Origin of the sequence: Actinotalea alkalitolerans (assembly GCF_023369855.1) — a bacterium.
Classification (GTDB): domain Bacteria; phylum Actinomycetota; class Actinomycetes; order Actinomycetales; family Cellulomonadaceae; genus Actinotalea.
Map to the genome: position 1 here is coordinate 230686 of NZ_JAMBPP010000003.1, position 115343 is coordinate 346028.

Annotated in this window: 102 protein-coding genes and 6 tRNA genes (2 of these 108 only partly in view); 48 read left to right on the forward strand and 60 right to left on the reverse strand. The window is 72.2% G+C overall.

Annotation, left to right across the window (positions count from 1 at the left end; genetic code table 11):
* On the forward strand, positions 1–109 hold the 3' end of the coding sequence (locus tag M1R94_RS04605; RefSeq protein ID WP_249380486.1) for an HhH-GPD-type base excision DNA repair protein. 470 nt of this gene lie to the left of the window's left edge; only the last 109 of its 579 coding nucleotides appear in the window; its start codon lies beyond the left edge, outside the window; it ends in the stop codon at positions 107–109.
* A 6-nt stretch (positions 110–115) separates the two neighbouring features.
* Positions 116–1126 carry a 2-phospho-L-lactate transferase gene (cofD, locus tag M1R94_RS04610; protein ID WP_249380487.1) on the forward strand — a complete coding sequence of 337 codons (1011 nt, stop codon included), beginning with the start codon at positions 116–118 and terminating at the stop codon, positions 1124–1126.
* A 2-nt stretch (positions 1127–1128) separates the two neighbouring features.
* Here cofD and cofC read toward each other — a convergent pair whose 3' ends face one another.
* From cofC to M1R94_RS04635, 5 genes are all read right to left on the reverse strand, one after another.
* Positions 1129–1764, reverse strand: coding sequence for a 2-phospho-L-lactate guanylyltransferase (gene cofC, locus M1R94_RS04615; RefSeq protein WP_249380488.1), 636 nt, complete (start codon positions 1762–1764; stop codon positions 1129–1131).
* A gap of 20 nt (positions 1765–1784) precedes the next feature.
* Entirely contained in the window at positions 1785–2597 is an 813-nt protein-coding gene (gene cofE, locus M1R94_RS04620) for a coenzyme F420-0:L-glutamate ligase (RefSeq protein ID WP_249380489.1), read from the reverse strand.
* Positions 2594–3595: a TIGR03557 family F420-dependent LLM class oxidoreductase gene (locus M1R94_RS04625; protein ID WP_249380490.1), complete on the reverse strand. Its 1002-nt coding sequence runs from the start codon at positions 3593–3595 to the stop codon at positions 2594–2596. The genes cofE and M1R94_RS04625 overlap by 4 nt, the downstream gene beginning before the upstream one ends.
* 70 nt (positions 3596–3665) lie before the next feature.
* Positions 3666–6212, reverse strand: coding sequence for an ABC transporter permease (locus M1R94_RS04630; RefSeq protein WP_249380491.1), 2547 nt, complete (start codon positions 6210–6212; stop codon positions 3666–3668).
* Complete coding sequence (locus M1R94_RS04635) at positions 6209–7015, reverse strand: ABC transporter ATP-binding protein (protein ID WP_249380492.1); 807 nt, start codon at positions 7013–7015, stop codon at positions 6209–6211. The genes M1R94_RS04630 and M1R94_RS04635 overlap by 4 nt, the downstream gene beginning before the upstream one ends.
* A gap of 167 nt (positions 7016–7182) precedes the next feature.
* On the opposite strand from M1R94_RS04635, the gene valS reads away from it, so the two are divergent.
* The 5 genes from valS (at position 7183) to M1R94_RS04660 (ending at position 14248) form a co-directional block, all read left to right on the forward strand.
* Complete coding sequence (valS, locus tag M1R94_RS04640) at positions 7183–9873, forward strand: valine--tRNA ligase (RefSeq protein ID WP_249380493.1); 2691 nt, start codon at positions 7183–7185, stop codon at positions 9871–9873.
* Positions 9874–9931: 58 nt separating this feature from the next.
* On the forward strand, positions 9932–10729 hold the full coding sequence (locus M1R94_RS04645) for an ABC transporter substrate-binding protein (protein WP_249380494.1): 798 nt from the start codon (positions 9932–9934) through the stop codon (positions 10727–10729).
* Positions 10730–10731: 2 nt separating this feature from the next.
* Positions 10732–11568, forward strand: a complete 837-nt coding sequence (locus M1R94_RS04650; RefSeq protein WP_249380495.1) for an amino acid ABC transporter permease — start codon at positions 10732–10734, stop codon at positions 11566–11568.
* Positions 11568–12377, forward strand: coding sequence for an amino acid ABC transporter ATP-binding protein (locus M1R94_RS04655; protein WP_249380496.1), 810 nt, complete (start codon positions 11568–11570; stop codon positions 12375–12377). The genes M1R94_RS04650 and M1R94_RS04655 overlap by 1 nt, the downstream gene beginning before the upstream one ends.
* 71 nt (positions 12378–12448) lie before the next feature.
* On the forward strand, positions 12449–14248 hold the full coding sequence (locus M1R94_RS04660) for an AMP-dependent synthetase/ligase (RefSeq protein ID WP_249380497.1): 1800 nt from the start codon (positions 12449–12451) through the stop codon (positions 14246–14248).
* Between the two features lie 36 nt (positions 14249–14284).
* Here the strand turns inward: M1R94_RS04660 and M1R94_RS04665 are convergent, their stop codons facing one another.
* The 6 genes from M1R94_RS04665 to M1R94_RS04690 all read right to left on the reverse strand — a co-directional run bounded on the left by M1R94_RS04665 (position 14285) and on the right by M1R94_RS04690 (position 20303).
* Complete coding sequence (locus tag M1R94_RS04665) at positions 14285–15481, reverse strand: baeRF2 domain-containing protein (protein WP_249380498.1); 1197 nt, start codon at positions 15479–15481, stop codon at positions 14285–14287.
* 110 nt (positions 15482–15591) lie between these two features.
* Positions 15592–16875, reverse strand: a complete 1284-nt coding sequence (gene clpX, locus M1R94_RS04670; protein ID WP_249380499.1) for an ATP-dependent Clp protease ATP-binding subunit ClpX — start codon at positions 16873–16875, stop codon at positions 15592–15594.
* A gap of 142 nt (positions 16876–17017) precedes the next feature.
* A complete protein-coding gene (locus M1R94_RS04675; protein ID WP_249380500.1) occupies positions 17018–17722 on the reverse strand; it encodes an ATP-dependent Clp protease proteolytic subunit in 705 nt (234 codons plus the stop codon).
* Between the two features lie 44 nt (positions 17723–17766).
* Positions 17767–18399 (reverse strand): ATP-dependent Clp protease proteolytic subunit, encoded by a 633-nt coding sequence (locus M1R94_RS04680; RefSeq protein WP_374109428.1) that lies wholly within the window; start codon positions 18397–18399, stop codon positions 17767–17769.
* A 237-nt stretch (positions 18400–18636) separates the two neighbouring features.
* A complete protein-coding gene (gene tig / locus M1R94_RS04685) occupies positions 18637–20049 on the reverse strand; it encodes a trigger factor (protein WP_249380501.1) in 1413 nt (470 codons plus the stop codon).
* Between the two features lie 180 nt (positions 20050–20229).
* A tRNA-Pro gene (locus tag M1R94_RS04690) sits at positions 20230–20303 on the reverse strand.
* Between the two features lie 383 nt (positions 20304–20686).
* Here M1R94_RS04690 and M1R94_RS04695 point away from each other — a divergent pair.
* From M1R94_RS04695 to M1R94_RS04705, 3 genes are all read left to right on the forward strand, one after another.
* Positions 20687–22264 (forward strand): glycosyltransferase, encoded by a 1578-nt coding sequence (locus M1R94_RS04695; RefSeq protein ID WP_249380502.1) that lies wholly within the window; start codon positions 20687–20689, stop codon positions 22262–22264.
* Positions 22257–24050 (forward strand): glycoside hydrolase family 26 protein, encoded by a 1794-nt coding sequence (locus M1R94_RS04700; RefSeq protein ID WP_249380503.1) that lies wholly within the window; start codon positions 22257–22259, stop codon positions 24048–24050. The genes M1R94_RS04695 and M1R94_RS04700 overlap by 8 nt, the downstream gene beginning before the upstream one ends.
* 75 nt (positions 24051–24125) lie before the next feature.
* A complete protein-coding gene (locus M1R94_RS04705) occupies positions 24126–25520 on the forward strand; it encodes a UDP-glucose dehydrogenase family protein (RefSeq protein WP_283252881.1) in 1395 nt (464 codons plus the stop codon).
* A 67-nt stretch (positions 25521–25587) separates the two neighbouring features.
* On the opposite strand, the gene mgtE is transcribed toward M1R94_RS04705, so the two are convergent.
* Positions 25588–26910, reverse strand: coding sequence for a magnesium transporter (gene mgtE / locus M1R94_RS04710; RefSeq protein ID WP_249380504.1), 1323 nt, complete (start codon positions 26908–26910; stop codon positions 25588–25590).
* Between the two features lie 329 nt (positions 26911–27239).
* Here mgtE and M1R94_RS04715 point away from each other — a divergent pair.
* A tRNA-Gly gene (locus tag M1R94_RS04715) sits at positions 27240–27313 on the forward strand.
* An 82-nt stretch (positions 27314–27395) separates the two neighbouring features.
* Here M1R94_RS04715 and M1R94_RS04720 read toward each other — a convergent pair.
* Positions 27396–28784, reverse strand: coding sequence for an MBL fold metallo-hydrolase RNA specificity domain-containing protein (locus M1R94_RS04720; protein ID WP_249380505.1), 1389 nt, complete (start codon positions 28782–28784; stop codon positions 27396–27398).
* Positions 28785–29197: 413 nt separating this feature from the next.
* On the opposite strand from M1R94_RS04720, the gene cysK reads away from it, so the two are divergent.
* The 9 genes from cysK to M1R94_RS04765 all read left to right on the forward strand — a co-directional run bounded on the left by cysK (position 29198) and on the right by M1R94_RS04765 (position 39326).
* Positions 29198–30133: a cysteine synthase A gene (gene cysK, locus M1R94_RS04725; RefSeq protein WP_249380506.1), complete on the forward strand. Its 936-nt coding sequence runs from the start codon at positions 29198–29200 to the stop codon at positions 30131–30133.
* A gap of 5 nt (positions 30134–30138) precedes the next feature.
* The gene (gene epsC, locus M1R94_RS04730; protein WP_249380507.1) at positions 30139–30723 is read left to right on the forward strand and encodes a serine O-acetyltransferase EpsC; all 585 of its coding nucleotides are present in this window, start codon (positions 30139–30141) and stop codon (positions 30721–30723) included.
* Between the two features lie 92 nt (positions 30724–30815).
* Positions 30816–31994 carry a benzoate/H(+) symporter BenE family transporter gene (locus M1R94_RS04735; protein WP_249380508.1) on the forward strand — a complete coding sequence of 393 codons (1179 nt, stop codon included), beginning with the start codon at positions 30816–30818 and terminating at the stop codon, positions 31992–31994.
* Positions 31995–32360: 366 nt separating this feature from the next.
* The gene (locus M1R94_RS04740) at positions 32361–33200 is read left to right on the forward strand and encodes an ABC transporter ATP-binding protein (RefSeq protein ID WP_249380509.1); all 840 of its coding nucleotides are present in this window, start codon (positions 32361–32363) and stop codon (positions 33198–33200) included.
* Between the two features lie 110 nt (positions 33201–33310).
* The gene (locus tag M1R94_RS04745; protein ID WP_249380510.1) at positions 33311–34366 is read left to right on the forward strand and encodes an aliphatic sulfonate ABC transporter substrate-binding protein; all 1056 of its coding nucleotides are present in this window, start codon (positions 33311–33313) and stop codon (positions 34364–34366) included.
* A 64-nt stretch (positions 34367–34430) separates the two neighbouring features.
* Positions 34431–35348 (forward strand): ABC transporter permease, encoded by a 918-nt coding sequence (locus M1R94_RS04750; protein ID WP_249380511.1) that lies wholly within the window; start codon positions 34431–34433, stop codon positions 35346–35348.
* Entirely contained in the window at positions 35342–37411 is a 2070-nt protein-coding gene (gene acs, locus M1R94_RS04755; RefSeq protein WP_249380512.1) for an acetate--CoA ligase, read from the forward strand. Before M1R94_RS04750 ends, acs begins: the two co-directional genes overlap by 7 nt.
* Entirely contained in the window at positions 37408–38772 is a 1365-nt protein-coding gene (locus M1R94_RS04760) for an O-acetylhomoserine aminocarboxypropyltransferase/cysteine synthase family protein (RefSeq protein ID WP_249380513.1), read from the forward strand. Before acs ends, M1R94_RS04760 begins: the two co-directional genes overlap by 4 nt.
* The gene (locus M1R94_RS04765) at positions 38769–39326 is read left to right on the forward strand and encodes a CoA-binding protein (protein WP_249380514.1); all 558 of its coding nucleotides are present in this window, start codon (positions 38769–38771) and stop codon (positions 39324–39326) included. Before M1R94_RS04760 ends, M1R94_RS04765 begins: the two co-directional genes overlap by 4 nt.
* Before the next feature lie 30 nt (positions 39327–39356).
* Here the strand turns inward: M1R94_RS04765 and M1R94_RS04770 are convergent, their stop codons facing one another.
* Complete coding sequence (locus M1R94_RS04770) at positions 39357–39671, reverse strand: MGMT family protein (protein WP_249380515.1); 315 nt, start codon at positions 39669–39671, stop codon at positions 39357–39359.
* Positions 39672–39673: 2 nt separating this feature from the next.
* The gene (locus M1R94_RS04775) at positions 39674–40780 is read right to left on the reverse strand and encodes a PP2C family protein-serine/threonine phosphatase (RefSeq protein WP_249380516.1); all 1107 of its coding nucleotides are present in this window, start codon (positions 40778–40780) and stop codon (positions 39674–39676) included.
* 90 nt (positions 40781–40870) lie between these two features.
* Here M1R94_RS04775 and M1R94_RS04780 point away from each other — a divergent pair, with 90 nt between their 5' ends.
* Positions 40871–42163, forward strand: a complete 1293-nt coding sequence (locus tag M1R94_RS04780; protein ID WP_249380517.1) for a GNAT family N-acetyltransferase — start codon at positions 40871–40873, stop codon at positions 42161–42163.
* A gap of 36 nt (positions 42164–42199) precedes the next feature.
* On the opposite strand, the gene M1R94_RS04785 is transcribed toward M1R94_RS04780, so the two are convergent.
* The gene (locus M1R94_RS04785) at positions 42200–42649 is read right to left on the reverse strand and encodes a ribose-5-phosphate isomerase (RefSeq protein WP_249380518.1); all 450 of its coding nucleotides are present in this window, start codon (positions 42647–42649) and stop codon (positions 42200–42202) included.
* 47 nt (positions 42650–42696) lie between these two features.
* On the opposite strand from M1R94_RS04785, the gene M1R94_RS04790 reads away from it, so the two are divergent.
* A complete protein-coding gene (locus tag M1R94_RS04790; protein WP_249380519.1) occupies positions 42697–44742 on the forward strand; it encodes a M13 family metallopeptidase in 2046 nt (681 codons plus the stop codon).
* A gap of 57 nt (positions 44743–44799) precedes the next feature.
* On the opposite strand, the gene M1R94_RS04795 is transcribed toward M1R94_RS04790, so the two are convergent.
* The 4 genes from M1R94_RS04795 to M1R94_RS04810 form a co-directional block, all read right to left on the reverse strand.
* Positions 44800–45387, reverse strand: a complete 588-nt coding sequence (locus tag M1R94_RS04795) for a hypothetical protein (protein ID WP_249380520.1) — start codon at positions 45385–45387, stop codon at positions 44800–44802.
* Positions 45388–45536: 149 nt separating this feature from the next.
* A complete protein-coding gene (locus tag M1R94_RS04800; protein ID WP_249380521.1) occupies positions 45537–47159 on the reverse strand; it encodes a phytoene desaturase family protein in 1623 nt (540 codons plus the stop codon).
* 124 nt (positions 47160–47283) lie between these two features.
* A complete protein-coding gene (locus M1R94_RS04805) occupies positions 47284–49095 on the reverse strand; it encodes a carbohydrate-binding module family 20 domain-containing protein (protein WP_249380522.1) in 1812 nt (603 codons plus the stop codon).
* A gap of 214 nt (positions 49096–49309) precedes the next feature.
* Positions 49310–49945: a DsbA family protein gene (locus M1R94_RS04810; protein ID WP_249380523.1), complete on the reverse strand. Its 636-nt coding sequence runs from the start codon at positions 49943–49945 to the stop codon at positions 49310–49312.
* Between the two features lie 145 nt (positions 49946–50090).
* On the opposite strand from M1R94_RS04810, the gene pepN reads away from it, so the two are divergent.
* Positions 50091–52688 (forward strand): aminopeptidase N, encoded by a 2598-nt coding sequence (gene pepN / locus M1R94_RS04815; RefSeq protein ID WP_249380524.1) that lies wholly within the window; start codon positions 50091–50093, stop codon positions 52686–52688.
* A 29-nt stretch (positions 52689–52717) separates the two neighbouring features.
* Here the strand turns inward: pepN and M1R94_RS04820 are convergent, their stop codons facing one another.
* Both M1R94_RS04820 and malQ read right to left on the reverse strand, forming a co-directional pair.
* Entirely contained in the window at positions 52718–53272 is a 555-nt protein-coding gene (locus M1R94_RS04820) for an AAA family ATPase (protein WP_249380525.1), read from the reverse strand.
* Positions 53269–55398, reverse strand: coding sequence for a 4-alpha-glucanotransferase (gene malQ / locus M1R94_RS04825; protein ID WP_249380526.1), 2130 nt, complete (start codon positions 55396–55398; stop codon positions 53269–53271). The genes M1R94_RS04820 and malQ overlap by 4 nt, the downstream gene beginning before the upstream one ends.
* Positions 55399–55456: 58 nt before the next feature.
* On the opposite strand from malQ, the gene M1R94_RS04830 reads away from it, so the two are divergent.
* The gene (locus tag M1R94_RS04830; RefSeq protein ID WP_249380527.1) at positions 55457–57655 is read left to right on the forward strand and encodes a prolyl oligopeptidase family serine peptidase; all 2199 of its coding nucleotides are present in this window, start codon (positions 55457–55459) and stop codon (positions 57653–57655) included.
* Positions 57652–58167, forward strand: a complete 516-nt coding sequence (locus M1R94_RS04835) for a DUF1990 family protein (RefSeq protein WP_249380528.1) — start codon at positions 57652–57654, stop codon at positions 58165–58167. The genes M1R94_RS04830 and M1R94_RS04835 overlap by 4 nt, the downstream gene beginning before the upstream one ends.
* On the opposite strand, the gene M1R94_RS04840 is transcribed toward M1R94_RS04835, so the two are convergent.
* Complete coding sequence (locus tag M1R94_RS04840) at positions 58160–59395, reverse strand: NAD(P)/FAD-dependent oxidoreductase (RefSeq protein WP_249380529.1); 1236 nt, start codon at positions 59393–59395, stop codon at positions 58160–58162. The genes M1R94_RS04835 and M1R94_RS04840 overlap by 8 nt on opposite strands.
* A gap of 74 nt (positions 59396–59469) precedes the next feature.
* Between M1R94_RS04840 and M1R94_RS04845 the strand changes: the two genes are divergently transcribed.
* Positions 59470–60465 (forward strand): mechanosensitive ion channel family protein, encoded by a 996-nt coding sequence (locus tag M1R94_RS04845; RefSeq protein ID WP_249380530.1) that lies wholly within the window; start codon positions 59470–59472, stop codon positions 60463–60465.
* Between the two features lie 55 nt (positions 60466–60520).
* On the opposite strand, the gene M1R94_RS04850 is transcribed toward M1R94_RS04845, so the two are convergent.
* Genes M1R94_RS04850 through M1R94_RS04875 form a run of 6 tightly spaced genes read right to left on the reverse strand, consistent with a single transcriptional unit; the run spans position 60521 to position 63332 of the window.
* Complete coding sequence (locus M1R94_RS04850) at positions 60521–60751, reverse strand: PTS sugar transporter subunit IIB (RefSeq protein ID WP_249380531.1); 231 nt, start codon at positions 60749–60751, stop codon at positions 60521–60523.
* Positions 60752–60807: 56 nt separating this feature from the next.
* The gene (locus M1R94_RS04855; RefSeq protein ID WP_249380532.1) at positions 60808–61509 is read right to left on the reverse strand and encodes an HAD family hydrolase; all 702 of its coding nucleotides are present in this window, start codon (positions 61507–61509) and stop codon (positions 60808–60810) included.
* Positions 61500–61961: a PTS sugar transporter subunit IIA gene (locus M1R94_RS04860; protein WP_249380533.1), complete on the reverse strand. Its 462-nt coding sequence runs from the start codon at positions 61959–61961 to the stop codon at positions 61500–61502. The genes M1R94_RS04855 and M1R94_RS04860 overlap by 10 nt, the downstream gene beginning before the upstream one ends.
* Positions 61961–62191 carry a PTS sugar transporter subunit IIB gene (locus tag M1R94_RS04865; RefSeq protein ID WP_249380534.1) on the reverse strand — a complete coding sequence of 77 codons (231 nt, stop codon included), beginning with the start codon at positions 62189–62191 and terminating at the stop codon, positions 61961–61963. Before M1R94_RS04865 ends, M1R94_RS04860 begins: the two co-directional genes overlap by 1 nt.
* Before the next feature lie 44 nt (positions 62192–62235).
* The gene (locus tag M1R94_RS04870) at positions 62236–62487 is read right to left on the reverse strand and encodes a PTS sugar transporter subunit IIB (RefSeq protein WP_249380535.1); all 252 of its coding nucleotides are present in this window, start codon (positions 62485–62487) and stop codon (positions 62236–62238) included.
* Positions 62484–63332: a GntR family transcriptional regulator gene (locus tag M1R94_RS04875; RefSeq protein ID WP_249380536.1), complete on the reverse strand. Its 849-nt coding sequence runs from the start codon at positions 63330–63332 to the stop codon at positions 62484–62486. Before M1R94_RS04875 ends, M1R94_RS04870 begins: the two co-directional genes overlap by 4 nt.
* A gap of 201 nt (positions 63333–63533) precedes the next feature.
* On the opposite strand from M1R94_RS04875, the gene M1R94_RS04880 reads away from it, so the two are divergent.
* The 4 genes from M1R94_RS04880 to M1R94_RS04895 all read left to right on the forward strand — a co-directional run bounded on the left by M1R94_RS04880 (position 63534) and on the right by M1R94_RS04895 (position 67341).
* Positions 63534–64880, forward strand: coding sequence for a PTS transporter subunit EIIC (locus M1R94_RS04880; protein ID WP_249380537.1), 1347 nt, complete (start codon positions 63534–63536; stop codon positions 64878–64880).
* 85 nt (positions 64881–64965) lie between these two features.
* Positions 64966–65361 (forward strand): globin, encoded by a 396-nt coding sequence (locus tag M1R94_RS04885; protein WP_249380538.1) that lies wholly within the window; start codon positions 64966–64968, stop codon positions 65359–65361.
* Between the two features lie 71 nt (positions 65362–65432).
* On the forward strand, positions 65433–66326 hold the full coding sequence (locus M1R94_RS04890; RefSeq protein ID WP_249380539.1) for an acyl-CoA thioesterase: 894 nt from the start codon (positions 65433–65435) through the stop codon (positions 66324–66326).
* Between the two features lie 40 nt (positions 66327–66366).
* Entirely contained in the window at positions 66367–67341 is a 975-nt protein-coding gene (locus tag M1R94_RS04895; RefSeq protein WP_249380540.1) for a DNA topoisomerase IB, read from the forward strand.
* A gap of 4 nt (positions 67342–67345) precedes the next feature.
* Here M1R94_RS04895 and M1R94_RS04900 read toward each other — a convergent pair whose 3' ends face one another.
* A complete protein-coding gene (locus M1R94_RS04900; protein ID WP_249380541.1) occupies positions 67346–68794 on the reverse strand; it encodes a sugar porter family MFS transporter in 1449 nt (482 codons plus the stop codon).
* Between the two features lie 172 nt (positions 68795–68966).
* A complete protein-coding gene (locus tag M1R94_RS04905; protein ID WP_249380542.1) occupies positions 68967–71522 on the reverse strand; it encodes a rhamnogalacturonan lyase in 2556 nt (851 codons plus the stop codon).
* 300 nt (positions 71523–71822) lie between these two features.
* Here M1R94_RS04905 and M1R94_RS04910 point away from each other — a divergent pair, with 300 nt between their 5' ends.
* Positions 71823–73421, forward strand: coding sequence for an SDR family oxidoreductase (locus tag M1R94_RS04910; RefSeq protein WP_249380543.1), 1599 nt, complete (start codon positions 71823–71825; stop codon positions 73419–73421).
* Here M1R94_RS04910 and M1R94_RS04915 read toward each other — a convergent pair.
* From M1R94_RS04915 to M1R94_RS04945, 7 genes are all read right to left on the reverse strand, one after another.
* Positions 73368–73853 carry an acyl-CoA thioesterase gene (locus M1R94_RS04915; protein WP_249380544.1) on the reverse strand — a complete coding sequence of 162 codons (486 nt, stop codon included), beginning with the start codon at positions 73851–73853 and terminating at the stop codon, positions 73368–73370. The genes M1R94_RS04910 and M1R94_RS04915 overlap by 54 nt on opposite strands.
* Positions 73850–75583, reverse strand: coding sequence for a GTPase (locus M1R94_RS20255; protein ID WP_308199872.1), 1734 nt, complete (start codon positions 75581–75583; stop codon positions 73850–73852). Before M1R94_RS20255 ends, M1R94_RS04915 begins: the two co-directional genes overlap by 4 nt.
* A 16-nt stretch (positions 75584–75599) precedes the next feature.
* Positions 75600–77480: a P-loop NTPase family protein gene (locus M1R94_RS04925; RefSeq protein ID WP_249380619.1), complete on the reverse strand. Its 1881-nt coding sequence runs from the start codon at positions 77478–77480 to the stop codon at positions 75600–75602.
* Between the two features lie 19 nt (positions 77481–77499).
* Positions 77500–79182 carry an energy-dependent translational throttle protein EttA gene (gene ettA / locus M1R94_RS04930; RefSeq protein WP_249380545.1) on the reverse strand — a complete coding sequence of 561 codons (1683 nt, stop codon included), beginning with the start codon at positions 79180–79182 and terminating at the stop codon, positions 77500–77502.
* A gap of 61 nt (positions 79183–79243) precedes the next feature.
* Complete coding sequence (locus tag M1R94_RS04935) at positions 79244–79786, reverse strand: single-stranded DNA-binding protein (protein ID WP_249380546.1); 543 nt, start codon at positions 79784–79786, stop codon at positions 79244–79246.
* An 83-nt stretch (positions 79787–79869) separates the two neighbouring features.
* A complete protein-coding gene (locus tag M1R94_RS04940) occupies positions 79870–81441 on the reverse strand; it encodes a GTPase (protein ID WP_249380547.1) in 1572 nt (523 codons plus the stop codon).
* Entirely contained in the window at positions 81438–83183 is a 1746-nt protein-coding gene (locus M1R94_RS04945) for a GTPase (protein WP_249380548.1), read from the reverse strand. The genes M1R94_RS04940 and M1R94_RS04945 overlap by 4 nt, the downstream gene beginning before the upstream one ends.
* A gap of 115 nt (positions 83184–83298) precedes the next feature.
* Here M1R94_RS04945 and M1R94_RS04950 point away from each other — a divergent pair.
* Positions 83299–83371 (forward strand) — tRNA-Arg (locus tag M1R94_RS04950).
* A gap of 55 nt (positions 83372–83426) precedes the next feature.
* On the opposite strand, the gene M1R94_RS04955 is transcribed toward M1R94_RS04950, so the two are convergent.
* Positions 83427–84149: a phosphatase PAP2 family protein gene (locus M1R94_RS04955; protein WP_249380549.1), complete on the reverse strand. Its 723-nt coding sequence runs from the start codon at positions 84147–84149 to the stop codon at positions 83427–83429.
* A gap of 151 nt (positions 84150–84300) precedes the next feature.
* Here M1R94_RS04955 and M1R94_RS04960 point away from each other — a divergent pair, with 151 nt between their 5' ends.
* The 4 genes from M1R94_RS04960 (at position 84301) to M1R94_RS04975 (ending at position 85836) form a co-directional block, all read left to right on the forward strand.
* Positions 84301–84564 carry a hypothetical protein gene (locus M1R94_RS04960; protein ID WP_249380550.1) on the forward strand — a complete coding sequence of 88 codons (264 nt, stop codon included), beginning with the start codon at positions 84301–84303 and terminating at the stop codon, positions 84562–84564.
* Between the two features lie 224 nt (positions 84565–84788).
* Positions 84789–84998 carry a hypothetical protein gene (locus M1R94_RS04965; RefSeq protein WP_249380551.1) on the forward strand — a complete coding sequence of 70 codons (210 nt, stop codon included), beginning with the start codon at positions 84789–84791 and terminating at the stop codon, positions 84996–84998.
* Between the two features lie 4 nt (positions 84999–85002).
* Complete coding sequence (gene orn / locus M1R94_RS04970; protein ID WP_308199873.1) at positions 85003–85656, forward strand: oligoribonuclease; 654 nt, start codon at positions 85003–85005, stop codon at positions 85654–85656.
* Positions 85657–85760: 104 nt separating this feature from the next.
* Positions 85761–85836 (forward strand) — tRNA-His (locus M1R94_RS04975).
* Positions 85837–85902: 66 nt separating this feature from the next.
* On the opposite strand, the gene M1R94_RS04980 is transcribed toward M1R94_RS04975, so the two are convergent.
* A complete protein-coding gene (locus M1R94_RS04980; protein WP_249380552.1) occupies positions 85903–86838 on the reverse strand; it encodes an ATP-grasp domain-containing protein in 936 nt (311 codons plus the stop codon).
* Between the two features lie 197 nt (positions 86839–87035).
* Between M1R94_RS04980 and M1R94_RS04985 the strand changes: the two genes are divergently transcribed.
* The 3 genes from M1R94_RS04985 to M1R94_RS04995 all read left to right on the forward strand — a co-directional run bounded on the left by M1R94_RS04985 (position 87036) and on the right by M1R94_RS04995 (position 90007).
* Entirely contained in the window at positions 87036–87449 is a 414-nt protein-coding gene (locus tag M1R94_RS04985; RefSeq protein WP_249380553.1) for an STAS domain-containing protein, read from the forward strand.
* Positions 87450–87501: 52 nt separating this feature from the next.
* Positions 87502–88254: an ion channel gene (locus tag M1R94_RS04990; RefSeq protein ID WP_249380554.1), complete on the forward strand. Its 753-nt coding sequence runs from the start codon at positions 87502–87504 to the stop codon at positions 88252–88254.
* A 112-nt stretch (positions 88255–88366) separates the two neighbouring features.
* Positions 88367–90007 carry a cation:proton antiporter gene (locus M1R94_RS04995; protein ID WP_249380555.1) on the forward strand — a complete coding sequence of 547 codons (1641 nt, stop codon included), beginning with the start codon at positions 88367–88369 and terminating at the stop codon, positions 90005–90007.
* A gap of 6 nt (positions 90008–90013) precedes the next feature.
* On the opposite strand, the gene M1R94_RS05000 is transcribed toward M1R94_RS04995, so the two are convergent.
* A complete protein-coding gene (locus M1R94_RS05000) occupies positions 90014–91099 on the reverse strand; it encodes an ABC transporter ATP-binding protein (protein ID WP_249380556.1) in 1086 nt (361 codons plus the stop codon).
* A gap of 67 nt (positions 91100–91166) precedes the next feature.
* Here M1R94_RS05000 and M1R94_RS05005 point away from each other — a divergent pair, with 67 nt between their 5' ends.
* The 3 genes from M1R94_RS05005 (at position 91167) to M1R94_RS05015 (ending at position 93740) form a co-directional block, all read left to right on the forward strand.
* Positions 91167–91838: an ABC transporter permease gene (locus tag M1R94_RS05005; protein ID WP_249380557.1), complete on the forward strand. Its 672-nt coding sequence runs from the start codon at positions 91167–91169 to the stop codon at positions 91836–91838.
* A 13-nt stretch (positions 91839–91851) separates the two neighbouring features.
* Positions 91852–92565, forward strand: coding sequence for an ABC transporter permease (locus tag M1R94_RS05010; protein WP_249380558.1), 714 nt, complete (start codon positions 91852–91854; stop codon positions 92563–92565).
* Positions 92566–92714: 149 nt separating this feature from the next.
* Positions 92715–93740, forward strand: coding sequence for a glycine betaine ABC transporter substrate-binding protein (locus tag M1R94_RS05015; RefSeq protein WP_249380559.1), 1026 nt, complete (start codon positions 92715–92717; stop codon positions 93738–93740).
* 30 nt (positions 93741–93770) lie between these two features.
* Here the strand turns inward: M1R94_RS05015 and M1R94_RS05020 are convergent, their stop codons facing one another.
* Positions 93771–95219: a dihydrolipoyl dehydrogenase family protein gene (locus M1R94_RS05020; RefSeq protein WP_249380560.1), complete on the reverse strand. Its 1449-nt coding sequence runs from the start codon at positions 95217–95219 to the stop codon at positions 93771–93773.
* Positions 95220–95422: 203 nt separating this feature from the next.
* Between M1R94_RS05020 and M1R94_RS05025 the strand changes: the two genes are divergently transcribed.
* Positions 95423–95794: an ATP-binding protein gene (locus M1R94_RS05025; protein ID WP_249380561.1), complete on the forward strand. Its 372-nt coding sequence runs from the start codon at positions 95423–95425 to the stop codon at positions 95792–95794.
* Positions 95795–95862: 68 nt separating this feature from the next.
* A complete protein-coding gene (locus M1R94_RS05030; protein WP_249380562.1) occupies positions 95863–97068 on the forward strand; it encodes a sensor histidine kinase in 1206 nt (401 codons plus the stop codon).
* Between the two features lie 356 nt (positions 97069–97424).
* On the opposite strand, the gene M1R94_RS05035 is transcribed toward M1R94_RS05030, so the two are convergent.
* Together M1R94_RS05035 and M1R94_RS05040 are read right to left on the reverse strand one after the other, a co-directional pair.
* Positions 97425–97500, reverse strand: a tRNA-Lys gene (locus tag M1R94_RS05035).
* A 72-nt stretch (positions 97501–97572) separates the two neighbouring features.
* On the reverse strand, positions 97573–97863 hold the full coding sequence (locus M1R94_RS05040; RefSeq protein ID WP_249380563.1) for a hypothetical protein: 291 nt from the start codon (positions 97861–97863) through the stop codon (positions 97573–97575).
* Between the two features lie 185 nt (positions 97864–98048).
* Here M1R94_RS05040 and bcp point away from each other — a divergent pair, with 185 nt between their 5' ends.
* Positions 98049–98516 carry a thioredoxin-dependent thiol peroxidase gene (bcp, locus tag M1R94_RS05045; protein WP_249380564.1) on the forward strand — a complete coding sequence of 156 codons (468 nt, stop codon included), beginning with the start codon at positions 98049–98051 and terminating at the stop codon, positions 98514–98516.
* A gap of 58 nt (positions 98517–98574) precedes the next feature.
* Positions 98575–98659, forward strand: a tRNA-Leu gene (locus tag M1R94_RS05050).
* Between the two features lie 18 nt (positions 98660–98677).
* Here the strand turns inward: M1R94_RS05050 and M1R94_RS05055 are convergent.
* Complete coding sequence (locus M1R94_RS05055; protein ID WP_283252974.1) at positions 98678–100582, reverse strand: alpha-amylase family glycosyl hydrolase; 1905 nt, start codon at positions 100580–100582, stop codon at positions 98678–98680.
* Between the two features lie 84 nt (positions 100583–100666).
* On the reverse strand, positions 100667–101059 hold the full coding sequence (gene trxA, locus M1R94_RS05060) for a thioredoxin (RefSeq protein ID WP_249380566.1): 393 nt from the start codon (positions 101057–101059) through the stop codon (positions 100667–100669).
* Between the two features lie 104 nt (positions 101060–101163).
* On the opposite strand from trxA, the gene M1R94_RS05065 reads away from it, so the two are divergent.
* Positions 101164–101715 (forward strand): NUDIX hydrolase family protein, encoded by a 552-nt coding sequence (locus M1R94_RS05065; RefSeq protein WP_249380567.1) that lies wholly within the window; start codon positions 101164–101166, stop codon positions 101713–101715.
* Positions 101716–101743: 28 nt separating this feature from the next.
* Here M1R94_RS05065 and M1R94_RS05070 read toward each other — a convergent pair whose 3' ends face one another.
* The 7 genes from M1R94_RS05070 to clpS are packed head-to-tail and all read right to left on the reverse strand — an operon-like array spanning position 101744 to position 107523.
* Positions 101744–103405 carry an ABC-F family ATP-binding cassette domain-containing protein gene (locus tag M1R94_RS05070; protein WP_249380616.1) on the reverse strand — a complete coding sequence of 554 codons (1662 nt, stop codon included), beginning with the start codon at positions 103403–103405 and terminating at the stop codon, positions 101744–101746.
* Positions 103406–103459: 54 nt separating this feature from the next.
* Entirely contained in the window at positions 103460–104107 is a 648-nt protein-coding gene (locus tag M1R94_RS05075; protein ID WP_249380568.1) for a non-canonical purine NTP pyrophosphatase, read from the reverse strand.
* On the reverse strand, positions 104104–104859 hold the full coding sequence (gene rph, locus M1R94_RS05080; protein WP_249380569.1) for a ribonuclease PH: 756 nt from the start codon (positions 104857–104859) through the stop codon (positions 104104–104106). Before rph ends, M1R94_RS05075 begins: the two co-directional genes overlap by 4 nt.
* 19 nt (positions 104860–104878) lie before the next feature.
* Positions 104879–105688 (reverse strand): MBL fold metallo-hydrolase, encoded by an 810-nt coding sequence (locus M1R94_RS05085; protein ID WP_249380570.1) that lies wholly within the window; start codon positions 105686–105688, stop codon positions 104879–104881.
* A complete protein-coding gene (murI, locus tag M1R94_RS05090) occupies positions 105685–106500 on the reverse strand; it encodes a glutamate racemase (protein WP_249380571.1) in 816 nt (271 codons plus the stop codon). Before murI ends, M1R94_RS05085 begins: the two co-directional genes overlap by 4 nt.
* A gap of 31 nt (positions 106501–106531) precedes the next feature.
* Entirely contained in the window at positions 106532–107209 is a 678-nt protein-coding gene (locus M1R94_RS05095) for a DUF2017 family protein (protein ID WP_249380572.1), read from the reverse strand.
* On the reverse strand, positions 107209–107523 hold the full coding sequence (gene clpS, locus M1R94_RS05100) for an ATP-dependent Clp protease adapter ClpS (protein ID WP_249380573.1): 315 nt from the start codon (positions 107521–107523) through the stop codon (positions 107209–107211). Before clpS ends, M1R94_RS05095 begins: the two co-directional genes overlap by 1 nt.
* 56 nt (positions 107524–107579) lie before the next feature.
* Between clpS and M1R94_RS05105 the strand changes: the two genes are divergently transcribed.
* The gene (locus M1R94_RS05105) at positions 107580–108980 is read left to right on the forward strand and encodes a nicotinate phosphoribosyltransferase (protein WP_283252884.1); all 1401 of its coding nucleotides are present in this window, start codon (positions 107580–107582) and stop codon (positions 108978–108980) included.
* 95 nt (positions 108981–109075) lie between these two features.
* On the opposite strand, the gene M1R94_RS05110 is transcribed toward M1R94_RS05105, so the two are convergent.
* The 7 genes from M1R94_RS05110 to M1R94_RS05140 all read right to left on the reverse strand — a co-directional run.
* Positions 109076–109234 (reverse strand): hypothetical protein, encoded by a 159-nt coding sequence (locus M1R94_RS05110; protein ID WP_249380574.1) that lies wholly within the window; start codon positions 109232–109234, stop codon positions 109076–109078.
* A 205-nt stretch (positions 109235–109439) separates the two neighbouring features.
* Positions 109440–111272, reverse strand: coding sequence for a DEAD/DEAH box helicase (locus M1R94_RS05115; protein WP_249380575.1), 1833 nt, complete (start codon positions 111270–111272; stop codon positions 109440–109442).
* A complete protein-coding gene (locus M1R94_RS05120) occupies positions 111269–111625 on the reverse strand; it encodes a DUF3039 domain-containing protein (protein WP_249380576.1) in 357 nt (118 codons plus the stop codon). The genes M1R94_RS05115 and M1R94_RS05120 overlap by 4 nt, the downstream gene beginning before the upstream one ends.
* A 61-nt stretch (positions 111626–111686) precedes the next feature.
* Positions 111687–112472: a glucosamine-6-phosphate deaminase gene (gene nagB / locus M1R94_RS05125; RefSeq protein WP_249380577.1), complete on the reverse strand. Its 786-nt coding sequence runs from the start codon at positions 112470–112472 to the stop codon at positions 111687–111689.
* A complete protein-coding gene (locus M1R94_RS05130; protein ID WP_249380578.1) occupies positions 112460–113452 on the reverse strand; it encodes an ROK family protein in 993 nt (330 codons plus the stop codon). Before M1R94_RS05130 ends, nagB begins: the two co-directional genes overlap by 13 nt.
* A complete protein-coding gene (locus tag M1R94_RS05135) occupies positions 113452–114372 on the reverse strand; it encodes a carbohydrate ABC transporter permease (protein ID WP_374109426.1) in 921 nt (306 codons plus the stop codon). The genes M1R94_RS05130 and M1R94_RS05135 overlap by 1 nt, the downstream gene beginning before the upstream one ends.
* A protein-coding gene (locus tag M1R94_RS05140) for a carbohydrate ABC transporter permease (protein ID WP_249380579.1) crosses the window boundary here: on the reverse strand, positions 114369–115343 show its 3' portion. 18 nt of this gene lie beyond the right edge of the window; the window shows 975 of its 993 coding nt (coding positions 19–993); its start codon lies beyond the right edge, outside the window — the gene reads right to left on this strand; its stop codon occupies positions 114369–114371. The genes M1R94_RS05135 and M1R94_RS05140 overlap by 4 nt, the downstream gene beginning before the upstream one ends.

Sequence of the window (115343 nt, forward strand, 5' to 3'; positions counted from 1 at the left end):
CGAGGAGGGTGCGCGTCGGTCGATCGCCGACGTGACCGACGGGTCGAGCCTGCTCGAGGTCCGCGAGACCAAGAGGGCCCTCAAGGCCGCCGCCCGGTCCCAGGGCTGAGTCGGCGTGCGGATCACGGTGCTGTCCGGTGGTGTGGGCGGTGCCCGCTTCACCCTGGGGCTGCTCGCGCTGCTGCGTGAGCGCCTGCCCGACGGCTCGGGAGGCACCACGGCCGAGGTGACGGTGGTCGCCAACACCGGGGACGACATGTGGCTGCACGGCGTGCGCGTGTGTCCCGACCTGGACACCCTGATGTACACCCTGGGCGGCGCGGTGCACCCCGGGCAGGGCTGGGGACGCCGCGAGGAGACCCGTCGCGTCTCGACCGACCTGGCTGCCTACGACCTCGGCTGGGACTGGTTCACCCTGGGTGACCTGGACCTGGCCACCCACCTGGCCCGCACCCAGCTGCTGCGCGAGGGGTTCACGCTGTCGCAGGTCACCGACCGGTTGTGCCGGCGCTGGCAGCCCGGGGTCAGGCTCGTGCCGATGTCCGACCACGAGGTCGAGACCCACGTCCTGGTCACCGACGACGACGGCACCTCCCCTCGCCCCGAGCGGCTGATGCACTTCGAGGAGTGGTGGGTGCGGTACCGCGCCTCCTTGCCGGCACTGCGCTTCGTCCAGGTCGGGCTCGAGGGAGCGGTCCCGGCTCCCGGGGTCCTGGCAGCGCTCACCGAGACCGACGTGGTGCTGCTGCCACCGTCGAACCCGGTGGTCTCGGTCGGCACGATCCTGGCCCTGCCCGGGGTACGCGCGGCCCTGGCGGGATCGCCGGCGCCCGTGGTCGGGGTCTCACCGATCGTGGGGGGCGCGGCGGTCCGTGGCATGGCCGACGCCTGCCTGCGCACCCTGGGCGTCGAGACCAGTGCCGCGGCCGTGGCCCGGCACTACGGGCTGCGCTCGGCGGGTGGGCTGCTCGACGCGTGGCTCGTCGACACCGCTGACTCCGGGTGTGTGCTCGGCCTCGCCGGGCAGGGGTGGCTGGTGAGCGCCGTCCCGACGCTCATGACCGACGTCGCGGCGACCGCGGAGATCGCTGCCCAGGCCCTGGCGCTGGTCGGCCGCGAGCCCTGACGTCAGCCCGTCGGCCGCCCGGCCCACCGGTCGAGCACGGCCCGCGTGCGCGGCCCGACACCGATCCGGCCGACGGACGCGAGGTCGGCCGGCAGGTCGACGTCCTGACGTGCCGGCGAGCCCTCCGGCAGGACGAGCGCGACGTGACCCGCGGCGCGGTGCGCGGCCGCCGATCCGGGTCCGAACCGGGGCTCGAGGTCCACCCCGGGCAGCGCCGCGAGCACCGTGGTCCCGGTGCCCTCGGCATCGTTGACCACCGAGCGGGGATGAGCCGCCGCTGCCCGCAGGACCTCCTCGAGGTCGTGGGGCCGCAGACCGGGAAGGTCCGCGAGGACCACTGCCACTCCGTGACCCGGGTCAGCCTGGCGGGCCTCCCGGATCCCCGCGGCCAGGGCGGGGTTCAGACCACCCCCGTCGGGCTCCTCCATCACGTGGACCCACGCCCCGGGCAGGTCCACGACCGCGCGACGCAACCCGGGGTCGTCGGTCACCAGCACCACCCGCCCGACCGCCTGCGTCGCGGCGACCGAGGCCAGCGTGTCCAGGGCCATCGCCGTCACGAGAGCCCCCCGCGCCGCAGGCTCGAGCGTCCCTGCGAGCCGGGTCTTGCCCTGTGCGACCAGCTTGACGGGAACCACGACCGTCCAGCGTGGCACCGTCATGCGCCGGGCCGGGGGACGGGTGGCCCTTCGACACCGTCCGCACGGGACACGGCGTCCTTCCAGCCCTCGGCGTAGGCCTCCTCGCTACCCAGGGCGAACATGTCGCCCGGGCCCAGGCGCACCACCGCACGTGCGCCCGGACCGTCACCCTCGGTCACCAGGTGACCCACCCCGCGGACCAGGGCGACGGGTCGGCCCGTCGCCTTGCCCTTGACGAGCTCTGCCGCGGCGGCGATCTCGTCGGCGACGGCTGCCATGCTCACCTCGAGGGGACGTCCGTGAGAGTCCACCTGCCCCCTCAGGTCGTCCAGGACCGTGACGCCGGCCGCCCCGATCGCCAGGTCGGTCTGGCCGTGCCGCCACGGCCTCCCGGCGGTGTCGGTCACCAGGACGCCGAGGCGTGCGCCGAAGCGCTGCTGCAGGCCGGCGCGCAACCGCCGCGCCGACACGTCCGGGTCGAGCGGGAGGAGCAGCACCGTGCCCGCAGCGGTGTTGGAGGCGTCGACACCGGCCGCGGCCATCACCAGTCCGAGCCTGTTCTCGACGATCCGGGTCACCCCACCCGGGTGCTGGCGGGTCGCGACCACGCGGACCGTCTCGGCCGTGATCGCCGCCTCTCGGTCGGCCGCTGCGACGACCCGACCCTCGGCCTTGGAGACGATCTTGCTGGTGACGACCACCACGTCGCCGTCGCGCGGCGCACCCCAGGGCTGCTCTCCTGCCAGGGCCGCACCGACGAGCTCGACGAGGTCGTCACCGGGTACGACCTCCCCGATGCCCTCGGGGGCCCACACGGTCAGCGCGCTCACCGGCTGAGCCGGGGGAGCACGTCGGAGGCGAAGGTGGTGATCCACTCACGCTGGTTGCGGCCCACGTTGTGCAGGTAGATCCGGTCGAAGCCGAGGTCGACGTACCGCTGGATGGCCGCGCGGTGCACGTCGGGGTCCGCGGAGACCACCATGCGGCCCTCGAAGTCCTCGGGCCGTACCAGCTTGGCCATCTGCTCGAAGTCGAAGGGTGAGCGGATGTCGGCCTTGGGGAACCGCATACCCCCGTTGGGCCACTCCGTCAGCGCGTTCGCCATCGCCTCCTCGTCGGTGGCCGCCCACGACAGGTGCACCTGGAGCACCTTGGGCATCGTGGAGGGGTCCTTGCCTCCCTCCCGTGCCCCGGCGTCGAACCTCGCGAACAGCCCGGCGATCTTCTCCAGGGGTGCACCCACGGTGATCAGCCCGTCGGCGTGCCGGCCCGCCCGGCGAGCGGTGACCGGACCCGCGGTCGCGACCAGGATCTCGGGGGCGGTCTCGGGCATGGTCCACAACCGCGTCTGCTCGAGCCTGTAGAACTGTCCCGTGTGCTTGGTGTCCTTGCCCGCGAGCGAGGCCGAGAAGAGCTTGTTGATGATCTCGACGGCCTCGAACATGCGGTTGATGCGCTCGGGGGCCTCGGGCCAGTACCCACCCACGACGTGCTCGTTGAGCGCCTCGCCCGAGCCGATCCCCAACCAGTGCCGGCCCGGGTACATCGCGCCCAGGGTCGCCGAGGCCTGGGCCACCATCGCCGGGTGCCAACGGAACGTCGGTGCCGTCACCCCCGGGCCGATGTCACCCGAGGTCCGCTCCCCCAGCGCGGCCAGGACGTTCCAGACGAAGGCGCTGTGCCCCTGCTGGGGTACCCACGGCTGGAAGTGGTCGGCCGCCATCACCCCCGAGAAGCCGTGCTGCTCGGCCAGGACGGACAGCTCGACGACCTCGCGCGGATGGAACTGCTCGAGCATCGCCGCGTAGCCGATCGTCAGCCCCGCCATGGATGACCTCCCGGTCGGTCGTCGCCGGGGCGGACGCACCGCCCCGGCGACGACCCTACCGAGCGTGCCCTCACTCGTACGAGACGGCCTCGAGCACGTCCATCCGCGCCGCACGGATCGCCGGCCACACCGCGGCCACCCCTCCGACCAGCACCGCCAGACCCAGGAACACCCCGAGCTGGGTCCAGGGCACGACCAGCACCGACAGTCCCTCGTCGGCGAAGACGGTCGGCAGGGTCGAGGCCAGGCCGGCTCCCACGACGACTCCCAGGACGGTGCCGAAGACCGCCGTGAGCACCGACTCGATGGTGACCACCGAGGCGAGCTGGGTCCGGCCCAGGCCGACCGCGCGCAGCAGCCCGATCTCCCGGGTCCGTTCGGCGATCGACAGCGCGAGGGTGTTGACGATGCCGAGCACCGCGATGACGATCGACAGGCCCAGCAGCGCGTAGAGGATCACCAGGATCTGGTTGACCTGGTCGGCGATGCGGTCGGCGAACTGCTCGGCGTCCATCACCGAGACCACGACGTACGGTCGCGCTGCGGCGGTCAGGTCCTCCCGCAGCGTCTCGAGGTCGGTTCCCGGCGCGGCGACGACGAAGACCGAGTCGATCGCCGCGTCCGGTGCGGCCACGACCGCGGTGAAGACCTCGTCGGGCAGGATCAGCGGCACCCCGAGTGCCCGGGAGTCGACCACGACACCGATCGTCGCGGTGCGTCGCCCCTCGCTGCCGCGCAGGTCGACGGTGTCCCCGACGACCCAGCCGCGGCTCTCCGCCTCGGCCTTCTGCACGGCGAGCTCGCCCTGGGCCAGCCGGTCCAGCGAGCCGTCCACGACGTTGATCTCCAGCGAGGTCCCGAAGATCGCGGGGTCGACCCCCAGGGCCAGCACCTGGTCCTCGCCGACCAGGACCACCGAGAAGTGCAGCGCGTCCGCCCGCTGGACCCCGGGCAGGTCGGCGACCTCCTGGGCCAGGCCACCGGGGACCTGCCCGGTGGCCGACTGCAGGAGGTAGTCGGCCGTCGCCTCCTCGTCGACGATGCTGCGGGTCGAGGCCTCGGTCGAGGCCGCGAGCACCGACGCGGCACCGACCAGGGCCATCCCGATCATCAGGGCACCGGCGGTGCTCGCCGTCCGCTTCGGGTTGCGGGTGACGTTGCCGCGGGCGAGACCGCCCAGCGGACGCAGCAGGGCGACCGCCGGGGCGGCCAGCACCCCGAGCGCAGCGGGGACGACTGTCGGTGCGAGCAGGAGGACGCCCAGCACCACCGCGGCTGCACCGAGGCCCAGCACCGTCCCGCGCTCGTCCACCCTGTCCGCCACCGCCATGCCGACCGCTGCGAGCCCACCCGCCACGAGCACGCCGCCGAGCGCCGCCCGCAGGGTCGAGGCACGGTCGTGGACGACGACGTCGTCCCGCATCGCCTCGACGGGCGGCGTGAGCGCTGCCCGTCGAGAAGGCACCGCGGCCGCGACGAGGCTCACCACGGTCCCGGTGACCACCGAGACGAGCACCGTGTAGCCGTCCAGCGGGATGCGCCCGGACAGCTCCATGCCCATCTGGGCGAACACCACCCGTAGTGCCGCGACCAGACCCACGCCTGCGCCCACGCCCAGCACCGAGCCCAGCACCCCCACGACCCCGGCCTGCACCAGGATCGAGGTGAAGACCTGGCGCGGCGAGGCACCGATCGCCCGGAGCATCGCGAACTCGCGCTGACGCTGCCGGACGAGCATCTGGAAGGTGTTGCTGATGATGAAGGCGCCGACGAAGAGCGAGATGCCCGCGAAGACGAGCAGGAAGGTCGAGACGAAGCCGAGGGCCGACTGGATCTGCTCCTGGGTCTCGGCGCGCAGGGCCGCTCCGGTGGCGGCCTCGACCGAGGACCCGCCGGGCAGTGCCGCCGTCAGCCTCTCGACGACCTCCGTCTCGTCGAGCCCCTCGGACGCGTACACCGCGATGGTGGCCACACGGCCGTCCGGGGCGTAGGCGGTGGTCGCGGTCGCGACGTCGAGGAAGACGATCGTGGCGCCGGCGACCGGGGCCCCGAAGGCCACCTCCCCGACGACCTCGACCTCCACGAGCGCCCCGGCCACCACGACGGTGGTGGTGTCGCCCAGGGCGAGCCCCGAGGCCCGCAGGCTCGCCGACTCGAGCGCGATCTCGGTGGGTCCCGACGGTGCGCGGCCCTGCACCACGATGGCCGCTGGTTCGTCCGGGTGCAGGCCGATCGCGAAGCTGGGTGCCCCGCCGCCCCCGGCGACGGCGGTGCCGTCCGCCCCGACGAGCACGGCGGGTCCGGTGAGGTCGGGGATCACCGTCTCGACCCCGTCGACGTCGGCGACGTCCTGCACGAGGGACAACGGGATGCGGTTGCGGTCGCCGGCGACCTCGGCCCCCGGGCCCATCGGCGCGGCTCCGGCGGCGACCTCCGAGCCACGCAGGTACGCGTCACCCGTGAGCGAGGACTCGACGATGTCGCTGAACGTGCTCGACATCATCGAGCGCAGCGAGAAGGTGCCCGCGACGAAGGCGACGCCGAGCAGCACCGCCAGGACGGACAGCAGGAACCGGCCGAGGTGGCTGCGGATCCCCCGGAGCGCGACGCGGGTCACCGGCTGACCCGCCGACCGACCGCGACGGGCGGGGCGTCACGCTCGGCACGGCCCGCACCGAGGTCGCGCAGGGCGTCCAGGACGCTCTCGGAGGTCGGGTCGGCGAGCTCGGCGACCAGTCGGCCGTCGGCCAGGAACAGGACCCGGTGCGCGTACGAGGCGGCCGTCGGGTCGTGGGTCACCATGACCACCGACTGGCCGAGCTCGTCGACCGAGCGCCGCAGGAAGCCCAGCACCTCGCCTGACGAGCGTGAGTCGAGGTTCCCGGTCGGCTCGTCGGCGAAGACCACGGCGGGGCGCGAGGCGAGCGCGCGGGCGCAGGCGACCCGTTGCTGCTGCCCGCCCGAGAGCTCGCTGGGCCGGTGGTCGAGGCGGTCGCGCAGGCCCACCGCGTCGACGACGGTGTCGAACCAGTCCCGGTCGACCGGTCGCCGCGCGATGTCCAGCGGGAGGGTGATGTTCTCCTCGGCGGTGAGCGTGGGGATCAGGTTGAAGGCCTGGAAGACGAAGCCGAGGCGGGTGCGACGGAGTCGGGTCAGCTGGGACTGCTTCATCCGGCCGACGTCGTCGCCGTCGACGACGACGGTGCCCGAGGTCGGGGTGTCCAGGCCCGCCATGCAGTGCATCAGCGTGGACTTGCCGGAACCCGACGGGCCCATGATCGCGGTGAGGTCGCCGCGGCCGAAGTCGACGCTGATGCCGTCCAGGGCACGGACGGCCGTCTCCCCCTTCCCGTAGATCTTGACCAGGTCACGTGCGGAGGCGATGGGCCCCGCGGTGGGGTCGGCGGCCGTCTCAGGCATGGGTGTTCCGTTCTTCTCGTCGATGATGCGTCGATCATCGTGGGTCGCCAGGGCGCCCGGGATCGGGGACAACCCTCATCACCCCCTGAGATTGTGCGCGCGAACCCCTGACCCCTGCCAGGGGTCGGTGCAGGCGGACCTCCCACGGTCTGGGAGAATCGGCGACCATGAGCGACCAGCGCCCCACCTCGACCCCTGACCCGACCGCACCCACGGCGACGTCACGGGTACCGGACAAGGTCAGCCTGGACGGTCTCGAGGTGCGCTGGGACGCGGCCTGGAGCTCGGCCGGCACCTACGACTTCGACCGGACGGCGACCCGCGACCAGGTCTACTCGATCGACACGCCTCCCCCCACGGTCTCCGGTTCGCTGCACGTGGGTCACGTCTTCTCGTACACGCACACCGATGTGGTCGCGCGGTTCTGGCGCATGCGTGGCCGCGAGGTGTTCTACCCGATGGGTTGGGACGACAACGGTCTGCCGACCGAGCGCAGGGTGCAGAACTACTACGGGGTGCGGTGCGAGCCGTCGCTCCCCTACACCCCGGACCTCGAGCCACCGCACGAGGGTGGTGACGGCAAGAGCGTCCGGGCTGCCGACCAGCTCCCGGTCTCGCGGCGCAACTTCATCGAGCTGTGCGAGCGGCTCACAGTCGAGGACGAGCGTCAGTTCGAGGCGCTCTGGCGGCGCCTGGGGCTGTCGGTCGACTGGCGGCACCACTACCAGACCGTCGGTGTGGCCTCGAGGGTCGTGGCGCAGAAGGCCTTCCTGCGCAACCTCGCCCGGGGAGAGGCCTACCAGGCCCAGGCCCCGGGCCTGTGGGACGTGACCTTCCAGACCGCGGTCGCCCAGGCCGAGCTCGAGGCCCGTGAGTACCCGGGTCACTTCCACCGGGTCGCGTTCCACGGGGCCCAGGGTCCGGTCCACGTCGAGACCACCCGCCCCGAGCTGATCCCCGCGGTCGTGGCGCTGATCGCCCACCCCGACGACGAGCGCTACCAGCACCTGTTCGGCACCACCGTCCGCGCGCCGCTCTTCGACATCGAGGTGCCCGTCCTGGCGCACCCCGCCGCCGAGCCCGACAAGGGCGCGGGCATCGCGATGTGCTGCACCTTCGGCGACCTCACGGACGTGCAGTGGTGGCGCGAGCTCCAGCTGTCGACGCACCCTGTGATCAGCCGGGACGGCCGCATCCTGCGCGAGACGCCCGAGTGGATCGCCTCCGAGACGGGTCGGCACCTGTTCGAGGAGCTGGCCGGCAAGACGACCTTCTCGGCCCGCTCCGCCGTCGTGGACGCGTTGCGGGCCTCGGGCGACCTCGACGGCGAGCCGACCCCCACGCAGCGGATGGCCAACTTCTACGAGAAGGGCGACAAGCCCCTCGAGATCGTCACCTCCCGCCAGTGGTACATCCGCAACGGCGGACGGGCGGACGGTCGCGGCGAGGGGCTGCGCGAGGAGCTGCTCGCCCGGGGTGAGGAGCTCGCGTTCCACCCCGACTTCATGCGGGTGCGCTACGAGAACTGGGTCGGCGGCCTCAACGGTGACTGGCTGATCTCCCGCCAGCGGTTCTTCGGGGTGGCGATCCCGCTCTGGTACCGGGTCGACGCCCAGGGTGAGGTGGACCACTCCAGCCCGTTGGTGCCCGACGAGGCGACCCTCCCGGTCGACCCGACGAGCGACGTGCCGGAGGGGTTCACCCCGGACCAGCGCGGTGTGCCCGGGGGCTTCGTCGGCGAGGCCGACGTGATGGACACGTGGGCCACGTCCTCGTTGTCGCCGCAGATCGCCGGTGGGTGGGAGTCCGACCCGGACCTGTTCGAGCGGGTCTTCCCGATGGACCTGCGACCCCAGGGCCAGGACATCATCCGGACCTGGCTCTTCTCGACCGTGGTCCGCTCGCACCTCGAGCACGGCTCGCTGCCCTGGAAGCACGCAGCGATCTCGGGCTGGATCCTGGACCCGGACCGCAAGAAGATGAGCAAGTCCAAGGGCAACGTGGTCACCCCCATGGGTCTGCTCGAGGAGCACGGCTCGGACGCGGTGCGCTACTGGGCGGCCTCCGCACGCCTGGGCACCGACGCGGCCTTCGAGGTCGGGCAGATGAAGATCGGCCGCAGACTGGCGATCAAGGTGCTCAACGCGAGCAAGTTCGCGCTCGGCTTCGGGGCGGCCGAGGCGGGCGACCCGGACCCCTCTCAGGTCACCGAGCCGCTGGACCGCGCGATGCTCGCAGGGCTGGCCGACGTCACCGACAAGGCCACCGCCGCCCTCGAGGCGTACGACCACACCCGCGCCCTGGAGGTCACCGAGACGTTCTTCTGGACCTTCTGCGACGACTACCTGGAGCTGGTCAAGGACCGCGCCTACGGCGCACAGGACGCCGCCGGCGCACCGTCGGCCGGGACCGTCTCGGCGCGTGCGGCCCTCGCCCTCGCGCTCGACTCCCTGCTGCGGCTGCTCGCCCCGGTGCTCCCGTTCGCGACCGAGGAGGTGTGGTCCTGGTGGCGCACAGGCTCGGTGCACCGCGCACCGTGGCCGCTGGCCGCCCCGCTGCGCGCGGCAGCGGGCGACGCCGATCCGTCGACCCTGCTCGCGGCGGGCCGGGCTCTGGCCGCGCTGCGGAAGGTCAAGTCGGAGGCCAAGGTCTCGATGCGGACGCAGATCGCCCGGGCCGAGCTCGCCGTCCCGGCGTCCCACCTGGACCTGGTGCGCGCCGCGCTCGAGGACGTCAGGGCCGCCGGGCGTGCGCTCGACCTGTCCGTGGTGGGGGAGGAGATCGAGGTCGCCGTCGTGCGTGACGCGGAGCTGGTGCCCGCCGAGCCACGCGTCGACGGACCATCGTCCCGTGCATAGGTAGTAGATTGAGTGTATATTCTTGCGGTCCACTCGATCGCGAGAAAGCTGCCCTGCCATGCGTGCACCCCTGTCCCGACCGACCCTCGCACTGCTGGTGGCCGCCGGCCTCGGTGCGGCCCTGACCGGCTGCGCGTCGACCCCGACCACCGAGGCCTCCGCGGACGGCGCACCTGACCTGGTGACCGACGGCGCTCTGACCGTGTGCACCAACACCCCCTACGAGCCCTTCGAGTACGAGGAGGCCGGCCAGGTGGTCGGCCTGGACATCGACCTCATGCAGGAGGTCGCCGACGACCTCGGGGTCGAGGTGACCGTCGTGGTCACCGCCTTCGAGGGGATCCAGTCGGGAGCAGACCTCGACGTCGGCAAGTGCGACGTCGTCGCCTCCGCAGTCACCATCACCGACGAGCGCGCCGCCAAGTTCGACTTCTCGCAGCCCTACTTCGACGCCGACCAGGGGCTCCTGGTACCCGCAGGATCCGGCATCGACTCCCTCGAGGAGCTCGACGGGGTCGACGTGGGGGTGCAGCAGGCCACCACGGGCGAGGACTGGGCGGTCGAGAACGACCTCGCGGCCGTGCAGTTCGAGGAGCTCGGCCTGCAGGTCCAGGCGCTGCGGACCGGCCAGGTCGGCGCCGTGCTCAACGACATCGCCGTGCTCGGGGCCTTCGTGGACGACTCGACGGAGATCGGCACCGTCTTCCCCACGGGTGAGCAGTACGGGTTCGGCGTCCGCAAGGGCAACGTCGCGCTGCTCGCCGCGATCGACGCCACGCTCGAGCGGATCGCCGAGGACGGCACCTACGAGGCCCTCTACACCGCGCGGGTCGGGACCGCGCCGGCCGACTCCTGACCATGGCGGCCACCCTGTCCCCTCCCCCGGTGCGGCCGGTCGCACGGCCCCGGATGAGTCCTCGTCGGCGGGCCCGCACCGCGCGCGGCATCCAGTACGCGCTGCTGCTGGTGGCCGCGGCCGTCGTGGTCGCGGTGACCGACTGGCGCCAGGTCGGGGTCTCGTTCTTCAACCCGACCGTCGCCGTCGAGATGCTGCCGACCCTCGGTCGCGCGCTGACCAACACCCTGGTGTACACCGCAGCGGCGTTCGCGGTCGGGCTCAGCCTGGGGCTCCTGCTGGCGCTGATGAAGCTCTCCTCGGTGCGGCCCTACCGCTGGATCGCGACTCTCTACATCGAGTTCTTCCGGGGGATCCCGGCACTGCTCGTCGTGGTCGCGTTCGGCTACGCCGTGCCGGTCGCCCTGGGCGTCTCGATCGGTTCGCTGACCGCCAAGGCCGCCCTGGCCCTGGGCATGGTCTCGGCCGCCTACATCGCCGAGACGCTGCGGGCCGGCATCCAGGCCGTCCCCCGCGGACAGGTCGAGGCCGCCCGGTCCCTGGGGATGTCGCACGGTCGGACGATGGTCACCATCGTGATCCCGCAGGCGTTCCGGATCGTGCTCCCACCGATGACCAACGAGCTCATCCTGCTCACCAAGGACACCTCCCTGATCTTCCTGCTCGGCCTGACCCCGGCGCAGTACGACCTCACCAAGCTGGGGCGTGACTTCCTGAGCAGCGCGACCGGCGGGCTGACCGCGCTGTTCGTGATCGGCGCCTGCTACCTGTGCATCACCATCCCCCTCGGTCTCCTGGCCCGCCGGCTCGAGGCCACGACCGGACGAGGCACCCGCTGATGGCCCTGCCGCCCACCACCCCCCCGACCCCTCCCGCGGCAGGTCCCGTCGTCACGATCAGCGGGCTCCACAAGTCCTTCGGCGACCGCGAGGTGCTGCGCGGGATCGACCTCGAGGTCGGCTCGGGTGAGGTCGTGTGCGTGATCGGCCCCTCGGGCTCGGGGAAGTCGACGCTGCTGCGCTGCGTCAACCTCCTCGAGCAGCCGACCGCGGGGACGGTCACGGTGCTCGGCACCGAGGTCACCGACCCTGACGTGGACATCGACCAGGTCCGGTCGCGGGTGGGCATGGTCTTCCAGCAGTTCAACCTCTTCGCCCACCAGAGCGTGCTGCAGAACTGCACCCTGGCCCAGCGGAAGGTGCTCGGGCGGTCCCGGGCCCAGGCCGAGGCCGTGGCCATGAAGAACCTCGAGCACGTGGGCCTGGCCGACCGTGCGCAGTCGATGCCCTCACAGCTCTCGGGAGGCCAGCAGCAACGCGTCGCGATCGCCCGCGCCCTGAGCATGGACCCCGAGCTGATGCTCTTCGACGAGCCGACGTCCGCCCTGGACCCCGAGCTCGTCGGTGAGGTGCTCGCCGTCATGCGCGACCTGGCCCAGGAGGGCATGACCATGCTCGTGGTCACCCACGAGATGGCCTTCGCGCGCGAGGTGGGAGACCGCGTCGTCTTCATGGATGACGGGAGCGTGGTCGAGACCGGACCTGCCGACCAGGTGATCGGTGCACCCGCCGAGGAGCGGACGCAGGCCTTCCTGCGGCGCGTCCTGGACCCCACCCACCTGCAGGTCGGCGGCCCGAACGGGACCTGACCCGGGACCCCTCGCGATATCGTCGCAGCGCGGACACCACATCGGGTGCCGCACCTGATGCGGAGAACCCAGTGCGCGAGATCGTCACCCCCAGCCTCATCGCCGGCCACGAGGAGGTGTCGATCCCCGACCTCCTGGCCGCACGGCTCGCACGCTCCCCCGACGCACCCCTGATCGAGCGCAAGTCCGAGCTCGGCGGCACGTGGCAGCCGATCAGCGCCCGCGCCTTCGTCGCCGAGGTGACGGCCGTGGCCAAGGGACTCGTCGCACGCGGGATCAGCCCCGGCGACCGGGTCTCCATCATGAGCCGGACCCGCTACGAGTGGACCGTGCTCGACTTCGCCGTCTGGGCGGCCGGCGCGGTCTCGGTCCCCGTGTACGAGACGTCGTCGGCCGACCAGGTCGGGTGGATCCTCGCCGACGCCGAGGTCAGGCTCGCGATCGTCGAGACGACGGCGCACGGCTCGCTCACCGAGGGCCTTCGCGCCGGGCTGCCGGGCCTGGAGGGGGTCCTGGTGATCGACGACGGCGCCCTGGCCGACCTCGTCCAGGAGGGCACACAGGTCCAGACCCACGAGATCACCCGGCGCAGCGCGCTCGCCGGGTTCGACGACCTCGCCACGATCATCTACACCTCGGGGACCACAGGGCGTCCCAAGGGGGTCGAGCTGACCCACGGGAACTTCGTCTCCCTCACCCTCGAGGGCGTGCAGGGGCTGCGCGAGGTGTGCGCGATGCCCCACTCACGCACCCTGCTGTTCATGCCGCTGGCCCACGTCTTCGCCCGATTCATCCAGGTGCTGTGCATCCCGTCGGGTGCTGTGCTCGGCCACACCCCCGACACCAGGAACCTGCTGGCCGACCTCGGCTCGTTCCGGCCGACGTTCGTGCTCTCGGTGCCCCGTGTCTTCGAGAAGGTCTACAACTCCTCGGAGCAGAAGGCCGCCGGCGGAGTACGGCTGCGCCTGTTCCGCTGGGCCGCCAAGACGTCGATCGACTACTCGCGGGCCCTGGACCTGGACGAGGGACCCGATCTCCTGCTGCGCGCCCGGCACGCGCTGGCCGACCGCCTCGTCCTGCACAAGGTCCGCAACGCGCTGGGTGGGGCCGCCGAGTACGCGGTCTCGGGCGGCGCGCCCCTCGGGGAGCGGCTCGGTCACTTCTACCGCGGTCTGGGCCTGCGGGTCCTCGAGGGCTACGGCCTCACCGAGACCACCGCCCCGACCGCCGTCAACCTGCCCGCCAAGACCACGATCGGCACCGTGGGTCCGCCCTTCCCGGGGGCCTCGATCCGGCTCGCGGACGACGGCGAGATCGAGGTCGCCGGTGCCCACGTCTTCCGCGGCTACCACAACAACCCCGACGCCACGGCCGAGGCACTGCGTGACGGCTGGTTCCGCACGGGCGACCTGGGCTCCCTCGACGAGGACGGCTACCTGCGGATCACCGGCCGCAAGAAGGAGATCATCGTCACCGCGGGGGGCAAGAACGTCGCACCCGCCCCGCTCGAGGACCGCCTGCGCGGGCACCCGCTGGTCAGCCAGGTCGTCGCGGTCGGTGACGGGCGGCCGTTCATCGCGGCTCTGGTCACCCTCGACGCCGAGATGCTGCCCGGCTGGCTGACCACGCACGGCCTGCCGGCGATGGACGTCCGCGCTGCGGCCCGCCACCCCGAGGTGCTCGCGGCCCTGGACCGCGCGGTCGAGCGGGCCAACTCGGCGGTCTCGCGCGCGGAGTCGATCCGCAAGGTCAGGGTGCTCGTCACCGACTTCACCGAGACCAACGGCTACCTGACACCCTCGCTCAAGGTCCGCCGACGCGAGGTCCTGGCATCCTTCGCCGACGAGGTCGACGCGATCTACGCACCCTGAGACCGACGGGCTGTCCCAGGGTGCGCCGATCGTCCCTCAGTGGCGCCGGTGCGTGTCCGCGGTGTAGCTCGGGGCCGTCTCGTGGGGTGTCGCGGCGTCGGTCCAGCGCAGCAGGGCGCCGACCCCGTCGATGAGCTCGGCGCTGCCCTCCATCGCGAAGGTGAACCCCGAGTCCTGCGCGAGCGCGGCACGGAGCACGGCGATGTCCGCACGCACCTCGTGCGCCTCGTCCGGTGAGACTCCCAAGGACGCGAGGTCACCGCGGTTCGTCGCGACCTGCAGCGGGTCCGAGCCCACCCACAGCGTCCGGTCGGTCAACGCCGCCGACGCCGCACCGGCGGCGTTGCGCAGCACGACGAGCTCGGAGACCTGCCCGCGACGCAGCACGTCGACCACGTCGCCCAGCTCGGTCACCGCCCCGTCCCCCCGACCGAGCGCCTCGCGGAGCCGGGCGGCCACGGCCTCCCGGCGGCGTGCGCGGTGCGCCTCGAGCACGGCGTGGACGTTTGCGGCGAACACGCTCTCCTTGATCCCCTCGGCCCGCGAGCCGCCCGGGACCTCGACGAGGATCTCGGCCGTCGCGTGCCCCACGGCACCACGCAGCAGGGTCACGGCACGCACGTCACCGGTGATCATCACCAGGTCCGGACGGTGCTCGAAGACCGCTCGATCGAGCTCCTCGGCGACCACGTCGGCGTTGCGCTCCCAGGAGTCCTCGACCCGGGCCTGCATCCTTCGGTGCGACCAGCCACCTGCGCGAGCCTTGTGCAGGACGTCGTGCCCACCCTCGACCGGGTCGAGGGACGTGTCGGCCTCGTGGCTGTCGGTCCCTGACCAGCTGAGGTCCGCGCCCGACCGGTCCACCTCGACCAGCAGGTATCGGACGGCCTCATCGGCTGCCAGAGCCGCGGGCAGCAGCGAGGGGGTGCCGTTGTGGAACGCCTCGTCACGCACCGGGGCGTCGGCCAGGACCCGGTCGAAGAGGATATCGGTGCCCGAGGCCACGACGTAGCGACCGTGCGGCCCGGGGACGTGCGTCGGGCGCAGCACGACCTCCTCGAGCGCCTCGAGCGTGTCGCCCGGTGCACCCATCTCGTCCAGAGCCCGTCTCAGGCCGTTCCACCTGCTGCGGATCTCGCGGGAGCCGGCCTCATCACCTCGCGTCACGTCGAGACAGACGGTGGTCAGGGGGCCGTCGTGGTGCAGCAGCGGCTTGAGGGAGTCGAGCTTCATCGGGTACCTCGCGATCTGGTCACTGATGCCGGCGTCGTCGCCGACCGGACTCTGCCACCCTGTTCCACCTGACCGAGGAACGCCAGTCCGGCGGAGAACGCCGTTCCGTGCTATGCGGACTTCTCCCGAGGCGTCCGCTTGACCGCGGGGGCCGGCTCACGCGGCACGATCGTCGGGTTCACGTTGTCCAGGACCACCTCACGGGACACCACCACCCGCTCGACGTCGTCGCGGCTCGGCACCTCGAACATGACCTGCTGGAGGACCTCCTCCAGGATGGCCCGCAGACCGCGCGCACCGGTGCCACGCAGCAGCGCCTGATCGGCGACCGCCTCGAGAGCGTCGTCGGTGAACTCGAGCTCGACACCATCGATCTCGAACATCCGCTGGTACTGCTTGATCAGGGCGTTGCGCGGCTCGCTGAGGATGCGCACGAGCGCCGACTGGTCCAGCGGGGAGACGGTGGTGATCACCGGCACGCGACCGATGAACTCGGGGATCAGACCGAACTTGAGCAGGTCCTCGGGCATGACGTCGCCGAAGACGTCGGTGTCGTCCACGCTGTGCAGCGGAGCGCCGAAACCGATGCCCCGGCGGCCCGATCGCGAGGTGATGATCTCGTCCAGGCCCGCGAACGCGCCCGCGACGATGAACAGCACGTTGGTGGTGTCGATCTGGATGAACTCCTGGTGCGGGTGCTTGCGCCCCCCCTGGGGCGGCACCGAGGCCGTGGTTCCCTCGAGGATCTTCAGCAGCGCCTGCTGGACGCCCTCGCCCGACACGTCGCGCGTGATCGACGGGTTCTCGCTCTTCCGGGCGATCTTGTCGACCTCGTCGATGTAGATGATGCCCGTCTCGGCCTTCTTGACGTCGTAGTCCGCCGCCTGGATGAGCTTGAGCAGGATGTTCTCGACGTCCTCGCCCACATAGCCGGCCTCGGTCAGCGCGGTGGCGTCCGCGATCGCGAAGGGCACGTTGAGCATCTTGGCGAGCGTCTGGGCGAGGTACGTCTTGCCGCAACCAGTCGGTCCGATGAGCAGGATGTTGGACTTGGCGAGCTCGACCGCCTCGGCCTCGGCACCGGGGCGCGCGCTCTCGCCGGCCTGGATGCGCTTGTAGTGGTTGTAGACCGCGACGGCCAGCGACCGCTTGGCGGGCTCCTGACCGACGATGTACTGCTCGAGGAAGTCGAAGATCTCCCGGGGCTTGGGCAGCTCGACCATGCCGACCTCGGTGGCCTCGGCGAGCTCCTCCTCGATGATCTCGTTGCACAGGTCGATGCACTCGTCGCAGATGTAGACACCCGGCCCGGCGATGAGCTTCTTGACCTGCTTCTGGCTCTTCCCGCAGAACGAGCACTTGAGCAGGTCGGCGCCGTCTCCGATGCGTGCCACTGTGTGCTCCTCCCCGGGCCCCGGCAGGGACCACTGCTCCGTGCAGACCATTGCACACCACCCGGCGCCCAATGTCAGCCCACCTGGCCGGTGCGGCCAGATCTCACCCCCGCGGACGGACCGCCCGCGGGGGTGGTCCTGCTCAGGACGTCACGACCGCGGCCTTGCGGCTCTCGAGGACCTGGTCGACCAGACCGTACTCCAGCGCCTGCTGCGAGGAGAGGATCTTGTCGCGCTCGATGTCCAGTCGGACCTGCTCGACGTCGCGACCGGCGTGCCGGGCGATCGTGGCCTCGAGCCACTCCCGCATCCGGATGAGCTCGTTGGCGTGGATCTCGATGTCCGAGGCCTGCGCGTAGCCACCACCCTCGAGGGCCGGCTGGTGGATCAGCACCCGCGCGTTGGGCAGAGCCAGGCGCTTCCCAGGGCTGCCTGCGGCGAGGAGCACAGCGGCGGCCGAGGCCGCCTGACCCAGGCAGACCGTCTGGATCTGAGGCTTGATGTACTGCATCGTGTCGTAGATCGCCGTCATGGCCGTGAACGAGCCACCGGGCGAGTTGATGTACAGGATGATGTCGCGGTCGGGGTCCTGGCTCTCCAGGACGAGCAGCTGGGCCATCACGTCGTCGGCCGAGGCGTCATCCACCTGGACACCGAGGAAGATGATGCGGTCCTCGAAGAGCTTGGTGTACGGGTCCTGGCGCTTGAACCCGTAGGCCGTGCGCTCCTCGAACTGCGGCAGCACGTAACGGGAGGACGGCGCCCCGTAGGGCGCGCCTCCGGGACGGTCCCCGAAGCCGCCGGCGAGAGCCGACGACCGGGCGATGAACTGGTGCTCCATGCTCACTGGTACTCCTCGGGATGGACGGGTCGCGACGGGGACGGGACGGCTCAGCTCGTCGTGCCGCCGCCACCGCTCACGGACGCGGCGTGCGTGACGACGTGGTCGATGAAGCCGTACTCGAGCGCCTCAGGTGCCGTGAACCAGCGGTCACGGTCGGAGTCGATGTTGATCTGCTCGGGGGTCTTGCCGGTCTGCTCGGCGATCAGCTCGGCGAGCAGCCGCTTCATGTGCAGGATGAGCTCGGCGTTGATACGGACATCCGTCGCCGTGCCGCCGATGCCGCCCGAGGGCTGGTGCATCATCACGCGGGTGTGGGGGGTGGCGTACCGCTTCCCCTTGGCGCCCGAGGAGAGCAGGAACTGACCCATCGATGCCGCCATGCCCACGGCGACCGTCGCGACGTCAGGCTGGATGAACTGCATCGTGTCGTAGATCGCCATCCCCGCGGTGATCGACCCGCCTGGCGAGTTGATGTACAGAAAGATGTCCTTGTCCGGGTCCTCGGCGGCGAGCAGCATCATCTGCCCGCAGATCGCGTTCGCGTTCTCGTCGCGGACCTCGGAGCCGAGCCAGATGATGCGCTCGCGGAGCAACCGGTTGTAGATGTGGTCGTTCAGCCCCAGGCTCGGTCCGTCGCCTCGTGCGTCGCGCGGCATGAGCTCGGCTGCGTGGCGTGGCATCTGCTCGTTCACGGATCTCCCTCGTCCTACCCTGCCCCGAGGACCAGCCTCGGGACCTGTACGTGTGCAGCGACCCTAACGCGAGAGCCCGGGCCGCCACGTCCCGCGCGGGGACGTTTTCGCTGACGGCGCAGTGCACGCCACGGAGCGCCCGCGAGGCCGGACCGGTCCGGCGGGACCGACGGCGAAGGGCCCCGCACCCAGGGTGCAGGGCCCTTCGCTCCTCCGGTCCGGGGGTCAGGCCTTGGCGTCCTCGTCGGCTGCCGCCTGCTCGGTGCCGTCGGTGTCGACCTCCTCGGCCGCAGCCGTCTCGGCGGCCAGTGCGGCCTCCATCTCGGCCTGCGCGGCAGCCACCGCGTCCTGGGCGTCGTCCTCATCCGTCCCGATGAACTCGGACAGGTCGACGGGCGCACCCGAGCCGTCCACGACGCTCACCTGGCGCAGCGCGACGGCGATCGCCTTGGACCGCCCCACCTCGGCGATCATGGCGGGGATCTGACCCTGCTCGTCGACCGTCTTGATGAAGGTGTTGGGGTCCATGCCGTACTGGCGCGAGGCGTTCACCAGGTAGTCGAGCAGCTCGTTCTGGGCGACCTTGACCTGGAGCTTCTCGGCCAGGGTGTCCATCAGGATCTGGTTGCGCAGCGCGTCGCGGGCCTGACCCTGGACCTCGGTGCGGTGCTCGTCGTCCTCGCTGCGCCCCTCGGACTCGAGGTGGCGGACCACCTCGGCCTCGACGACGCCGTTCGGCACGGGGATCTCGACGCCTTCCTGCAGCTTCTCGATCAGCAGGTCACGGGCCTGGACGGCCTGGTTGGAGGCCTTGGCACGGGCCGCCTGGCCGCGCAGGTCCTCGCGCAGCTCGTCGATCGTGTCGAACTCGCTGGCCAGCTGGGCGAACTCGTCGTCGACCGCGGGGAGCTCGCGGACCTTGACCGTCGTGGCGGTCACCGAGACCTGGGCCGTGCGGCCCTCGTGCTCACCGCCGGCGAGGGCCGTCTCGAAGGTCGTGGTCTCCCCGGCCGAGAGGCCGGTGAGGGCCTCGTCGAGCCCTTCGAGCATGTTGCCCGAGCCGATCTGGTAGCTGATGCCGCTCACCGAGTCGACCTCGTCGCCGTCCACGGTCGCGGTCAGGTCCAGGACGACGAAGTCGCGGTCCACGGCCGGGCGGTCCACGCCCACCAGGGTGCCGAAACGCTCCCGGAGGGCGTCGAGCCGCTCCTGGACGTCCTCGTCCGAGACGGTGACGTCATCGACGGTGAGGGTGAGCGAGTCCAGGTCCGGGAGCTCGATCTCGGGGCGGACCTCGACCTGGGCGGTGAAGCTGAGACCACCCTCGGCGCCGGTCAGCGCAGGGATCTCGGTGACCTCGATCTCGGGCTGGCCGAGCGGGCGGAGGTCGGCCTCGGTCACGGCCTGGCGGTAGAAGCCCGGCATGCCCTCGTTGACGGCGTGCTCGATCACCGCGGCGCGTCCGACCCGCTGGTCGATGATCCGAGCAGGGACCTTGCCCTTGCGGAAACCGGGGATCGAGACCTGCGAGCCGATGTGCTGGTACGCGTGGTCGATGCTCGGCCTCAGCTCGTCGTGCGACACCTCGACGGTCAGCTTGACCGTAGTGGCGTCAATGGTCTCGACGGCGCTCTTCACAGCAGTGATCTCCAACGGCTCGGTCTGTCCCGGGGGCGTCCCGGCGGATGCAGGGCCGGGTCGCTCGGCGACCCGTCGTTCTGGGAGGTGCACGTGGGCAGGCAGGAGCCGCGCGCACGGCCCGACGATCCTACGGCACAGGCAGCCCGACCGCTCGCACGAGGTCCTGGCCACCAGAGGTCGGGATGACAGGATTCGAACCTGCGACCTTCCGCTCCCAAAGCGGACGCGCTACCAAGCTGCGCCACATCCCGTGCTGGACGAGCCTACTCGGGAGCCGCCCGGGCGCCGGCAGGGACCTGCGCCCGGAGCGAGATCCCACATGCTGGACACCCTTCCATGGTCATCGCGGGTGATTGTCGAGTCGTCCCAGGTCTCTCGTCCCAGGTCAGGCGCGACATCCCGCGGGCCGTCCAACTTTCATCCTTGACGTTCGGCTTGATTCGCCGGCGAGACCAGTCACATGATGTGTGACGTCGGCAGCACGCCTGCCGGCAGTCCAGGAACTCCTGCGGGCGGAACACGACCTCCGCATTCCTGACGAGGGACCGGCATCGCGATCGCGACGGTCCTCGTCCTTCCTCGCCGATGATGCCGAGCAACTCCGTCCTGCCCGTGCGAGCCTTGCGAGGGTCCATTGTTCATCTTCATTCTGCAGATCCGTCACATGCTCGATGACAACTCGGAGTTCTACCTCTTCGCGGCGTTCTCCGCGATGATCTGGATCCTCTGGGTGATCAAGGTGGTGCTCTCCCGGAGGTACCGACCTTATGTCGAGCCCCACCGCACCACGACCAGCGTCGTGGTCCCCGTCGTCGACGAGCCCGAGGACCTCTTCCGCGACGTCCTGGGACGCATGGTCGAGCAGGGGCCGGACGAGATCATCGTCGTCATCAACGGTGCCCGCAACCCGGTGCTCGAGTCGGTCAGCGACGAGTTCTCCCCCCTGGTGCGCTGGGTCCACACGCCCATCCCCGGCAAGCGCAACGCCGTGAAGATCGGCACCGAGCTGTCCCGGCACGAGATCACCGTGCTCGTGGACTCCGACACCGTCTGGACGCCCGGCGCGCTCGAGGAGCTCGTCAAGCCCTTCGCCGACGAGCGGATCGGCGGGGTCACCACCCGCCAGCGGATCCTCGAGCCCACCCGCAGCTGGATGACCCGGTGGGCCGACTGGCTCGAGAACTCGCGGTCGCTGTACTCCATGCCGGCCCAGAGCGTGCTCGGCCATGTCGGCTGCCTGCCCGGCCGGACCATCGCGTTCCGCCGCAACATCCTCATCCGCGTCATGGACAAGTTCATGACCGAGCGGTTCCTGGGGGTCTTCCTCGAGGTGTCGGACGACCGCACGCTGACCAACCTCACCCTCAAGGAGGGGTACCGGACGGTCTACCAGCACACCAGCCTCGTCTACACCGATGCGCCGCTGCAGATCAAGAAGCTCTTCAAGCAGCAGCTGCGCTGGGCCCGTGGCAGCCAGTACAACACCCTGCGCATGCTGCCCTGGATGCTCGGGCACGCACCGTGGCTGGCCGTGTTCTTCCTGGCCGACATCATCCTGCCGTTCCTGCTCATCGGGACGATCCTCGGGTGGATCTACCGGGCCGTCTCGGGCACCGGGGTCAACTTCTACCAGGCGATCCTGGACACCTACGGCACGCAGTTCGGATGGTTCTGGGTCATCGGCCTGATGATCGCCTCGACCGTGCTGAGCATGTCGATCCGCCAGATCCGGCACCTCCAGGAGGTCCCGTCGGACTTCTTCCGGCTGCCGCTGTTCATCATCGTCTCGACCTTCTTCCTCATGCCGGTCCGGCTGATCGGGTTCTTCCGGCTCGCCCACGTCAGCGGGTGGGGCACCCGAGCAGGGGCCTACGCGGGGGGAGCGGTCGAGTCCGTCACGGCCCAGTCGAGCGACTCGCTGCTCGCCGAGCTCGAGGACCTCGCGACGGACGCACCGGTCGACGTCGTGGACCGCCGGCGCCCCGACAGCGGTCCCGGCGTCCACGGGTCGGTCGCCGACCCTGCCGACCACCGCCCCGAGCCCGACGGCCCCGAGGGCGCTCTCGCGACCCGGACACGGCGTGAGGTCCACGCCCCCGGCACCGCCCTGACGACGCCCCCGGCGAAGACCCGCCGGTTCAACCCGCTCGCGTCGATCCCGTACCTGATCGGTCTGACCATCTTCGCCCTGGAGGCACTTCTCTATGTCTGACACCCGCGCCAGCTCCACCTGGTGGTCCACCACCGGCAGAGGGCTCTCCTTCAAGGCCAAGGCCGGGACCGCTGCCGTCGCCGTGTGCCTGGTCCTGACCACCGTCGCCGTCTGGACCTCACCCTCGACGGACTTCGTGTCGGCCGACGCCGGCACGGACGAGGCCGCCACGACGCCCACCCAGGAGGAGCTCCTGCGCGCCGAGCTCGCCAGCCTGCGCGAGGAGCTCGCCGAGCGGGACGCCGCGCTCGCGGCCGCCGAGACCGCCGAGACCGAGGACGACGCACCCGACCCTGCACCGGAGCCCGAGCCCGCACCACCGGCCGCCGGGAACCGGCAGGACGACGGCGCGACGAGCCGTGGAGGGTCAGGCCGCACCGCACCCGCACCGGCCCCCGGTCCGACCGCCGAGCCGCAGGACTCCGACGGTCCCGCCAACCCGTCCAACCCGTCGCTGCCCGAGCCCGGTGCGGTCACCCCCGACCCGCAGCCCGCACCGACGCCCGCACCACCGGCCCCCGGTGCGCCGACGCCCGCACCGCCGGCGATCACCGCACCGTCCAAGGCCGAGCTGCTCGACCCTGAGGACCGCTACTACGGCATGTACACCGTCCAGTCGCCGTTCAGCTGGGCGACCCTGGACGACGTCTCGACCAAGACCGGGATCCTCCCCGACCTGGCGGGCTACTTCAGCGGCTGGGACCGTGACTTCCGTCCCGACGCCGTCGAGCGGTCGTGGCAGCGGGGGATGCTCCCGATGCTGACCTGGGAGTCACGGCCCTCGCACGCGGCCAACAACCAGCGCGAGGAGGAGGACTACTCCTCGCCGTTGATCCTCGACGGTGCGTTCGACACCTACATCCGCGACTACGCGCGCGGCATCGCCGACCTCGGCCTGCCCCTGGGGCTGCGCCTGAACCACGAGATGAACGGCGACTGGTACCCGTGGTCGGAGATGAACAAGTTCGGTGAGCCGATCAACGGCAACCGGCCGGGTGACTACGCCAAGGTCTGGCGCCACGTCCACGACATCTTCGAGCAGGAGGGCGCCAACGAGTACGTGATCTGGGTCTGGGCGCCGAACATCGTCAACAACCTGCCCGACAACCTCAAGCAGTACTCGTACACCGAGAGCCTGTACCCCGGCGAGGAGTACGTGGACTGGGTGGGCCTGTCGGCCTACTACCGGCCGCCGTACCGCGAGAACCAGACACCGACCTTCTCCTGGACCTTCGACGCCAGCCTCGACCAGCTGCGGCGACTGACCGACAAGCCGATCATGCTCGCCGAGATCGGCGCCTCCGAGGTCGGCGGGAACAAGCCCGCATGGGTCCGCAGCTTCTTCGAGGCACTGACCCGCCCGGAGAACGACGACATCGTCGGCTTCACCTGGTTCAGCCTCACCGTCACCTCGATCGTCAGCGGCCAGGTGACCACGAACGACTGGCGGATCGACTCCCGAGCCAACTCCCTCGCCGCGTTCCGCGAAGGGCTGCACGACCCCGCGACCCGGATGGGTGGGTCGATCTACCCCGCGCCGTCCACCGCCGAGGCCCCCGAGCCGGCCGAGGAGGAGCCACCTGTCGAGGCGCTCGTCGCACCGACCCCGCAGGAGCCCACCGAGGCTCCCGGGCCCACCGCCGAGGACCCTGCCGAGACCGCACCGCCCGAGCCCGACACCGCGGGACCCGAGGGCGAGACCGCACCCGAGCCGGGTGCCGGGCCCACCACGCCCGACCCCGCACCCAGCCCCGTCCCCGACGAGAACCTGGTCCTCACGCCCTGACGACCCTCACCACGGGCGCGCCCCCACGAGCGCGCCGTGCCGTCCCTGAACCTGCACCTGCCCTGGAGGCATGACATGTCCACGTCCCGTACCCGCACCCGCTCCACACCCGCTCCCCCGGCGACCGGCGGCTCCACGCCGACCGACGCACCCCGGATCAGCGTCATCGGCACCGGCTACCTCGGGGCCACCCACGCCGCCGCGATGGCCGCACTCGGCTTCGACGTGATCGGCTACGACACCGACCAGAACAAGGTCGACGCGCTCAGCCTGGGCAAGGTGCCCTTCTACGAGCCAGGGCTCGACACCCTCCTCACCGAGCAGGTCGAGTCCGGTCGCCTCCGTTTCACCTCTGACGTCCGCGAGGCGGTCGCCGACGCCGACGTGCACTTCGTGTGCGTGGGCACCCCGCAGCAGTCCACCAGCCACGCCGCGAACCTCAGCTACGTCGAGGCCGCGTTCACCGCGATCCTGCAGAACGCGACCCGCGACGCGCTCATCGTCGGCAAGTCGACGGTCCCGGTCGGGACCGCCGCGAACCTGCGGACCCTCATCCCCTCGCACCTGCCCGAGGGGCTGAAGGCCGAGCTCGTCTGGAACCCGGAGTTCCTCCGCGAGGGCAAGGCCGTCGACGACACCCTGCACCCCGACCGCATCGTCATCGGCGGGGCGAGCGCGCACGCCGAGGCGCTGCTGCGCACCGTCTACGCGACCCCGATCAGCGAGGGCACCCCCGTGGTGACCTGCGACCTGCCGACGGCCGAGCTCGTCAAGGTCAGCGCCAACGCGTTCCTGGCCACCAAGATCTCGTTCATCAACGCGATCGCGGGTGTCTGCGAGGCCGCCGGTGCCGACGTCACCGTGCTGGCGGACGCCCTGGGTCACGACGTCCGCATCGGCCGTCAGTTCCTCAACGCGGGTCTCGGCTTCGGTGGGGGCTGCCTGCCCAAGGACATCCGGGCCCTCATGCACCGCGCGAGTGAGCTCGGCGCCCACCCGGCAGCACGACTCCTGCAGCAGGTCGACGAGATCAACATGGGGCAGCGCGAGCGGGTCATCGCCCTGGCCACCGAGGCCTGCGGCGGCTCGGTCCTCAACCGGCGCATCGGTGTGCTGGGGGCCGCGTTCAAGCCCGACACGGACGACGTCCGCGACTCCCCCGCGCTCAACGTGGCGGCTGCGCTGCACCTACGGGGGGCCCAGGTGACGGTCTACGACCCGCAGGCCTCGGACACCGCCCGCCGCACCTTCCCCACCCTGGGCTACGCCGCCTCGGTGGAGGAGGCCGTGCAGGGCAGCGACGTGGTGCTGCTGCTCACCGAGTGGCCGCAGCTCGTGGACAGCGACCCGGCGGCCCTGGCCGCCCTGACCCCGACCGCCCGCGTCATCGACGCGCGCGGCAAGCTGGACCCCACGACCTGGCGCGCCGCCGGGTGGGAGTTCCGCGGGCTCGGCCGGCCCGCCGCCTGACCGGTCCGGGTCGACGGCGCCCCGGATCCCGTACGCACCCGAGCCGTCCTGGGCCTACGAGCACCGCTCACAGGCCCAGGACGGCTCCGGCGATCAGGAAGTACACGATCAGCCCCGTGGTGTCCACGAAGGTCGTGATGAACGGGGCGCTGACCACCGCAGGGTCCACGCCGAGCCGCCGGGCGAGCATCGGCGTCAGTGATCCTGCTGCGGTCGCCAAGGTGCAGACGACCACCATGGTCAGGGTCAGCACGGCGGCGATCTGAGGCCCGGCGATGACGGTCGCCGGGACGAAGCCCACCAGCGCGAGGGTCGCCCCGAGGCTGGCACCGGTCACCACCTCGCGTCCCACGACCCGAGGCAGGTCGGCGAACCGCACGTCACCCAGGGCCATCGCCCGCACGACCGTGGTCGCGGCCTGCGCCCCGGCGTTGCCGCCCGTGCCGATCAGCAACGGGACGAACAGCGCGAGCACCACCACCTGCTCGAGGGTCGCCTCGAAGTACCCCAGGACGGTGACCGTGAGCGCGGCCGCGACCAGGAGCACCAGGAGCCAGGCGATCCGGCTCCGCACCAGCCCGAGGATGCTGGTGGTGAGATAGGGCCGCTGCAGCGGCTCGGAGGCCCCTGTCCGGGCCAGGTCCTCGCTCTCCTCGCGGACCAGCACACGCATCGCGTCGTCCACGGTGAACAGACCGAGGAGCCGCTGCTCGGCGTCCACCACGGGGATGGCGACCAGGCCGTGGTCACGGACCTTCACCGCGGCCTCCTCCTGATCGGTCCCGGCCTCGACCACGATCGGCTCGGACATGACCTCGGTCAGGGGGGTCGCGGCGTCGCTCACCAGCAGCCTGCGCAACGAGACCACTCCCACCACCGTGCGGCCGGCGTCGACCACCGGCAACGTGTAGATCGTCTCGGCCTCCTCGGCCCGCTCGGTGACGTGCTGCAGGGCCTGACCCACGGTGAGGGTGACGGGTACGGCCACGACCTCCGGCGTCATCCTGCGCCCGACCGAGTCGACGGGCCATCCCAGCAGGACCGTGGTCATCTCCCGCTCCTGGGGGCTGAGCCCCGAGAGCAGGCGCGTGGCGACCTTGGCCGGCAGCTCGTCCAGCAGGACGGCACGGTCGTCGGGATCCAGACCCGCGACGAGCTCGGCGGTCGCCTCCTCGCGCAACCCGTCGAGCAGCTCCCTCTGCACCGCGGGCTCGAGGTCCTCGAAGACCTCCAGGGCGAAGCCCTTGGACAGGGAGCGGAAGGCCACCGCGCGGGTCACCGCGTCGCAACGGCGCAGCTCGTCGACGACCCCGCGCACCCCCAGCTCCTCGAGGCCTGAGCGGACGTCTGCGAGGCGGCCGGCCCGGGCGAGCTCGGTCAGGTCGTTCATGGGTACCTCCGGTTCGTGGCGGGCACTGCGATTCGCGCGACGCCGCGTCAGGGCGCGCGCAGTGCTTGCTGCTCGCTCGGGCGCGCTGCCGACCCACGCGGGTGGGCGGTCGACCGTGGGAGCGCTCCGGGCGCCGTCGGGCGCCTCAGCAGGTCTCGCCGGGCCGGGCCGAGGGCGTCAGTGCTCAGGGCGTGGGCTGGCGTGCGCGGGCCGGGGACGGGGACTGTGCTCGGGACTCATGTCCCTCACCTCCCCTGGTCGACGCGTGCGCCGGTGCAGAGCATCTCCGCGGGCTTTGGTAGTCTCCCACCGCCGGACTTCACGGCGATGCGGGTGTAGCTCAATGGTAGAGCCCCAGTCTTCCAAACTGGCTACGCGAGTTCGATTCTCGTCACCCGCTCCACCCCGACCCGCCGACCCACCGACCCACCGACCGGTGCGAACCCTCGCTCCCCCGGTCGGCATGCGAACCTCCATGGCCAGGCTCAGCCGAGGCGGACCCGCTCTCCCAGCCGCGGCACGACGGCGGTGACGTCGAGCTCGCGTCGGATCCGGGTCGCCAGGGCGAGCGAGGCGTCCTGCTCGCCATGGGTGACGTACACCGTCTCGGGCGGCTCGGGCATGTCGGCGAGCCACGCGACCAGACCGTCGGCGTCGGCGTGCACCGAGAACTCCTCGTCCGAGACGATCTCCGCGCGCACCGGCACGTACCGGCCGTGGATCTTCACCTCGGTCGCCCCGTCGCGCAGGGCACGGCCCCGGGTCCCGACCGCCTGGTACCCGGTCAGGACCACGGTGCTGTCCCGGTCCGGGAGCAGGTGCCGCAGATGATGGACGACCCGGCCGCCGGTCGCCATCCCGGCGGACGAGATGATGATGCACGGCACGCGCGGTCGGTTCAGCGCCATCGACTCCTCGGGGGTCCGTGCCGCTCGCAGGGTCGGGATGTCCGCGAGGTCGGGCGGGACCTCCGGACGGATCTCCTCGCGCAGGCTCGGGCGCCGGTAGGCCGCGAGGGCGGCCAGGGCCATGGGGCTGTCGACGTAGACCGGGACCAGAGGGATCTCCCCGTCGCGGATCAGGCGCGAGAGGGCCTCGAGCACGAGCTCGGTCCGGTCCACGGCGAACGCCGGTACCAGGACCGACCCTCCGCGGGCGATCGTGCGGCGGACGGCGTCCGCGAGCGCCGCGTGCGGTCGACCGGGCGGGGCAGGATGGCGACGGTCCCCGTAGGTGGACTCGATCACCACGGTCCGCGCCGCGGGCGGCGCAGACCGTGGGCGCAGGACGGGGTGCGTCGCGCGGCCGAGGTCACCGGAGAAGAGCACCCGTTCACCGCCCGCGTCGACCAGGACGCTGGCGGAGCCGAGCACGTGCGCTGCGCGGTGGAGAGCGACCTGGACCCCTCCCCCCAGGTCGACCGGCGGGCCGAACGCGACCTGACGGAAGTGCGTGATGCTCCGTTCCACGTCGGCGGAGGTGTAGAGCGGCAGCGGCGGGTCGTGCCGGGACCACCCGCCGGCGCGGGCGAGCTCGGCGTCACGCTCGTTGAGGTGGGCGCTGTCACGCAGGACGATCTCGGTGAGCACCGCGGTGCCCTCGGTCATCCACACCGGTCCGGTGAAGCCGTCGCGGACCAGCGCCGGCAGGTACCCGCAGTGGTCGAGGTGGCAGTGCGTCAGGACGACGTCGTCGATGCTGGCAGGGCTCACCGGGAAGGGCTCCCAGTTGCGTCGACGCCACCCGCGCTCGCCCTGGTACAAGCCGCAGTCGACCAGGACACGTCGGCCCGCGTGCTCCACGAGGTACCTGCTCCCGGTCACGGTGCCGGTGGCACCCAGGAACTCGAGCGTCGTGGGGTGGTCGTGGTCCATGGGACCAGCCTCCCGCTCGACCGGGCTCCCGACCAGAGCCACCTCGGTATCCTCCGGGTGCTCGCGCACCCCTCGGCGATTGCCGGGCACCCGCACCGACCGATACCGTCGCCGCAGCACCCCAGCGCTACGACCGGAAGGACCTGCGATGCCGTCGGCTCGGCCGCTCGTCCTGGCGGGTGCCCTCGGCGCGCGCTGCGCCGCCCCGTGCTGCTGTCCCTGTCGCTAGAGCGCTGGCACCTGCGCGACCGCTGCCCGTCGGGCGGCCGGCCGACGCCGTCAGCGCTCCTCGCCCCAGCCCTGCACGACCCGCCGTGCGGAATGCCCGGCACCCGCGGACCGTTCACCCCGTGGAACCCCTGACCCGAACGCCAGCACGGCCGCGCCCGCGGCCCCGTGAGACGAGGACTGACATGACCCGCATCTACGACGACGTGACGAAGCTGATCGGCAACACCCCGCTCGTCCGTCTGAACCGGGTGACCGAGGGGGCGCACGCGACCGTCGTGGCCAAGCTCGAGTTCTACAACCCGGCCAGCTCGGTCAAGGACCGTATCGGGGTCGCGATCGTCGACGCCGCGGAGGCGTCCGGCGAGCTCCCCCCGGGCGGCACGATCGTCGAGGCCACGAGCGGCAACACGGGCATCGCCCTGGCGATGGTCGGGGCGGCACGGGGCTACGACGTGGTGCTCACGATGCCCGAGACGATGTCCAAGGAGCGGCGCGCACTGCTGCGCGCCTTCGGCGCCGAGCTCGTCCTGACCCCTGGCTCGGAGGGCATGAAGGGCGCGGTCAACCGTGCGAACGAGATCGCCGCGTCACGCCCGGGTGCCGTCCTGGCCCGCCAGTTCGCCAACGAGGCCAACCCGGCGATCCACCGGGCCACGACCGCCGAGGAGATCTGGGCCGACACCGACGGCCAGGTCGACATCGTGGTGGCGGGCATCGGCACGGGTGGGACGATCACCGGTGTCGGCCAGGTGCTCAAGGAGCGCAAGCCCGGTGTGCAGATCATCGCGGTCGAGCCGGCCGAGTCGCCGATCCTCAACGGCGGGGCCCCGGGGCCGCACAAGATCCAGGGGATCGGCGCGAACTTCGTGCCGGAGATCCTGGACACCTCGGTCTACGACGAGGTCATCGACGTCGACGCCGAGACCTCGGTGCGCGTCGCGCGCGACACCGCTGCCCGGGAGGGGCTGCTCGTCGGGCTGTCGTCGGGCGCGGCCGTCCACGCCGCCGTCGAGGTCGCCAAGCGCCCCGAGAACGCGGGCAAGCTGATCGTGGTCATCATCCCCTCGTTCGGCGAGCGCTACCTGACCTCGATCCTCTACGCCGACCTGCTGGACTGAGCGGCGTGCGACGCATCTGGCGCTTCCTCACGATCCTGCGTGAGGACCTCGATGCTGCCCGGCGGCGGGACCCCGCCGCTCGCAGCATGGTCGAGGTCGCCCTGGGGTACCCCGGCGTGCACGCCGTGTGGGCCTACCGGGTGGCGCACCGGATGTGGCGCGAGCCCGGGCTGCGACTGCTGGCCCGGCTCTTCTCGCAGGCGTCCCGGGCTGCCACCGGGGTGGAGATCCACCCCGGTGCGCAGCTCGGTCGCCGGCTGTTCATCGACCACGGCATGGGTGTGGTGATCGGCGAGACGGCCGTCGTCGGGGACGACGTCGTCCTGTTCCACGGTGCGACGCTGGGCGGCAAGGCCATGCGCCGCGGCAAGCGTCACCCGACCCTGGGCGACCACGTCGTGGTCGGCGCGGGGGCCAAGATCCTCGGACCGGTCTGGGTCGGGGACGGGGCGCAGATCGGCGCCAACGCCGTGGTCGTCAAGGACGTCCCGGCCGGTGCGGTGGCGGTGGGGATCCCCGCGGTGGTGCGCGCGCGACCCGAGCCCTCGCTCGACGCCGACCACGTCGAGGACCCCGCGATCTACATCTGAGGTGCTCGACATCTGAGGTCGTCGCCCCCGGCCCGGTCCCGTGGATCGAGCAGGATCTCGGTGGGCGACGCACCGTCGCTACAGTCCCGGACGTGCCGTCCCCCGCGTCCAGCCACATCCTCCTCGCCGGGCTGGTCACGACCGCTGTGGGCTTCCTGAGCGCCTTCGCCGTGGTGCTGGCCGGGCTGCGCGCCGTGGGGGCGAGCCCCGCGCAGGCCGCATCGGGCCTGCTCGCGGTGACGGTCGGCATGGGCCTGGCCACGATCCTGCTCTCGGTGCGCACCCGCCTCCCGATCACGATCGCGTGGTCCACCCCGGGTGCCGCTCTTCTGGCCACCACGGGTGCGGTCGACGGCGGATGGCCCGCGGCGGTCGGCGCCTTCGCGGTGTGCGGGGTGCTGCTCGCGGTCGTGGGCCTGTGGGGACGCCTCGCTGCGCTGACGGCGCACATCCCGGCGACGATCGCGAGCGCGATGCTGGCCGGGGTGCTCCTGGACCTGTGCCTGGCGCCGGTGCGGGCGCTGGAGACCACCGGGTGGCTGGTCGCGCCGGTGATCGGGCTGTGGGTGGTGCTGCTGCGCCTGGCCCCGCGCTGGGCCGCCCCCGCGGGGCTGGTCGTCGCGACGGGCCTGGCCTTCACCTCGGCGGACGTGAGAGCCCTGCCGGCCGCGACCTGGCTCCCCACGCTCGAGTGGACCGCCCCGACCCTCGGGGTGGCGTCGGTGGTGTCGCTCGCGGTGCCCCTGTTCGTGGTGACGATGGCATCGCAGAACCTTCCGGGGGTGGCGGTGCTGGCCGGCTTCGGCTACGTCGCCCCGTGGCGCCGGGTGCTGCTGACCACAGGGGTGGGCACGATGCTGGTGGCGCCGTTCGGGGGGCACGCCCTGAACCTCGCCGCGATCAGCGCGGCGCTGGCCGCGGGGCCCGAGGCAGGTGCGGACCGTGGCGAGCGGTGGCGGGCCGCGACCACGGCGGGCGTCGGCTACGTCGCGGTGGGACTCGGCTCGGCCGGTGTGGCGGCCGTCGCCCTCGCGGCACCGGGGGGTCTCATCGAGGCGGCCGCGGGCCTGGCTCTCGTCGCGACCCTCGCGGCGTCGCTGCGCAGCGCCTTCTCGGTCGCGCCGCACGCCGTCGCGGCTGCGGCGACCTTCCTGGTCACGGTCTCCGGCGTCCGGCCGTGGGGGGTGGGCTCGGCGTTCTGGGGCCTCGTGGCCGGCGTGGTCCTGCTGGCGCTCACGAGATTGCTCCGACGGCCCCGTCTCGACATATGAACCGGTCAGGTCCGAGTTTCTTGCGCTGCCGCCCGGGATCGGGCTAATCTCCGACCAGGTCCCACGGACTGACATCGCGCGTCTCAGATAGAGAGACGCCCACCAGGAGGGAGGCTGCGCCATGAACCGTCGAACCGACGAGACGATGGCGCTGCCGATGATGCCCTCCCCGCGTGGCTGCATGCCACGCGCTGGCGCCTGACGGCACGCTCCCCCGAGCAGAGGTCGTCCCGGTCCGATCACGGACCTAGGTAGCCAGCGGAGATCTCCCAGCCCCCGCCCGCACGCCCCGTGCCCGGCGTCCGGCGTGCCCCGTCCCTGGTGCCGCCGCGACACGACCGGTCGCGCCTGCCCCGAGGACCTCCCATGGCGATCACCACGCCCACCGCCGTCCGCTCGCACCCGGCCCACCCGGTCTCGGTGCGTGGGGTCGGCCGCACCTTCGCCCCCCGCTCCCGCGGTGGCCACGCCCACCGCGTGCTCACCGGGGTGGACCTGGAGATCGGGGCCGGCGAGATCGTCGCCCTCATCGGCGCCTCAGGCTGCGGCAAGTCGACCCTGCTGCGCCAGGTCAGCGGGCTGGACGCGCCGAGCGAGGGCACGATCGTGATCGACGACGCCCCGGTGGCCGGGGTCGACCCGCGGTGTGCGGTCGCCTTCCAGGAGCCGCGGCTGCTGCCGTGGCGCACCCTGGCCCAGAACGTGGCCCTCGGCCTTCCGCGTGGGACCGACCGCTCCGCAGGCGACCGCCGGGTGCACGAGCTGCTCGAGCTCGTGGGACTTGGCCAGTGCACTCAGTACCGGCCCCGCCAGATCTCGGGCGGGATGGCCCAGCGCACCTCGCTCGCCCGTGCACTGGCCCGCAACCCCGGTGTGCTCGTCCTGGACGAGCCGTTCGGCGCCCTCGACGCGCTGACCCGGCTCAAGATGCAGGACCTCCTGCTCGAGGTCCACGCCGCCGAGCCCGCGACCGTCCTGCTCGTCACGCACGATGTCGACGAGGCCCTGTACCTCGCCGACCGTGTGGTCCTGCTCGGCCGCCCCGAGGGCTCCGGTCCCTACGAGCCCGCCACGGTGCGCACCGTGCTGACCGTCCCGGGAGCCCGCCCGCGGGACCGCGGCGACGCCGGTCTCGCGCACCTGAGGGCCCGGTTGCTCGACGGCCTGGGTGTCCCCAGTCACCACCAGTCCGCTCAGCACGCCTGAGCCGCTCGGCCCCTGAACCTCTCAGCACCGCTGAGCAGCACGACCGCTCCACCCCGACCGGCCGACCGGCCGACCGGCTCACCGCTCCACCCCGCACGAGAGGTACCCCGATGAGGATCCGCACCGCACTGTCCGTCACCGCGGCCACCGCAGCCGCCGCCCTGATGCTCAGCGGCTGCGCGGCCGGCGAGGGCTCGCCCGTCGACGGCGACCCCGCTCCGGCTCCCGGCGCCACCACCACCGAGGAGGGCTGGAGCAGCGACACGCTCAACATCGACTTCGCGACCTACAACCCGCTGAGCCTGATCATCAAGGACCAGGGCTGGCTCGAGGAGACCCTGGGCGAGGACGTCACCGTCACCTGGATCCAGTCGGCCGGCTCGAACAAGGCGAACGAGGCGCTGCGCGCGGGCGCGGTCGACGTGGGCTCGACGGCCGGCTCGGCCGCGCTGCTGGCCAAGGCGAACGGGTCGCCGATCCAGACCATCGGGATCTACACCCAGCCCGAGTGGGCAGCCATCGTGGTGCCGGAAGGATCGGACATCACCTCGGTCGAGGACCTCGCCGGCCGGTCCGTCGCGGCGACCAAGGGCACCGACCCCTACTTCTTCCTGCTGCAGAGCCTCGAGGAGCACGGGGTCGAGCTCGCCGACGTGGAGGTGCAGAACCTGCAGCACGCCGACGGTCGCGTGGCCCTGGAGAACGGCTCCGTCGACGCCTGGTCCGGCCTCGACCCGATCATGGCCGACAGCGAGGTGAACGCCGGGTCGGAGCTCATCTACCGCAACATCGGCTTCAACACCTACGGGTTCCTCAACGCCACCGAGAGCTTCATCGAGCGCTCCCCGGACCTCGCGCAGCTGGTCCTCGACGCCTACGAGAAGGCTCGTGCCTGGGCGCTGGAGAACCCCGAGGAGACGGCTGCGATCCTCGCCGACGTCGCAGGCATCGAGCTGGCCATCGCCGAGAAGGTCATCCTCGAGCGCACCGTGATCGACCTGGACGTCGTCCCGGGCGACGCCCAGCGTGAGGTCCTCGAGGTCGTCGGACCGATCTTCGTGGAGTCCGGCGACGTCCAGTCACAGGACGCGATCGACCAGGCCCTGGAGAGCCTCTTCGAGGACAGCTTCGCCACGGCAGCCGACCCGGCCAACATCACCGACTGACCGGCACCGCACGACCAGCATGACCAGCACCGGACCGCACCAGCAGGGACACGAGGAGCCGACCATGACGATCCCAGGGACCATCGGGACCGGACCCGTCGTCGACAAGGACGGCAATCCCCTGCGGTCCCTGAACCACGTCGACTCCCGGGCGGACGACCCGTCCGCCCGGGAGTCGACCGGAACGTCGGACCCACTGGCGCCCGACGTCCGACGGCGTGGGGCCCTGCTGGACCACGGTTGGGTGCGTGGTGCGCTCGGCACCGTCGTGCCGTTGCTGGTGCTCCTCGTGTGGCACGTGACGACCACGTCCGGCCTGATACCCCCTTACCGGTTGCCCTCGCCGCAGAGCGTCGTGCTCGCGGCGGCCGACCTGCTCGAGCGCGGCGACCTCCTGCCCTACATCCACATCTCCACCCAGCGTGTCCTCATCGGCTTCGCCATCGGTGCCGTCCTCGGTCTGGTCCTCGGAGCGGTCGTCGGCCTGTCCCGGCTCGGTGACGTCCTGCTGACCACGACGTTCAGCGGGCTCCGTGCCGTCCCGTCGCTCGCCTGGATCCCGCTGCTGATCATCTGGCTGCAGTACGGCGAGGAGTCCAAGATCACGCTGATCGCCATCGGGGCCTTCTTCCCGGTCTACACGACCGTCGCCTCGGCCCTGCGGCACGTCGACCCGCACCTGGTCGAGGCCGGGCGCGCGTACGGCCTGCGGGGCGCGGCCCTCCTCGGACGCGTCCAGCTGCCAGCAGCCACCCCCGCTGTGGTCTCGGGTCTGCGCCTCGCCCTGGCCCAGGCCTGGCTGTTCCTGGTCGCGGCCGAGCTGCTCGGAGCCTCCAAGGGACTGGGGTTCCTGCTGACCGACTCGCAGAACAACGGCCGGGTCGACCGCATCCTGCTCGCGATCGTCCTGCTTGCGGTGCTCGGCAAGAGCACAGACGCCCTGATCGGCGTCGCGGAGAAGCGGCTGGCCCGCCGGTGGTAGGCACCACCGCGACGCCGCGCAGCACGGCGATCAGCACCCTGCAGACCGACGACAGGGTCTTCCCGCCCGCCGCCGGCGGCACGTGGAACGTCGGCCCGGCCGACCACGCGCGCCTGCACGCCGAGGCCGACGCCGACCACGTCGCGTTCTGGGAGCGTGCCGCCGAGCGGCTCGAGTGGGCCGAGCCGTGGCACACCGCCCACACCTGGTCGCCCAGCGTGCCCGACCCCGAGGACCCCGAACGGCTCACTGTGCCCGTCGCGCAGTGGTTCGCGGGCGGCAGGCTCAACGTCGCCGTCAACTGCGTGGACCGGCACGTCACGGCAGGCCGGGGAGACAAGGTCGCGCTGCACTTCGAGGGTGAGCCCGGCGACCGCCGCTCCTACACCTACGCCGAGCTCCAACGCGAGGTCTCGCGAGCCGCCAACGCGCTCACCGACCTGGGCGTCGAGAAGGGCGACCGGGTGGTGGTCTACCTCCCCGTGCTGCCCGAGACCGTCATCATCACCCTGGCGATCGCCCGCATCGGAGCCATCCACTCGCTGGTCTTCGGCGGCTTCTCGGCCGAGGCGGTCCGCTTCCGGGTCCAGGACACCGGCGCCAAGCTGCTGGTCACCTCCGACGGGCAGCACCGGCGCGGCCGCGCCGTGGCGACCAAGGACGCCGCGGACGAGGCCGTCGCCGGCCTGGACCACGTCGAGCACGTGCTCGTGGTCCGTCGTACCGGCGAGGCCACCCCGGACGTGCCGTGGACCCCCGGGCGTGACGTGTGGTGGCACGAGGTCGTCGACACCGCCGAGGACCACCACGAGGCGCAGGCCTTCGACGCCGAGACCCCCCTGTTCATCATCTACACCTCGGGGACGACCGGGAAGCCCAAGGGGTTGGTGCACACCAGCGGGGGCTACCTCACCCAGGCGTCGTGGACGCACTGGGCGCACTTCGACGCACGCGAGGACGACGTCCACTGGTGCACCGCGGACCTCGCCTGGGTCACCGCGCACACCTACGAGATCTACGGGCCGCTCTCCAACGGGATCACCCAGGTGATCTACGAGGGCACGCCGAGCACCCCGCACCCAGGGCGTCACTTCGAGATCATCGAGCGGTACGGCGTCACCACGTACTACACGGCCCCGACCCTGATCCGGACCTTCATGACCTGGTTCCCGGACGGGCTGCCCGCGACCCACGACCTGTCGACGCTGCGGCTGCTCGGCACCGTCGGCGAGTCGATCAACCCCGAGGCCTGGGTGTGGTTCCACGAGCAGGTCGGCGGCGGTCGCGCCCCGATCGTGGACACCTGGTGGCAGTCCGAGACCGGCGCCACGATGATCGCTCCGCTTCCTGGTGTCACCACCCTCAAGCCCGGATCAGCGACCCGCGCCCTGCCCGGCATCTCGGTCAAGGTGGTCGACGAGGCCGGCGGGCAGGTGCCGTTCGGCGGCGGTGGCTTCCTGGTGGTCGACCGCACCTGGCCCGCGATGGCCCGCACCATCTGGAACGACCCCGAGCGCTACCGCGACGCCTACTGGTCCCGGTACGCCGAGCAGGGGTACTTCTTCGCCGGTGACGGCGCACGGTTCGACGTCGACGGCGACATCTGGCTCCTGGGCCGGGTCGACGACGTCATCAACGTCTCAGGTCACCGGCTCTCGACCATCGAGATCGAGTCGGCCCTGGTCTCCCACCCGCTGGTCGGTGAGGCGGGGGTCACCGGCATCGACGACCCGACGACCGGGCAGGCGATCGCGGCGTTCGTGATCCCCGCCCGCGCCCCCGAGCACGCCGACGACGTCGAGGCGTGGGTCGCCCACGCCCGTGAGATCGGCGAGACCCTGCGCGCCCACGTCGCCCGCGAGATCGGCCCGATCGCCAAGCCGCGGGAGGTCGTGGTCGTCCCCGACCTGCCCAAGACACGCTCGGGGAAGATCATGCGCCGGTTGCTGGCCGACCTCGTCGCCGAAAGAGATCTGGGCGACGTGACATCACTTCAGGACGTTACGGCGTTGCACCGGATCAAGGCCGTCCTGGCCGCCCGTCAGAAGGAGACCACGCCGTGACCGACCGCCAGTGGGGTTTCCGCACCCGCGCCCTGCACGCCGGGGGCGTCCCCGACGCCACCACCGGCGCGCGCGCCGTGCCGATCTACCAGACCACGAGCTTCGTCTTCACCGACACGGCCGACGCCGCGAACCTCTTCGCCCTGCAGAAGTACGGCAACATCTACTCGCGGATCGGCAACCCCACGGTCGCTGCCCTCGAAGAACGCATCGCCTCGCTCGAGGGTGGGATCGGTGCGGTCGCGACCGCCTCGGGCATGTCGGCGGAGTTCATCACCTTTGCCGCACTGGTCGGGGCGGGTGACCACGTCGTCGCCGCGGCCTCGCTGTACGGAGGGACCGTCACCCAGCTCGACGTGACCCTGCGCCGCTTCGGTGTGCAGACCACGTTCGTGGCGGGCACCGACCCGGCCGACTACGCGGCGGCGATCCGGCCCGAGACCAAGGTGGTCTACGCCGAGGTGATCGCCAACCCCTCGGGAGAGATCACCGACCTCGCCGGGCTGGCCGAGGTGGCCCACGCCGCCGGCGTCCCGCTGGTCGTCGACGCCACGCTGGCCACCCCCTACCTGGTGCGGCCCATCGAGCACGGGGCCGACATCGTGATCCACTCGGCGACGAAGTTCCTGGGTGGGCACGGCACCACCCTGGGTGGGGTCGTGGTCGAGAGCGGCCGCTTCGACTGGGGCAACGGCCGCTTCCCCCAGATGACCGAGCCCGTCGCGTCCTACGGCGGGGTCAGCTGGTGGGAGAACTTCGGCGAGTACGGCTTCCTGACCAAGCTGCGCTCCGAGCAGCTCCGCGACATCGGCCCTGCCCTTCCCGCGCAGTCCGCCTTCCAGCTGCTCCAGGGCGTCGAGACGCTCCCGCAGAGGATGGACGCGCACCTGGCCAACGCCCGCGTCGTGGCGCAGTGGCTCGAGGACGACCCCCGCGTCGGCTACGTCAACTGGGCCGGCCTGCCCTCCCACCCGCACCACGAGCGGGCGATCAGGTACCTGCCGCAGGGACCGGGGGCCGTGTTCGCCTTCGGGCTGAACGCCACCGACGACCGCAGCGGGCGCGAGGTCGGTCGGCGGTTCATCGAGTCGGTCCAGCTCGCGAGCCACCTGGCCAACGTGGGCGACTCCCGCACGCTCGTGCTGCACCCGGCGTCCACGACCCACCAGCAGCTCTCCGCGGAGCAGCTCGCGGCCGGTGGTGTCGCCGAGGACCTGGTGCGCATCAGCGTGGGACTGGAGGACGTCGAGGACATCCTGTGGGACCTGGACCAAGCACTGACGGCGGCAGCTGGCCCGCCACCCGGATCCGCGGCCGCCCCGGCCGCACCGCGCACTGCCGACTCGGAGGTGACGGCATGAGCTCCGACGCCCTCGACCCGGTCACCGCAGGTGCCGCCTGCGCGGTGCCCGCCCCCACCGACACCGCTCGCGAACGCCGCATCTGGGTCGGCCCGAGCGCCCCCGAACGCCTCGACCTGCTGCGCCGGACACGATCGATCGCGATCGTCGGTGCCTCGGCCAACGCCTCGCGGGCGAGCTACTTCGTGGCGACCTACCTGCTCTCCTCCTCGCCCTACGACGTCTACTTCGTCAACCCGCGGGCCACGCAGATCCTCGGGCGACCGGTCTACCCCTCCCTCGAGGCGCTGCCCGTGGTCCCCGACCTGGTCGACGTCTTCCGCCGTCACGACGACCTGCCGACCGTGCTCGACGAGACCCTCGCGGTCGGCGCCAGGGCTCTGTGGCTGCAGCTCGGCTCGTGGCACGAGGAGGTCGCCCGCCGGGCTGAGGCCGCGGGGCTCGACGTCGTCATGGACCGCTGCGTGAAGATCGAGCACGCACGATTCCACGGCGGTCTGCACCTCGCAGGCTTCGACACCGGGGTGATCAGCTCGCGCCGAGCGCTGGGCTGACCCGGACGGGACGGGCCCCTGGCCGAGGGGTCAGTCCGGTGGCCACCACAGCGCCGCACGCAGCACGACCCTGGGTGGCACGCCGTCGGTCAACGGGCAGCCCTCGGCGCGCAGCAGGGCGGTCGCCCGCTCACGGTGCGCGGCCGGTGGCTCCCCCGAGGCGTTGACCACCCTCCACCAGGGCACGCCCGAGCCGGCGCGGGCGAGCACCTGACCCACCTGGCGCGGGCCCCCACGGCCCAGCAGCTCACCCACGTGCTCAGCGATGGTGCCGTAGGTCGTCGCCCGGCCCGCAGGGATGCTGTCCACGAGGTCCAGCACCGCCTCGAGGTAGTCCTCGTCCATGATCAGTCGTGGTGCACGAGGATGAGGGCGCGGTCGTCGCTGTCACCGGCACGCACCCCGGCGAGGACCGCCTCCGCGCCCCCCGTCCGGGTTGCGACGACCCGCTCGGCCTCGCCCATCAGCCGGTCGATCCCGAGCTCGACGTCGGCCCCCGGCGCCTCGACCAGACCGTCGGTGTAGAGCATCAGCGTGTCGCCGCTCTGCATGACCCCCGAGTGCACCGAGAAGACCGGAGCCAGGACCACCCCGAGCGCAGGGCCTCCCGAGGTGTCGATCAGCTCGATGCGACCCGAACCCGCGTGCAGCTGGATCGCCGGGGGGTGGCCCGCGGTGGAGACCCAGAACTCACCGGTGTCCAGCCGGACGGCCAGGTGCACGGCGGTCGCGAAGCCCTCGGGCCAGTCCTGCCCCAGGAGGTAGCTGTTCGCCGCAGGCAGGAAGGCCTCGCGCGGCATCGCACCGAGCAGCCCTCCGAAGGCGCCCGAGAGCAGCAACGAGCGCACCCCCGCCTCCTGCCCCTTGCCCGACACGTCGACCAGCACGATCTCCAGGAGCAACCCGTTGCGGCTGCGTGAGGCGACCACGAAGTCACCCGAGAACGCCTCGCCGTACGCCGAGCGCACCACGCTGTCGACCCGCCACCGGGTGGGCAGGGCAGGGATCCGGCCGTGCGCGACCAGCCGGTCGCGCAGGTCGACCAGCATCAGGTCGCTGGTGGCCCCCTGAAGACCCAGCCGGTCCCGGCTGCGGACGAAGGCCAGTCCCGCACCGATACCCAGCAGGTGCACCGTGAGGGTCCCGACGTTGAACTGCGAGACCCCCGAGAGCATGAGGGTCGTGAACAGCCCGATGACGATCAGGCAGAGCACCACCATGGCGCGCAGGCGCAGCACGAAGACACCGAGCAGCACGATCAGCAGCAGCACCGAGGCCGGCACCCAGTCCCGGTGCAGGGCGATACCCACACCGGCGAGCAGCGCGAGACCCGACAGGGCGATCCCCGCGGTCGTCTGCCGGATCGCAGGGGGGCGACGGGGGCGCGCGCGTCGCCGACGACGACGCGGGGCGGCATCCAGCAGCGACACCGCACCGCCCTGGGAACCTGTCACTGGCGAAGGCTACCGACCCGATCTGCGCGTCGGAGCCCGAACCGCCCAAAACGCGTGGCCGGTCCGCGCCCCGACCGACATGATGGCCCGATGACCAGCACTCCTCGTCCCACCCCGGCCCTGCCCGACGGCTACACCGCGGTCGACCTCCCCGAGTCCAGGCAGCCCGAGGTGGTCGACCTCGACGCCTGGGCCTTCGCCGCCGAGCCACCGCCCGAGCACGCCGCCCAGCTCACCCAACAGCTCGAGTGGCACCGGACCCGTGGCGTGGAGGCGCCCGACGGCAGCCTCGCGGCAATGCGCTCCTCGTACACCTTCGCCCTGCCCGTCCCCGGCGGCGCGGTCCCCACCGCGGGCCTGACCTGGGTGGGCGTCCATCCCGAGCACCGCCGTCGCGGGCTGCTCTCCGCGATGATCCGCGAGCACCTCGACCGCTCGGTGCAGCGGGGCGAGGTCGTCTCGGCGCTCTTCGCGGCCGAGCCGGCCATCTACGGACGGTTCGGATACGGCACGGCTGCTCAGGGCCTGCGCATGACGGTGCCGCGCGGTGCGGCACTCCGTGACGTGCCCGGCAGCACGTCCCTGACCGTCCGCATCGAACGGCTCGACCCGGAGCGCCACGGGGGGCCGATCGCCGAGCTGCACGCCGAGGCGGGTCGGCACCGGCCCGGGTGGATCACCCGCGGCACCGACGGCCTGCGTGCCCAGCACCTGATGGACCTGCCCGCGTGGCGCAAGGGCGGCGAGGCGCTGCGGGTGCTCACCGTCCTGGACGGGCGGCGACCGCGGGGATACGCCCTCTTCCGACGCAAGGAGGACTGGGGCAGCGGCGCACCGCGGGGCACGGTCATCATCCGCGAGCTCGTGGCGAAGGACGCCGCCGCGGCGCACCGGATGTGGTCGGTACTGCTCGACCTGGACCTCATGGCCACGGTCGAGACGCCCGCGCTCGCCGTCGACGACCCGCTGCACACGCTGCTGGTCGACCCGCGCGCCTGCTCTCCACGGCTGCAGGACAACCTGTGGCTGCGGATCCTGGACCTTCCCCAAGCGCTCGTCGGCCGCCGCTACGCGAGCTCGGTCGACGTGGTGCTGGACGTCACCGACAGCGCTGTGCCGGCCAACGCCGGACGATGGCGGCTCAGCGCCCCGGACCCCGGGACCGGCGGCGCGGCGGCGCAGGTCACCCGCGTCGAGGACGGCTCGGTCACCCCCGACCTCGCTCTCGACATCCGTGAGCTCGCAGCGGCCTACCTCGGCGGCACCACCCTGGGTGCGCTCGCGGTCGCAGGCCTGGTCTCCGAGCGGACGCCCGGCGCGGTGCTGCGCACCTCGACGGCCTTCTCCTGGCCGGTCGCCCCGGTGTGCAGCTGGGTGTTCTGAGACGGTGGCTTCGCGTGCAGCCGCGGTGCTACCCGGTCAGCGCCGGCCCTCGTAGGCGGCGAGCTGGTCGATCCGGCGCTGGTGGCGTGCGTCGCCGCTGAACGGCTCGGCCAGGAAGGTCTCGACGATCTCGGTCGACTCGTCGACCGAGTGCTGGCGGGCACCGAGGGCGACGACGTTCGCGTCGTTGTGCTGCCGGCCCAGCCGTGCGGTCTCGACGCTCCACGCCAGCGCGGACCGCACCCCGGGCACCTTGTTGGCCGCGATCTGCTCACCGTTGCCCGACCCGCCGATCACCACGCCCAGGCTCCCCGGCTCGGCGACCACAGCCTCACCGGCCGCGAAGCAGAAGGACGGGTAGTCGTCCTGCGGGTCGTAGGAGTGCGCCCCGTGGTCGACGACGTCGTGGCCCCCCGCCCGGAGGTGCTCGACGAGGTGGACCTTGAGCTCGTACCCGGCGTGATCGGCGGCGATGTGGATGCGCATGGCGACATCCTGCCGCACTCCTGGTGGGTTCCGCCTAGCCTGGGCCCATGACTCGCCCCGACACCCGTCCTCTGCACAGCGGCATCGACCCCGACGCCCTCGACCCGACGACCCGCCCCCAGGACGACCTGTACGGGCATGTCAACGGCAGGTGGATCGAGTCCCACGTGATCCCCGCGGACCGTGCGATGGACGGCTCCTTCCGGGCGTTGCACGACCAGGCCGAGGAGCACGTCAAGGCGATCATCGAAGAGCTCGGTGCGCAGGTGGCCGCCGCCGCCGCGCAGGGTGCCACGGGGTCCGACGACCGCGCACCGGGCGGTGCGGCTGCCCAGGTCGGTGCGCTCTACGCGAGCTTCATGGACACCGAGCGGGTCGCCGCGCTGGGTGCCTCTCCGCTGAGCGAGGAGCTCGACCTGATCGACGGGGCCGCGGACCGCACCGACCTCACCCGGGTGCTCGGCAGCCTGCAGCGCACCGGAGGTGCGGGGGCGGTCGAGTTCTGGGTCGACAACGACGCCAAGGACCCCGAGCGCTACGTCGTGTACCTGTACCAGGGTGGTCTTGGGCTCCCTGACGAGTCCTACTACCGCGAGACGCAGTACGCCGCCGTGCGCGAGGCGTACGAGCCCCACGTGGCCCGCATGCTCACGCTGGCGGCCGGTGTCGATGCGACGCAGGCCGAGGCGGACGCCGCCGCCGTCGTCGACCTGGAGACCCGCCTGGCGGCGTGCCACTGGGACGTGGTGCGCGACCGTGACGCCGACCTGACCTACAACCCGATGCCGCTGACCGACCTGGTCACCAGCTCGCCCGGCTTCGACTGGGAGACCTGGACCACCGCCCTGGCCGCACCCACGGGCAGCATGGACCACCTCGTGGTGCGCGAGCCCGACTTCGCGACCGGCTTCGCGGCCCTGTGGTCCGAGCTCCCGCTCGAGCAGTGGAAGGCCTGGCTCCGCTACCACCTGGTCAGCGCCCGTGCCCCCTACCTGCACGACGCGGTCGTCGAGGCGAACTTCGACTTCTACGGCCGCACCCTGACCGGCGCGACCGAGCTGCGCGACCGCTGGCGGCGTGGGGTGTCGGTGGTCGAGGGGGCGCTGGGCGAGGCCGTGGGTCAGGTCTACGTCGACCGGCACTTCCCGGCGAGCCACAAGGAGCGCATGCACGAGCTGGTCGCACACCTCGTGGAGGCGTACCGCCGGTCGATCACCTCGCTCGACTGGATGGGTGAGGACACCCGTGCCAAGGCCCTGGACAAGCTCGCGGCGTTCACCCCGAAGATCGGCTACCCCGACCGGTGGAAGGACTACTCAGGTCTGGAGATCAGCCCTGAGGACCTCGTCGGCAACGTCCGCCGGGCGACCGCCTTCGAGCTCGACCGGGAGCTGGCGAAGATCGGCCGTCCGGTGGATCGCGACGAGTGGTTCATGACCCCTCAGACGGTCAACGCGTACTACAACCCCGGGATGAACGAGATCGTCTTCCCCGCAGCGATCCTCCAGCCCCCGTTCTTCGACCCCGAGGCGGACGACGCGGTCAACTACGGCGGCATCGGCGCGGTGATCGGTCACGAGATCGGCCACGGCTTCGACGACCAGGGGTCGAAGTACGACGGTCAGGGGCGCCTCGAGGACTGGTGGACCCCGCAGGACCGGGCCGAGTTCGACACCCGCGCCGCTGCACTCATCGCGCAGTTCGACGTGCTCACCCCACGCCAGCTCGGCCCCGAGCACACCGTCAACGGTGCCCTGACGATCGGGGAGAACATCGGGGACCTGGGCGGGCTGACCATCGGCCTCAAGGCCTACGAGGTCGCCCTCGAGGCGCAGGGCCTGACCCTGGCGCAGGCCCCGGTGCTCGACGGCCTGACCGGCGTGCAGCGTGTCCTGATCGGCTTCGCGCAGGTGTGGCAGTCCAAGGGGCGTGACGAGGAGGTCATCCGCCGGCTGGCGACCGATCCGCACTCGCCCAACGAGTTCCGCTGCAACGCGGTGGTCCGCAACCTCGACGCGTTCTACGAGGCGTACGACGTCACGCCGTCCGACGCCCTGTACCTCGCGCCGGACGAGCGGGTACGCATCTGGTGAGCCGTACCGGCGGGGCCGGCCCGGCTGCGGGTCGGCCCCGCCGGTGCGTCGGGCTGGTCAGAAGGGCTGATAGCCCGCGCGGGCGACCGAGAACCCCTGGCCGGTCGGGTTGTGGCGGCACGTCGCCCCGTTGGTCGAGCTGAAGCAGGACATCTCCCCCACCGTGGTGGCCTGGCCGTAGTCGAGCACCGGGGTGCCCTCGGGCGCGGCAGCGGGTGGGGCGTCGACGCACGGGAACGAGAACCCGTCGGTCGCGGTCACCGTGAGCACGCTGCCGACGGTGCCGGTACAGCCCTCGGGTGGCGCGGGGGGCTCGTAGGAGAACTGCAGGATCGTGCAGGTGGCGGCGTCGGGGGTCACGGTGCAGTGGATGTTCCCGCTCGGCAGCACGAAGGCCCCGAGGTCCAGGCTGTCGGTCGGCTCGGCGGGGGCAGACTCCTCGGGGGTGCTCTCGAGCGGGTCCTGCTGGGTCGGTGAGGCCGCCGGGGTCTCGGGCTCGTCGCCGTCGCCCCCCGACATCACCATCGCCAGGACCACCAGGAAGGTGACCACCAGGATCACGTCGATCGCGAGGAACGCGGTCATCCCCGGGCTGAGGGGACGACGGCGCCCTCCGGCCGCTGCTGCGGGTCTGGGCTGCTCCACCACTGCTCCTCTCGTGCCGACAGGCACACTGCACCGGCAGCATGCCACGGAGCCGCGCGCTCCGCGACGCTCCGGCCTGAGCCCGTGGACCACCGGTACCGGGCGGTGGGGGTGCCGCTCCCTGACGGGTCGTCGACCCAGGACGGACGTTACCGCGGGCCGCCGGTCAGGCCGATCACGGCCATCGCCGCAGACCGCCCGGGGATCCCGCTGACCCCTCCTCCGCGACGCGCCCCCGCACCGCAGAGCAGCACGCGCTCGTGCGCGGTCGAGACCCCCCAGCGTGCCGCGAGCCCGCCGTCGTGCCCCTGACCGGGCTCGGCCCAGGGCCAGGCGAGGTCACGGTGGAAGATGTGCCCACCGGGCAGCCCGACGTCGCCCTCGAGGTCCACCGGGCTGCGCGCCTCGACGCACGGCCGCCCGTCCTGGTCCAGAGCCAGGCAGTCCTCGATCGGCTCGGCCAGCACGCTGTCGAGCGAGCGCAGCGTCGCCGTGAGCGCAGCGTCGCGAGCGCCCACCGGGTCCTCGCGGAACAGCCGGGCGGGCATGTGCAGGCCGAAGAGGGTCAGGGTGTGGTGACCCGTGCGCCGCAGCTCCGGGCCCAGGATCGACGGGTCGGTCAGCGAGTGGCAGTAGATCTCGGCGGGAGGCAGGGTCGGGACCTGGCCCCGGGCCGCCTCCTGGTACGCCCGGTCGAGCTGGCCGTACCCCTCGTTGACGTGGAAGGTCCCGGCGAAGGCACGCGCGGGGTCGACCTGCGGGTCCCGGAGCCGCGGCAGCCGGGTGAGCAGCATGTTGACCTTGAGCTGTGCACCCTCAGGGGGTGGGTCGGCAGGTTCGGCCCCCAGCAGTCGGTCGAGCTCGGCGGGGCTGCAGCCCGCGAGCACGTGACCCGCCGCGGTGCGGTGCTCGTGGCCGGTCCAGGGATCGCTCCAGACGACCTCGGCGCCCGTCGGGCCGGGGTGGACCGACTCGACGGCCGCCGACGTCCTGAGCTCGGCACCGTGACGTCGCGCGGCATCCTCGAGCGCGTGCTGGACGGCACCCATGCCGCCGACCGGCACGTCCCAGTCACCGGTACCGCCTCCGATCACGTGGTACAGGAAGCACCGGTTCTGGATCAGCGTGGCGTCGTCCGCGCGAGCGAAGGTGCCGATCAGCGCGTCGGTGAGCACCACGCCGCGCACGAGGTCGGAGGCGAAGCTGCGCTCGACCACCTCGCTGAGCGGCGTCTCGACGAGGTCCCGCCACCACTGCTCGCCGATCGCAGCACGGACCTGGTCGGCCGAGGGCAACGGACCGGTGACGGTGCCGAAGACGGCACGGGCGAGCGCCGCGGTGCGCTCCCCGAAGGACGACCAGGCGTCGGCGTCCCCCGGTGCACCGACGTTCGCGAAGGAGCGTCGGGTCGCGGCCGGGTCGCCGGTGTCGACCAGCAGACCGCGCGAGGGCTCCCCGGGGACGGGTGTGTAGGACGAGATCCGCCGCCTGCGGAGCGTCAGGTCCAGGCCGAGCTCGTCGCGGACCGTGGCCGGCAGGAGCGAGACCAGGTAGGAGTAGCGCGAGAGGCGAGCATCACGCCCGGCGAACACCTGGTCGGAGCGGGTGGCGCCACCCAGGTGGTCGGCCCGCTCGAGCAGCAGGACGCTCCGTCCGGCCCTGCCCAGGTACGCGGCGGCCGTGAGCCCGTTGTGCCCTCCACCGACGACGACGACGTCGTACCGGGGGCGTGGGGCCGGGGGTCGGGGCTGGGCGGGGACGTCGGTGGGCATGCCTGGCACCGTGCCATGCCCTCGCACCTGACGCCAGGCGCCCGGCACGTCGCGGCAGAGAGCGAGGGGTGGGTCGTGCGCTCCAAGGACGACCCACCCCCCGCCCGATCGGGCCGATACCGGGCTAGCTGCGCCAGGTGTCGGAGAGGGTCAGCACACCGCTCGCCGGGACGGTCGCGACCCGGTTGGCGCCGCTCTCCCAGGTGACGCCGCCGTTGCCGTCGACGCGCACGTACTTGTACTCGACGCGGGTCCCCGGAGGCATCGCCACCTCGGCCCGCCACACGGGGTACGTCGCCGAGGACAGCGCGACGCCCGCTGCGGGGCTCCACGTGCCGAGGGCGGCCGTGCTGCCCACGACGCGGATGCTCCGGCCCCACTGGGTGGTGGCCTCGACCCCGAAGGAGATCCGCGCGTCGCCGGGGGGTGGCGGTGTCGTGCCGTCGAGCATCGCCCCCGCGTGGATCGCGAGTGCGGAGCGCGCCGCGACGTTCGCGCTGAACGTCCCGTTCGCGGCGACGGTGACGGTCGAGCCCGAGCAGGAGCGGGCCGTCGGGTCGTAGTCACCGCTCATCACGTCGCAGTAGACGCCGGCCGGGAGCGACGTCGTGAACGTTCGGCTCAGCGCTGTCCCTTCGCCGTTGAGCGCGAGGTAGGCCTGGTCTCCCCGACCGAAGGCGATCTGGTTGCTGCCGTTGTCCCACCACTGGCTCGTCGCCGCGGTGCCTGCGGCGTTGCGGAACCCGACCATGTTGCGGATCTCGCGCCAGTCGTGCTGGCAGCGCCACCCGTTGGTGTAGCAGGTCGCGTCCAGCACCGCTCCGCTGCTGCTCTGGGGTGCCCCCTTGTTGTAGTCGCCGTTGGTCGCGTACCCCGAGTGCACCGCGGGTGCGCCGTACGGCCAGGCCAGCATGAAGACGTTCGCCAGCGTGTAGGCGGCACCGTCGGCCTCGGTCAGGGTCTCGAAGTTGCGCTCGGTGTCGTGGTTGTCGACGAAGACCCCGGCACGGTCGCTCGGCAGCAGACCCCAGGTCGCGCCGAAGGTCCGCAGGTTGGCCAGCCGGTCGCCGCCGGTGAACACCCGCTTGAGCTGGCGTCCGTAGTTGAACTCGTGCACGTCGCCGATCCCGGTGTACTCCGCGGGGGTGATGGGCTCCCCCGCGGCACCGATGACCTCCTGGACGATGTACACGCTCGGGTCGCTGAGCCGGCTCACGATGTCCGCGACGTCGGCCGCGGGCATGTGCTTGGCCGCGTCGATGCGGAACCCCCGCACGCCCAGGGCGATGAGGTCGTTCATGTATGTGGCGATCCGGCCCCGCACGTACTGCGACCCGGTGGCCAGGTCGGCGAGCCCCACGAGGTTGCAGTTCTGCACCTCCCAGCGGTTGCGGTAGTCGGCGATGTCGCGGCGGCACCCGTTGAAGTCGGCGTCGGAGTAGATGCCCGGGTAGCTGTAGTACTGGAACGGCGACCCCGCGTACCCGGTTCCCCCGCCGGGGGCGCCGCTCATGTGGTTGATCACGGTGTCGGCGATGACCTCGACGCCCGCGGACCGGCAGGTGCTGACCATGGCGGCGAACTGCGCACGGTTGCCGAGCTTGGACTCGATCCGGTAGCTGACCGGCTGGTACGAGGTCCACCACTGGCTGCCGCGGACGTGCTCCTGCGGCGGTGAGACCTGGACGTAGGCGTAGCCCGCAGGTCCCAGGGTGCTGGTGCACTCCCGGGCGACCGAGGTCCACGTCCACTGGAACAGCACGGCGGTGACGTCGCGCTCGCCGGGTGGTGCGGCCGAGGCCGGTGGTGCGGCGCCGACGGCGGCGCCGGTGACCAGCGCTGTGGCGGCCAGGACGCCCGCGAGCGTCCCGGCGAGGGAACGCAGGATCGAGCGGTGGCGGGATCGGGTGTGCGGTCGTCTGGTAGACGGCTCCATGCGGTACTTCTCCCCGTTCGGGTCGGACCGGCCCGACAGCGGTGTCGGACCAGAGACAGCCGGCCGTCGCAGCAGTGCGTCGGCCTCGAGCGGAGCGCGTGCAACGGGATGCAAGATTCCCGCAACATCCTTGGATGCTTGCACGGTAGGCGACGCCACCCAGGGACGCAAGAGGGCGGGCCGGCCACGCCGACCCGCCCTCCACCGGTTCCCGTCAGACGAAGACCGGGCCCCGCGTCCGGGTGCGCTTGAGCTCGTAGAACCCCGGGACGCCCGTCATGAGGACCAACCCGTCCCAGAGCCGGCCGGCATCCTCACCCTGGGGGGTCGGCGTCACCACCGGGCCGAAGTACCCGGTGCCGTCGATCGCCACCACAGGGGTCCCGACCTCGTCCCCGACCAGGTCGATCGCGCGCTGGTGGGAGGCGCGGAGCTCGTCGTCGTGCTCGTCGGTCGAGGCCGCGTCGATGAGCGAGGCCGGCAGACCGACCTCGTCGAGAGCCTCGGCCACGACCACGAGGCGATCGTCCCGCCGCTCCCCCGGGTGCAGCCGCGTCCCGATCGCGTCGTAGAGCGGCTTGACCACCTGCTCGCCGTGCGCGAGCCGCGCCGCGGTCACCACTCGGACCGGTCCCCAGGCGTCATCCATCGAGCGCCGGTACCCCTCGGACAGCTCACGTCCCTCGTTCAGGACCGCCAGGCTCATCACGTGCCACCGCACCTCGACGTCACGCACCCGCTCCACCTCGGTCATCCACCGCGAGGTCATCCAGGCCCACGGGCACGTGGGGTCGAACCAGACGTCCGCGGTGTGCCGGGACGGGGCGGAGGCAGCGGTGAGGTCGGTCATGGTTCTCCATCGATCGGTGGACGGGGGCGGCCGCGCACAGGTCACCGTGCGCATGTCAGCGCAACGTCCCCGACGTCCTGAACCATCCCGTCCCGGCGTGAAAGGATCCGGTGACCCGCACACGGACGACCCGAGGAGCACCACCGTGCCCGCTGAGAACCTCACCCGAGCCGAGGCGCGCGAGCGCTCGACGATCGTGGACGTGCAGTCCTACGAGATCGCGCTCGACCTCACCACCGGCCCGGAGACGTTCGCCTCCACGACCGTCATCCGTTTCACCGCCACCCCCTCGGCCAGCACGTTCCTCGACCTCATCCCCGCGGCGGTGCACGAGGTCGTGCTCAACGGGCATCAGCTGGACGTCGGCGAGGTGGTGGCCGACTCACGCATCCGGCTCGACGGGCTGGCCGCCGAGAACGAGCTCAGGGTGGTCGCCGACTGCAGGTACATGAACACCGGCGAGGGCCTGCACCGCTTCGTCGACCCGGTCGACGACGAGGTCTACCTGTACTCCCAGTTCGAGGTCGCCGACTCCCGCCGCGTCTTCGCCGTGTTCGAGCAGCCCGACCTCAAGGCCACGTTCGCCTTCGCGGTGACCGCCCCCGCGCACTGGACGGTGATCTCCAACTCACCCACCCCCGAGCCGCTGCTGCTGACCGGCGAAGGCCCCGGAGGGCCCCTCGAGGGCGCCGTGGCGCGGTGGTCCTTCGAGCCCACGCCCCGCATCTCGAGCTACATCACGGCGGTCGTCGCGGGCCCTTACCACCGGGAGGACAGCGAGCTGACCAGCAGCGACGGTCGCACCATCCCCCTGGGGGTGCTCTGCCGGGCCTCGCTCGCGCAGTACCTGGACACCGACAACATCCTGGACATCACCCGGGCAGGGTTCGCCTTCTACGAGGAGAGGTTCGACCGCCCCTACCCGTTCGCCAAGTACGACCAGATCTTCGTGCCCGAGTTCAACGCCGGGGCGATGGAGAACGCCGGAGCGGTCACCTTCCTCGAGGCGTACGTCTTCCGCTCCAAGGTCCCCGAGGCGACCGTCGAGCGTCGGGCCGTGACGATCCTGCACGAGCTCGCGCACATGTGGTTCGGCGACCTGGTCACGATGCGCTGGTGGGACGACCTGTGGCTCAACGAGTCCTTCGCCGAGTACGCCTCGACCCTCGCCGCCGCCGAGGCGACCCGCTGGACGAGCTCGTGGACCACGTTCTCCTCGCTCGAGAAGTCCTGGGCCTACCGCCAGGACCAGCTGCCCTCGACCCACCCGATCGTCGCGGACATCCGCGACCTCGCCGACGTCGAGGTCAACTTCGACGGCATCACCTACGCCAAGGGCGCCTCGGTGCTCAAGCAGCTCGTGGCCTGGGTGGGCCAGGAGCAGTTCTTCGCCGGGGTACGCGCCTACTTCGCCAAGCACGCCTGGGGCAACACCGAGCTCCGTGACCTCCTCGTCGAGCTCGAGGAGACCAGCGGCCGCGACCTGAGCCGCTGGTCCGCGTTGTGGCTCGAGCAGGCGGGCGTGACCCTGCTGCGTCCCCAGATCGAGCTCGACGTGCACGGTCTGGTGGCCTCGTTCGACATCGTGCAGGAGGTCCCGGCAGAGCACCCCGTCCAGCGCCCGCACCGCTTGGCGATCGGCGGGTACGACCTGGTCGAGACCGACGGCGCCACCCGGCTCGAGCGCACGGTCCACGTCGAGCTCGACATCGACGGACCACGCACCCACGTCAGCGAGCTCACCGGCCGCCCACGGCCCGACCTCGTGCTGGTCAACGACGACGACCTGGCCTACGCCAAGGTCCGGCTCGACCCCGACTCGCTGGCCGTGGCCACCGCGCACCTGCACTCCTTCACCGACTCCCTGCCCCGGACGCTGGTCTGGAACGCTGCGTGGGACATGACCCGGGACGGAGAGTGGGGCGCCCGTCGGTTCGTCGACCTGGTGCTGGCGAACATCGCGCACGAGACCGACTCCTCGGTGGTGCTCGTCCTGCTGCGTCAGCTCGCGACCGCGACCGACCTGTACGTCAGCGCCCCGCACCGCGACCGGGTGCGGGCCGAGGTCGCCGACCGCCTGCTGGCCCTCGCCCACGAGGCACCGGCGGGCAGCGACTCCCAGCTCCAGCTGGTCAAGGCCTTCGCCGCGAGGGCCGCCACCGACGCCCAGCTCGACGTCGTGGCCGCCCTGCGCGAGGGGACCTCCTCGCTCGACGGCCTCAGCATCGACACCGACCTGCGCTGGGAGCTCCTGACCAGCCTGGCCGCGGGCGGGCGGGCCGACGAGGCGACGATCGCCGAGCAGCTCACCACCGACGCCACCGCGACCGGTGAGCGGGCCGCCGCCGCCGCGCGTGCGGCCCTGCCCTCCCTCGAGGCCAAGCAGGCCGCCTGGGACGCCGCCGTCGAGCGTGGGGACCTGGCCAACGCGCTGCAGACCTCGACGATCGCGGGCTTCGCCCGGGTGCACGACCGCAGCCTGCTGGTGCCCTTCGTCGAGCCGTACTTCGAGTCGCTCGAGCGGGTCTGGACCGACCGGACCAGCGAGATCGCCCAGAACATCGTGGTCGGTCTCTACCCGACCCTGCTCGCCGGCAGCGAGATCGACGTCCTGGCCCGGACCGACGCCTGGCTCGACCAGCTCGGCGATCGCCACCCGGCCCTGAGACGACTGGTCGTGGAGTCGCGTGACGGGGTGCGGCGCGCCCTGGTGGCGCAGGAGCGTGACCTGACCGAGGACTGAGCGCGCCGGGCCGAGGAGGACCTGCAGGCTCAGAGGGGCCGCAGCCAGCGTCGCATCTCCGCAGGGGTGCGCAGGCGCACCCAGCGCTGCTGCGGGTCCTCCTCGGCCAGCGCCGCGTAGCGGGCTCGGGTGGTGCTGTGCTGGGTCCACGCCCACAACCACAGGTTGGTCATCGGGTCGACGCTGAGCAGCGTGCGCAGGCGTTCGCGGTTGCCGTTCCACAGCTCTCGTCGGGTCAGGGCGCGCGCCAGGGTGCGTCCCACGAGGCGGGTCATGACCACGGCCCTGCTGTGGTCCAGCCAGAGCACGGTGTCCGCGGCATCGGTCACGGCGGTGAGGCGGGTCGCGTAGTTGCCGTCCACGACCCAGCCGTCCCTGGCCTCGGGCGAGGTCAGGAAGTCGCGCATCGCGGTCTCGAACTCGGCCTGGCTCGCGGTGCGCCACCCCGTCAGGTGGACGATGGCGTCGACCTCGAGGAGGGGGACCCCGAGGCGTTCGGCAACCACCCGCGCGGCCGTCGTCTTGCCGCTCCCGCTGTTGCCCACCACCCGGACCCGCCGCGGGGGCGGACGTGACGGGATCATCCCCGCAGTGCCGCCACGAGCGAGCGCAGGCGGGGGTTGTCGAACAGGTCGTCCACCAGGACCAGCTGCTGGCCCGAGTCGGCGAGCGGCACCTTCCAGTTGGGGTACTCCTGGTCGGTCCCCGGCTGGTTCTGGGCCCGCCGTTCGCCGACGGCGTCAGCCAGCGAGACCCCGACCAGCGCCGAGGGTGACGCCAGCACCAGCCGGTGCAGCGCCTCGACGAGCTGCCGCTCGGACGGGTCGGCGCCGACCAGACCACGCTCGGCGAGCACCGCGAGCATCTCCTCACGCTCACCGCGGGCGGCCGCGCGGACGTCCTCGACGGACGTCGTCAGCAGGCCGAGCCGGTCCCTGAGGTCGACATGCTCGCCGGCCAGGTAGCCCGCGGTCGGCGGCAGGTCGTGCGTGGTGACGGTCGCCAGCGCGAGCCGCCGGTAGCGCTCGGGGGGCATCGGGGCCCCGTTCTCGCGCTCGAACCACAGCACCGAGGTGCCGAGCACGCCCCGATCGGTCAGGTAGTCACGCACCCACGGCTCGAAGACCCCCAGGTCCTCACCGATGACCACGGCCCCCGCCCGCTGCGCCTCGAGGCACAGGATGCCGATGAGCGCCTCGTGGTCGTAGCGCACGTAGGCACCGTTCTGGGCCCCGGCACCGCGCGGGATCCACCAGAGCCGGAACAGCCCGATGACGTGGTCGATGCGCAGGGCACCGGCGTGACGCAGGATCGTGCGCAGCATGTCCCGGTACGGCGCGTAGCCGGCCCGGGCCAGTGCCGCCGGCTGCCACGGCGGCTGGGACCAGTCCTGTCCCTGCTGGTTGTACATGTCCGGCGGGGCACCGACCGACACCTCCTGCGCCAGCACCTCGCGCATGGCCCACGCGTCCGCGCCCTCGGGGTGCACCCCGACCGCGAGGTCGTGCATGATCCCCAGCCGCATGCCTCCGTCGTGGGCTGCGGCCTGCGCAGCCCCGAGCTGCTCGTCGGCGACCCACTGCAACCAGCAGTAGAAGGTGATGCGGTCGGCCAGGGCCTCGCGCAGCTCACGTACCAGGGCAGAGCCGCGGTCGTCGGCCTCCGCCGGCCACTCCTGGCCGTCGAAGTGCTCGACGATCGCGCACCACGTCGCGAAGTCCTCCAGGCCCTGTCCCTGGTCGGCGCGGAAGGCCTCGAAGCCCGCCTGCCGGGCCGGTGAGCGCGGCGCTGCGTGCACCACCTCGAGGGCGACCTTCTTGGCCGCCCAGACGGTGTCCCGGTCCATCGGCCCGGGGTCGGTGCTGAGCGGGCGGGCCACCTCGGCCTGCCACTCGACCAGGGACCTCTCGGCCACGGGCAGGTACCCCGTCTCCCGGATGTCCTCGACACGCAGGTACAGCGGGTTGACGAAGCGCCGGGTGCTCGGCAGGTACGGCGAGGGGGTCAGCGGGGTGACCGGCTCCGCCGCGTGCAGCGGGTTGATCAGCACGAAGTCCGCGCCGCAGCGCTTACCGGACAGCCAGGCGATCTCCCGCAGGTCCGCGAGGTCGCCCACCCCCCAGGACTGCTGGGACCGCACCGAGTAGAGCTGGGTCATGAACCCCCACGCACGGCGACGCTCGATGTCGACCGGCAGCTCGAGCCGCGCCGGGGTCACCACGAGCGGTGAGCGGGCGGTGGCGCCGTGGGTCCGAGCCACCAGGGTGTGCCAGCCGAGCGGGAGGTCGTCAGGGACCTCGAACGTCGCACGACCGACGTCGCGCCCGTCGACCGTGCGTGGCTCGACGTAGACGTCGACCTGCACCAGGGCGCGTGGGGGGCCACCGTCCTCGAGCTCGATCTCGAGGGTGGCCGGGTCGCCGTCCCGGACGTGGACCGGGACCTGGACCGCGACCTCGGCGCGGGTCACGACCACGGGCGGCAGGATGTGCCTCCACGGCTCGTCCTGCGCGTCGGCGAGGGCGAGCTCGACCCGCTCCGGGTTCGTCGCATCGACCCCCAGGGCAGCCAGCACCGCGACCATCGTCTCCTGCGGGACGTGCCGGTGCCCGCCGTCGAAGTCCCAGAAGTCGGGCACGACGCCGTGGCGTGCTGCCAGCTCGAGCAACCGCGGGGGGAGGACAGTCTGAGTACCTTCGGGACGAGCCACGTGCCGATCCTGCCAGAGGCGGGGCCGGACCGCGTCGCGCACGCCGTAGCCTGCTCCGATGAACCTCACCGACCCCTACCCGGCCGCCCGACGCGACAGCCTCGAGGAGGACCTGCACGGCACCCTCGTGGCCGATCCCTACCGGTGGCTCGAGGACGCCTCGTCCGCCGAGACGGTCCGGTGGTCGCAGTCGCAGGACGCGCTCTACGCCGCCTACCGGAGCGTCGCGCCCGAAGGGCTCGAGGACCGGTTCCGTGGCCGGCTCACCGAGCTCCTCGGAGCGGGCTACGTGGGGACACCGGTGTGGCGGGGACGACGCCGCTTCTCCTCGCGCCGGGCCGGCGACGCCGAGCACGCCGTGGTCGAGGTCGTCGACGACGGCGACGCCCCCGCCGGCTCGCCCCGCACCCTGGTCGACCCGATGGTCCTGGACCCGGCCGGAACCACGACCCTGGACGCGTGGCAGCCGAGCGTCGAGGGAGACCTGCTGGCCTACCAGGTCTCGACCGGCGGCACCGAGGAGAGCGTGCTGCACGTGATCGACGTGGCCACGGGCGAGAGCGTCGACGGTCCGATCGACCGGGCCCGCTACTCGCCGGTCGCCTGGCTCCCGGGAGCGGGGTCCTTCTTCTACGTCCGTCGCCTGGACCCGGCCCTGGTCCCGCCCGACGAGCAGCAGTACCACCGTCGTGTCTGGTGGCACCGGGTCGGCACCGACACCGCGGACGACGTCCAGGTCTTCGGCGAGGGCCTGGACCGGACGACCTACTTCGGCCTGCACGTCTCACGGGACGGCCGGTGGCTGGTGGTCTCGGCATCGGCCGGCACCGCGCCGCGCACCGAGGTGTGGATCTGCGACCTGGCCGCGACCGGCCCGCAGGAGCTCGAGCCGGTGCCCGTGACCGTGGGGCTGGATGCCGAGACCGCGGCCTGGGTGGGGCGCGACGGCCGCCTCTACCTGCACACCGACCTCGACGCACCGCGGGGTCGGCTCGCCGTGACGGACCCGCTGCGACCGGGCCCCGAGCACTGGACCACTCTCCTGGCGCAGGACGCCGAGGCCGTGCTGGCCGACGTGGTGCTGCTCGACGAGGGGGACGCACCGGCAGACGCCCCCGCAGCGGTCGAGCCGAGCGAGATCGTCGCTCTCTGGCGACGGCACGCCGTGAGCGAGGTCACCGTGCACGACCCCCGGTCGGGTGAGCGTCTGGCCGGTGAGGCCGGACGGGTCGACCTCCCCGGCCTCGGCACCGTGGGCGGGCTGGTCCGTCGCCCCACGGGTGGCCGCGAGCTCTGGTTCTCCTACACCGACCACACCACCCCGACCCAGATCCACCACGTCGACACCCGCACCGGTGCGGTCAGCCTGTGGGCGACCCCACCCGACCGACCTGCGACCCTGCCTGCGGTCCACTCCGAGCAGGTCGCGTTCCGCAGCGCCGACGGCACCACGGTGCGGATGATCGTCCTGGCCCGTGCCGACACCGTGGTCGACGGCCACCCGGTGGCCCCCGCCCCGACCGTCCTGTACGGGTACGGGGGCTTCCAGATCAGCCTCGAGCCGGCCTACTCGGCCACCGCGCTGGCGTGGGTCGAGGCCGGTGGGGTGCACGTCGTGGCCAACCTCCGTGGTGGCGGCGAGGAGGGCGAGGACTGGCACCGGGCCGGGATGCGCGCCCACAAGCAGAACGTGTTCGACGACTTCCACGCCGCAGCCGAGCACCTCGTCGCGCACGGCTGGACCACACCCGACCGGCTCGCCGTGTGGGGCGGGTCCAACGGTGGGCTGCTGGTCGGAGCGGCGGTGACCCAGCGCCCCGACCTGTTCGCCGCCGCGGTGTGCAGCGCACCGCTGCTGGACATGGTCCGCTACCAGCACTTCGGCCTGGGGGTCACCTGGACCGAGGAGTACGGCGACGCCGCCGACCCCGAGGAGCTGGGATGGCTGCTGGGCTACTCCCCCTACCACCGGGCGCTCACCTCGACCGATCAGCGGCCCGCCTACCCCGCGGTGCTGTTCACGGTCTTCGAGGGCGACACCCGGGTGGACCCCCTGCACGCCCGCAAGCTGTGCGCCGCGCTCCAGCACTCGACGTCCGGCTCCCCCGAGGTGTCGCCGGTGCTGCTGCGCCGCGAGACCGGAGTGGGTCACGGCGGCCGGTCGCTGAGCCGGACGATCGGGCTCTCGGCCGAGCAGCTGTCCTTCGTCGCCCGGCAGACGGGGCTCGTGGGGACGGATGGTGGCGAGCGAGGGTGAGCACCCACCCGGACCTGCCAGGCACGGGGCTGACCTACTCCGAGGTGGGCGCGACCCACGGGCCCCTGCCCGCGGGGTACCGCCACCTGGTCCGCTCGCGCACGATCGGCCGGGGTGAGGACGACTTCGCCCGAGCGGCGGAGCAGCTCATGACCTGGCAGGGCCACCGTGGGGCGGGTGCCCGGGTCGCCCAGCAGACCCCGCCCGCAGCCGAAGGCGTCGAGGTGGAGGTCTGGTTCGGCCGCGGCCCGCTCCGCGTGACCGCACCGTGCCGGGTGGTGTACACGGTCCAGGAACCCACGGCACGAGGGTTCGCCTACGGGACGCTGCCCGGCCACCCGCTGCGGGGCGAGGAGCGCTTCGTGGTGCGCCGGCAGGCCGACGGGACGGTCGTGATGGAGATCACGGCGTTCTCACGACCCTGCACGTGGTGGTCCAGGGCCGGTGCACCGCTCGTCGTGGTGTTCCAGCGGCTCTTCACCCACCGCTACCTGCGGGCGCTGCTCACCTGACCGGCGCGCCCCGCAGGCGGGTGAGCACGGCGTCGGCGGCTCGGCGCCCCGAGACCAGGGCCCCCTGGATCGAGGCCGTGTCGCGGTGGTCGCCGGCGACGAGCAGACCGTCGTCCAGGACGACCGGCCGGCGGCGCACCAGCGGTGCGGGCTGCGCCGGCAGCGCCTGCGGGAGGTGGTGGGCCCGCACCAGCTCCCACTCGTCGGTGCCGACGCCGTAGACCCGGGCGAGCTGGCGCCGCAGGTCGACCTCGGTGTCCCGTCCGTGCCCGGCACCGAGCACCGTCGAGGCCACCAGGTGGCGTCCCGCCGGCGCGTACGTCGGCGCGACAGCGGTCATCACGGCCGTGTTCACCGCCGGGCCTGCGGCGTCACCGTCGAGGTGGATCAGGCGCCGCCGCGAGGGGGGCTCGGTGCTCGCGTGCCAGTAGGTCGTCAGCCCGCGCATCACCGGTGCGGGCAACGAGGTGAGCGCGGCCGCGGTGACCGGGTCCGTGGCGACGACCACTGCAGCGGCGCCCTGCGTGCCGTCGTCGGTCACGACCGCCCTCGGGCTGACCGACCGGGCCGCCCGGCCCAGCTGGACGGCTCCATCGGGGAGCCCCGCCGCGAGCTGCTCACCCACCCGGCTCATGCCGAGCGACGGGACCCCCGGTCGGCCTCGGAGGAAGGCCCGCAGCAGGAGCAGGGTGAAGGTCGCCGAGGAGTCGCCGGTGTCGTCCGCGAGCACCCCTGCCAGGAACCCGTCCACGACGCCGTGCCGGAACAGGCCGGTGACGCCCGCGTCGTCCAGCGCCTCTCCCAGGGGACGGTCGGGTCGGGCCAGGAGCCGGTCCACCGGGCCGAGGGCCGGCAGCGCCCACCTCAGGAAGGCGAGCTTGGCGCGCAGGTCACCGCCGCGCACGAGGGTCGAGGGGATCGCTGACGGCAGGCGGAGCGGGTCACCCAGCACGACGCGACGTCCACCTGTCGCCAGGACGACCCCCGCGTCGAAGACCCGCAGGTCCAGGCCCGGCAGGTCCAGCACCCGCGGGACCTCGGGGTAGGCCGGGTTGAGCAGCTGGAAGCCGCGGTCGCAGCGGTAGCCGTCCACCAGATCGGTCCGCACCCGTCCGCCGACACCGTCCGAGGCCTCGAGCACGGTGACCGGGAGACCGGCGGCGTGCAGACGGCGGGCGCAGGCCAGGCCGGCCAGACCGGCGCCGACGACGACCACGGGAGCGTCCACGCCCGGAGTCTAGATCGGCCGGCGGGCTGGCGCCGCGGTCTGACACCGGGCACGACCCGCACTAACCTGCCGGGATGCCCTACCTGCCGATCCTGACTGACATCCGCCCGGAAGTGCCCGACATCCCCGGCGAGATGGCCCGTGGGCTCGAGTGGCTGCTCGGGTGGCCCCTCCAGGTGGCCATCGCGGTCTTCGCCGGCGTCCTGCTGCTCGCGGTGCTGCGCTGGGCGATCGCCCGCACGGTGCGGTCGATCGTCCAGGGCGGCTCGACGATGCAGCGCACGACGCACGGTCTGCTGCGGCGGACCCGGATGAGTCGGGTGATCAGCCAGTCCGACCCGTTGGCCGTGGCCCGCCGCGTGCAGCGCGCCGAGACCATGGGCTCGGTGATGCGGTCGTCGGCGGCCCTGGTCGTCGGGCTGGTCGTGCTGACCGTCGTGGCGAACATCCTCGACTGGGACCTGGGACCGCTGCTCGCATCGGCCGGGGTCGCGGGCGTGGCCCTGGGGTTCGGCGCCCAGACCCTCGTCAAGGACTTCCTGTCGGGGCTCTTCATGCTCATCGAGGACCAGTACGGCGTGGGTGACGTCGTCAACCTCGGCGAGGCCTCCGGGGTCGTGGAGGCCATCGGGCTGCGGGTGACCCAGGTGCGCGACCTGTCCGGGACGCTCTGGTACGTGCGCAACGGCGAGGTGCTCCGGGTGGGGAACATGACCCAGGGCTGGTCCAAGGCCCTGGTCGAGGTGCTCGTCCCCCCGGACCAGGACATCGACCACGCCACCCGGTTGCTGCGCTCGGTGGCCACCTCGGTCGAGCAGGACCCCGAGCTCGGCCCGCTGCTGCTGGCCGAGGCCGACATCACCGCCTACGAGAACCTCAGCGCCGAGGCGGTGATGCTGCGCTTCATGGTCAAGGTCGTCCCGGCCAAGCAGTGGGTGGTGCAGCGGGCAGTCCGCGAGCGCATCCGCGAGGCGTTCTCGGCCGAGGGCGTCCAGCTCGCGCTGCCCCGCCGCGAGGTCGTGCGGGAGCGCGAGACCACAGCCGGCCAGGACCCGTCCAGCACCGACTGACGACCGGGTCTCGAGGCGTCAGCGCTCGGTGCGGGAGGTCAGCGGTGGGTCGCGGTCAGCGCAGCCCGTCGATCTCGACCGCGAGGTTGTCCGCCTCGGGCCCCACGATCACCTGGACCACCCGGCCTGATCGGACCACACCGAAGGCACCGCTGCTCTTGAGGCTGTCCTCGTCGACCAGCGCCGGGTCGGTGACCTCGACGCGGAGCCGGGTGATGCACGGCTCGAGGTCGAGGACGTTGGCGTCCCCACCGAGGGCTGCGAGGATCTGCTCGGCCTTGCTCATCGATGGCTCCTGGGGGTCGAAGCGGTGTGCACGGGGGGTGCCGGCTCGAGCCCACCCTAGTGCCGCCCGCTGCGCCCGTCGGAGGGGGTGAGGGCGCGCGCCAGGACGGCGAGGTCGGCGACCACGTCGTCGGCTCCGCGCAGGGCTTCGCGCGGGTGGCTCGTGGTGATGCCGAGCACCGTGCCGACCCCGGCCACCCGTGCGGAGGTGACCCCGGCCGGGGTGTCCTCGACGGCGACGAGCCCACCTGCCGGCAGGTCGAGGGCGGCGATCCCGCGCAGGTAGGGCTCGGGGTCCGGCTTGCCTGCTGCGCAGTCCTCGGCGGTGACCCTGGGCAGGGCGTCCCGCGCGACGCCGAGCCCGTCCAGCGCCCGGTCCACCCACTCGTGACCGGCCGAAGTGACGATGACGGCGGGAACCCCACGCCTCAGGCAGGCGGCCACGAGCTCTGCTGCCCCCGGCACCGGCGCCGGGCGGGTCGTCGAGGCCCGCAGCGCATCGATCACCCCGGCGGTCAGCGTGTGCGGGTCCTCGCCCCGCCAGGGGCCGTCCAGGGTCGGGAAGACCTCCTGGGCGCGACGCCCCCCGAACAGCCGGACCACCTCCTCCTCGACGTCCCACCCGCGTGAGGCGAAGTAGGCGCGGAAGGCTGCCCGGTGGACGGGCTCGCTGTCCACGAGCGTCCCGTCCAGGTCGAGCAGCAGCCCCGCACCCCGACGCCGCAGCAGCGACGCCGCCGCGTGTCCGGTCAGGACCACACGAAGAGCGGGTCGCCAGCCTTGACGGTCGCTCCGGGCTCGACGAGGCCCTCCAGCGCGCCCGACGTGCCCTCGAGCGCGACCACGGGACAGATCGGTGAGCGTCCGCCCGCCTCGATGTCGAGCGGGTTCCAGCTCACGACCGTGGTCCCCTCCTGGACGACGTCGCCCTCGGCGACGTGCAGCGTGAAGCCGACGCCACCGAGCTGCACCGTGTCCAGCCCGAGGTGGACCAGCACCGCGTGCGAGCCGGGTGCCTGGACCACGAAGGCGTGCGGGTGCAGCTTGAGGATGGTCCCGGCGATCGGCGAGATCGCCTCGCCCGGTCCCCGTGTGGGGTCGACGGCGAGCCCCGGCCCGACGATCTCCCCGGCGAACACCGGGTCGGGGACGCCGGACATCGCCAGGACGGTGCCGCTCACCGGTGCCACGACGCGCAGCGGTGCGGTCATCAGCGCAGGTCCTCGATGTCGGAGGCGAGGGTGTCGGCCTCGGGCCCGACCACCACCTGCACGACCGACCCCGAGCGCACGACGCCGAAGGCACCGGTGGCCTTCAGTGCCGCGTCGTCGACCAGGTCGGGGTTCTCGACCTCGACCCGCAGCCGCGTGATGCAGGGCTCGAGGTCGATGATGTTCGCGTCACCCCCGAGCGCTGCCAGGATCTGCTCAGCCTTGCTCATGGCTCCTCCTTCGTCGTCGACACCGGGGAATCCGGCGCCGTGGGTCACATCAGCTCCTCGAGGTCGGTCGCGAGCGTGTCCACGCTCGGCCCGACGACCACCTGCACGACCCGGCCCGAGACCATCACGCCGTGCGCGCCGGCGGCCCGCAGCGCCGCGACGTCGACCTGGCCGGGGTCGCGGACCTCCGAGCGCAGGCGCGTGGTGCAGGGCTCGATGTCGATGATGTTCGCGACCCCGCCCAGTGCCGCGAGGATCTGCGTCGCCTGGTCTCCCACTGGCTCCTGCTCCTTCATCGTGATCGGTCCGGGGTGGTCAGCTCAGCACCGGCCGGCTCGGCCGGGTCGGTGTCGGAGCGGTCGTGCGCGGAGCGGCGCGGGGTGAGCGGGCGGCGCGGGACGCGCAGCGGCACCCACAGCACGTACCGGTCGGCGCGGTAGGAGGACCGTGAGTAGGCGCAGGCCCGGTCCCCGGCGAAGGTGCGCCGGGTCAGGCGCAGCACCGCGGCCCCGGTACGCAGCCCGAGCAGCTCGGCGTCGTGGGCGTCGACCTCGGAGGCCGCGACCGTGTCCTCGCCCCAGTCGGGCTCGACCCCTCGGGCCCGCAGCTCGCCGTACACGCTGCCGGGTGGGCCGCCGTCGAACAGGTCGGGGGCCAGGGACCAGGGCACCCAGGTCTGCTCGATGGCCATCGGCTCGCCGTCGGCGTGGCGGATGCGGTGCAGGTAGAGCACCCGCTCGCCGGGCACCAGCTCGAGGGCGTCGGCGACGTCGGGCGTCGCGCTCGTCACCTCGGCTGCCAGCACGGTGGACGACGGCGTCAGGCCTCGTCGGCGCATCTCCTCGCCGAACGAGGAGAGCCTCACCTCGAGGTCGACCTTGGACGGGGCCACGAAGGTCCCGCGGCCCTGCTCCCGGTCGAGCAGGCCCTCGACCACGAGCGCGTCGACGGCCTGGCGGACGGTCATCCGGGAGACGCCGAAGCGGTCGCACAGCATCCGCTCGGAGGGGATCAGGTCCCCGACGGTGAGCTCGTGGGTGACCAGCGACCGAAGGTAGTCCCGGACACGCACGTGCTTGAGCACCGAGTGACCCACGTCGGTCGCCTCCTGCCCGTCCTCGAGACCCGCTGCGCCGCGCACTGCGCGACGGCTCGGGTCACATCCTGCTGGGTGTGCCCGAGTCCTTGACACCTGCGGGTGCATTCCATCATGGTGAGCGCCAACTGGTCCAGACATCTAGTTCACCCCGCAGCGCGGCACCCGATCCGCCCCGCCGCGCTCCTGGACCGAGCGCCCGGTGCCCACCGGTGTCGCGCCGCACACGATGAGGAGTGCTCGCGCATGACTGCCACCACCGCCACGCAAGCCCCCGCCAAGCGCGGGATCCCCGGCTTCGCCCAGCTCCAACGGGTGGGCCGATCGCTCATGCTGCCCATCGCCTCGCTGCCCGCCGCAGCACTCCTGCTGCGGCTCGGCCAGCCCGACATGCTGGGTGAGAACGGTGTGGCCGGCGCCTGGGGCGACTGGATGCTCCCGGTCGCCGACGTGCTGGGCGCAGCCGGCAACGCCCTGTTCGCCAACCTGCCGCTCCTGTTCGCCCTCGGTGTGGCCGTCGGCTACGCCCGCAAGTCCGACGGGTCGACCGGTCTCGCGGCGCTCATCGGCTACCTCGTCTTCCGCGGGGTCTCGGACGTCCTCTCCCCGTACGTCCTGGGCGAGCCGGCCGAGGGTGAGGCCCAGCAGCTGATCAACTACGGGGTGCTCGGCGGCATCGTCATCGGGCTCGTGGCCGCGGTCCTGTTCCAGAAGTACTACCGGATCAAGCTCCCGCCCTACCTGGCCTTCTTCGGCGGGAGGCGCTTCGTGCCGATCGTCACCGCCGGGGCGTCCGTCCTGATCGCCGTCGTCGGCGCGCTCATCTACCCGTGGTTCGACGCGGCCCTCACCGGGGTCGGCAGCTGGGTCACCGGGTCGACCATCCTGGGCGCCTTCGTCTACGGCACCGCGAACCGCCTTCTCGTGCCCATCGGCCTGCACCACCTGCTCAACTCCCTGCCCTGGTTCCAGTTCGGGACCTTCGAGGACGCCAACGGGGACATCTGGCAGGGCGACATCGCACGCTTCCTCAACGGTGACCCGACGGCTGGCACCTTCATGACCGGGTTCTTCCCGATCATGATGTTCGCGCTGCCCGCGGCCGCCCTGGCGATCGCGCACACCGCCAAGCCTGCCCAGCGCAAGGTCGTCGGCGGCATCATGGGCTCGGCGGCCCTGGTCTCCTTCGTCACCGGCGTCACCGAGCCGCTCGAGTTCGCCTTCGTGTACGTCGCCTACCCGCTGTACGCGATCCACGCGGTGCTCACCGGTTCCTCGTTGGCCCTGGTCAACGCCCTGGAGATCCGGCACGGCTTCGGTTTCTCAGCCGGCGCGATCGACTACCTGCTGAACTTCCGGATCGCCGAGCAGCCGCTGCTGCTCATCCCGATCGGCCTGGCCTACGCCGCGGTCTACTACTTCCTGTTCCGCTTCGTCATCACCAAGTGGAACCTGCGGACCCCGGGCCGCGAGGAGGAGGGCACCGTGACCGAGGACAACGTCCTGGTCGACGCGCCCGTCGGCGGGGCACGACCCGCGACCTCGGCTCCGGTGACCGGTTCCGAGCCCGCCCCCGGTCGCACCACGACCTGACCCGTTCGCCGGGCCCCCACCAGGGGGCCCGGCACCGGCGCGGACGGTCGACGCCCACCACCGGCCCCTGGGCGACAATGGTGGGATGCAGAGCCCCGCACCCTCCGACTCCTTCTACGCCGCCGTCGGGGGCTCGGAGACCTTCCGTCGGCTGGTCGAGGCGTTCTACGTCGAGGTCGGCAAGGACGAGGTCCTGCGCCCGATGTACCCCGAGGCCGACCTGGGCCCGGCGCAGCTGCGGCTCCAGCTCTTCCTCGAGCAGTACTGGGGTGGGCCCACGACGTACAGCGAGCAGCGTGGCCACCCCCGGCTGCGGATGCGTCACGCCCCGTACAAGGTCAACCCCGACGCCCGTGACCGGTGGCTCGCCCACATGCGCACCGCGCTGGACTCCCTCGAGCTCGCCCCGCTGCACCACGCCACGCTGTGGGACTACCTCGAGCGGGCCGCGCACTCGATGCTCAACTCGTTCGAGGACTGAGCCACGCTCAACTCCTTCGAGGACTGAGCCAGGCCGGTAGAACCGGTGCCCCGGTGCGGCAGACTCAGCGGGTGACCACCACCGAACCCGCCTCGAAGGCCACACCGACCCCCGACCCCCTGCAGACCGTCCTGCAGGTGCTCGAGCTCGACGCCGTCGATGCCGACACCTTCACCGGGACGAGCCTGCCCAAGCCGGGCGGCCGCGTCTTCGGCGGGCAGGTGCTCGCCCAGACCCTGCTCGCCGCGGCCCGCACCGTCCCGGCCGAACGGCTGCCGCACTCGGTGCACGGCTACTTCCTGCGTCCGGGCGCGGTCGACAAGCCCATCACGTTCGTGGTCGAGCGGCTGCGTGACGGCAGGTCCTTCAGCGCCCGCCGCACCCACGCCCTGCAGGACGGCGTGCCGATCCTGGCGATGACCACCTCCTTCCAGACCGAGCAGCCCGGCGTCGAGCACGCCGACCTCCCGCCCTCACACGTGCCGCCGCCCGAGGAGGTCCGCAGCGCCCTCGAGGTGCTCGCCGACGTCGACCACCCCGTCGCGGCCTTCTGGACCCAGGCCAGCGCCTTCGACCTTCGCCACGTCGAGGACTCGATCTACCTGACCCCCGCCGCCCGGGCGACCGACCGCCAGATGGTCTGGATGCGGGCCCGGGGGCCCGTCCCGCAGGTCCAGGTGCTGCACCGCGCACTGCTGGCCTACGCGTGCGACCAGGTGATGCTCGAGCCGCTGCTGCGGCGCCACGGGCAGAGCTGGGCCACCCCGGGCCTGTCGATCGCGAGCCTGGACCACGCGATGTGGTGGCACCGCCCCGTGCAGGTCGACCAGTGGCTGCTGTACGTGCAGACCGCCCCGAGCGCCCAGGGCGGTCGTGGCCTGGGCGCGGCCCGCGTCTACACGCGTGACGGCGAGCTGGTCGCGACGATCGCCCAGGAAGGCATGGTCCGGCTGCCCGAGGAGTGACCGACGGGCGCGTCGCGGCCCGGTCGCTCAGACTGCTCGCATGACACGCCTGCGCCGGGTGCGCGCCTCCGACCCGGGATGGACCCGCCGTCGGCACGGCCGGGGCGTGGTCTTCCTCGACGAGGACGGCCGTCGGCTGACCGACCCCGAGGACGTCGCGCGATGCCGGGAGCTGGTCATCCCGCCCGCGTGGACCGATGTGTGGATCTGCCCGTTGGCCACCGGGCACATCCAGGCGATGGGCACCGACGACGCCGGGCGCCGGCAGTACCTGTACCACCCGCAGTGGCGGCTGCGCCGTGACCGCGCCAAGCACCAGCACGTCCTGGAGGTCGCCCGCAGGCTGCCCCGTGCCCGCACGCAGGTGATCGCCGACCTCGCCCTGCCCGGCATGCCCCGGTCCAAGGTGCTCGCGCTCGCCTTCCGACTGCTCGACGACGCCTACTTCCGTGCGGGGGGCGAGGCCTATGCCCGCGAGAACGGCTCCTTCGGGCTGGCCACCGTGCAGCGCGACCACGTCGCGATCGACGGCGAGGGTGTGGCGTTCTGCTACCCGGCGAAGTCGGGACAGGTACGCGAGACACGCGTGGACGACCCCGTCGTGCGCCGCGAGGTGCGGGCCCTGCGCGACCGTGACGACGACCACCCCGAGCTGCTCGCCTGGCGCGACGAGGACGGCTGGCACGACGTCTCGACCGCCGACATCGTCGGCTACGTCAAGGAGCGCCTCGGTCCCGAGGCTCGCCCCAAGGACTTCCGCACCTGGCACGCGACGGTCCTCGCCGCGACCGCCCTCGCCCAGGTGGGCCCCCCGCCGACCTCCGAGCGCGGCCGACGGCGGGTCGTGGCCGAGGTGGTGCGGGAGGTCGCCGAGGAGATGGGCAACACCCCCGCGGTGTGCCGGGCCTCGTACATCGACCCGCGGCTGATCGACCTCTGGGAGCGCGGACGCACGATCGGCCGGCGGCGGACCCGGTCGGGCGCCGAGCGGGCCGTGATCGAGCTTCTGTCCTGACCCCTCAGGTCATGTCCTCGAGCTGTTTACCCTTGGTCTCGGGGACGAAGCGGAAGACGAAGAAGAACGAGAGCAGGGCGAACGTGGTGTAGATGCCGTAGGCGAAGCCCAGGCCGATGTCCGCCATGACCGGGAACGTCGTGGAGATCAGGAAGTTGCCGAGCCACTGGGCGGCGGCGGCCAGCCCCAGGGCGCTCGCCCGGATCCGGTTGTTGAACATCTCCCCGAGGAGCACCCAGACCGTCGGCCCCCAGGACATGCCGAAGAAGACCACGAACAGGTTCGCCGCGATCAGCGCGACCGTTCCCGCGGTCCCCTCGAGCCCTGGGATCATCTCGACCGTCCCGTCGGCTGCCTCGCTCTCGACGAGCGGGGCGGTCGCGAAGAGGTAGGCCAGGGTCCCCAGGCTCGCGAACATGCCGGCCGAGCCGGTCAGCAGCAGCGCCCGACGCCCGACCCTGTCGATGCTCGCGATCGCGATCAGCGTCACCACGATGTTGGTCACCGAGGTCAGCACCGTGATGACCAGGGAGTCCTCCTCGCTGAACCCCACCTGCTGCCACAGCGTCGAGGAGTAGTAGAAGATCACGTTGATCCCGACGAACTGCTGGAACAGCGACAGCGCGATGCCGACCCACACGATGGGGAGCAGGCCGAGCGCCGGCCCCTTGAGGTCGGCGAACGAGGAGCGTGCGTCCAGGGTCACCGTGCGGCGGATCTCCTTGAGCCGCAGGTCCACCCCGGACTTGAGCACCTGCGACAGCACCGTGCGGGCCTGCGCCTCGTCCCCGCTGGCCACCAGGTAGCGGGGCGACTCGGGGATGGTCAGAGCCAGGACGCCGTACGCGACCGCCGGGACCAGCTCGGTCATGAACATCCAGCGCCACGCCTCGAGCCCCAGCCACAGCTCCTCGATCGCCCCGCCGGCCGCGGTCGCCAGGAAGTAGTCAGAGAGCAGCGCGACGAAGATGCCGGTGACGATCGCGAGCTGCTGCAGCGACCCGAGGCGCCCGCGGATGGAGGCCGGCGAGATCTCGGCGATGTACGCCGGCGCGATCACCGACGCCGCACCGACGCCGAGCCCACCCACGAGCCGCCACAGGATGAGGTCCCAGGGGCCCTGGGAGAGGCCCGAGCCGATCGCGCTGACGCTGAACAGCACCGAGGCGAGCAGCATGACGCGGATCCGTCCCTGACGGTCGGCGAGCTGACCTGCCAGCCAGGCGCCCAACGCGCACCCCAGCAGGGCCGAGGCGACCGTGAAGCCGGTCAACCCTGCGCCCATCCCGAAGTCCTCGCGGATCGCGCTGACCGCGCCGTTGATCACGGCGGTGTCGAAGCCGAAGAGGAAGCCGCCCAGCGCCGCGACCGTCGCGAGCAGGATCGCCCGCCCAGTGTCGAAGCTCTCCTTGACCGCGCCGCCCCGTGCCGTCGGGCCATCGTCCTGTGCCATCACGCCCCCCTGCTCGTGCCGACGGGCACCGCCGTTGGTGCCCTCTGGGACGACGGTAGGGACGTGCCCGGGATCCGGCCACCGCAGGAGCAGCCGGCCGCCGCGGGGCTGCTGCCCCACGACGGCCGGTGCACCTGGGGTCAACCCCCTGCGGGGTCGCCACCCGTGCTCGTCATCGCAGCATCGCGATCACCGTCCGGCCCTGGTGGCCCAGCGCCGTGCGGGCAGCCTCGGACAGGGTGTCCGGCTTCTTGGGCTGCTCGAGCCGGACCAGGAACCGCTCGAGAGCATGCTCGGCCTGCCTCGTGCGACCCGCGTCGAGGTGGTGCTGCGCCTGCGCGAGCGTGGCGGTCAGCTGCTGGGCGATCGGGCCGGCCACCTCGCCGCCGTCGATGTACCCCGCGAGCAGGTCACCCAGCGCCTCGAGGCTCCCCGGCACCCAGAGGTCGGGCAGCGGGACGGTGGACCAGTCGACGTCCGAGCCCAGGTAGAAGCTCGTGTAGGCGGGCTGGTTGTAGACGGTCTGCTGACGCGCGATCTCGGCCCGGTACTGCGGGTCGTGCATCAGCGTGTAGAGCTTGCGGTCGGTGACCTCGGTGGACAGGTGGATGCGGACAGCGCTGCTGTCCGCGGTGCGGACCAGGAGCTCCTCGCGCCAGTCGCCGAAGACGTCGGCGATCAGCGAGGGGTTGCCCTTGGTGCCGTTGTTCGTGCGGGTGCCGGTCGCGGTCAGCAGCGTGCCCCGCTGCCAGTCGTCGATCGTCGGGGTGACCGCACCCGCACCGTTGACGATCTGCGTGGTCATGTCGGCTGCCCAGCGGATCGACTGGTTGGTCCCGGGCCGCGCGGTCGAGATCAGCTCGCCCTCGACCGTGCGCAGGTCGGTGGCCCAGGCCTCGAACCCCGGGACGTCCGGGTCGATGTCTCCGACCATCCCTCGGCCGGTGTCACGCCCGGTGTAGGCACCCCACAGCACCTCGCCGGTCGCGGCGTCGAGCATCGCGTACCCGTAGGGCGCCCACGGTCCGCCCTCGAAGACGGCGTACATCTCCATCCCGTCACGTGACGGGTCGAGGTTCCCGACGTGCATCGCGTCACCGTGACCCAGCCGCGCCAGCGCCCCGGGGTCGGCGCTCTCGGGAGGCATGACGTCGAAGGCGCTGAACAGCAGGCTGCCGTCGTCGTCGATCGTGGCAGCGCCGTAGACGATCTCGTGCCTGCCGTCGCCGTCCACGTCGGCCGCGCTCAGCGAGTGCTGGCCCTGGGTGGTGATCGTCCCGAACTCGGGGTCGGTGCCGTCCCGCCCGTGCGGGCCGTCGTTGAACGGGTTGGTCATCGGTGTCCAGCCGCTGTCGACGTACCAGCGCTCGGACAGCGAGGTGCCGTCCCAGTCGTAGGCGACGATGGTCGAGCGCGTGTAGTAGCCGCGGGCGAAGACCGCCGACGGGCTCGAGCCGTCGAGGTAGGCCACCCCGCTCAGGAAGCGGTCGACCCGGTTGCCGGGTTCGATGCGAGACATCGCGTAGTCGCCCCACATCAGCCCGTCGTCGTGACGACCGGGCTTGTAGTGGACGGTCTCGAGCTCGGCCCCGGTCGCACCGTCGAAGACCGTGAGGTACTCGGGACCCTCGACGATGAAGCCCTCGAAGTTCCACAGCCTGTTGTTCCCGCTCCGGGACGGCCCGTAGACGTCGATCAGGTACGTCGTGAGCTCCTCGGCGCTGGTCTGCGACAGCGGGTAGTCGTACCGGGGCTCGATCCCGAAGGCCTCCTCGAGGGTTGCCGGCCAGCTCCCTGCGACCACCTCGGGGTGCTCGTGCCAGGTGAGGAACATCTGCGTCAGGTGCGCCCGGAAGTCCTCGTTGCTCATCCGGTAGTCGTCGTCGTGCGCGTAGCCGGCAGCGAGGTCCTCGGCGGGCATGGTGATCAGGTCCTCACCGACCGGCTCACCGTCCTGGTAGCGGATGGTGGAGGTCCCGGGGGCGGTCTTGAACATCATCTCCGCGCGGCCGTCGCCGTCGAAGTCGTACACCAGGAACTGGGTGTAGTGGGCACCCGCCCGGATGTTCACACCCAGGTCGATGCGGTGCAGGAGCGTGCCCTCGAGCGTGTAGGTGTCGATGTAGACCGGACCGGTGTACCCCACCTGCGAGACGTCCTTGGAGTTGGACGGGTCCCACTTGACGACCAGCTCGTAGCGGCCGTCCCCCGTGACGTCTCCCACGCTCATGTCGTTGGCGGAGTAGGTGTACGCCTCGCCGACGGGCGTGACGCCGTCCGCGGGTCGCTGCAGCGGGACGTCGAGGAACGCCTGGTCCCAGGGGCTCACCTCGGCGCCGGCCTCCACCTCGAGCCCGTCGACCAGGGCCACGACGCGATAGGTCGAGCCCGAGCCGGCCCCGGCGTCGAGGTAGTTGGTGCTGTGGGTCACGGTCGCGATGAGCTCACCGTCCCGGTGCACCGCGAAGTCGACCCCGGTCAGCCCGCCCTCGCCGTGACCGGTCGCCTCGTGGCCCAGCAGACGCCAGGTGAGGAAGACGCCGTCGGGCGTCACCGCGGCCACCAGGCCGCGGTCGAGGAGCTCCATCTGGGGCTTGAGGGTGCTCGGGTCGGGCGCCCCGGGCGGTTTCGCCGCCGCGACTCCTGTCGCGCCGGTGACCAGGAGTGCACCGCCGGCGACAGTGACGACCGCACGGCGGGCAAGCGCTTTCCTGCTGAGCAGACTCATCGTTGAATCCTTCGGCTCGGTGGGTGTGGAACGGGACCTGTCGAACGTCGCCTGTCGTTGGAACGTTTCATCCCGTCGGTCGAAACTACCCACGCCCTTCGCCGGGAGTCAACCCGGCCGTGACAGCGCCCACCCCTGCACGCCGACGCCCGACAGCGCGACGCCTCCCCTGACGTCCTGGTCCGGGGCTCGGTCCGAGTGGCGCCGACCAGGCCTCGACGTACGATCGGACCACCTCGGAGTCCCCGACGACCGAGCGAGGTCCGGTCCGGGCCGCCCACTGCGAGGGACGTGCCCACCATGACGACCTCACCCGACGGAGCCGTGACCCCCGAGACTCCCGACCCCCGGCCGACTCCGCCGGAGGTCCCGGCCCCGGCCGCACGCCCGCTCGTCGCGGTCACCGGCGTCACGGGGTACGTGGGTGGACGTCTGGTCCCCGAGCTGCTGGCCGCCGGCTACCCGGTGCGCGCCCTCGCACGCAACCCCGCCCGGCTGCGCGACCGGCCGTGGGCTGGCGAGGTCGAGACCGTCGCGGCGGACGCGAGCGACCTCGACCAGACCCGCGCGGCCCTCGAGGGTGTCGGGGTCGCCTACTACCTGATCCACTCCCTCGGCTCAGGACGCCGCTTCGAGTCTCGCGACCGACGCACCGCGCTCACCTTCGCCCAGGCCGCCCGCGAGGCCGGCGTCGAGCGCATCGTCTACCTCGGTGGCCTCAGCCCCGAGAGCGAGCACCTCTCGCCCCACCTGGAGTCCCGCAAGGAGGTCGGCGAGATCCTGCTGGCCTCGGGCGTCCCCACCACCGTGCTGCGGGCAGCGGTCATCATCGGGTCGGGCTCGGCCTCGTTCGAGATGATGCGCTACCTCACCGAGCGCCTGCCCGCGATGACCACGCCTCGTTGGGTCGACAACCGCATCCAGCCGGTGGCGATCCGCGACGTGCTGCGCTACCTGGTGGGCAGCGCCACGATGCCGGCCGAGATCAACCGCACGTTCGACATCGGTGGGCCCGAGGTGCTGACCTACCGGGAGATGATGCACCGCTACGCGGCCGTGGCCGGGCTGCGTCGGCGCATCATCGTGGGTGTCGGCGTGCTCAGCCCGCGCCTGTCGAGCCTGTGGGTCTCCTTGGTCACCCCCGTGCCCGCGCCGCTCGCACGTCCTTTGGTCGAGTCGCTCGTGCACGAGGTCGTCTGCCTCGAGAACGACATCGTCGAGCACGTGCCCGACCCGCCGGGCGGGCTGCTGCCCTTCGACACCGCGGTCCGCCTGGCCCTGCAGCGCGTCCAGGACGCCGACGTCACCACCCGGTGGTCCTCTGCCTCGGTCGCCGGCGCCCCGAGCGACCCCTTGCCGAGCGACCCCGACTGGTCGGGCGGCTCGCTCTACCGCGACGAGCGCCGCACCGAGGTCGACGCCCCACCTGAGGTCGTGTGGGAGGTGCTCCAGACCGTGGGCGGTGAGCGCGGCTGGTACTCGTGGCCGCTCGCCTGGCGGGTGCGCGGCGTGCTCGACCGGATCTCGGGCGGTCCGGGCCTGCGACGGGGACGCCGCGACCCCGCGAGGCTGCTGGTCGACGACGCCGTGGACTTCTGGCGGGTCGAGGAGGTCGTCCCCGGTGCCCTGCTGAGACTGCGGGCCGAGATGCGGCTTCCGGGCCTTGCCTGGCTCGAGCTCGGCATCGAACCGGGCACCACCCCCGGGCGCTGCACGCTCACCCAGGTCGCGATCTTCTACCCTCACGGTCTCGCCGGTCAGCTCTACTGGAGGTCCGTCGCCCCGTTCCACGGCGTCGTCTTCGGTGGGATGCAGCAGGGCATGAAGGACGAGGCCGAACGCCTGTCAGCCGCCGTCGCGACGCCGGCGCATGGTCAGCGGCGGCGCCAGGTGGGGTGACCAGACCGCCCGCTCGGCCTCGCTCAGCCGTCGGGGGCGACCGCTCGCCGCGTCCAGGAGCACCAGGGTCGTGATCGCCTGCGCGTACACGGTCCGCTCACCCTCGAGATCGGTCACCAGCTGGTAGCAGACCTCGATGCTCGCGCCTCCCAGCCGGCCGATCCACATCTCCACCGTGACGGGCTCGCGCCGGTAGGCCAGGGGCAGCAGGTACTCGATCTCCTGGCGCGCCACGAGGGTGTGGGTCGACGCGCCCGGTCCCGCGTCGAGGACCGCCGTGGGCCACGCCCCAGGATCGACCGCCTCGGGATGACGCCAGAAGACGGCGATGCGCGCCTCTTCGAGCAGGCGCAGCACAGCGACGTTGTTCACGTGACCGTAGGCGTCGAGGTCGGCCCACCGCAGCGGGACGGGGACGTGCAGGCGGCTCATCGGTGACCTCGCCCGGCGGCTCGTGCAGCGGCCGTGCGACAGGTGTCCATCGCGCTGAGCACCTCCGCGACCTCGTCGACCACCTCGCGCCCGGCCAGGTCCTGGATCGCTGCGCGCAGCCTCGAGGCAGCACGGCGTGCCGCCCGGCCGGCCCCCAGCCGCGCGACGAGGCGGGACAGCACGGCGAGCAGCAGCCCCAGCACGAGCGCAGCCACGGCGGCCAGCGTCGGGACCGGCCAGCCCTCCCACACGGGCGGCTCGGGGGCAGGCATCCGCGCCAGGTCGAGCCCGGCCAGCACTCCGAGCCATCCCAGGCCGACGACAAGGACCCCGAGCAGGGCCCATTGCAGGACGCCCACGGCTGACCACCAGACGGGCCGACGGGCCTCCCCCACCCGCGCACCGGCCACCGCCTGGTCGAGGGAGTCCGCGAGCCGGCTCTCGGACTGCTCGACCCGGAGCCGCGCAGCCAGCACCCACGGCGCCGGGGCCTCCTGGCAGGCTGCGTCCACGTAGTCGCGAACAGCCGCTCGGGCACGGGCGCGTTCGGCAGGACCGGGCAGCGGCACCGAGGTCCGTACCGTCTGCGGCGCCTGGGCCTGGCCCGCGCGAGACCGTCCGGCGGCCCCCGACCGATCCGACGTCCGGGCCGGCCCCAGGTGCAGCCTGCGCAGCGGGTCCACCCGGAACCTGCCGAGCCATCGCGTGGGCGGCCACCCGGTGGCCTGACGGGCGCGCAGCACGTGCGAGGACCTCACGGCCGCGACGACCCGAGGAACACCAGCGGCCCCTTCCAGGGCTGCGACGAGCTCGGCTCGAGCGGCCCCCGGTCCGGGGACGGGGGTACCGCAGCGGGACAGGATCTCCTCCGCGACGCCGACGACGTCGGCCGTGAGCCGGTCACGCGCGGCCTGACGGCGGGTCGCGGCCTGCGCGAGTGCGGCCCGCAGCTCCTGGACCCCGGTACCGGTCCGAGCCGAGACGTCGAGCACCGGGACACCCTCGAGGCCGTCCTGGACGAGCAGCCGACCGAGGTCGCGGTGGCAGGCGGCCAGGTCCTGCGGGGCCAGGCGGTCGATCTGGTTCAGCACGACCAGCAGGACGTCCCGGTGGCCGGCCAGCTCGCGCAGGTAGCGCTCGTGCACCGCGGCGTCGGCGTACTTCTGAGGGTCCACGACCCACACCATGAGATCGACCAGACGCACGAGACGCTCGGCCTCGAGCCGGTGCGCGGTCTCGACCGAGTCGTGGTCGGGCAGGTCGAGCAGCACCAGTCCGCCCCCCGCGGCACCGTCGGGGGGAGCCTGCACCAGGTGCCGGCGGTGCACCTGGAGCCAGTCGAGCAAGGGGGCCACCTGGTCCCCCGAGCCGTCCGGGGCGACCGGACCAGCCGAGGCGGACGAACCTGCCGACGGGGCCGTTCCCACCGGCGCGGGGAGCACCACCGCGAGGGCCTGCGCGGTCGTGGGACGCAGCACCCCCACCTCGGCGAGCTCCTCACCGACGACGGCGTTGACCAACGAGGACTTCCCCGAGCCCGTCGACCCGGCGAAGGCCACGACGGTGTGGTCGGCGGACAGTCGCAACCGGTGGCCGGCCCGGTCCTCGACCGCCCCGGCCCGGGTCAGCAGCTCCTCGGGCAGCACGCCGCGGCCGGCCCGCACGGCCTCGGCGAGGGACTCGAGCCGCTCAGGCAGCGACGGACCGTGGTCGCGTCGCGCGGCGCTCACGGCCGCACCCGGCGGGTCATGCGCCCCACCAGCGACGCCACCAGGGTCGTGGCTCGTCGGCAGACGACGTCGCGTCGGTGCCCGCCTCGGGTTCGGGCGGCTCGGCAGGTGCGAGGGCGTCATGACCGAGCTCGGGGACGGCGCCGAGCGCCTCGCCCGCCTCGCGGGCAGCGCCACGCACCCGGTCGCCGGCGACGGCCGTGACCCCGCTCAGGTCGAGGGCGTCCAGGACGGTGGTGAAGCGGGCTGCCTCGACGTCGAGCACCGCAGCGAGGCGCCGGGTGAGGTCGTGCTGAGCGGTCCGCGTCAGTCGACGCACCGCGTCGTCCCCGAAGACGGCCTCGAGGAGCCGTTGGGCCAGGACGGCCGCCCCGCCGGCGACCCCGACCTCCGCTGTCGTCAGTCCACCGGTCGAGGCGAAGATGGTGACCATGAGCGCGGCCCCCAGCCCGTTGACCCCGAAGGAGAGGGCTCGAGCCGTGCTGCGTCGACCGGCGCCCTCGGTGGACACCAGGTCGAGCACACCGCCCTGCCACGCCCGGACCTCGCCCGAGATGCGTTCGCGCAGGTCCGCCGAGGACCGTGACAGACGCAACCCCTCGACCAGACGTTCACCGGCGGGGTCGGCGCGCCAGGCGGCGTAGGTCCGGTCGGACGCCCGGTCGGCCGCGTCCACGACGAGGTCGACCAGGCCGGCTCCGATGGCCGCGGTGACCGGTTCGGGAGCGGGACGGCCCCGGACGAACGCCGCGGCACGGTCGCGCCAGCTGCTGACCTTCGTCTCGATCGCTCGCAGGAGCTCGCCGGTCCCGACGAACTCCTGCCAGCGGGCCAGCACCTCGCCCCGGAGCATCGTGCCGTCGGAGGTGGCCGACTCCAGCGACCTCAGTGCGTCCTCGTAGGCCTGGTGGGCCACGGCCCGCAGGCCCCTCGCGTGCGCCGCCTGCGCATCAGCCGCTGCGGCGGCGGCCGGTGCACGGGAGACCAGGTCCAGCACCCCGCCCCGGACCGACCGGCGGGCGACCTCGGACCGTGAGGCGTCGTCCGCGGCCACCGAGCGGAGCCAGCGGTCGAGCTCCCGCAGCGCCTCGCCCGGCAGCCGGCCGGCGTCCAGACGGGACTCGGGGACCACCAGCAGACGGGTGTCGGTCAGCCCCCGCTCGGTGAGCATGGTGGCGAGATCGGCGGTGACCGCGTCCCGGGCGCGGGGGTCGACACGGTTGAGGACCATGGCCACGACGGCGTTGCGACGGGCCGCGGCATCGAGCAGGTCCCAGGGCACCGCGTCGGCGTACCGGGCAGCCGTCGTGACGAAGACCCACAGGTCGGCCGCCCCGAGCAGCTCCTCGCCGAGTCGACGGTTCTCGGCGACCACCGAGTCGATGTCGGGGGCGTCGAGCAACGCCAGCCCCCGCGGTACGGCCAGGTGCCCGACGAGCCGCAGCGCGCGCCCGGTGGCCTCCCCGCCCGTCACCCGCGGGAGCCGCGGGAGGATCCGGTCGCCGGTGAACCACACCACGTCGTCGGGGTGGTGCACCAGGACCGGTGAGCGCGTCGTGGGTCGCAGGACCCCCGCAGCGGTGACGTCGGCCCCCAGGAGGCTGTTGACCAACGTCGACTTGCCGGCACCGGTCGAGCCGCCGACCACCGCGAGCAGCGGTGCACCCATCTGGCGCACCCGCGGCAGGAGGTGGTCGTCGATCTGCCCCAGCATCGCCTCGACGGACGCACGCTCGTGCGCTGCGTCCGGCAGGTCGAGCGGCAGCCGCAGGGCGGCGAGTGCGGTCCGCAGGTCACCGAGCGCGCGCGCCAACGCCTCCGGCGCGCGCGCACGGGTCACCGCCTCGGGCGCACGTGCGTCCCGGGGCGCCGGAGCCTCCTCGACCGGATCGACCATGGATCGCCCCGCCGGTCGCTCAGTCGCGGGTGAGCTTGCGGTAGGTGACCCGGTGGGGGCGCGCCGCATCCGCACCGAGCCGCGCGACCTTGTTCTCCTCGTACGCCTCGAAGTTGCCCTCGAACCAGTACCAGGCCGACGGATTCTCCTCGGTCCCCTCGTAGGCGAGGATGTGCGTGACCACCCGGTCGAGGAACCACCGGTCGTGAGAGACCACCACCGCGCAGCCCGGGAACTCCAGCAGGGCGTTCTCGAGCGAGCCGAGGGTCTCGACGTCCAGGTCGTTGGTGGGCTCGTCGAGAAGCAGGACGTTCCCCCCCTGCTTGAGGGTCAGCGCCAGGTTCAGCCGGTTGCGCTCACCACCGGAGAGCACCCCCGAGGGCTTCTGCTGGTCGGGGCCCTTGAAGCCGAAGGCCGCGACGTATGCCCGTGAGGGCATCTCGGTGTTCCCGACCTTGATGTAGTCCAGGCCGTCCGAGACGACCTCCCACAACGTCTTCTTGGGGTCGATGCCGCCCCGGGACTGGTCCACGTAGGAGAGCTTGACCGTCTCGCCGATCTTCAGCAGGCCGTCGTCAAGAGGCTCCAGGCCCACGATGGTCTTGAAGAGCGTCGTCTTGCCGACACCGTTGGGGCCGATCACCCCGACGATGCCGTTGCGCGGCAGCGTGAACGACAGGCCGTCGATCAGGACGCGGTCACCGAAGCCCTTCTTGAGGTCGGTGGCCTCCAGGACCACGCTTCCCAGCCGCGGGCCGGGCGGGATCTGGATCTCCTCGAAGTCCAGCTTGCGGTGGCGGTCGGCCTCCGCCGCCATCTCCTCGTAGCGGGCCAGTCGCGCCTTGGACTTGGTCTGGCGTCCCTTGGCCGAGGAGCGGACCCACTCGAGCTCGTCCTTGAGGCGCTTGGAGAGCTTGGCGTCCTTCTTGCCCTGGACCTCCAGGCGCGCCTGCTTCTTCTCCAGGTAGGTCGAGTAGTTGCCCTCGTAGGGGTAGAGCCGGCCACGGTCGACCTCGGCGATCCACTGGGCCACGTGGTCCAGGAAGTACCGGTCGTGGGTCACGGCCAGGACGGCGCCGTGATAGCCCGACAGGTGCTGCTCGAGCCAGAGCACGCTCTCGGCGTCGAGGTGGTTGGTGGGCTCGTCGAGGAGCAGCAGGTCCGGCTTCTCGAGCAGCAGCTTGCACAGGGCGACGCGACGCCGCTCGCCCCCGGACAGCACCGACACGTCGGCGTCCGGAGGCGGGCAGCGCAGCGCGTCCATGGCCTGCTCGAGCTGGGCGTCGAGGTCCCACGCGTCCGCCGCGTCGATGGCCTCCTGCAGCTTGCCCATCTCCTCGAGCAGGGTGTCGAAGTCGGCGTCGGGCTCGGCCATGAGGGCCGAGATCTCGTTGAACCGGTCGATCTTGCCCTTGATCTCGGCGACGCCTTCCTCGACGTTGCCGAGGACCGTCTTCTCCTCGTTGAGCGGCGGTTCCTGGAGGAGGATCCCCACGCTGTACCCGGGTGAGAGACGGGCCTCGCCGTTGGACGGCTGGTCGAGGCCCGCCATGATCTTGAGGATCGTCGACTTCCCGGCCCCGTTGGGACCGACGACGCCGATCTTCGCGCCGGGGTAGAAGCTCATCGAGACGTCGTCAAGGATCACCTTGTCGCCGTGCGCCTTGCGCGCCTTGTACATGGTGTAGATGAACTCAGCCACGTGGGGTTCTGCTCCAGTTGTCGTCGTGTCGGTGTCGGTCGACGCCGAGGCAACGGCCAGCCTACGGTGTCGCCGCCACGAGCTCCTCGTCGAGGCTCTCGGACGACACGGCACCCTCGGTCGCCCACGGGTCGTGCGCGGAGGCGTCGACGGGCGTCTGTGCCGAACCCTCGACCACCTGGTCAGGCCCTGGCTCGTGAGCGGTGGCTCCTGCCTGCTCGTCACCCTGCCCGCCCGAGACGTGGGTCCGACGCGCGAAGGAGGACCGTCCACGGGTCAGGTCGTGCCCGACGGCGGTCACGTCGAGCACGAGACCTGAGCGAGGCCCGTTCTCACCGACCCACTCCTCGGTGCGCATCCGCCCGTGCACGAGCACCGGGTCGCCCTTGCGGATCGACGCGGCGACGTTGAAGGCGACGTCGCGGAAGGCCTTGGCCGTGAACCACTCGGTGCGTCCGTCGGCCCACACGCCCTGCCTGCTGTCGAAATAGCGCGGTGTGGTCGCCACCCGGAAGCTCGTGTAGGGAACGCCGTCCCCCACGACCTCGCGGGGCGTGGACGCTGCCCAGCCGACGACCGTGACCATCAGACCTGTGGTGCTCATCGTTCCTCCTTGCCCGGAGACCGGCTGATCCGGCCCTGGGGCGAGCCTGGACCGCCTCGGCGGGCGCGTCGCAGAGGTGCCCGTCAGGGTGCGAGCAGTGGCGGGACGGCCGGGCCTGTGGACTGTGGTCGGGCCACGCCGACCTCCCCGGATCGCGCCTCACTCACCAGCCGCACCGCGCGGTGCTCACCGAGCACCCGCGACGTCGGGCGAGCCAGCATCTCCTCGACGACGTCGTCGAGCGCCGTGCGCGCCTCGTGCGCGACGGACCGGGCGCGGCGGCCCGCGGCCGCCCCCCTCAGCGCACCTCCGAGGACCAGCAGGCCGAGCGCCAGCAGGCCCGCGCCCGCGGCGGACAGCGCGAACCATGTCGCGTCGGACGTCCAGCGTGCGACCCCCAGAGCAGAGCCCGCGGCCAGACCGAGAGCGCCCAGCGCCACGAGCGCAGCGACCGCGGCGAAGAATCGTGCGACCGCAGCCGACCGTGACCCGCGCACACGCACCGTGATCGCCGCGAGCCGGTCGTCGACGACCTGGGTCAGCCCCGGCGCCGCCTCGACCGCATCGTCCAGGGCCGTGGCCCACGGAGCCGGCAGCGCGTGCCCGACCGCCGCGACCCAGCCGTCACGGACGGCCGCGACGCGGTCGGGCTGCGCCGGACCCAGCCCGAGACCGGGCTCGAGCCCGTCACCACGACGCACCGACCGGTCGACCGCCGAGACGATCGCCGCGAGACCTGCCGCGTCGGCCAGCCCTTCGCGCGCACTCACGCGGGGCAGCTCCTCGGCGGTCAGCTCCCGCTCTCCCACGGTCGTGCCGAGCAGACGGGCAGCGTCGTCGAGCTCGGCCGCTGCCCGGACCTCGGCGATGCCCCGGCCCGAGACCGCGCGCGAGATCGCCCCGCGGAGCACCGGGACGCCGTCGCCGGTGCGTGCCGAGACCGAGTGCACCCCCACACCGGTCAGGCCGTCCTCACGCAGGAGACGATCGACGTCGCGCAGCAGCGACGCCTGGGCGTCCACCGGTACGAGGTCGATCTGGTTCAGCACGACGAGCATCGCGCCCTCGTGACCCACGAGGTGACGCAGGTACCCGCTGTGCAACGCGTCGTCGGCGTACTTCTGCGGGTCCACCACCCACACCAGCAGGTCCACCAGCGGGAGCAGCCGATCGACCACCGCTCGGTGCTCGGGTGCGACCGAGTCGTGGTCAGGGAGGTCCAGCAGGACCAGACCGCGCAGGTCCGCCTGAGACTCGCCGTCCAGGGCGCTCTCGCGCTCGATGCGACGCTCCGAGCTGACGCCCAGCCAGTCCAGCAGCAGCCCGGCGTCATGTGCCCAGGCGCACGCGGTGACGGTCGAGGTGGTCGGCCGGCGCACACCCACGTCCGCGAAGTCGAGCCCGGCCAACGCGTTGAACAGGCTCGACTTGCCCGACCCCGTTCCCCCGACCATCGCGACGATGGTGTGGTCGACACCCAGGGCGAGCCGCTCGCGCACCTCGCCCAGGATGCGGCGCACCTGGGTCACCGTCGACCCGGGCAGGGTGCGGCCCGCACGCTCGACCACCGCCTCGATCTCCTCGACGCGGTGCAGCAGCGCTGCAGTGCGCTCGCCGGAGACGGCCCGCACGGTGGAGTCAGGGGTCTCGGTCATACCAGGCCCTTCAGGACGGCCAGACGAAGGCGCAGGCGCGACGAGGCGTCCTCGGCCAGGGCCTCGTCGGCCAGAACGGTCCGCGCCGGACCGCCCCCGGCGTGGACCTGCTCGCGGACACGCTGGAGCAGGTCGTCACTCGCGCGCCCGACCAGCTCATGGGTCTGCGCCGAACCCAGGACGGACTCCAGCGCGGCACGCGCCGCACCCAGCCCGGCGGCGGCACCCAGGACCAGCGTCGCGGCCCCGTTCTCGCCGACCGCACGTACCAGCCTGGTGACACGCTGCGACTGGCGCCGGTCTGCGCCCTGCTGAGCAGCCCGGAGGGTCTGCGTCGCACTGAGCACCCAGTCCGCGGCGGACCGCTCGGCCGTCGGCGTGACGAGGACCTCCTCGGGATCAGGCACGCCAGCGTCGCCCTCACCCACGCCCGGGTGCTGTGCCTCACCCCGCGCGCCGATGGCCTCGAGGACACCCTCGGCCCCCGGAGCATCGGTCCGAGCGAGGTGCTCCGCGACAGCCAGCTCGCCCTGGCGTCGGGCGGCGTCGAGCACCACCCGAGCCGAGGAGACCAGCTCCCTCGCGAGCGCCTCGAGCGCGACGACCCGCGTCGACCGGTGGCGCGCCGAGCCCCAACGGGTCGCGAGCGCCCCCGAGGCGGCCCCTGCAAGGGGCCCGCCCGCCGAGGAGATCTCGGCCCAGGCGGCACGGACGGGCCCGTCCGCCACCGCACCGCGAGCGGCCGCGGCCACGACGCGCTCGGCCGGACCGGCGACGGCGGACTCCACCACGTCCTGGAGGCTCGTGCGTGCGTCGGCCTGGTCCTGCACGGCCTCAGCGAGCTCGTCCACCCACGGACGCAACGCGGTGAGCGAGCCACGCTGGGTCCGCGCGATCACCGAGCGCGCCCGGTCCGGCCCCGCCACCATGGTCAGCCACCTCAGGATGGGCGCCACGGCGGGTGCCTCGAGCATGCCCTCGTGCGGACCGGCGTCGGGCACCAGGAAGAGCGGCACGGTGGACATGCCCCGCTCACGCAGGCGACCCATCAGGTCGTTGCGCACGGTCGCGACGGCGTCGTGCGGCACCCGGTTGAGCACCATCGCCATCGAGGTGCCCCGCTCGGTCGCCTGGGTGAGCACCTGCCACGGCAGCGCATCCCCGTAGCGGGCGGCGGTCGTCACGAAGATCCAAAGATCAGCGGCCTCGAGCAGCCGGTGCGCGGTGCTGCGGTTGCTGTCGACCAGAGAGTCGAGGTCCGGGGCGTCGACCAGGGCCAGGCCTCGCGGGACGCTCGCATGCTCGACCACGTCGACGATCTCGAGCAGCGGGTGCGTCTCCAGCAACGCGGCATCGTCCGGGTGGTGGGCCAGGACCGGTCGCCGGGTGGTCGGGCGCAGCACTCCCGAAGGACTGACGACGGTACCGAGCAACGAGTTCACGAGGGTGGACTTGCCCGCCCCGGTCGATCCCGCCATGACGACCACAGCCGGTGCGGACATCTCACGCAGTCGCGGCAGGAGGTGGTCGTCGAGCTGGTCGAGCAGCCGGCGTCGCAACGTCTCAGCCTCGACCGACCCACCCAGCGGCAAGGGGAAGCGTGTGCGCCCCACGTCGCGACGCAGGTCTGTCACCGCGTCCAGCAACGACGAGCTCGCCATCGGCCGGGCCGACGCACCGGACCGTGGGGTCACCATGCCGACCCCGGCCCGGGGACGGGTGGTCGTGGGATGCGCGGGCACGTCCCAATCCTCCCGTGCGGCCAGGCCCAGGCCAAACGCGCGCGCCGTGCGTCGCACGCCGACCTGGTGAGCACCCGGCACCGTGGCGCAGGTCCCACTACGCTGGTCCACTGCCGCCCCTGTAGCTCAATGGATAGAGCAACGGCCTTCTAATCCGTAGGTTGCAGGTTCGAGTCCTGCCGGGGGCACCCACGACGGGCACGCGAACCGTCGAGAACCGGTGGGGCCCGGGGTCCCCGCCGATCACCCCACGGTCAGGCGGGCCGCGCGCAGCGCACGACGACGATCAGCCACCACGACCCCGCCGAGCACTGCAACGGCCAACGCGACCGAGGCCACGACGTCGGTCACGAAGTGGTAGCCGAGGTAGAGCCTGCTGACCGCGACGAGGAGCACCCCGAGCGCGACCACCAGCGACCACAGCACCAGGGAACGCCACGCCGGACGACGCACCCATGCCAGGTAGGCCACGACCAGGAGCAACGTCGCCGTGCCGATGGTGTGCCCCGACGGGAACGAGTGAGTGAGTGCCTCGCCCGGCACAGCCAGGGTGTCCACGGGAGGTCGGGGGCGTGCGGTGACCTGCTTGACCGTCAGCGAGACGACGGTCGCCGCGACCATCGCCGCCATGAGCAGCCCTGGCGGCCACCACGTCCGGCCGCGCACGCCCCACGCGAGGCACCCGAGCACCACCAGGACGGGCAGCACCACCGGACCGGTCAACCACGAGACCGCGGCGAGGAACACCGTCAGGGGCTCGCTGCGTGCATCGACGAGCCAGGCCAGGACAGGCTCGTCGAGCCGCGCGAGGTCGTCACCCTCGCCCAGCGCATCGAGAACACCGACGAAACCCGCTGTCCCGAGGACCACCAGGCCCAGCCCTGCGAGCACCGACACCTGGGCGCGATGGTCACGGGCGCCGAGCGATCGGGCGAGCTCCCCGATCCGTTCACGTGCGGCAGACATCCGACCAGGGTCTCAGGCGCGACGGCGACCAGCCTGTCGACCGGAGAAAAAAGGGGTGCGCCCCGGCGCTGCCGGCTGGTTCTCTTGACCCACCGCGGTGAAGTGCCTGGCCAGTCCTGATCCGGTCCCTTCACAACCCTCGGAGTCCACCATGCACCCCCTCCCCCTCTACGACGCCGTCCTGCGTGACCACGCCCGTGAGGTCGCGCAACGTGCCCGCGAGCAGTCCTGGGCACGCCGTCGTCGCGAGCGCCGCCAGCCCGAACGTGCAGGCCTCATGGCTGCACTGCGCGCCGGGACCCGCACCGCGGGCACCCGACTGGTCCGTGGCGCCGCACGAGCAACGAGCAGCGCACCGGCGCGGCCGGCCGCCATCGAGCGGTCGGCCGCGCCGCGCTACGTCCTGACCGCCTGAACGCCCCGCGCACCGGGCACGAACCCCGCTCCGGGCCGCGGGCCGGTCTGCCACCATGACGCCATGCACTCGGGCGCGGGCAGGCACTGATGGGACGCCACGCCGCGCGCGGTCCCGACGGGTCCGCTCCGCACGACCGTCACCCGGACGACGCACGAACGACACCACCAGGGCCCGCAGACGAAGGCCACCCACCGCACCGTGCCACCTGGCTCGAGAGGCTGGTGCTCGCCGGCGTCGCGGCCCTGGCTGCAGCGGGCGTGCTGCACTGGGCCGGGCACCGACCGCTCGTGACAACCCTGTCGGCGCTGGGCGCCGCCGCCGTGGTGCTGGTCGCCTCGTGGGTCGCCACGACCGGCGCCCGAGCCCACCCCCGCACCCCGTCCGACGGTCCGCCCCGCCCCCGGCCAGGACCCTCCGACCCCGTACAGTGACCGCGTGAGCCCTGCTGCGACGCCCAACGACCGGATCGTGTGGATCGACTGCGAGATGACCGGTCTGGATCTCACCCGAGACGCCTTGATCGAGATCGCCGCGGTGGTCACCGACTCCGAGCTGACCGTCCTGGACGGTGGCATCGACCTGGTGATCAGCCCGCCCCCCGAGGCTCTTGAGCAGATGGAGCCCTTCGTGCGCGACATGCACACGAGCTCCGGGCTGCTCGAGGAGCTCGCCGCCGGCCTGACCCTGGCCGAGGCCGAGGAGCAGGTGCTCGCCTACCTCAGGACGTGGGTCCCCGAGGCCCGAAAGGCACCCCTGGCGGGCAACTCGATCGGCACCGACAAGACCTTCCTCGACCGTGATATGCCCGGCCTCGTCGGCCACCTGCACTACCGGGTGATCGACGTCTCCTCGATCAAGGAGCTCGCACGGCGCTGGTACCCGCGCATCTACTACTCCTCGCCCGAGAAGAACGGTGGGCACCGGGCGCTGGCTGACATCCTCGAGAGCATCGACGAGCTGCGCTACTACCGTTCCGCGATGCTCGTGGCGCCCCCCGGGCCGGACTCGGCGACAGCACGGGAGATCGCAGCCCAGGTGGTCGCGACCTCGGTGAGTGCCTCCCCACCGGGCAGCGCAGCACCGGCGTGACCCATCGGCGACACCGGCCGTGACGCAGATCGCACCCCGGCGCACCGTGCACCGCCCTGGAGCGGGTAGACTCCACGACGGTCCGCAGCACGTTGCGGAGCGCGGTGGCTATAGCTCAGCAGGTAGAGCACCTGGTTGTGGTCCAGGGGGTCGCGGGTTCAAGTCCCGTTAGCCACCCCATGCACGAAGGGCCGGTCCCCCTGGGGACCGGCCCTTCGTGCGTCAGCGGCTCCGCACCGCGAATCCCTACCTGCCGGCGGTCGCGCGACGCAGCACGGCCTGCGCGAGCCGGTCGAGGGAGCCCTCCGCCAGCGAGGTGAACAACGAGGGCTCGACGAGCTCGAGCTCCATGAGGACCGGCTCGTCGTCGTCCCCACTGACCACGTCGACCCGCGCGTACAGGAAGCTCTCCAGGTCCGTACCGGCCGGTGAGCTCGCGCGGACGGTGTCGAGCGCGACCGCGATCGCGTTGCGGGAGACCTCGATCTCGGCCGCGGAGGCCGTCGTCGGGCTCATGCGCTCCTCCTTGTAGATGCCGTCGACACCCACGTCAGGGCCGTCGAGCATCGCTCCCTTGAGGACGCTGTGGGAGTGCTCTCCGTCGATGAAGACGTGCGCACGCTCACCGACCGTGTCAACGCTCTTGAGGTACCTCTGCACCATGATCGTGCGGTCGGCGCCGAGTAGGCGACGGGCATGGGTGATGGCCAGGCCGCGCGAGGTCGCGTCGATCGCCGTGTACCGACCGGTGTCCACGGACCCGGCCGAGATCGCGGGCTTGATCACGAAGTCACCATGGGCCGGGAACCGGGTGTGCAGCGCCCGCGAGGACAGGTTCTGCGCCGGCTCGATCCACATCGTGGGGACCACCGGGACACCGGCGAGCTCGAGCTCACGCAGGTAGTGCTTGTCGGTGTTCCACCGGACGACCGACGAGGGGTTCGCCAGTCGTGTGACGGCCTGGACCTGCTCGGCCCACCGCAGGAACTCGTCCCGGCGTTGCGCGTAGTCCCACGCAGAGCGGATCACCACGAGGTCGAAGCCCGCCCAGTCGACGGCGGGGTCGTCCCAGACGGTCGCGACCGCCTCGACCCCCAGCCCGGTCAAGGCATCCTGGAGCGGGAGGTCGTCCCGGTCGAGGTCGGGCAGGGCGGCGCAGGTGGCCAACGCGATTCTCGTCACGCGATCACCCTAACGACCCCTGCCGCGACCCGCCCAGGCCGACCCGCCCGTCGCTGTACCGTGTGCCCGCAGCAGGACCCGTCCCTGCGGCACGCACCGGTCGCCGATCGCTCGCCATGCCTGAACGGCAGATCTGGGGTTGGATCGTCGCGGGGGTCCGGCACGTGACGACAGCACATGAAGGAGGCGGGACGCGGATGGCTGAGGCACCCGGGAAGGACCCCGAGCACGGTTCGGGGATGAGCCTGCACGAGCTGCCCGACAGGTCGATCATCACGCTCTACGGTGAGATCGACCTCGCGGTGCGACACACCGCCGGCCCGCTGTGCGCGGCCGTCGCCGAACGCGCGCTGCCGCTGGTCATCGACGCCGAGCAGGTGCAGTTCATCGACTCGACGGGGATGTCGGTCCTGGTGCGGCTGGCCCGCGACGCCGAGACCCACCAGTACCCCGTCTCGTTGCGCAACGCCCCCTGGATGCTGCGCGAGCTGTTGGACGTCACCGGTGTCAGCGCGCTGCTGCCGGCGGACGACTCCGCGCGTGACGGCGCCGCACCTGCGCTGTCACCCACCACCACGGACGACAGCCCCACCACGGCGAGCCCCGGCTGAGCGGTGAGGCGGGACTGGCGCCGCGGCACGAGCCGCGACACCATCAGGATCCGTGACCCGCCTCGAGCAGTACGAGACCCGCACCTCCAAAGCCCTCACCGCCCTCGCGGCGATCTTCTTCCTGGTCTACGGCATCCCGATCGTCTGGCCCGACCTCCCCAGAGGCGTCATCAGCGCGATGCAGGTCGCCAACGTCACGGTGTGGGCCCTCTTCGCGGTCGACCTCGCGATCCGGGTCGCAATGGCGCGACGTCGGGCGTCCTACCTGCTGCACCATCCGATCGACGTGCTCACCGTGCTGCTGCCGATGCTGCGCCCGCTCCGCGTGCTGCGGGTGTTCGCCGCCGGCCACTCGTTGCTCACCCGTGGCGGTGGGCTGCTGCGCACGGGGCAGGCCGTCCTCGTCTCGGCCGCCGTGCTCGTCCTGATCGGGGCCCTGTCGATCCTGGACGCGGAGCGGGGCACGCCCGGGTCGAACATCACCTCCTTCTCCGATGCCCTGTGGTGGGCGATGACCACGGTCACCACGGTCGGGTACGGCGACCAGTACCCGGTGTCGGGGATGGGACGGGTGGTCGCGGCCGCGCTGATGATCGTCGGGATCAGCGTGCTGGGAGTGGTGACCGCCAGCGTGGCGGCCTACTTCGTCACCTCCGACGACGGGCCGGAGGGGACGGACCCGGCGGGACCCGGTGCGCAGCTGCGCGAGCTGTCCGCTCTGCACGCGGACGGCGTGCTGACCGACGCGGAGTACTCCGCCGCCAAGGCCCGGATCCTGGAGCACTGGGTGATGCCGGGCGCCTGAGCGCACCCCGTCGGCGCCCGGGGTCGGCGACGTCCGGGGGCCCCGCGGGTCGTGATCGGCTCGTTACAGTGTGGGCACGGTCCACCGAACCCGACCCGACCCGGGGAGCTGCATGCTCGACTCCGACTTCGGTCAGGTCGCCGCCATCCTGCTCATCGCTGCCACCGCGGGTGGGCTCGCGCGGCTCCTGCGGCAGCCACTGATCATCGCCTACATCGCGGTCGGCATCCTGGTCGGACCGGCAGTGCTGGGACTGGTCACTGCGACCGAGCAGGTGGCCCTGCTCGCCGAGGTGGGCATCGCGGTCCTGCTCTTCCTCGTCGGTCTCAAGCTCGACGTGCACCTGATCCGGAGCACCGGGCCGGTGGCGCTGGTGACGGGTCTCGGCCAGGTCGTCTTCACCTCGGTGGTCGGCTTCGTGCTGACCTGGGCGCTCGGCTACGACGTCGTGACGTCGATCTACGTCGCGGTCGCGCTGACCTTCTCCTCGACGATCATCATCGTCAAGCTGCTCTCGGACAAGCGTGAGCTCGACGAGCTGCACGGCCGGATCGCCATCGGCTTCCTCATCGTCCAGGACATCGTCGTGGTCCTCGCGATGATCGTCATCACCGCCACCGGGTCCGGCGGGGGTGACGCCGTCGGCAGCGAGGTCGCCCTGATCGCGCTGCGTGGCGTGGGCTTCCTGCTCGGGGTGGCCGTGCTCGCACGCTACGCCCTGCCCTGGCTCTTCGACCGCCTCGCCGGATCACCCGAGCTCGTCGTCCTCTCGGGGCTCGCGTGGGCCGTGGCCGTCGGCGCCTTCAGCGACTGGATCGGGCTCAGCATGGAGGTCGGGGCGTTCGTCGCCGGGATCTCCCTGGCCTCGACCGCCTACCGCGAGGTGCTCGGTGCGCGGCTGGTGAGCCTGCGCGACATCCTCATCCTGTTCTTCTTCATCGACCTCGGCACGACCATGGAGTTCGGCGAGGCCGCGGCGCAGATCGGCCCCGCCCTGGTGCTGTCCGCCTTCGTCCTGATCGGCAACCCGTTGATCGTCATGGTCATCATGGGCCTGATGGGCTACCGCAAACGGGTGTCGTTCCTGTCGGGGCTGGCGGTCGCGCAGATCAGCGAGTTCTCGCTCATCCTGGCGGCACTGGCCCTGTCGGTGGGACACATCGAGAGCCCCGCGGTCAGCCTGGTGACCATGGTCGGTGTCATCACCATCGGGTTGTCGACCTACCTGATCCTGTACTCGAAGGAGATCTACGAGCGGATCGCCCCCGCGCTGTCGGTGTTCGAGCGGTCAGCACCGACCCGTGGGCAGGAGGGCCCGCAGGACGGCGGGGCCTACGACGCGATCGTGATCGGTGGGGGGCGGTTCGGCAGCGCACTGCTGTCCAGCAGGCACGCCCAGGGTCGGCTGCTGCTGGTCGACTTCGACCCCAACGCGCTGCGCACCTGGCGCGAGAAGGGGGTCGAGACCCTCTACGGGGACATCACCGAACCCGAGCTCGCGCAGGCGCTCCCCCTGTCGCAGGCACGTGCGGTGGTGTGCACGGTGCCTGATCTCTCGGTCAACCTCACGCTGCTCGAGGCACTGCGGCACCACGGGTTCCGTGGCACGGTCGCGCTGACGGCGCTCAGCGTGCGCGAGGCCGAGGTGCTCTCGGGCGAGGAAGGGGTCACCGTGATGCGCCCCTTCGCCGATGCGGCCGACCAGAACCTTCCGTTCCTGTTCGACCGCCCCGACCCGTCGAAGGAGGACTGAGCAGCCCTACTCCACCGGGTCGGGCAGGTGGGCGGTCATCCGGCGCAGCGCGCCCAGCAGCCCGTCGGGGCTCAGACGCCCGACGACGTCCCCTGCACCGCGTGTGACGGGGACCGGACGCCCACCCGAGGCGGCGAGTGCCGCGAAGGCGTCGTCGAGGCGGCTGCCGAGCTGCAGTCCCTGGTGTGGCCCCAGCCCCGGTGTCCGCACCTCGACCCGCCGGTCCAGGTCGTCGTGGCCCACCGCCTCGAGGTCCTCGACGGTGACCTCCCCGATGCTCAGCAGGCGTACCGCCCGGCCGTTGCCGACGAGGTCCGTGACCATGCCGGGGGCCGGCCGGGCCAGCAGGTTCACCGCGTCGGCCACCTGCTCGAGGCGGCCACCGCGGCTGAACACGGCGATCCGGTCCCCCAGCCGCACGGCTTCGTCGACGTCGTGGGTGACCAGCATCACGGTCGTGCCGAGCTCTCGCTGGATGCGCCAGAACTCCTGCTGGAGCCGACGACGGCCGGCGGGGTCCACCGCCCCGAAGGGCTCGTCCATGAGCAGCACCGGGGGGTCGGCCGCGAGCGCCCGGGCGACCCCGACCCGCTGCCGTTCACCCCCGGAGAGCTGGTGGGCGTAGCGGGAGGCGTACACCGAGGGGTCGAGTCCCACGAGCTCGAGCAGCTCAGCCGTCCGGCGGCGCGTGCGCGCCCGGTCCCATCCGAGCAGGTCGGGGACGGTCGCGACGTTCTGCCCGACGGTGCGGTGGGGGAACAGCCCCACGTTCTGGATCACGTAGCCGATGCGGCGACGCAGCGCCACCGGGTCCACCCGGGCGACGTCCTCCCCCTCGAGCAGCACCCGTCCTGAGGTGAGCTCGACCAGCCGGTTGACCATCCGCAGGGTCGTGGACTTCCCGCAGCCCGAGGGCCCGACCAGGACGAGGAGCTCGTGCCGGTGGACCTCGAGGTCCAGCGCCTGCACCGCGACCGTGCCGTCGGGGTACTCCTTGCGCGCCTGCTCGAGCCTGATGACCGCGTCCGTCGCACCCGGCCGATCACCGTCGAGGGACGACCCGTCGCCCGCGGGCGCCGATGGGGTGCTCATGCGCAGCGACGCTACCCCGCGCCCCACCCGGTCGTCGTGCCGAAGACCTGCGGGTAGCGTGCCGGAGGTGACTGCCTCCCCGCCGGCGAACCCCTGGTTGTCCTGGCGCTACGTCGAGAGCAACTGGGGCGACCTCACGGTCGCGGTGGAGCAGCACGTGTCGCTCACCGCCCAGACCATCGCCATCGCCACGTTGATCGCCCTGCCCCTGGCCGTCCTCGCCCATGGCAGGCCGCGCGTCGCAGCCCTGGTCCTGGGGGTCAGTGGCGTCCTCTACACGATCCCCGCGCTGGCCCTGTTCGCGATCCTGGCGCCGTTCACCGGGATCGGGCGCACCACGGTGCTCATCGGACTGGTCGCCTACGCGCTGCTCGTGCTGGTCCGCAACGTCCTGGTCGGACTCGAGGGGGTCGACCCCGAGGTGCGCGACGCCGCTCGCGGGCTGGGGTACGGGCCCGTCCGCATGCTGCTCACGGTCGAGCTGCCCAACGCGCTGCCTGCGATCGTCGTCGGGCTGCGCCTGGCCACCGTCTCGACGGTCGCGCTGGTCACCATCGGCATCGTCGTGGGCTTCGGTGGCCTCGGGCAGCTCATGTTCCGCGGCTTCAACAGCAGCTACCGCGCCGAGATCATGACCGCCACCCTGCTGACCGTGGCCATCGCCGTGGTCGCGGACGTGCTGATCCTGCTCGCCGGACGGCTCGCCACGCCGTGGACCCGGTCGGTGCGGGCCGGATGAGCGGGGCGCGGGCATGACGGAGGTCCTCCAGGCCGCCCTGGTCTGGTTCAACGACCCCGCCAACTGGACGGGGTCCAGGGGGATCCTCGCGCGGACGGGCGAGCACCTGACCATGTCCGTGCTGGCGGTGCTCCTGGCAAGCCTCGTGGCCCTGCCGCTCGGTGTGTGGCTCGGTCACCGCCGCCGTGGCGGGACGCTCACCGTCCTGGTGGCGAACGCGTCCCGCGCCCTGCCGACCTTCGCCCTGCTGCTCATCTTCGCGTCGACCTCGTTGGGCTTCGGGAACCGCCCGGCGGTGCTGGCCACGGCGATCTTCGCCATCCCGCCGATCCTCACCAACACCCACACCGGACTGCTCGAGGTCGACGCGGCCGCCCGGGACGCCGCACGGGGCATGGGGATGACCGGGCTGCGGTCGCTCGCCCAGGTCGAGATCCCCCTGGCCCTGCCCATGATCGCCGCGGGCCTGCGCACGGCCGCGGTGCAGGTGGTCGCGACGGTCACCCTCGCGGCCCTGGTCGGTGGTGGGGGCCTGGGCGTCTACATCGTGGTCGGGCTCGGCACCCGCCGCTTCGGCGAGGTGCTGGCGGGGGCGCTGCTGGTCGCCGCGCTCTGCCTGATCGCCGAGGGGGTGCTCGGCCTCACCCAGCGTCTGATGACCCCCGAGGCGATGCGCCGGTACGCGACAGGGCAGGCAGATCCTGACCGCTCGTCCAGCCGCGTCTGAGCCGCTCGGTCCGTGGACGGTCTCGCCAGGTGACCGGATCGTGATCGGACCGTGATCACCCAGGCGCCCCACCTGGTTGCCGATCCGCGCGTTCCGGGTTCGAATGATCTCGGTGCCGCATCCGAGCGGCCGAGCACCAGGGAGCCCACATGCGCGCACGTCGTTCGACCCTTGCCCTCGTGGCGGCAGCAGCGCTCCTGCTGACCGCAGCCTGCGGGGAGGCCGGCTCGTCGAGCCCGGGCGGGACCGCGCCGAGCCCGACCGCCGAGGCGGGCACGGACGCCGACGCCCTGCAGGCGTGTGCGCCCGTGGCCGGCGACCAGCTCGTGGTGCTCGACGACGACCTGGGGCTCCAGACGGTCGACAACATCGTGCCCGCGGTCAACGCAGCGGCCGCCGAGACCTCGCCGGAGATCCTCGAGGTGCTCGACGAGGTCTCGGCGACGCTCGACACCGACACGTTGATCCAGCTCAACAAGGCCGTCGACGTGGACCGCCAGACCTCCTCCGAGGTGGCAGCGCAGTACCTCGAGGACCAGGGCCTGACGGACCGCGAGGACGTCGGGCAGGGCACCACCCTCGTCGTCGGTGCGGGGAACTTCTCCGAGAGCGCCACCCTCGCCGAGATCTACGCGGGCGCGCTGCGGGCCGCGGGATTCGACGCCTCGACGCAGACCATCGGCAACCGGGAGACCTACGAGCCGGCCCTCGAGCAGGGCGACCTCAGCGTCGTGCCGGAGTACGTCGGCACGCTCACCGAGTTCCTCAACAGCAAGGTCAACGGGGCCGACGCCCCGCCTGTGGCCAGCTCCGACCTGACCGAGACGATGCTCGGCCTGACCGCCCTCGGCGACGAGGTCGGTCTGCGGTTCGGTACCCCCGCCGATGCCCAGGACCAGAACGCCTTCGCGGTCACCACCGCCTTCGCCGACGAGTACGGCGTCACGACGCTCAGCGAGCTGGCCGAGACGTGCGGTGAGCTGGTGCTCGGAGGTCCGCCCGAGTGCCCCGAGCGTCCGTTCTGCCAGCCCGGCCTGGAGGAGGTCTACGGCCTGCAGGTCGCAGAGTTCACCTCGCTCGACGCGGGAGGGCCGCTGACCAAGACCGCCCTCCAGCAGGGGCAGATCGCCGTCGGCCTGGTCTTCTCCTCCGACGCCGCCCTGGCCGACGGCTGAGGCGTCCCGGACGAGGCGACGCAGACCGGGCTAGAGGCCGTACTCCTCGAGGAGGCGCAGCCAGATCTCGCTGACCGTCGGGTAGGCGGGCACGGCGTGCCACAGGCGGTCGAGCGGGACCTCGCCGACCACGGCGACGGTGGCGGCGTGCAGCAGCTCGGCGACCTCGGGACCCACGAAGGTCGCACCGAGCAGCACCTCACGATGGGTGTCGACGACCATCGCGGCCGTTCCCTCGTAGCCGTCCGCGGACACGGCGGCTCCGGCCACCGCACCCAGCGAGAGCTGCACCTTGCGGACGGGGTAGCCGGCGGCACGAGCCTGCGCCTCGGTGAGCCCGACGGTCGCGACCTCGGGCCGGGTGAAGACGACCTGCGGGACCGCGTGGTGGTCGGCGGTGGCCCGGTAGCGGCTCCACGGGTGGGCTGCGTCGGCCGCTCGTCGCTGCCCACCGAAGCGGGCGGCCACGACGTCCCCGGCCACACGGGCGTCGTACTTGCCCTGGTGCGTGGTCGCGACCCGCCCGGTCACGTCGCCCGCCGCGTAGAGCCACCCGTCCTTGACCCCGTTGACCCGCATCGAGTCGTCGACGGTCAGCGGCTCGCCGGGGACGAGCCCGATCGCCTCGAGCCCGAGGTCAGTGGTGGCCGCCCGGCGCCCGGCAGCCACGAGGACCTCGGCCGCGAGCATGGGCTCGCCGTCACTCAGGGTGAGCCTCACCTGCCCGTCGACGCGTTCGACCTGCGTGACCTCGGTCGAGAACCGCAGGTGGACCCCCAGACCGACGAGACCCGCGGCCACCGCACGGCCCGCGAACGGCTCGGTCCCGGAGAGCAGCCGGTCACCGCGTACCAGCAGCGTGACCCTCGTCCCGAGGTCGCTGAAGGCAGTGGCCATCTCGACCGCGACCACACCACCGCCGATCACCGCGAGAGACTCGGGGATGTCCTGGACCGCGGTGGCCTCGCGGCTCGTCCACGGTGGGGATGCCACGAGTCCAGGCACGTCGGGGAGCACGGGCTCGCTGCCTGTGGCGAGCACCACGGCGTGCTTGGCCTCGAGGATGCTCACGCCACCGTCGGCTCCGGTGACCTCGACCCGACGCGGTCCCACCACGCGTGCGTGCCCACGAATCAGCTCGATGCCTGCGCCCTCGAGCCAGGAGACCTGGCTGGCGTCGTCCCAGTGGCTCGCGAACCCATCACGGCGGGCGAGGACCGCAGCACGGTCCATGCCTCCGGTGACCGCCTGCGCCGCACCGTCGACCGCCCGCGCGGCGGCGAGGACCGCACCCGGACGCAGCAGCGCCTTGGACGGCATGCAGGCCCAGTACGAGCACTCCCCCCCGACCAGCTCGGACTCGACGAGGATCACCTCGAGGCCGGTGCGCCCTGCACGGTCGGCGACGTTCTCACCCACCGCACCACCACCGACCACGACGACGTCGCAGGTGCGGGCCGTGGGCTCCGTGCCGGTCATGAGACTCCTCAGGTCGGGGGCGGGACTGCGACTCCATGGTCACCTCTCGCCGGCGCCGGCGCACCCCTGGACGGGCGTGTCGCCCTGTCGGGGTCACGGATCTCGGCTCTCAGGCTGCGGATCGGGGCATCTGGCCCCACCCTTGACCCATGGCCGGAGCGGCGGGAGCCACACCCGGGGGGGATCGATCAGCAGGAGTCAGAATGAGCCGGAGGTTCCGCGCGACACCGCGATGCATCTCGCAGAGCAGGCACTGGGTGCTGGCCCAGGCTGAGCGGCAGGGGATGGCAGCGGACACCCGCCGCACCGTGGAGCTGCTCACGAGCGAGCTCGTGACCAACGCCGTCAAGTACGGTCCGCCCGGGGGCGTCATCACCGTGGAGACCTTCACCGGTGCCTCCGGCTTCAGCGTCTCGGTCAGTGACGACAGCCCCGAGCACCCTGTGCTGCGCAACCCTCCCTCGACGGGCCCCGGCGGGCGAGGGGTCCAGCTCGTCTCCCGGCTGGCGTCACGCTGGGGAGTGGACAGCCACCCGGCGAACGGCAAGTCGGTGTGGTTCCAGGTCGCCCTCTGAGCTCTGAGCGCCGAGGTCGGCACGCCGCTCACGTCGACGGCGCTCGCGCGCGGTGGCAGGCTCAGTGCGTGGGGACCGTGAGCGCGGGCGACCCCCTCGACGAGCGCGTCGAGGGGTACGGCGTGGTGGTCGCTCCTCCGCGTCGTGACCTGCAGGCGCTCGTCGAGCTCGCAGCAGAGATCTGCGGGGTGCCGACCGCGGCGATCAACATGGTGACCGCCACCGAGCAGCATCAGATCGCCACGGCGGGATTCGAGCCGTCGATCTGCGCCCGAGCCGACTCGATGTGCGCGGCGGTCCTGGAGGACGCCGGCACGGTGATGGTTGCCGACGCCCGGTCGGACGACCGGTTCCGCACCAACCCGTTCGTCGACGGGACCCTCGGGGACGTGCGCTTCTACGCCTCGGCGCCGCTGGTCACCCCCGAGGGAACCGTCCTGGGCCGGTTGTGCGTCTTCGACTCCGAGCCTCGGGAGATCACGGCCCGCCAGCGTGAGGTCCTGACCCAGCTCGCCCAGCGGGTGGTGGACGTCTTGGAGCTGGGGCGGCGCACCCGTCAGCTCGAGCAGACCGTCGCCGAGCTGACCACGGCCCGCAACGAGCTGCGCCGGTCCAACCGGCTCCTCGCCCTCTTCGCCGGGCAGATCAGCCACGACCTGCGCACCCCGCTGACCGCGATCCTCGCGAACACCGAGATGCTGGCACTCGAGCCCCAGGTCGCCCAGGACGAGAACCTCAGCGAGCTGGTCGACGCCACGCTCCAGAGCGGGCGCCGGATGTCGACCCTGATCCGCGAGATCCTTGCCCACGCCCGCGTCGGCGCCGAGCTCAAGCGCACCTCCGTCGATCTCGCCTCCCTGGTCGAGATGGTCCTGGAAGACCTCGGTCCTCAGGTCCATGAACGGGACGCCCGGATCGAGGTCGGCCCGCTGCCCACGGTCACGGGCGACGTCCACCAGCTGTACGGGGTGTTCCTCAACCTGCTGAGCAACGCCCTGAAGTTCACGCGGCCGGGCACAGCACCGCAGGTCGAGGTGACCGCCACGCGACGGGACGACGGCTGGCGGGTCTCGGTGACCGACCACGGTGCCGGGATACCGGCCGAGGCCGTCGAGGAGGTCTTCACCCTGCACGCCCAGGCACGGCCGAGCCTGGGTGGCAGCGGGATCGGCCTGGCCACCGCGCGGCGCGTCGTGGAGGCGCACGGGGGAACCATCGGCGCGGACGTCAGCACCCCGGGCCGGACGACCGTGTGGTTCGACCTGCCGGACTGACGACGCGTGTATGGCGCAGGTGCGCTCCTGACGACGCCGCGCCGGCGTCGCGACGTGCTGGGCAGGCCGGTCACCGCCGACCACCGGCCAGGTCCTGCTCTCACAGATGGGGCGGGCGCACCACGACCGCCAGGCGCGCGACGGTGAGGCCTGAGATCACGACCAGGTCGAGCGGCGTCATCGGTGCCGGGTGGAGGATCACGGCCCACCACCGCGGGGGTCCCACCAAGGGGACCCCGTGCCACCCACGCAGCGGCGACACCTCCGACCTCCGCGTGGAGCCTGCGAGTGTCCGGGGCTGCCACCCAAGAGAAAAGGCCCCTGATCCGCGTCGCCGCAGGTCAAGGGCTTCTCCGTGGTGCGCCATCAGGGACTCGAACCCCGAACCCGCTGATTAAGAGTCAGCTGCTCTGCCAATTGAGCTAATGGCGCGCGGTGCACGAGGCTAGCACCGCCGAGCAGGTGCGGCGAAACTGGTGGCCGCCCTGCGCCGGGTGACCTGTGTCACTCCGTCGCGGTGGGGGCCTCCGGCTCCTCGTCGCCGTCCCACCAGGCGACCTCGGGCAGGCCCTCGTCCTGGAGGATCTCGGGCGAGGACGGCCCGTCCGGGGCCACGAGGTCGGCGAGCAGCGCGAGCGGGACGTGCTCGGCGAGCAGCGCCATGACGTCCGACGAGGCCTCGGGCGCCGTCGGGTCCGGTTCCTGCGAAGGCTGCTCGTCCGACGTCCCCGCCGGGGTCGGGCCCGCCGTGGTGTCGTCACCTGAATGCGGCGTGACGTCCTGGTCCACGACCATCACCCACCTGCTCTCGTCATGGCAGCACAGGCGCTGCTCGTCACACCGCACCATCCGGCGGCCCGATGCGCAAGAGGTGTCCGCGGGAGAACAGGACGAACCGGTCGGATCCGCCCCGCGAGCGGCAACCGGCGGCTGGCTGGGTACGCTGAGCAGCCCGTCCTTGAGGAGATCTGAGGAGATCCATGAGCCGTCTCGCCATCGGTGACCACGCCCCCGATTTCACCCTTCTCACCGCCGACGGCGGTCAGGTCGCCCTGGCAGGTCTGCGCGGTCAGAAGGTCGTCATCTTCTTCTTCCCCGCGGCGATGACGCCAGGCTGCACGACCCAGGCCTGCGACTTCCGCGACTCGCTCTCCGCGTTGCGGAAGGCCGGGTACACGGTGCTGGGCATCTCCCCCGACCCTGTCGACAAGCTCGCGGAGTTCACCGCGACCGCCGAGCTCACCTACCCGCTGGCCTCGGACGCCGACCGGTCGGTGCTGAGCGCGTACGGCGCCTTCGGCGAGAAGAAGCTGTACGGCAAGACGGTCACCGGGGTGATCCGTTCGACCGTGGTGGTGGACGCCGACGGGCGCGTCGAGCTCGCCCAGTACAACGTCAAGGCCACCGGTCACGTCGCCAAGCTGCTGCGCGACCTCGGCCTCGCCTGACACCGTCGCTGTGGCGGGGCAGGTCGGTGGCTGCGCCAGGTCGTAGGCTCAGCACCGAGCGCGAGTGGCGAAATCGGCAGACGCGCCAGGTTTAGGTCCTGGTGCCTTCGGGCGTGCGGGTTCGACTCCCGCCTCGCGCACCACCGTGATGACGGACGGGCTCAGGTCGTCGCGTGGACGACCCTCAGCCACCGGATGCCGTGCGCAGGGAGCACCAGGCCATCGGTCAGGTCGCGCCGCTGTCCGGTGAGCAGGTCCTCGGCGTCGGGCGGCAGCCCCGAGAGCGTCAGCGCGTCGACCGACTGCTCGTCGTCGGCGAAGTTCGCGACCACAAGGACGGTCGACCTCCGGTCACCGTCCTTGCCGGGCCGCTGGTAGGCGAGCAGGTGAGGGTTCTTGGCGTCGAAGGGCACCAGTGTCCCGCCGGCCAGCTCGTCGGTACGGCGGCGCACCTCGACCAGGTGCCGCAGCCCCCGGAAGATCCGGCCGGCATCCGTCGTGGGGTCCAGCCGCTGGGCGTACGCCCGGGCGGGGTAGGGCGGGCGGTTGACCCACCGGCTGTCCCCTGCGTGGCCGGGGTCGTCGAGATACCCGTAGTCGTTGAGCTGACCGACCTCGTCGCCGAGGTAGAGCAGCGGCAGACCGCCGGTGGACAGGATGATCGAGTGCGCCAGCAGGATCCTGTCCACGGCCCCCGCGTCCTGGGCCTCGAGACCCGCGAGGGACGCAGTCGTCCCGGCGATGCGGCAGTCCCCCGTGCGGGGGTTGTCCTGGAAGGGCACCCCTCGGGCGAACGAGCCGGGGAACCTGTTGACGAAGAACTGGTTGAGGAACCGGCGGTGGGCGGCGCCGTCGATCCCGAGCTCGGCGGCGTCCTCGTCGGCGAAGGTCCACCCGATGTCGTCGTGGCTGCGGACGTAGTTGACCCAGGCCGTCCCCGGCGGCAGGGCGTGCCGGCGTTCGAGAGCCTGCTGGAGCAGCCGGGCGTCGCGGGTCGCGAGCGAGCTCCAGATGAGGGCCATCTGCAGGGGGTTGTAGCTGATCTGGCACTCCTGCGGCGAGATGTACCCGATCACCTCGTCCGGATGGACGATCGCCTCGGACTTGAACAGCACCGCCGGTGCCGCGATCCGCAGCGCCGCGTTGAACGCCTGGATGAGCAGGTGAGCCTGGGGCAGCGACTCGCACGAGGTGCCCAGCTGCTTCCAGATGAACGCGACGGCGTCCATCCGCAGGACGTCGATCCCCTGGTTGGCCAGGAACAGCATCTCGCCGGCCATGGCCCGGAAGACTGCCGGGTTGGAGTAGTTGAGGTCCCACTGGAAGCTGTGGAAGGTGGCCCAGACCCATCGGCCGGTCCGTGAGCCGTCCGGGGCGTCGGGCATCGGCACGAACGCCCCGGGGTGGTCGTCGGGGAACACCTCGCGGACCGTCCGCTCATAGGCATCGGGCATCTGGCGGTCGGGGAACACCCAGTAGAAGTCCTCGTGCTCCTTCTCGCCTGCGAGCGCCCGCCGGGCCCACTCGTGCTCGTCCGAGGTGTGGTTGAAGATGAAGTCCACGACCAGCGCGATGCCGCTGGCACGCAGCTCGGCCGCGAGGGCGGCCAGCTGGTCCATGTCGCCCAACGCGGGGTTCACGGCACGGTAGCTGGACACCGCGTACCCGCCGTCGGAGTTCGGTTCGGGCGCCTCGAACAGGGGCATCAGGTGCAGGTACGTCAGTCCCAGCTCCCGCAGGTACGGGATGCGGTCCCGGACACCCTGGAGGTCGGTCGCGTACCGGTCGACGTAGCAGACACCTCCGAGCATCTGGTTCGAGGCGAACCAGGTGGGTTCGGCCTCGCGCGCGGCGTCCACGGCCTTGAGCTCGGCCGGTCGCTCCTGCCAGCTCGTGGCGAGCTGGCCGGCGAGCAGCGCGAGCTCACGGGAGGTGCGCTCGCTGGTGCCGTAGACCTCGGTGAAGAGCCGCTCGAGCCGACCGAGCTCACGATCGACGCGAACCAGGAGGGTCGACCACTCCTGCGGGGTCGTCGCCGGGAGCCGCGCCCCCTCGATGGCGGCCATCGCGGCCGTGCGGGGCGAGGGTGCGGACGGCTGGGTGCTCACGCGGCAAGACTACGGACACCGGGTCGGGACCGCCGACGCGCCTCAGGTGGCGGGGGTGCCGTTCTCGGGTGCACCGTCCTGGAGCGCGGCGAGCTGCGCGCGGACGTCGTCCATGTCCAGGCCCCTGACAGCTGCGACGACCTGCTCGAGCGCGGGCTTGGGCAGGGCACCGGGCTGGGAGAAGACCAGGATCCCCTCACGGAAGGCCATCAGGGTGGGGATCGAGGTGATGCCCGCGACGGCGGCCAGGCTCTGCTCGGCCTCGGTGTCGACCTTCGCGTGCACGACGTCAGGGTGCTCCTCGGCGTGCTCCTCGAAGACCGGCGCGAAGCGCTTGCAGGGGCCGCACCACTCAGCCCAGAAGTCGACCAGGACGATGTCGTTCCCGGTCACGGTCTGCTCGAAGGTTTCCTCGGTGAGATCAACGGTGGGCATGGGTTCCTCTCCGGCGGTGAGCCGAGGCTGGCGGTCGACTGGGTTCCTCTTGGTGGTCAACAGCGTGCCGCGGGCAGTATTCCGGCACCGGTAGCCTCGGCTGCATGACGGAGACCGCCGACTTCCCCGAGGACCACACCCCCGATGGCTGGCTCAGCGAGGAGGAGATCGCCGTCGCACGGTCCCACCTGCCGCTGCTGTACGTCGACGCCGTGCCGGTGCGCGTCGACGAGAGCGGGGACGTGATCGCCGTGGGCCTGCTGCTCCGGGTCAACCAGCACGGGGCGATGACGCGGGCCCTGGTCTCGGGCAGGGTGCTGTACCACGAGCGGGTCCGCGACGCCCTGCTGCGCCACATCGAGAAGGACCTCGGACCGATGGCGCTGCCGCGCATCCCGTCCTCCCCGCAGCCCTTCACGGTGGCCGAGTACATCCCCACGCCCGGTGTCACGCCCTACCACGACCCGCGCCAGCACGCCGTGTCGCTGGCCTACGTGGTCCCGGTCACCGGCGACTGCGAGCCGCAGCAGCACGCGCTCGACCTCGCGTGGATGACCCCCGAGGAGGCCTGCGGCGAGCAGGTCCAGGTCGAGATGACCGGCGGCCACGGGTACCTCCTGCGCCAGGCCATGGCGCACGTGGGGCGCATCCCCTGACCTCGTCCTGACCGGGTCCGGGTCCGGGTCAGATCGTGCGGTGATGCCCCAGGTCGAGCTGCAGCCAGTCGGCGAGGTCGGCGCGCATCCTGCGGTCGTGGGTCGCGACGACCACCGCTGCCGAGGTCAGCCGCAGCGCCTGCGTGAGCTCGTCGACCAGGGTGACCGACAGGTGGTTCGTCGGCTCGTCGAGCAGCAGCACGTGGGGGGCTGCCAGCAGAGCCCGGGCCAGGTCGAAGCGGCGCCGCTGACCGACCGACAGCTCGCCGAGCGGTCGCTCGAGGTCCTCCTCGGTGAGCAGCCCGAGCGCGGCCACCGGGACGAGCTGCGAGGGGTCCAGCACACCGGCGTCCAGCAGGGACAGCGCGTGCGCAGCGTAGGCCTCGAAGCCGGTGCGGGTCGGGTCGGGGGCGACCTCTGCGCCGTCGTCCTGCCCGAGCACACCGATCCGCACACCGTCGACGGTGCGTCGCACGCCACGGACCAGGGGAACCGTCCCCGCCATCACCTGCAGGAGCGTGGACTTCCCCGAACCGTTGGGCCCGGTCACCAGCAGCCGACCGCAGGCCGGGAGGTCGACGCGGACACCGGCGAGGTCGAGCCGGCCCGCCACGTGGGGTCCCCTCACCTCGACCAGGGCGTGGCTGCCGTCCGCTCCTTGCGGGAGGGTCGGCAGGTCGGGGAACACCAGGCTCGCCGGGGGCACCGGGACCTCGACGGCCTGAGCCTCGAGCTGCTCGACCAGGCGGTCGGCGGCCTTGACGTGGATCCGGGCGCGGGTCGCCCTGCGGTGCTTCTGGCTGCCCTTGGGTGGGCGCCACTCGTCGGAGAGGCCCTCGTAGGAGGCGTCCAGCCGCTCGGCGAGCTTCTCGCGACGCTTGACCTCCGCGGCGTACCGCTGGCGCCAGCGACGCATGGCCTGCCAGTGCGCGTACCGGTACTCGGCATAGCTGGTGGCCCCGTACAGCACAGGTCGACCGTCGACCGACGGGTCGAGGTCGAGGATCGCGGTCATGATGTCGTCGAGCAGCCTCCGGTCGTGGGTGACGATCACCACGGCACCGGGCCACGTGCGCAGCGCGCTGGTCAGGTGGTCGATGCCGGCCGCGTCGAGGTGGTTCGTCGGCTCGTCGAGGAGCAGGATGTCGGCCCGCTGGGCGATCGTGCAGGCCAGCCGCACCCGGTACCGCTCCCCCACCGACAGGCTCGCCAGCTCACGAGCACGATCCGCGGGTGCCGAGAACCGGCTCAGCGCCTCGTCGGCTCGCCGGTCGGCGTCCCACACACCGAGCCGCTCGGCCCGGGCGAGCGCCCGGACGAGCCGGTCCTGAGCCACCTCGGCCGCCTGGAGGTCGTCGGTGGCCGACGCCGCGTCCACCGCGGCAGTCGCCTCGGCGAGCTCGGCCGCCGCGGCACGCGCGGGCTCCAAGGCCTGCTCGACCAGGTCGCCGACCCGCACACCGTCCTGGGCGGTCAGGTCCTGCTCGACCATCGCCACCGATCCTGACCGACGCACGGTCCCGCCGGAGGGTTCGTGCAGGCCCGCCAGGACCCGGAGCAACGTCGTCTTGCCGGTGCCGTTCTCGCCGACCAGACCGACCCGGTCACCCGCCGAGGCGGTGAAGGTCACCCCCGCCAGGACCGGCCTGCCGGGGTATCCCACGCTGACGTCGCGCGCCGCGACGTGCACCACTCGGGGGTCGACGACACCGCTCTCGCCCCCGACCGGGTCACCCGCCACGGCTCACAGGCCCAGCCGCTCGACGACCAGCGGCGCCAGCGCCCGGAAGGCCACACCGCGGTGCGAGATCGCGTTCTTCTCCTGCGGGGTGAGCTCGGCACCGGTGAGCAGGGTGCCGCGCGCTCGGGCGGGCTGCTGGTCCGGCACCAGGACGGGGTCGTAGCCGAAGCCCCCGGCCCCGCGCGCGGTGGTGGCCAGCCGACCGCGGAGCACCCCGGTCTCGACGTGCTCGAACCCGTCCGGGGTGACGAGCGCCGCCGCGCAGGTGAACTGGGCACCGCGGTGCTCGGGCGGGACGTCGGCGAGCTGGGCCAGCAGCAGGTCCACGTTCGCGGCGTCATCCCCGTGACGCCCGCACCATCGGGCCGAGAACACCCCGGGGGCCCCGCCCAGCACGTCGACGCACAGACCCGAGTCGTCGGCCACCGCGGGCAGGCCGCTGAAGGCCGCGAGGGCCCGCGCCTTGACCAGCGCGTTCTGGGCGAAGGTCACGCCGTCCTCGACCGGCTCGGGGGCACCCAGGTCACCGGCGCCGACGATCACCTCGGGATCGAGCCCGGGGACGAGCGGGGTGAGGATCGCACGGAGCTCGACGATCTTGTGCCGGTTGTGCGTGGCCAGGACCAGCCGCGGCGCAGCAGCCACGCTCATCGCTCCGCGGCCAGCGCCTCGACCTGCCGACGGGTCAGCTCGGAGGTCCCGGTCACCGCGAGGTCCAGCAGCAGGTCGAGCTCGCGACGGTCGAAGGGGGCCTGCTCGGCCGTCCCCTGCACCTCGACGAACAGCCCGCCCCCGGTGACCACGACGTTCATGTCGGTCTCGGCCCGCACGTCCTCGACGTAGGGCAGGTCGAGCATCGGGGTGCCGTCGATGATGCCGACGCTCACCGCGGCGACCGAGTCGGTCAGCACCGGTCGGGTACCACTGATCTTCCCGTTGGCCTTGCCCCAGGCCACCGCGTCAGCCAGGGCGACGTAGGCACCCGTGATGGCCGCGGTGCGTGTGCCGCCGTCGGCCTGGAGCACGTCGCAGTCCAGCACGATGGTGTTCTCGCCCAGCGCCTTGACGTCGATCACCGCGCGCAGCGACCGGCCGATCAGCCGCGAGATCTCGTGCGTGCGCCCGCCGATGCGGCCCTTGACCGACTCGCGGTCGCTGCGCGTGCTGGTCGCGCGGGGCAGCATCGCGTACTCCGCGGTGACCCAGCCCGCGCCCGAGCCCTTCTTCCAGCGCGGGACCCCTTCGGTGAAGGACGCGGCGCACAGCACCTTGGTGCCGCCGAACTCGACGAGGACGCTGCCCTCGGCCGAGTCCAGCCAGTTGCGGGTCAGGGTCACGGGGCGCAGCTCGTCGGGCCGTCGGCCGTCCGCGCGCAGCACGGGGTCAGGTGTGTGGGAGGTCATCCCCCGACCCTAGGTGACGTCAGATCACCACGACGACGCCCGGTGCGGCCAGCTCGATCGGTCCCTCGTACACACCGCGAGCCTCGGCCAGCCCCACCCCGGGCGCGTTCCAGGCCGGGATGTGGGTCAGGACCAGACGTCCCACACGGCCCCGGGCGGCCGCCTCCCCGGCGCGTCGTCCGGTCAGGTGGATCCCGTCGACCCCGTCGTCGCGACCCTCGACGAAGGAGGCCTCGGCCAGCAGGACGTCGACCCCGTCGGCGAGCTCGTCGAGCCCCGCGCACGCGTCGGTGTCGCCCGAGTACGCCAGCGTCACCGTCCGGGCAGGGTCGTGGTCGGACGGCCCCTCGACGCGCACGCCGTACGCGGGCACGGGGTGCTCGACGGCGACCGGGATCAGCGTCATGGGACCGACCCGGACGGGTCGGTCAGGACGCCAGACGTGCACCGCGAGATGGTCGCTCATGCTCTCGCCGGCGGTCAGACCGTAGGCCGCACCGAGACGTGACGCCGTGCCGAAGGGCCCGTGCACCGCGAGCGGTCCCCGTCGCTGCCGTTCGTGCGCCGCTGGCCGGTCGGGACGGTACTTGAGGTACACGTACAGGGCCGAGACGTCGGCCACGTGGTCGGCGTGCAGGTGCGAGAGGCCCAGGGCGTCGAGCTCGGACGGGTCGAGCACCCGCTGCAACGGCCCCAACGCCCCGTTCCCCAGGTCCAGCAGGACGTTCCAGGTCCGCCCCTCGGCGTCCTCGGACTGCAGCAGGTAGCTCGATGCCGCGGACGCCGGACCCGGGAACGAGCCCGCGCAGCCGATCACCGTGAGTCTCATCGCAGGCTCGCCGCGGTCTCGACACTCAGCACCTCAGGACCCAGGAACCGCCGGGCGAGGGTCGAGAAGGACTCCGCGTCACCGGTCGAGACGAAGCGGTGCTCCGGCGGCGGCAGCGTGGGGTCACGTTGCAGCCCGTGGGCCACCAGGGTGCGGTACACGTCCTTGGCGGTCTCCTCGGCGCTCGAGACCAGGGTGACCCCGTCGCCCATCACGTAGGAGATGACCCCGGTCAGCAGAGGGTAGTGCGTGCAGCCCAGCACGAGGGTGTCGACCCCCGCGGCGAGGACGGGCGCGAGCGACGCACGCGCCACGTCGAGCACGTCGGGTCCTGAGGTCCGGCCAGCCTCGACCAGCTCGACGAAGGCCGGGCACGCCTGCGAGGTCAGCGTCAGGCCGGCGGCCACCGCGAAGGCGTCGTCGTAGGCGCGGGAGTCGACCGTGGCCCGGGTGCCGATCACCCCGACCCGTCCGCTGCGCGTGGCCGCCGCGGCTCGCCGGGCGGCCGGCAGGATGACCTCCACCACGGGGAGCCCCCGACGCTGGGTGTAGCGCTCGCGGGCGTCACGCAGCACCGCGGCCGACGCGCTGTTGCAGGCGATGACCAGCATCTTCACGCCGGCATCGACCAGGTCGTCCATGACCTCGAGCGCATGTGCGCGTACCGCCGCGAGGGGCTTGGGGCCGTAGGGGCTGTTGGCGGTGTCACCGATGTACAGCACGGACTCGTGCGGCAGCTGGTCCAGCACGGCGCGCGCGACCGTCAGTCCACCCACACCGGAGTCGAAGATGCCGATCGGGGCGTCGTTCACGGGCCGAGCCTATCCACGACGAGGACAGGACTCACTCCGCCACGTCGGAGGGTGAGGATCCCTCCGTGCCGTCCAGCGGCAGGTCGTCGAGCAGGAGGTCCACCAACGACTCCTGGAGCAGCGAGAGCACCACGTAGACCGTGGCCAGGAAGACCCGCGCAGCGGAGCCGTCGGAGTCCACCGCTCCCACGTCGACCCGGTCCGAGCGTCCCGCGGCCCCGGTGGTCGCGAGGGTGTAGACGGCCTCGGCGTCGGCGTCGGTGCGGATCCCGATCCGCTGGGAGACCACCAGGCGGAGGTCCGTCAGCGCCGCGGCGACCCCTGGCGCGTCGCGGACCGGGATCACCAGGTCGGGCCGAGCGTCGTCGAGCAGGCCGCGCAGCAGCGAGAGGTTCCCGGTCTTGGTGGCGCGCAGGTCTCCCTCGGTCAACCGGCGGAACTCGGCAGTGACCTCGGCGTCGTCCCGCGAGGCGTCGGGCAGCAGGCGGTGCAGGGCCGGGTCGGTGGGCGCCTCGACGGGCCCGTCCATGCGAAGGCCGTCGAGCGGGTGCGAGGCGGCGCCCTCGTGCCCCGGCTCGGCCGTCCCTCCGGGGTCGTCGCTCAGCAACGCGAGCACCTGGTCGACGACCTCGGTCAGGACCGTCCGCTCCCCCGCGTCGAGCCGCACACCGATGCCGACGCCGTCCGGCGTCCTGCCGAACGCGAGCATCAGGCCTCCACCGCCTGGACCGTGGCCCACAGCCCGAAGCCGTGCATGGCCTGGACGTCCTTCTCCATCTGCTCCCGGTTGCCCTTGGACACCGTGGCGCGCCCGACCTCGTGCACCTGGCGCATCAGGTGGTCCGCCCGGGCCTGGGAGTACCCGAAGTAGCTGCGGAACACGTAGGTGACGTAGCTCATCAGGTTGACCGGGTCGTTCCACACGACCGTGACCCACCCGTCGTCGCCGGGCGCGGAGGTGGTCTCGGCCTCGGCGGTCGTCCGTGTACCCGTCGCGCCACCGGGCACCGTCGTCGCAGTCACGGCCCCACTGTAGGCAGAGCGGGCAGGCTCCCGCCCCCTGGCTCTACGGTGTGGTCATGAGCGCAGAGCTGCCCTCCCCGTCCGCCTCACGGGTGAGCTTCACCACCCGCGCGACCGGGTCGCCGCCGCCGTCCTCGACCGCGCTGCTCACCGACCGCTACGAGCTCACGATGCTCCAGGCGGCGCTCGCCGACGGCACCGCGCACCGGCACTGCGTCTTCGAGGTCTTCACCCGCAGGCTGCCCGCCGGCCGCCGCTACGGGGTGCTCGCGGGGACCGGTCGGGTCCTGGAGGCCCTGAGCACCTTCCGCTTCGGTGACCAGGAGCTGTCATGGCTCGGCGAGGAGCGCGTCGTGGACCGGGCCACCCTGGACTTCCTGGCCCGCTACCGTTTCGCCGGCTCGATCAGCGGATACCCCGAGGGTGAGTGCTTCTTCCCGGGCTCCCCGGTCATGGTGGTCGAGGGGACCTTCGCCGAGGCCGTCCTGCTCGAGACGCTGGTGCTGTCGATCCTCAACTACGACTCCGCCGTGGCCTCAGCCGCCTCGCGGATGACCAGTGCGGCCGTGGGTCGCACCTGCCTCGAGATGGGATCGCGCCGCGCCCACGAGCAGGCTGCCGTCGCCGCGGCCCGCGCGGCGGTGGTGGGCGGCTTCGCCGGGACCTCCAACCTCGAGGCCGGACGGCGGTACGGCCTGCCGACCATCGGTACCGCGGCACACGCCTACACGTTGCTGCACGACGACGAGCAGAGCGCCTTCGCCGGCCAGGTCGCCGCGCACGGCCCGGGCACGACGCTGCTGGTCGACACCTTCGACGTCACCCAGGGCGTCAGGAACGCCGTCGCTGCCGCCGGGACCGGGCTCGGCGCGGTCCGGCTGGACTCCGGGGATCTGCCGACCCTCGCGCAGGAGGTCCGTGACCAGCTCGATGCCCTGGGGGCGACCGGCACGCGGATCGTGGTGAGCTCGGACCTCGACGAGCACGCGATCGCCGCCCTGGCCGCGGCTCCGGTGGACTCCTACGGGGTGGGCACGTCGGTGGTGACCGGGTCGGGCGCCCCGACCTGCGGGATGGTCTACAAGCTGGTGGCCCGTGAGGGGCACGACGGCACCCTGCACCCGGTGGCGAAGGCCTCGACGCTCAAGCCCAGCACGGGTGGTCGCAAGAGCGCCGGGCGGCGCCTGGGTCCGGACAGCCGCGCAGTCGAGGAGGTCGTGGTCGGCGGACCCGACCAGGCGGTCGCCACCTGGGCCCCGGACACCGCCGACCTGCGCCCGCTGCACGTCCCGCTGGTGGCGGCCGGTGCGGTCGACACCCGCTTCACGGGTGCCGCCGGTGTCGAGCTCGCGGCGCAGCGCCACCTCGCCTCGCGCGGTGAGCTGCCTCGCGGTGCCCGCCGGCTCTCGGCGGGCGACCCCGCCCTGCCGACCGTCCCGCTCCTCCTCGACCGTTGACCGGACCCGCAGGGGCGCGCCGCCCCGGGCACGACGAAGCCCGGGGACCCGCAGCACGATCGCTGGGGTCCCCGGGCCGATGAGGCGTCGACGCGTCAGACGCGTGATCCCCTGCCGCGACCGACCAGTCCGAGGATCAGGCTCACGACCAGCACGATGATGCCGAGCCAGATGAGGAACTGAGCGGCCTCGACCGCGATCCCGAAGATGAGCAGGACGATTCCGACGACGAGGATGAGCAGCCAGCTAGGCATGGTCACTTTCCTTCCCGATGTGGGTCACCCGGGGGGTACCGGATGATCTCTTCGGCATGAGCCTTGCAGTGGTCACGGGTCTTCGCATCCCGAGATCCGTGCTCGGGCGAAGGTCATCCTGCTCTGGTATACGCCGCAGGGGACGTCCGCCTGGGGGCCGGTCGCGCAGCCCGGGACGTGCCGACACGACCGTGGGGTCGAGCCCTCAGCGTCGGCCGACGAACCAGTCCCGGACCAGTGCGGTGCGGGCGCCGAGCTCCTCGGCACTGGCCAGCGCGACCTCGGGTCCCCCGCAACGGCGCCGCAGCTCGGTGTGCACCGAGCCGTGGGGCTGGCCGCTGCGGCGCGCCCACGCACCGACCAGGGCGTTGAGCTCCTTGCGCAGCTCGGCCAGCCGGCGGTGGTCGACCGCGGGAGCGTGCCGTGAGGCTCGGCCCGAGACCTGGTCAGCCTGCCGCTGCCGCAGCAAGGTGCTCACCTGGTCGGCGTCGAGCAGGCCCGGCAGACCCAGGAAGTCCAGCTCCTCGTCGGAACCCACCTCGGCGCCCGTGCCGAACTCACCACCGTCGAACAGCACCCGGTCGAAGGTCGCCTGCGCCTCGAGGGCCTGGAACGTGCCGGCCACGCCGTCAGGGCCGACGGCGTCCGGCCCGTCCTGGGAGCGGTTCGCCGCCGCGAGCAGGCCGTCCTCGAGCGTCATCCCCTGCTCCTCCGCGGTGAGCGGGCGGTCCAGGGCGTGGTCACGTTCGAGCTCGAGGGTCGCCGCGAGGGCCAGCAGCTGCGGGACGCTCGGCAGGAACACCGAGGCGGTCTCGCCACGGCGTCGGACACGCACGAACCTGCCCACGGCCTGGGCGAAGAACAACGGGGTCGCGGTCGACGTCGCGTACACGCCCACCGCGAGCCGTGGCACGTCCACGCCCTCGGAGACCATCCGGACCGCGACCATCCAGCGCGAGGTCCCGGCCGAGAACTCGTCGATCCTGTCCGAGGCGCCGTCGTCGTCGGAGAGCACCACCGTGGTGGGCTGCCCGGTGATGCGACGCAGGTGCGCGGCGTACGCCCGGGCGTCGGCCTGGTCGGTCGCGATGACCAGACCGCCGGCGTCCGGCACCGTGCGGCGGACCTCCTCCAGTCGCCGGTCGGCCGCGGCCAGCACCGAGGGGATCCACTCGCCCTCGGGGTCCAGCGCGGTGCGCCACGCCTGCGCGGTCATGTCCTTGGTCATGTCCTCGCCGAGCCGGGCGCTGACCTCGTCCCCGGCCCGCGTGCGCCAACGCATCTGCCCGCTGTACGACAGGAAGATCACCGGCCGCACCACGCCGTCGCGCAGCGCGTCCCCGTAGCCGTAGGTGTAGTCCGCCACCGACCGGCGGATGCCGTCCGTCCCACGGTCGTAGACCACGAAGGGGATCGCGGCGGTGTCCGACCGGAAGGGTGTCCCGGTCAGCGCGAGTCGACGGGTCGCGCCCTCGAAGGCCTCCCGGACGGCGTCCCCCCATGACAGCGCGTCACCGCCGTGGTGCACCTCGTCCAGGATGACCAGGGTCGGCTCGGCCCGGGTGCGGGCCGCGTGCAGCGCAGGCTTGGTCGCCACGGCCGCGTAGGTGACCGCGATGCCGTCGAAGTGGGCCCCGTGCCGGCCCTGGCTGTTGCGGAAGGTCGGGTCCAGGTGGATGCCGACCCGGGCCGCGGCGTCGGCCCACTGCCGCTTGAGGTGCTCGGTCGGGGCCACGACGGTGACCCGGCGCACGATCCCCTGCTCGAGCAGCTCCGTGGCGACGCGCAGCGCGAACGTCGTCTTGCCCGCCCCGGGGGTCGCGACAGCCAGGAAGTCACGCGGGTTGCGCGCCCCGTAGGCCTCGATGGCCGCGGCCTGCCACGCACGCAGCTTGCTCGCGGTGCCCCACGGTGCACGTGCCGGGAAGGCCGGGGAGAGGTGGGAGGCCGCGGCGGACGACGGCGCGGCGACGGCCGGTCCACCGGACCAGCCTTCCGAACCTCCTGTGTGCCGCGCGGGGTTGGGCGGGGGGCTCACCGTCCGCCGGTGGAGTCGCCGCCGGAGCCACCCTGGCCCGAGCCCTCGCCGTCCTGCGGTGCACGCAGGCCGTCGTAGATCTCCTTGCAGATCGGGCAGACGGGGAACTTGTTCGGGTCTCGCCCGGGGACCCAGACCTTGCCGCACAACGCGATGACCGGGGTGCCCGACATGGCTGAGGAGAGGATCTTCTCCTTGCGCACGTAGTGCGCGAACCGTTCGTGGTCGCCCGGCTCGACCTCCTCGCGGGTCTCGCTGCGCTCCAGGACGCTCGTCGAGGTCCCGGTTCCCGTGCTCCCCGGGTCTCCGTGCGGGTCGTCCGGACCGGTGGCGGGGGGCATCGGCTCGCTCATGCCGAAAAGTCTACGTCGCCCTCGGCCCTGCCCGGCCACCGTGCACCGGTCGGGCCGAGCCTCACAGACCCTGCCAGTCGGGCTTGCTCGCCCAGGTCTGCCGGTAGTACGGAGCGAGCTGCAGCCGACCCGCAGCACCCTCGTCGAGCAGCACGCTCACGTGCGGGTGGTGCTGCAGAACCGTCGCCGGCCACATGGCGCTGACCGGACCCTCGACGAGCTGGTGCACCGCCTCGGCCTTGGCGCGACCGCTCGCGAGCAGCACCAGGTGGCGTGCCTCACGGATGGTGCCCAGCCCCTGGGTCAGCACGTGGTGTGGCACGGCCTCGACGTCACCGCCGAAGAACCGGGCGTTGTCCTGCCGGGTCTGGTCGGTGAGGGTCTTGACCCTGGTGCGTGAGGCCAACGACGACCCGGGCTCGTTGAAGGCGACATGACCATCGGTGCCGATTCCCAGGATCTGCAGGTCGACGCCACCTGAGGCCGCGATCGCCTCCTCGTAGCGGGCGCAGGCCGCCGGCAGGTCGTCCGCCGAACCGTCAGGTCCGTGCACCGCGTCGGTGGCGAAGTCGACCCGCGAGACGAGCTCGCGCTCGATCACCGTGCGGTAACGCTCGGGGTGGTCCGCGGGCAGGCCGACGTACTCGTCGAGCAGGAAGGCCCTGGCCCGGGCGAAGCTGATCCTCCCCTGCGCGTGCCGCCGAGCGAGCTCGTCGTACACCGCCAACGGGCTCGAGCCGGTGGCCAGGCCCAGCACGGCATCGGGCCGACGACGCAGCAGCGCCTCGACCGCGTCCGCAGCCAGGTTCGCCAGGACCTCGACCGAACGGTCGATCACGACCTCCACGACGACACTCCTTCTGTCAGGGGTTCAGGCAGGATGCGCACCGCGAGTGCGGCGCCGATCGGTGCGACGAGTGCTCCGGAGGGCACGATCTGCACACGCTCGGCGATCCGCAGGGTGGCCAGGAACGGGGATCCCGACGCCTGCGACCGTACCGCGCCGGACACCGCGGCGAGCAGGGGCTGACCGATCTCGGACACGCCCCCACCCAGGACGACGTGCTCGACGTCGCAGGTCAGCACGAGCAGCCGGACGGCGGTGGCCACCGCCTGGACGAAGGCGTCACGGATCGCGCAGGCCTGCGGGTCCCCGCTGGCTGCCGCCTCGAAGACCTCGGCCGGGGCAGGCCGACCGGTCCTGCTGGGCCAGGCGGCGTCGATCGCCGACCCCGAGGCGTAGAGCTCGAGGCAGCCACGCTGGCCGCAGGGGCACACCGGCCCGGTCGCGGCGTAGGGCACGTGCCCGATCTCCCCCGCGGCGCCGACATGACCACGTCGCAGCGTGCCGTCCAGGAGCAGCCCTGCGGCGACCCCCGTGCCCAGCGCGAGGAAGGCGAGGTCCCCGCTGGTCACCCCGAGCACCCGGGCGGCACCCAGCGCGGCGACGTTCAGGTCGTTCTCGACGTCCACCCCCACCCCGCCGAGCCGAGCCGCGAGCAGCGGCCCGAGGGGGACGTCACTCCCCGGGATGTCGAGGTTGACCGCGTGCGACACACCGCCGGTGCTGGGATCGACCAGGCCCGGCACACCGACGCCGACGCCGTTCAGGTCACCGGGGGCCAGGCCCTGTGCGGAGCACAGCGCCAGGACCGCCTGCTCGGCGCACGACACGACGCCGTCCACGCCGCGCCGGGTGGGTACCCGCACGGTCTGACGGACCACGGCGTCGGCGTCGAGGAGCACCCCCAGGACCTTGGTGCCGCCCACGTCGAGCCCGACCGACCAGCCGGGCCGGCCCGGCTCGCCGCTCAGCACTGCGGCCATCAGCCCTTCACCGCCCCGGCGACCAGTCCTGCGGTCATCTTGTTCTGGACGAAGAGGAAGAACAGGATGACCGGCACGGCGATCAGCGTCGCACCGGCCATCACCACTCCCCAGTCCGTCGCCCGGTTGGCCTCGACCAGTCCCTGCAGCCACAGCGGCAAGGTGCGTCGAGCCGGGTCGGTCATCACCACCAGGGCCAGGGTGTACTCGTTCCAGGCCTGGAGGAACCCGTAGACCCCCGAGGCGACGAGTCCGGGTGCGAGCAGCGGGAAGGTGATCCGGAAGAAGGCGCCGGTGCGCGAGAGACCGTCGACCATCCCCGCCTCCTCGAGCTCGATCGGCACCCCCGCCACGAACCCACGCAGCATCCAGATGGTGAACGGCAGGATCGCCGCCACGTAGACGATCGACAGGCCGATCACCGAGTTGACCAGGCGCCACCCGTCGAGCATCTGGTACTGGGAGATGAACAGCCCCTCGGCCGGGATCATCTGCACCACCAGGATCGTGACGATGAACGACTTCCGGCCGCGGAACCGGAACCTGCTCACCGCCAGCGCTGCGACGAACGCGAAGAGGATTGCGGCGACCAGGGTGATGCCGGTGACAGCCAGCGAGACCTTGAACGAGGCGAAGAACGTCGGGTCGGCGAACACCCGTCGGAAGTTGGACAGGGTGCCGTCGACCGGGAAGAACGTCGGGCTCGGCGTGCGGAGGCGGTTGGTCGGCAGGAAGGCGCTGCTGACCATCCAGTAGATCGGGAAGACCCACACCAGCGAGACGGTCACCGCTAGCGTCCCCAGCAGCCAGCGGACGACCCGCGCCCGCGTCCGGATCCGGGTCGACGTCGGCTCGCGGCCCTCGACCACCGGGGCGGTCCGCACCGGGCCGGGGGGCGCGGCGGCGGTCGCGGCGCTCACAGCTCCTCCTCACGGAGCATCCGACGGATGTAGAAGGCGGTCAGGGCCAGGGTGAGGACCAGCATGATGGTGGCCATGGCACCGGCCATCGAGAACTCCTTGGCGAGCGAGTAGATGTAGGTACCCAGCAGGTGGGTCTCACGGGTGGGCGCCCCGGCCCGCTGGAGCACGTAGATCTGCGTGAACACCCTCAGGTCCCAGATGATCTGCAGCAGGGCGACGACGAAGAGCACCGGCTTGACCATGGGGATGGTGATGCGCCAGAAGCGCTGCCACCCGTCGGCGCCGTCGAGCTGAGCGGCCTCCATGGTCTCAGCCGGCACCTGGAGCAGGCCGGCGTAGACGGTGAAGACCACGAACGGGACGCTCATCCACACCACGATGACCGTGGCGACCAGGTAGAAGGACAACGGCTCGATGAGCCAGGAGTGGTACCGCAGGTCGGTCATCCCCAGCGGCTCGGCGAGCAGCCAGTTGATGACGCCGTACTGGGAGTCGAAGAGCCACTGCCAGACCGTCATCGTGGCCAGCACGGGCGTGCCCCACGCGAGCAGCATGCCCACCTGGAGCGTGATCCGGGCGGCTCGGCCGACCTTGGCCATGAGGACGGCCAGCGACATGCCGATCGCCATCGTGAGCCCGGCGTTGACCAGGCAGAAGACCACCGAGCGCACGATGACGCCCCACACGTAGGGGTCGGTGAGCAACGTGCGGTAGTTGTCCAGGCCGACCCACTCCGCGGGCCGGCCGAACTGCTGCGCGAGCCCGTACTCCTGGAAGGACAGGACGAACTGGCGAACCAGCGGGTAGCCCAGGCCGACGGCGATCGGGACGACGGCAGGCAGCAGGAGCAGGTAGACACCCAGTCGTGACCGCAGCGGGCGGCGACGGCGGACCGGAGGGGGTGGAAGGGCGGGAGCCGGGGCGACCGGGGTGGCGGGGGCCACCGTGCCCGGGCCGAAGGCCCGGTC

What these genes read in the sequence shown, in the direction of transcription:
- M1R94_RS05130 (WP_249380578.1), bottom strand. Translation starts at nt 113,452, where the DNA reads ATGGCCGCAGTGCTGAGCGGCGAGCCGGGCCGGCCCGGCTGGTCGGTC.
- M1R94_RS05025 (WP_249380561.1), top strand. Translation starts at nt 95,423, where the DNA reads ATGAGCCGGAGGTTCCGCGCGACACCGCGATGCATCTCGCAGAGCAGG.
- M1R94_RS05065 (WP_249380567.1), top strand. Translation starts at nt 101,164, where the DNA reads ATGACGGAGACCGCCGACTTCCCCGAGGACCACACCCCCGATGGCTGG.
- M1R94_RS04850 (WP_249380531.1), bottom strand. Translation starts at nt 60,751, where the DNA reads ATGAGCAAGGCCGAGCAGATCCTCGCAGCCCTCGGTGGGGACGCCAAC.
- M1R94_RS04830 (WP_249380527.1), top strand. Translation starts at nt 55,457, where the DNA reads ATGAACCTCACCGACCCCTACCCGGCCGCCCGACGCGACAGCCTCGAG.
- valS (WP_249380493.1), top strand. Translation starts at nt 7,183, where the DNA reads ATGAGCGACCAGCGCCCCACCTCGACCCCTGACCCGACCGCACCCACG.
- M1R94_RS04790 (WP_249380519.1), top strand. Translation starts at nt 42,697, where the DNA reads ATGACTCGCCCCGACACCCGTCCTCTGCACAGCGGCATCGACCCCGAC.
- M1R94_RS04780 (WP_249380517.1), top strand. Translation starts at nt 40,871, where the DNA reads ATGACCAGCACTCCTCGTCCCACCCCGGCCCTGCCCGACGGCTACACC.
- M1R94_RS04680 (WP_374109428.1), bottom strand. Translation starts at nt 18,399, where the DNA reads ATGCCACGCCACGCAGCCGAGCTCATGCCGCGCGACGCACGAGGCGAC.
- M1R94_RS04820 (WP_249380525.1), bottom strand. Translation starts at nt 53,272, where the DNA reads ATGATCCCGTCACGTCCGCCCCCGCGGCGGGTCCGGGTGGTGGGCAAC.
- M1R94_RS04960 (WP_249380550.1), top strand. Translation starts at nt 84,301, where the DNA reads ATGCACCCCCTCCCCCTCTACGACGCCGTCCTGCGTGACCACGCCCGT.
- M1R94_RS04940 (WP_249380547.1), bottom strand. Translation starts at nt 81,441, where the DNA reads ATGACCGAGACCCCTGACTCCACCGTGCGGGCCGTCTCCGGCGAGCGC.
- M1R94_RS05095 (WP_249380572.1), bottom strand. Translation starts at nt 107,209, where the DNA reads ATGCTCGCGTTCGGCAGGACGCCGGACGGCGTCGGCATCGGTGTGCGG.
- M1R94_RS04865 (WP_249380534.1), bottom strand. Translation starts at nt 62,191, where the DNA reads ATGAGCAAGGCTGAGCAGATCCTGGCAGCGCTCGGGGGTGACGCGAAC.
- M1R94_RS05075 (WP_249380568.1), bottom strand. Translation starts at nt 104,107, where the DNA reads ATGAGCGTGGCTGCTGCGCCGCGGCTGGTCCTGGCCACGCACAACCGG.
- M1R94_RS04910 (WP_249380543.1), top strand. Translation starts at nt 71,823, where the DNA reads ATGACGACCTCACCCGACGGAGCCGTGACCCCCGAGACTCCCGACCCC.
- M1R94_RS04895 (WP_249380540.1), top strand. Translation starts at nt 66,367, where the DNA reads ATGACACGCCTGCGCCGGGTGCGCGCCTCCGACCCGGGATGGACCCGC.
- M1R94_RS05000 (WP_249380556.1), bottom strand. Translation starts at nt 91,099, where the DNA reads ATGAGCACCCCATCGGCGCCCGCGGGCGACGGGTCGTCCCTCGACGGT.
- M1R94_RS04785 (WP_249380518.1), bottom strand. Translation starts at nt 42,649, where the DNA reads ATGCGCATCCACATCGCCGCCGATCACGCCGGGTACGAGCTCAAGGTC.
- M1R94_RS04925 (WP_249380619.1), bottom strand. Translation starts at nt 77,480, where the DNA reads ATGGTCGATCCGGTCGAGGAGGCTCCGGCGCCCCGGGACGCACGTGCG.
- M1R94_RS05010 (WP_249380558.1), top strand. Translation starts at nt 91,852, where the DNA reads ATGACGGAGGTCCTCCAGGCCGCCCTGGTCTGGTTCAACGACCCCGCC.
- M1R94_RS04810 (WP_249380523.1), bottom strand. Translation starts at nt 49,945, where the DNA reads ATGACCGACCTCACCGCTGCCTCCGCCCCGTCCCGGCACACCGCGGAC.
- M1R94_RS04740 (WP_249380509.1), top strand. Translation starts at nt 32,361, where the DNA reads ATGGCGATCACCACGCCCACCGCCGTCCGCTCGCACCCGGCCCACCCG.
- M1R94_RS04745 (WP_249380510.1), top strand. Translation starts at nt 33,311, where the DNA reads ATGAGGATCCGCACCGCACTGTCCGTCACCGCGGCCACCGCAGCCGCC.
- M1R94_RS04985 (WP_249380553.1), top strand. Translation starts at nt 87,036, where the DNA reads ATGGCTGAGGCACCCGGGAAGGACCCCGAGCACGGTTCGGGGATGAGC.
- rph (WP_249380569.1), bottom strand. Translation starts at nt 104,859, where the DNA reads ATGACCTCCCACACACCTGACCCCGTGCTGCGCGCGGACGGCCGACGG.
- M1R94_RS04625 (WP_249380490.1), bottom strand. Translation starts at nt 3,595, where the DNA reads ATGGCGGGGCTGACGATCGGCTACGCGGCGATGCTCGAGCAGTTCCAT.
- M1R94_RS04645 (WP_249380494.1), top strand. Translation starts at nt 9,932, where the DNA reads ATGCGTGCACCCCTGTCCCGACCGACCCTCGCACTGCTGGTGGCCGCC.
- M1R94_RS05040 (WP_249380563.1), bottom strand. Translation starts at nt 97,863, where the DNA reads ATGGTCGTGGACCAGGACGTCACGCCGCATTCAGGTGACGACACCACG.
- M1R94_RS04995 (WP_249380555.1), top strand. Translation starts at nt 88,367, where the DNA reads ATGCTCGACTCCGACTTCGGTCAGGTCGCCGCCATCCTGCTCATCGCT.
- cysK (WP_249380506.1), top strand. Translation starts at nt 29,198, where the DNA reads ATGACCCGCATCTACGACGACGTGACGAAGCTGATCGGCAACACCCCG.
- M1R94_RS04915 (WP_249380544.1), bottom strand. Translation starts at nt 73,853, where the DNA reads ATGAGCCGCCTGCACGTCCCCGTCCCGCTGCGGTGGGCCGACCTCGAC.
- M1R94_RS04885 (WP_249380538.1), top strand. Translation starts at nt 64,966, where the DNA reads ATGCAGAGCCCCGCACCCTCCGACTCCTTCTACGCCGCCGTCGGGGGC.
- M1R94_RS04935 (WP_249380546.1), bottom strand. Translation starts at nt 79,786, where the DNA reads ATGAGCACCACAGGTCTGATGGTCACGGTCGTCGGCTGGGCAGCGTCC.
- M1R94_RS04870 (WP_249380535.1), bottom strand. Translation starts at nt 62,487, where the DNA reads ATGAAGGAGCAGGAGCCAGTGGGAGACCAGGCGACGCAGATCCTCGCG.
- M1R94_RS04805 (WP_249380522.1), bottom strand. Translation starts at nt 49,095, where the DNA reads ATGGAGCCGTCTACCAGACGACCGCACACCCGATCCCGCCACCGCTCG.
- bcp (WP_249380564.1), top strand. Translation starts at nt 98,049, where the DNA reads ATGAGCCGTCTCGCCATCGGTGACCACGCCCCCGATTTCACCCTTCTC.
- M1R94_RS04860 (WP_249380533.1), bottom strand. Translation starts at nt 61,961, where the DNA reads ATGACCGCACCGCTGCGCGTCGTGGCACCGGTGAGCGGCACCGTCCTG.
- M1R94_RS04705 (WP_283252881.1), top strand. Translation starts at nt 24,126, where the DNA reads ATGTCCACGTCCCGTACCCGCACCCGCTCCACACCCGCTCCCCCGGCG.
- M1R94_RS04700 (WP_249380503.1), top strand. Translation starts at nt 22,257, where the DNA reads ATGTCTGACACCCGCGCCAGCTCCACCTGGTGGTCCACCACCGGCAGA.
- M1R94_RS04770 (WP_249380515.1), bottom strand. Translation starts at nt 39,671, where the DNA reads ATGGACGAGGACTACCTCGAGGCGGTGCTGGACCTCGTGGACAGCATC.
- M1R94_RS04905 (WP_249380542.1), bottom strand. Translation starts at nt 71,522, where the DNA reads ATGAGTCTGCTCAGCAGGAAAGCGCTTGCCCGCCGTGCGGTCGTCACT.
- M1R94_RS04720 (WP_249380505.1), bottom strand. Translation starts at nt 28,784, where the DNA reads ATGGACCACGACCACCCCACGACGCTCGAGTTCCTGGGTGCCACCGGC.
- M1R94_RS05020 (WP_249380560.1), bottom strand. Translation starts at nt 95,219, where the DNA reads ATGACCGGCACGGAGCCCACGGCCCGCACCTGCGACGTCGTCGTGGTC.
- M1R94_RS05085 (WP_249380570.1), bottom strand. Translation starts at nt 105,688, where the DNA reads ATGAGACTCACGGTGATCGGCTGCGCGGGCTCGTTCCCGGGTCCGGCG.
- M1R94_RS05120 (WP_249380576.1), bottom strand. Translation starts at nt 111,625, where the DNA reads ATGAGCGAGCCGATGCCCCCCGCCACCGGTCCGGACGACCCGCACGGA.
- M1R94_RS04655 (WP_249380496.1), top strand. Translation starts at nt 11,568, where the DNA reads ATGGCCCTGCCGCCCACCACCCCCCCGACCCCTCCCGCGGCAGGTCCC.
- trxA (WP_249380566.1), bottom strand. Translation starts at nt 101,059, where the DNA reads ATGCCCACCGTTGATCTCACCGAGGAAACCTTCGAGCAGACCGTGACC.
- M1R94_RS04665 (WP_249380498.1), bottom strand. Translation starts at nt 15,481, where the DNA reads ATGAAGCTCGACTCCCTCAAGCCGCTGCTGCACCACGACGGCCCCCTG.
- M1R94_RS04900 (WP_249380541.1), bottom strand. Translation starts at nt 68,794, where the DNA reads ATGGCACAGGACGATGGCCCGACGGCACGGGGCGGCGCGGTCAAGGAG.
- M1R94_RS04635 (WP_249380492.1), bottom strand. Translation starts at nt 7,015, where the DNA reads ATGCCTGAGACGGCCGCCGACCCCACCGCGGGGCCCATCGCCTCCGCA.
- M1R94_RS04880 (WP_249380537.1), top strand. Translation starts at nt 63,534, where the DNA reads ATGACTGCCACCACCGCCACGCAAGCCCCCGCCAAGCGCGGGATCCCC.
- mgtE (WP_249380504.1), bottom strand. Translation starts at nt 26,910, where the DNA reads ATGAACGACCTGACCGAGCTCGCCCGGGCCGGCCGCCTCGCAGACGTC.
- M1R94_RS05015 (WP_249380559.1), top strand. Translation starts at nt 92,715, where the DNA reads ATGCGCGCACGTCGTTCGACCCTTGCCCTCGTGGCGGCAGCAGCGCTC.
- M1R94_RS04955 (WP_249380549.1), bottom strand. Translation starts at nt 84,149, where the DNA reads ATGTCTGCCGCACGTGAACGGATCGGGGAGCTCGCCCGATCGCTCGGC.
- M1R94_RS04845 (WP_249380530.1), top strand. Translation starts at nt 59,470, where the DNA reads ATGCCCTACCTGCCGATCCTGACTGACATCCGCCCGGAAGTGCCCGAC.
- M1R94_RS04650 (WP_249380495.1), top strand. Translation starts at nt 10,732, where the DNA reads ATGGCGGCCACCCTGTCCCCTCCCCCGGTGCGGCCGGTCGCACGGCCC.
- M1R94_RS04765 (WP_249380514.1), top strand. Translation starts at nt 38,769, where the DNA reads ATGAGCTCCGACGCCCTCGACCCGGTCACCGCAGGTGCCGCCTGCGCG.
- M1R94_RS05105 (WP_283252884.1), top strand. Translation starts at nt 107,580, where the DNA reads ATGAGCGCAGAGCTGCCCTCCCCGTCCGCCTCACGGGTGAGCTTCACC.
- M1R94_RS05055 (WP_283252974.1), bottom strand. Translation starts at nt 100,582, where the DNA reads ATGGCCGCCATCGAGGGGGCGCGGCTCCCGGCGACGACCCCGCAGGAG.
- M1R94_RS04800 (WP_249380521.1), bottom strand. Translation starts at nt 47,159, where the DNA reads ATGCCCACCGACGTCCCCGCCCAGCCCCGACCCCCGGCCCCACGCCCC.
- M1R94_RS05110 (WP_249380574.1), bottom strand. Translation starts at nt 109,234, where the DNA reads ATGCCTAGCTGGCTGCTCATCCTCGTCGTCGGAATCGTCCTGCTCATC.
- M1R94_RS04750 (WP_249380511.1), top strand. Translation starts at nt 34,431, where the DNA reads ATGACGATCCCAGGGACCATCGGGACCGGACCCGTCGTCGACAAGGAC.